The organism is Nitratireductor basaltis, from assembly GCF_000733725.1.
Lineage (GTDB): Bacteria > Pseudomonadota > Alphaproteobacteria > Rhizobiales > Rhizobiaceae > Chelativorans > Chelativorans basaltis.
The window spans coordinates 113,485-226,130 of record NZ_JMQM01000003.1 but is presented as its reverse complement, the minus strand read 5'-3'; the positions used below and the strand labels follow the sequence as shown (position 1 = coordinate 226,130).

Below are 112,646 nucleotides of genomic sequence, written 5' to 3'. Positions count from 1 at the left end.
GGTGATGCGGGAATTGCGGGGGTAGTTGTGGGGCTTGGTGCCCTTTCGCGGCCCCCTCTGTCCTGCCGGACATCTCCCCCACAAGGGGGGAGATTGGTCGTGGAGAGCTTCACGCTTTCCTTTGATAAAGAGGAGCTGCATTGAACGCAGCCAATCTCCCCCCTTGTGGGGGGTGAGTAGCGGTTTACCGGAGGTCAAGACAAAGCCAACGATTTGGCTTTGTCAGCGCTCGAACGCGCGGAGCGAAAGCGGAGCGCAGCCTGGCAAGGCAGAGGGGGTGCCCCCTGCCGCCGCCCCCCCTCACACGCATTAAACCATGGTCTTATTGCGTGAAGCCCAGAATCCGCGAACATCTCATCCCGGCAGCAATGCCATGAACCGTGCTGGCCTGATGCCAGCTGGCTCTCAATGGGAGGAGAAATATGAAATTCGACAGGATCAACCGGCGCGTCTTCCTGAGAAGCACCGGCATTATCGGTGCTGGCCTGGCCATGCCGACGATTTTCACCAGCCAGTCCAAGGCCCAGGATTTCTGTAACAATCCGACGGGATCCAGCGTGGTTCTTGGCTTCAACTGCCCGCAGACCGGTCCCTATGCAGAGGAGGGCAAGGACCAGCTCAAGGCATATCAGCTCGCGGTCAAGCACCTGAATGGCGAAGGTGACGGCGGCATGCTGAACACCTTCAAGGGCTCGGCGCTCAAGGGCAACGGCATTCTGGGCAAGAAGGTCGAATATGTGACCGGCGACACCCAGACCAAATCCGACGCCGCACGTGCATCGGCCAACCGCATGATCGAACGCGACGGCGCGATTATGATCTCCGGCGGCTCGTCCTCGGGCGTTGCCGTGGCCGTGCAGTCGCTGTGCCAGGACATGGGCGTCATCTTCATGGCAGGCCTGACCCACTCCAACGACACGACCGGCAAGGACAAGAAGAAGAACGGCTTCCGTCACTTCTTCAACGCCTATATGTCCGGTCAGGCCATCGCGCCGGTGCTGGCCGAAAACTACGGCAAGGACCGCCGCGCCTACCACCTGACAGCCGACTACAACTGGGGCTGGACGCAGGAAGAATCGATCAAGCAGGCGACCGAGGCTCTTGGCTGGGAGACCGTCGAGGCCGTTCGCACCCCGCTCGGTGCCGCCGACTTCTCGCAATATCTGACACCGGTGCTCAATTCCGGCGCGGATGTTCTCATCCTCAACCACTACGGCAATGACATGGTGAACTCGCTGCGTCAGGCCGTGCAGTTCGGTCTGCGCGAAAAGCAGGTCAACGGCAAGAATTTCGAGATCGTCGTGCCGCTCTTCTCCGAGCTCATGGCGCAGGGTGCAGGCGACGCCATCAAGGGCATTTTCGGCACGGCCAACTGGGACTGGCAGCTCGACAATGAAGGCACCAAGGCCTTTACCAAGTCGTTCGGCGAGGAATATGGCACGCCGCCCTCGCAGGCCGCCCATACCGGCTATGTGCAGGCGCTGCTTTATGCCCATGCCTGTGAGACCGCCGGCACATTCCATCCCGAAGGCGTCGTTCAGGCCCTTGAAGGGCTGGAATTCGACGGTCTTGGCAACGGTCCAACGACCTATCGCGCCGAGGACCATCAGTGCTTCAAGCCTGTGCTCGTCGTGCAGGGCAAGGAAGACCCGCGCGACAAATATGATCTGTTGCAGGTGGTCAAGCAGGTCGAGACGGATGTCGTGAGCTACGACCCGTCCATCTTCGGTGGCGAACTGGGGCCTGTCTCCTCCCAGTGCTGATCCGCCGAGAATGAAACGGGCGGTCGGGCGGAGAAGATCCGCCCGCCGCTCCCCTGCAAATGGACATGTAGAAGAAGATGGACCAGCTCGTCCTGCAATTGCTCAACGGCCTCGACAAGGGCGGTGCCTATGCGCTGATCGCGCTTGGCCTTACCCTCGTTTTCGGCACGCTTGGCGTCGTCAATTTCGCCCATGGCGCGCTGTTCATGATTGGCGCCTTCTGCGCGGTCGTGTTCAGCCGTCTCATCCAGCTCGAGACAGTTACGGTTGATCCCGACAAGCTGACCCCGTGGGGTTCTCCCATGGAGATCCGGACGCCGCTGGTCCAGGCATGGCTTGGCGACTTCGGCGCCTTTCTGGTGCAGTGGTCGGTGCCACTGTCCATCCTGATCGCCATTCCCGTGATGCTTCTGATCGGCATCGCCATGGAGCGCGGTCTCATTCGCTTTTTCTATCGCAGACCACATGCCGAGCAGATCCTCGTGACCTTCGGTCTGGCCATCGTCCTGCAGGAACTCGTCAAGGCCAATTTCGGTGCCAACCCGATCCCGATGAGTGCGCCTTCAGCCCTTGCAGGCAGTGCGGATGTGGGCGCCTGGCTTGGCTTCCCTGGCATCTATTATCCCTGGTGGCGTCTGGTCTATCTCGCCTTCGCCTTCGTGCTGGTCGGTGGTGTGATGGCCTTTCTGCGCTTCACCACCTACGGCATGGTGGTGCGCGCCGGCATGGAAGACCGCCAGACCGTCGGCTTCCTTGGCATCGACATCCAGAAGCGCTTCACGGTTGTCTTCGGCATCGCTGCGGTCGTGGCGGGTCTTGCGGGTGTCATGTACACGCCCATCGTTCCGCCGAACTACCATATCGGCATGGACTTCCTGGTGCTCTCCTTCGTCGTCGTCGTCGTCGGAGGCATGGGATCGGTGCCCGGTGCCGTCTTTGCCGGCTTCCTGCTCGGCATACTGCAGTCCTTCGCCTCCATGAACGAGGTGAAAAGCATCCTGCCCGGCATCGACCAGGTCATCATCTATCTCGTCGCCGTCGTCGTGCTGCTGGTTCTGCCGCGCGGTCTGATGGGACGCAAAGGCGTCATGGAGAACTGACATGGCCGCAATCCGCAACGACTACGTCTTCGTCGCCCTTTTCGCGCTCGTTGTTCTCACAATGCCGCTCTGGCTTGCGCCCTTTGGCGCCAGCTATCCGGACCTGATGCAGAAATTCGCGATCTACGGCATCTTCGCCATCGGCTTCAACATCCTGTTCGGCATGACCGGCTATCTGTCCTTCGGCCATGCCGCCTTTCTGGGTGTCGGCTCCTATGCCGCCGTCTGGTCCTTCAAGCTTCTGACCATGAACGCGATCCCCGCGCTTTTTCTGGCGGTGCTGGTCTCCGGCCTCTTCGCGGCGGCAATCGGCTTCATCAGCCTGCGCCGGTCGGGCATCTATTTCTCGATCCTGACACTTGCCTTCGCGCAGATGTCCTACAATCTCGCCTATTCGGTGCTCACCCCGATCACCAATGGCGAAACGGGCCTGCAGCTTGCCATCAGCGATCCGCGCGTAATCGACCGTGCACTTGCCGCACAAGGTCCGGGCATTCCCTCTCCAGGTCTCTTCGGTGACGGCTTCACCGGCATGGAAGGCTTCTATTTCTGCGCCGTCATCCTGATCGTCTGCTTCTTCATCGCGCTTCGCATCGACCGCTCGCCCTTCGGGCTGATGCTCCGCGCGATCAAGTCGAACCAGACGCGCATGATGTATACGGGCTTCAACACGCGGCCCTATGCGCTGACGGCGTTTGTCATTTCGGGCATGTATGCAGGTCTTGCGGGCGGGCTGCTTGCGGTCACAGACCCGCTTGCAGGTGCGGAACGCATGCAGTGGACGGCCTCCGGCGAAGTGGTTCTGATGACCATTCTCGGCGGGGTGGGCACGCTTGTCGGTCCCTTCATCGGTGCGGTCGTCATCAAATATTTCGAGAACATCTTCTCCGCCTTCCACGAGATGAAGCTGAACGCCATCTTCTCCTTCCTGCCCGACGGCCTAAGAGACTTCGTCGTCACCATCACCGCACCTTTTGTCGGTGAAGGATGGCATCTGACGCTTGGTCTCATCTTCATGGCGATTGTCATCTTCCTGCCCGGCGGGCTGATGGAAGGTGCACGTCGCATCAAGGCGAAATTCTCCGGGGGGCAACCGCCAAGTGCCGCGCGCTCCGAACAGCTCGCACCTGCGGAATAGGAACAGGTCCATGCCAGCAAACGCAGTGCTTCACGTTGCCGACGTGCACAAGAATTTCGGCGGCCTCCATGCCCTCTCCGATATCGATCTGCAGGTCGAGGAAGGCACCACCCACGCGATTATCGGCCCCAACGGGGCAGGAAAATCGACCCTTCTCAATGTGTGTATCGGGCGCATTGCGCCCAGTTCCGGCGCGGTCGTCTTTGACGGCGAGGTTATCACCGGCAAGAAACCGCACGAGATCAACCAGATGGGGATCGTGCGCGTTTTCCAGACGCCGGAGATCTTCCCCGATCTCACGCTTCTGCAAAACGTGATGGTTCCCGCCTTCGCCAAGCGCGATGGCTCCTTCACCGTCAACGCCTTCCAGAGCGCCAACAACCAGGCTGAAATCCGCGAGGAAGCCGAACACTGGCTGGCCGATGTGGGGCTTGATGCACAACGCGATACGATCGCGGCAAGCCTGTCGCGGGGCGACAAGCGCCGGCTTGAGCTTGCAATGGGCCTGGTCCAGCATCCGCGCCTCCTGCTTCTCGACGAGCCGACGGCAGGCATGTCACGCCACGACACCAACTCGACCGTCGATCTTCTGAAGAAGTTCAAGGAGCGCGGCATGACCAAGGTCATCATCGAACACGACATGCATGTCGTCTTTTCGCTCGCCGACCGCGTGACGGTTCTGGCCCAGGGGCGTATCATCGCCGATGGGAAACCGGAGGAGGTGCGTGGGAACCCGGTCGTGCAGGAAGCCTATCTGGGAGGAGCGCATTGATGAATGCAATGACAATGCCTGACACTGAAACGGCCACACGCACGCCCTTTTTCTCGGTGCGCGACATCCATGCCTATTACGGCGAAAGCTATATCGTCCAGGGCGTGAGCTTCGAGATCAACGAAGGCGATATCGTCGCGCTTCTCGGACGAAACGGGGCAGGCAAGACCTCGACGCTGCGCACCCTTGCGCGCGCGACCGATCCGGAACTGAAGGGCGGCGAAATCTGGCTCGGCGACACGGCGATCCACAAGCTCAAGGACTTCCAGGCTTCCAATGCCGGCATCCAGTTCGTGCAGGAAGATCGGCGCATCATCCCCGGCCTCACCGTGGAGGAAAATCTGCAGCTTGCGCAGATCGCCGAGCCGAAGGGCTGGTCGCTTGAAAAGATCTATGACCACTTCCCGCGCCTGGCCGAACGCCGCAAGCAGGAGGGCGTCACGCTTTCAGGCGGCGAACAGCAGATGCTGGCGGTTGCCCGCGCACTCGCCCGCGATATCAAGCTTCTTCTCCTAGACGAGCCCTATGAAGGGCTGGCACCTGTCATCGTACAGGAGATCGAGAAGATCGTGCGCCAGATCAAGGATCTTGGCATCACCACGATCATCGTCGAGCAGAATGCGGTTGCCGCCCTCGAACTGGCCAACCGCGCGCTGATCCTCGACATGGGCCAGATCGTCTATGACGGCACGGCCGCATCGGTTCTGGAAAACGCAGAACTGCGAAACGAGTATTTGGCGCTCTAGGCGCCAGACGCTATCGGACAAACCTGCCTCTCCCCATGGGGCGAGGCATCAGGCCTAAGCCTGCCCCGTCTGCTGCAGGAAATCGGCTGCGGGTTCGACATCCAGCCGGTTGACGGTCAGCTTGTTGCTGGAAGCGACGAGCGGGAACAACTTGCGCACGAGCGGGTCGTGGCCGGGAATGATGAGCGACGGGCCACCCGCGAGCTGCGGCAGAAGCTCGAAACCATCCAGCATGGCTTGGCTGTTTTCCACGATGGGGAAAAGCTTCTTGCGCAGGAAGTTCTCGTAGTAATGCGAGGCGTCGGACGCCAGCACGAGCCACCCTCGCGCGGTCTTCACACGCACACATTGCAGTCCGCGAGAATGGCCACCGACCGCATGAACTTCGATACCCGGCGCAACTTCGCTGTTTCCCTCATGGAAAACGACCCGGCCCGAATAGACATGGCGGACCATACCCACCACATGCTCAACGCTGAAAGGTGCCTGTAGCACGCCGTGACACATGCAGGGACCGGTGGCGAAGGCCATCTCAGCAGCCTGCAGATGGAAGCGGGCATTGGGGAAGTCGCCAAGCGATCCCGCATGGTCGTAGTGCAGATGGGTGATGATAACCGTATCGACACTTGCCGGATCAATGCCGAAATCGGCAAGGCACTTCGCCGGTGACTGCAGGATCGGCCGGCCCCTGCGCCTGGCTTCTACCTCGTCATAGCCGGTATCGACAACGATGACGCGATCGTCGTTGCGGATGACCCAGATGGAATAGTCCATGTCATGCGGGCTTGCATGGTCATCGTCGAAGAGGAAGGAGTCCGCGCGGGTGCGCGTGTTGCGCTCGGCATATTTCAGGGCAAAGACTTGATATGTGTCGTGCATCCTCATTCCCCCGGAAATGAAACCTTGCGCCCGTAAAGCGGTGCACGCGGGTCCCAATAGTTCGGCACGGGCGTGGTGCCCGGCGAACAGAGCGCGCTAAGAAAGGCCTCGTCGTCGGCATCATAGGGCGCGTTCACCGCGCCCAGATAGGCTTCAAGTTGCTCCAGCGTGCGGGGACCGATCAGCACGCTTTTGACGGCGGAATTGGCGAGCACCCATTGAAGTGCCAGATGCGCCGGGGTCCGGCCTTTGGTATCGGCATGATCTGCTGCCCTTGCGGCAAGTTCAAGCGTGGCCGGATGAAACTCGGTCTCAAGCATGCGCTTGTCGCCGCGGGCCGCGCGCGAGCCTTCGGGCGTGCCGGCACGGTATTTGCCGGTCAGCACACCACGGGCGAGCGGCGAATAGGGCACCACCCCGATGCCGAAATGCTGGCATGCGGGAAGGTAGTCGGCTTCCGCCATGCGATTGAGCATGTGGTAATAGGGCTGCGCGGCAACAGGACGGGCAATGCCGGCACGATCAGCCAGCCGCACCATCTCCACGATCTTCCATGGCCGGAAATTGGAAACACCCCAGAAGCGGATGATCCCTCGCTCCAGTAGCGCACCAATGGCACCCATTACTTCATCGAGTGGCGTAAGGTTGTCGTCGTGATGGAGATAATAGAGGTCGATCACCTCGCATTGCAGCCTTTCGCGTGAAAGTTCTGCCGCGCGGCTGATCCATTCCGGTGAGAGACCTCCACTGCCTTCCACACCGGGAAGGGGGTTGCCGCATTTCGTGGCGAGAACCACGTTCTGATCGCGACCGGCAAGCAGCCTGCCCAGAATCGACTCTGAACGCGTACCCGCATAGGAGTCAGCGGTATCAATGAAGTTGCCACCCGCCTCCAGGTAGCGATTCAGTATGGCGGCAGAGGCGGCTTCGTCTGCCTGATCGCCGAACATCATCGTGCCAAGGCACAGGCGTGACACTTCCGGGCCCTTCGGAGCCAGTTCGTTGCGCGGGAGCATCATGCCTTCGCGCTCCAGGTCAGTACCTTCTTGTCCGCAACCCAGTCCGCGACCTCCGCATCGAATGACTTGAAATGCTTGCTCGCCAGATGCGCGTCGAAGGCTGCCCGGTCGTCATAGATCTCGTAGAGGAATACCTCGTTCGGGCGCTCTGCATCCGTCCATACATCAAAGACGGAGCAGCCGGGTTCCTTCTCAAGCGAATCCCTGGCCTGCTGGACCACGCGCTTTTCGAACGCCGAAAAATTCTCTGCGTGAAGGCGGAAGGTGACGGCGACACAATACATCAGGCACTCTCATTGTTGGCAGGCAGGACTGCGGGTGCTTTCCGCCTGAAAAAACGGCTTGCCGCGCGCTTCACGGCGGGGATCTGCGACAGGATCAGAAGCAGGTTCAGGACGACCAGTATGGCCGCACCCGGACGCGTTATGAAAGTGCTCAGATCACCGTCAGAGACCAGAAGCGAGCGCCGGAAGGTCTCGTCGAAGAGCCCGCCGAGGATCACGCCGATCACAAGCGGTGCAATCGGATATTCCATGCGGATCAGCGCGAAGGAGACAAGGCCGACAACGACCATCAGGAAGAGGTCGTTGACCCCGCCGCCGACCGAAAAGGAGCCAATCGTGGTGAGCACCATGACGATAGGCAGAAAGATCGTCTGAGGCAGGCGCAGAACGGTGATGAATACCCGCGCCATGAAGAGGCCAAGCACGAACATGGTGAAGGAGGCCAGCACCAGAATGGCAACGATGCGAATGATGAGCATCGGGTCGATGGTCGGCCCCGGCGTCACATTGTTGATCATCAGCGCGCCAAGCAATGCGGCTGCCGGCGGTGAGCCGGGAATGCCGAGCACGAGAAGCGGAATAAGCGCACCACCGATACAGGCATTGTTCGCCGTCTCCGAAGAGAGCAATCCCTCAAGCGAACCCTTGCCGAACTTCTCCGGTTCCTTGGAAAAGCTTTTACCCACGCCATAGGATACCCAGCCGGAGACATCCTCACCAACGCCGGGCAGCGAGCCGATGCCAACGCCAATTGCGCCGGAACGTGTGATGGTGGGGAGGTATTTCCGGATCTTGCCGAAACTTGGCACTATGCGCCCGATCTGGATGGGGTTCGCTGCCTGTGCACCTTCACGCAGGCCGTAAAGGATCTGCGGAATGGCAAATGCGCCCATCAGGACCGGAACGACCATGAAGCCGGAGAGCAGATAGGACCAGCCGAAGGTGTAGCGCTGCTCAGACAGGATAGGGTCAAGTCCGACCATCGCCATTGCCAGTCCGATAAGCCCCGCGATCCAGCCCTTCACCACGAGATCGGAGCTCATCAGTGTGCCGGACACGAGAATGCCAAACAGGGCGAGCAGCGCCTTTTCGGGCGACGCAATCTGCTTGGATACCGCCATCAGCACCCAGACGAAGATCAGAAGGCAAAAAGTGCCGATCATGGTCCCGATGAAAGAGGCCGTGGTCGTCATGCCGAGCGCTTCGCCGCCCCTGCCCTGCCTGGCAAGCGGATGGCCATCCATCGCGGTTGCGGCAGACGCGGCGGTGCCGGGAATGTTCAACAGGATTGATGGATAGGAGCCGCCATAGATCGCACCGACATAGGCGCCAATGAGCGCGATAAGCGATTGCTCGACCGGAAACTTGTTGCCGAAAAAACCGGTCAGGATGGTGACCGCGAGCGTGGCTGTGAGGCCCGGTAGTGCGCCGAAAATGATACCAAGCGCGACCGAGCCGACGAGATAGAGATAGGTGACCGGATCAAGCGCGAGTTCGGCGAAGATCATGCCGAAGCTTGCGAACTGGGACAGGAGGAATTCGAACATGATCAGCCGCCCTTCTTCCCCGAAAGCCAGGGCCGGACATTGACGTAATACTGGTACTCGATCTGCTTGAAGAAGAGACCGGTGCGGTTCGGCACGTTCTGCCGGAAGCCGAAAGCCATGGCGACGATCAGCAAGGCTGGCACAAGAAGCGCCACGAGCGGTGCGGCTTTCAGGAAGCCATCCGGTTTCTCGCCAGCCATGCGGATGTCGATGAACATGGTGATTGTGAGGACGAAGAAGGCGGCCAGCGCCAGCCAGTCGTCATCATGCGGCGTGTTCCATTCCGATTGCGGGAAGTGGAAAAGCAGAGCGTAGATCGACGGAATGAGAACCGCGACAAGCGCGATGAAGGTCGCGCGCGGACGCTGAACATGGAAGCCATAGGTCAATGCCAGAATGACCAGCGCGCTGCCGATGATGAAGTCTACGCGCGGGACCAGGCAGAAGATGTAGCAAAGCAGGATCAGCGCCACCGCTCCCATGCGGCCAGCCGATGACGAGAACATCCAGTCGCGCACGGCCTGCACCTGAAGCGCATTGGGCGCCCCGCCCTGGCGGATTGCGGTGAGCAGAAGGCTCAGGCCCAGAAGAAGTATGGCCGCGAAGATGCCATAGGGAACAAGGGCCGCCGAATTGTACCACTGGCCCGATTCAACGCCTGCGGCATTGGCGCGGAAAAACGGGATCTCGCTCGTCTTGTAGAGAAAGAAGATGCTGATCGCGATCAGCACAAGAGCCGTCCAGAAATCCTGCTGCCGCAGCCTCGTCTTGTCTTGCATTACCAAGCGCCTCTGCTTGTCAAAAGATCACTGCACCGGGCGCTTCAAACACCCGGTGCAGACGCCCCCGCATCACATGGCGGTCAAGGCTTGGGAATACCCAGTTCGGCTGGATCGACTGCGGCAGAGTCCAGCTCCTTCAGTGTCCAGGCGAAGTTGCTTTCAAGCTTGGCGAACTGCTCGGAAGCTTCCGCACCTGCAAGGCCGGACAGGTCGTAATAGTTCGACGCGGCCCACTCCTTCACCTTTTCCGACTGCATGGCCTTGGCAAAGGCTTCCTCAAGCACCTTCTTGGCCTCATCCGGCGCATCGGCCAGAACCGCAAAGCCGATGGCCTGCTTCAGCGGAAGATACTTGGAAAGGTCCGAATAGCTGTCGAAGGCGGACGGGATCTCCGTGCCGTCAATATCACCCTTTTCAGGAACAAGCATCGCGAGCGGCTTCAGCTGGCCACCCTTGATGAGGCCCTGCTGCTCGGCAAGCGAAGTAACGATTACGTCCACTTCACCGGCAACGGCTGCTTCCTGTGCAGGACCTGAGCCACCGTAGGGCACGAATTTGAACTTGGCACCGGTGCCATTCTCCAGCGCAAGCAGGTTCAGGTGGTGGATCGAGCCGGCACCGGAAGCCGCTGCAGTAACCGAACCCGGCTCCTTCTTCGCGGCTTCGATCAGCGCTTCCAGGCTCTCATATTCGGAATCTGCCGTCACCGATATCAGATCCGGCGAGCCACCGACGATGAAGGGATGCCAGACATCGAACTTCTTGTCCCAGCCGCCCTGCACGGCAGCGGTTACGTTGGATTCGGAAATGCCTGCAAGCGTGTAGCCATCAGCAGGCTGGTTCAGCACATAGGTCATGCCGTTTGAGCCGGCGACGCCGCCGGTGGTGTTGGTGACCGTGATATTGACCGGCAGCTCCTTTTCCATCTCCGCCATGATCATGCGGTTGATGGAATCGGTACCCCCGCCTGCACCCCAGACAACGACGGTCGTGATGTCGCGATAGGGATATTCCTGCGCCTGCGCAGGTGCAGCCATGACGGCAGCCGAAAGGGCTGCAAGCGCACCCCAAGTTCCAAGTCCGAGCTTCATTTCGGTTCCTCCCGAGATTGCGTTCAACACTTGCGCGGCGTCAGCCACATCACAAGGTCATAAATTGCGTATGCATTAATTTATGCATTGTCAACGACATTGTTTGCCGATAAGTCTGCGGTGAAATCGGAGGACGACGATCGATGAGTGTTTCAAACCCACCTTCTGGCAGCACCAACGGGCGCAACGCGCCGCCGCGATTTTCAGTGGCCGTGTTCGAAGGCGATGGCATCGGGCCGGAAATCATGGCGCCGACGGTGGATCTGCTGAGCGAGGTCGCCGCAGCAAGCGGCGCTTTCGGGCTCGATTTCACATCGGTACCCGCAGGCGCGGGTCATTATCGTGACTACGGTGTATCCCTGCCTGAAGAATCGATGGAAATCGCCCGCAAATCAGATGCGATACTTCTATCGGCCATGGGCCTTCCGGAAGTGCGCTACCCCGACGGCACGGAGATTTCTCCCCAGATCGAGTTGCGCATGGAGCTTGGCCTTTTTGCGGGCGTCCGCCCGGTGCTTATCCACCCCGGCCAGGGTTCGCCGCTGAAGGTCGCTGAAAAGAAGGGCTTCGATTTCGTCATCATCCGCGAATCCACCGAAGGCCTCTTCGCCTCTCACGGCAAGGGCCGCGTGAATGGTGACCAGTCGGCGGAAGAAACGCTGGTCATCACGCGCGAGGTGTCGGAAAAGCTTTTCGAGTTCGCCTTCAATCTCGCGCGTCGCCGCAAGGAGACGGGCAAGGGCCCCGGAAAGGTGCATTGCGTGGACAAGGCCAATGTCTTCCAGGCCTTCGCCTTTTTCCGCAAGATCTTTCACGAGGTCGCCGAGCGGCATACCGACATCGAGGCGCAGACGGCCTATGTGGACGCAACGGCGCTCTGGATGGTGCAGCGGCCCGAGATGTTCGACGTGATGGTGACGGAAAACATGTTCGGCGACATCCTGTCCGACCTTGGTGCTGGCATCATGGGCAGCCTCGGCCTTGCCCCATCCGCCGATATCGGCCTCGACAGTGCGGTCTTCCAGCCCTGCCATGGCAGCGCGCCGGATATTGCCGGAAAGGGTCTTGCAAACCCGCTTGCCATGATCCTCTCTGCATCCATGATGCTGGAATGGCTTGGACATGAGCATGGGGTAGCGGAAATGCTCGATGCATCCGAACGGGTGACGGCTGCCGTCAATGACGTGATCGGCGAAGGCCGCATCATGACGCCCGATCTCGGCGGCAGCGCCAATACGGAAGCCGTTGCGGGTGCTGTTCTGGAAGCCTTCAACCGTCGACTCAAGGCCGCAGCATGACGCTTTCGGTTGCCGTCATAGGTGCAGGCTATTTTGCCGGCTTCCATGTTGAAGCCTGGCAGCGCAATCCGGACGTCGCACTCAAGGCGCTTATCGATCTTGACCGGCGCAAGGCTGAAAACCTTTTGACGGAACATGGGGCAAGGCAGGCAGTTGTGGCGGAGCGCCTGCCCGAGGAGGGCGGATTCGACATCATCGACATCGCTGCTCCGCCCGTCGCCCATGCTGAACTGGTACGTCAGGCGCTTCGCACCGACGCACGAGCGATCATCTGCCAGAAGCCCTTTTGCACCTCGCTTGAGGAAGCCGAAGCTGTTACCGACGAAGCGCGGAAGGCTGGCAAGCTGCTCGTGATCCACGAGAATTTCCGCTTCCAGCCCTGGTACCGCGTCATGCGCCGCGAGATCGAGAACGGGCGCATCGGGCAGCTCTATCAGGTGACCTTCCGTCTGCGCCCCGGCGACGGACAGGGAGCGGAAGCCTATTTGTCACGACAGCCCTATTTCCAGAAGATGGAGCGCTTCCTGGTGCACGAGACCGCGGTGCACTGGATCGACACTTTCCGATTCCTGTTGGGCGAGCCGGAGGATGTGTTCGCCGATCTGCGCAAGCTCAATTCGGTGATTGCCGGCGAAGACGCCGGCTATTTCATCTACCGTTTCGGCGACGGAAGGCGCGCGCTCTTCGATGGAAACCGCCTTGCCGATCACGCGGCCGACAATCCGCGCCTGACCATGGGCGAATGCCTCGTTGAAGGCAGCGAAGGCACGATCGCGCTCGACGGTTTCGGCAGGCTCACCTCACGCAGGCGCGGTGCGAAGGAATGGCAAGAAATCCCGCTCGAATTCGACAAAAGCCGTTTTGGCGGTGACTGCGTCTATTTCCTGCAGCAGCATGTTAGCGATCATCTGCTCAACGGCAGCGCCATCGAGAATGATGCCGCTTCCTATCTGCGCAATATCCAGATCGAAAACGCCATCTACCATTCCGCCGAGACGGGCAGCATGGTATCGCTTGGGCCGAAATAGGGTTTCAGGCTTCATGGGCGAGACGCTTTCGACCACAACACCGGAGAACAAGCCGCAATCGCAGACACAGCGTGCGGTGATGCTTCTGCGTGAGATGGTGATCTCGAACAAGCTCCTGCCCGGCTCCAACCATCTGGAGGCGGAACTGGCCGAAATGCTTGGCATGTCGCGTACGCCCGTGCGTGAAGCAGCCATCATTCTTGAAGGTCAGGGGCTTGTGGAAGTGCGCCCGCGCCGCGGCATCCGCATTCTGCCGATCTCGCCCAAGGACATGGAAGAGATCTATTCGATCCTCACCGAGCTTGAATCGCTTGCCGCGCATGACCTGGCCCTAAAGGGTCTGAGCGAAGATGAGCTCGACGAGTTGCGCAGCCATATCGATGATATGGAGAAGGCGCTTGGGCGTGATGACCGCCAGCTCTGGGCGCAGGTGGATGACCGCTTCCACCGCCGCCTGATCCAGCTTGCCGGCAACAGGCGGCTCGAAAGCATCGTTTCAACCTATTCCGACCAGGTGCATCGCGCCCGCCTGCTGACGCTCTATATCCGCCCTGCTCCGCACAAATCCAACGCCGACCACCGCGCTCTGGTGGAAGCCATTGCCGCCGGCAAGGCCGACGAGGCCCGCGAAATCCACCGCCAGCATCGGATAAAGGCCAAGGAGCTCATGATCGAGCTCATCGCCTCCCACGGCTTCAGCGCGATCTGAACCAGCCCCTACCGGTCACCGGCAGAATCTATACGTCAATCTGCGCTATCATGCGCTCCAATCGCTCCATCGCCCGGACGCCATCGCCAATGTCCGGCGCCGAACGATCTTCGCCCTTGAGAACTGCGGCAGCATCGGCAAGCAGCGCTGCATAGCCCTTGTGATCCTCATTCGCGGCTGCTGTGAAATTGGGCCGCCAGACCATCGTGTCGCAAGCCGGATCGAGCGTGGCAGCTGGATCATCTGCCTTGAATGGCGGATCCCGGTAGAGAGCGACATCGATCACATTGTCCACATGAAGGCGCGCGTGATCGCCCATGATGCGAATTTCTTCCATTGGCGTACCACGGGACTGGATCGTGCCCATCACGATATTTCCAATCGTGCCGCTATTGGCCGTGAAATTAAGATGCAGGAGCAGCTTGCCCGGCGTGGGGGAAACGGCGCGCACATTCATGTCGCCGAAGTCCTCGCCCATGAACCAGGGGATCAGGTCCATATAGTGGACGCAGTGATGCAGGAAGAACCCGGTGTAGTCCGGTTCCCCGACGAAATAGGTCGGAGCTGTCATATAGGTTGCGGTTACGCCATGGATCGCGCCGAAATTGCCACCTTCAATCACGTTGCGGGCGATCTTGTTGCCGGTCGAGTACCGTTTCATGAAACCGGTGACCACCGGCTTGCGGGCCTTGACGGCTGCGGCAGCAACCTGCCGGGCACCTTCGGCCGTCGCAGCAGGCGGCTTTTCCTGAAAGACGGGGAGACCCTTGCGAAGAGCGGCAATGGTTGCGGCTTCGTGCAACTGCGGTCCCACCGCCATGCCGATCGCGTCTAGGCCCGGCGCGTTGATGAGTTCGCGAAAGTCGCCGAAAGTGGCACTCACTCCATATTCGTGGGCAGTCCGCGTCAGTGCGGCATGGTCCTGATCGCACAAAGCCGCGATGCGAATATCGTTGCGTCCAAGTTGCGGCAGAAGCATCTGCCGTGCATGACGGCCGCAACCGATCCAGCCAATATTGATCATTGATCCACTCCTGCCAGCGATAGCGCATTGCGGATTACGCCCAACCCGGCGCGCAGCTTGGGGCCCTCATCCTCACGCGGCGCTCGCCAGTGGGCTATGGGAAGCGCGACCCGGTCGTCTGCACGACGGAACGGTTCGAGCGAGATCGGGCCCGCGTAACCGACCTGGTGGAGCGCACGCATGATTGCAGGCCAGTCGAGGTGCCCCGTCCCCGGATGGCCACGGTGATTTTCGTTGGCCTGAAAATGAACAATTCGGTCGCCCGCCAGGCGGATCGCATCGGGAATGGAGCGGTCTTCCATGTTCATGTGGAATGTGTCGAGCATCACGCCAAGGCCCTCATCATTCACCGCGTCGACGACCTCCACACATTGGCGTGTCGTGGAAACGATGTCGGTCTCGAACCTGTTCAGCGCCTCCAATGCGAAGGTCACGCCGGCAGCCCTTGCACGTGGAGCCACTTGCGACAGACCTGACACGGTACGTTCGGCACGCACCGCTATCTCATCATCGCTGCGTGGCACCGGAGGGCGCCCGGCAAACACCATCGGCTCGCCATAAAGCGGGCCGCCGACGATCCTTGCGCCCAGTTCTGCGGCCACATCGACCGTATGCTTCAGGTAGTCCAGTCCACCGGCGCGCGCTGCCTCATCGTCGGAGGCGATGGAGCGTTGCGGATTTACGCGGGCCGCCAATACGAGAAAAATCCCGGCATCTTCGGCAGCCTTTCTGGCATCCGACAAGGGCAGTTTGTCCTCGGGCTCGGGAACAAGCAGTTCCACGAAATCGAAACCAAGATCAGCCGCGCGGCTGAAATAGTGCAGGTCCGCGCCCGTGAATGGCCGCGTGAACTGCATGGAAATGATACCTATAGGGTTTTCCAAGATAATATCCTTTTCCTAGCCTTTGACTGCGCCCTGAGTCAGGCCCGAGATGAGACGTCGTTGCACCAGAAGGAAGAGCACGGTGGCAGGCATGGCACCGACAATGCCGCCCGCTGTCAGCAAGCCCCACTGCACCTCGTATTCACCGATGAGTGTCTGCACGGCCACAGTGATGGTGCGCACGTTCCGTCCGCCGAGTGTCAGTGCGTAGAGATATTCGTTCCAGGCGGTGATGAAGATGTAGATGCCCGTGGCAATGATGCCCGGCATGCAAAGCGGCAGGACCACCCGTCGCAGCGCCTGCAGACGCGTGCAGCCATCCGTCATTGCAGCCTCGTCCAATGAGCGCGGAATGCCGTTCATGTAGCTGACCATCATCCAGATGGAGAACGGTATGGCGATGGTGGAGTTGGCGATGATCAGGGCCAGATGCGTATCCAACAGCCCCAGGACGCGCATGAGGACGAAGAGCGGCAGGATGAGAAGCACGAGCGGGAACATGTTGATGAGCAGGAACTGCAGCATCAGGATGCGTTTGCCGCGAAAATTGAAACGCGAGAAGGCGTAGGCGGCTGTCACGCTGAGGGACAGTCCCACCGCTACCGTTCCCAGTGCAACAATGAAGCTGTCCAGCAGATTTGAGCCGAACCCGACAGTGCGGAACAGGCGGGAATAGTTTTCAAGCGTCGCGTTCCAGATGGAAGGGCCTTCGGTGAACAGTGTCGCTTCATCGCTGACCGAGGTGAGAAACATCCACAGATAGGGGCCGAGCGTGAATATCAGGATTGCGAGCATCGGCAGCTCGACCAGCAATATCCGTTTATGCAGGGGACGCGTGTGAAGGGCCATCAGTCCATCGCCTTTCTGGTACGCCGGAGATAGAACAGCACGACCACCATGAGCAGCATCGTGAACAGGACTGCCAGAGCTGATCCGTAGCCGAAATCGAGATTTGTGCGCGCCTTGACGAAAGCGTAGAGCGGCAGGGTATAGGTCGCGTAGCCCGGACCGCCGCCGGTCATGACAAAGATCACGTCGAAGCTGTTGGCGACCCAGATCATGCGCAACAGCACGGCGGTCATCATCACACCGGATATTCCGGGCAAGGTGATGTGCCAGAACTGCCGCCACGCCGACGCGCCATCAATGGATGCCGCCTCGTAATAGCTGCGCGGGATCGACTGCAATCCCGCAAGGATCATGACCGCGAAAAACGGGAAACCCTGCCATGTCAGCGTCAGGATGATCGCTGCAAGAGCCGTATCGGGATCGGCCAACCAGGGCACGGCACGCTGTATGAGCCCGAGACGCAGCAGGAACTCGTTGGCCACCCCGTAATTGCTGTCATAGATCCACACCCACATCAGTGCGATCACGACCGATGGCAGCGCCCAGGGGATGATGATGAGGGCACGTGCGACCGGGCGCCAGGGAAAGTCCTGATTGAGCAGAAGTGCCGTTATCAAGCCGAGCAGCAGCTGCGCTGGAATGGTCGTGGCCATCCAGATGATGGTATGCCTGAGCGAAATCCAGAAGACCTCGTCCTGAAGCGCCGCCTTGAAGTTTTCCAGCCCGACCCAAACGAAATCGTTCGGCCGGAAGAGCACATATTCGTGGAGGCTCATCCACGCCGTCTGCACCATGGGCAGGAAGACGATGGCAAGCGTCACCAGAACGGCTGGCGTGAGCATCGCATAGGGCATGATCTCGCGCGCGAGGTTCCGGCGCGGCCGCGATGGCCCCGCTAGTACGGTTAGGTCACTCATGAATTTGCCTCGGCTTTGATGGCGGAGCGCTTGGGCGCGCTCCGCCCTGAACGCTCTACTTCGCGAACAACTCGCTGATCTCGGCATTCATCTCTTCTGCCGTGATCTCACCTGTGAGCGCACGTTGCATCGAGACCGGCCATACCGTGTTCACGAAATCGGAGGTCTCCGGCACGTTCGGCAAGAGTTCCGCGAAGGGAAGGCTGTCGACAGTGGCCTTCACGAAACGCTGCGGATGCAGGCTCCAGTTCTCGCTGTCAGCCTTGACCACGGGGAGCTGACCCGTCGCTTCGTTGAAAGTGGTGTTGTTACCTTCCGAAGAAAGGAAGGAGATCCACTTCCAGGCTGCTTCCTTGTCTTCTGCACTCGAAAGAATGGCGGTGCTTTCGTCGCCAAAGCCGGTCCAGCGGCCACCACCACATTCCGGTACGGGAGCGGCACTGACCTTGTCGCCCAGTGCTTCAACCATGCCGTTGGCACTGCCGATATGGTGGATGGTCATCGCGGTCTTGCCTGCCTTGAAGGCGCCGATGATCTCCTGGAAGCCATCATTCGGTGCGGATGGAGGGAACACTTCGTCCTGACGGAACAGGTCAACGACATACTGCGTGCCAGCCACTCCCGCTTCCGAATCCAGTCCTTCTTCCAGCGTGACGCCTTCACGCGAAAGCGTAAAAGTGGCCCAATGATCGTGCCCACCCTTGCCGCCGCGCATTCCGAAACCGTAGGTATCGATCTGTCCGTCCCCGTCGGTGTCGCGCGTCAGGGCTTTCGCCGCCTCACGAAACTCGTCGCAGGTCTTTGGAACGGAAAGACCCAGTTCCTCGAACATGTCGGTCCGGTAGTAGAGATACAGGACCACATATTGCACCGGAAGATAGTAGTGCTTCCCGTCGGGGCCCTTGGTCAGTTCCAGTAGATTGTCCTGGAGGTTTGCGGTCCCGTCCCAGCTCTCGAGCATGGCATCAAGAGGTTCCAGCGCTCCCATTTCGGCCAGCCGCGGCAGAGCGAACATCTTCACCATCGCGGCATCAGGTGCATTGCCGCCGATGATCGAAGTGTAGAGCTGGTCGTAATAGCTGTTCCACGGCACGTTTTCCGCTTCCACGGTGATGCCCGGATTGGCAGCCTCAAACTTTTCGACCAACGCATCCATGGGGTTGTCTGCATTGTCGAAGTGGTACCAGAAGCGCACGGTGCTGTCGGCATGCGCCAACCCGGCACTCAGGGCCATTGCTGACGCGAGCGTCAGGACTTTAAGCATTCTCATGATATCTCCTCCCTGTTGTGCGTGCTGCGAAACTCGTGCGGCACGTCTTTGAAAAAGGCTCCCGCCTTGCGGAAGGCTTCCCTCGCCTCCGGAAGAAAAGCGCCCATTTGCATGAAGCCGTGGACCACGCCCTCCACGTGATCGAAACGGTCGGAGCGCCCAAGCGCCGCCAACCTTTCGGCCAATGCCTCGGTGTCCGAATGCAGCGGGTCGATTTCCGCCGCGTTCAGGTAAAGTGGTGGAAGCCGCGACAGCTGTGCATCGCTGGCACCAAGCGGTGCGACCTGTGGATCGCCGCGCTGTTCGTGTGAGGCATACCAGTCCCAGTAACGCATCATCTTCGCGCGGCTGAGACCCGGACCATCCGCGTATTTCCTGTAGGACGGCGTGCTGAAATCGGCTCCGTAAACCCCGTAGAACAGCAGCGCGCACTCGGGCAGGTCTTCCTGTTGCATCTGGAGCATCGCAGCAAGCGCAAGATTTGCCCCGGCGCTGTCACCCGCCAGCGTCCAGCGGCGATCACGACTGCGTGCCGACCACGCTTCAAGCACATCCTGCAGCCCTGCCGGGAACGGGTGCTCGGGAGCCAGACGGTACTCCAGGCTCAGGACGGGTGCCTCGCAGGCAAGCGCCAGCCTGCGCGCGGCACCTTCGTGGGTTGCAGCCGAACAGAACGCCCAGCCGCCTCCATGAACGTAAAGTATCACCCTGTCGCCAGACCCCTTCGGAGGCACCACCCATCGGGCGGCCATATCGGCAATGGAAACAGTTCTGGCTTCGGCCATCTCGGGGAGGTTTTCGTTCCACCGAAGATTGCTCAAGGCGGCAAGGGCGCGCCCCTGGAACGCGGGCAGCGTGGTAGGATCGGGCAGGCCTGCATCCTCTACGGAAAGCCTGTCGAGAAGCGCCTTCATACCGGGACTGGGCGCGCTCATCGGGCACTCCCCTCGCCCAGGGTCAGATCAGGCCCTAGATCCACGATCGTGGCGATGTGGTGCGACAGAACCTGATGCAGCCCGCCTTCATCGCGCTGCTCCAAGGCAGCGATGATCGGCAGATGACGCTCGGCTGTCTCGACCAGCGCCCGGTTGGGCTTCGAATTCAGGATCTTGAACCGGTGATTGTGAATGAGGCAGCGCGCCAGGATCGGCGTGACCAGAGCCAGGTCCGCTGTCTCGAACAGCGTGAGATGAAATGCCCGATCATGGACGGACAGACGGTACTCGTCATTGTCGCGCGCGGCATTGCGCATTCCGTCGAGCAGCTCCCGCAACCGTGCGAGAAGCGCGTCATCGGTGCGCTCCAGCACGCGGGAGAGATAGCCGCACTCGACTTCGCGCCGTATCTGAAGCAAGGCCCGCGCATCGTGACTTCGACAGGGAGCGACGCGGGTACCGCGATGTGGCTGCCGATTGACAAGTCCTTCCTCGCTCAGCTGCAACAATGCCTCGCGTACGGTCCCCTGACTGCAATTGAAGCGTTCTGCCAGATCAAGCTCCGTCAGCACCTGGTCGGGCTTCAGCACGCCAAGGACGATTTCTTTCTGCAGCGCGACAAACACCGCGTGGCTACGCCGATTGGACTGCCGCGGGACGAGATCAACCACCTGGGCACTGCTGAAGGTTTCGACTGCCATCGTAACGCTCCTCCCTGGAACTTGAGGATGGGGCTTGCTTCCATTATCAATATCGATAACACTCTTATTATCGATAATGCAACCGTCAACTTGATGTTGGGAGGAGCGGGCATGGCAGAGATCCGAATGAGCCGGATCGTCAAAGACTACGGGACCGTCCGGGCGATCCATGGTGTGGATCTCGATGTGGCAGATGGCGAGTTCGTCGCTTTCGTGGGTCCGTCCGGCTGCGGCAAATCCACGATGCTGCGCATGATCGCGGGCCTGGAGACGATTTCGGACGGCGTGCTGCGCATTGGCGACCGCGTGGTCAACGAGATGGAACCGCGCGACCGGGATGTGGCCATGGTCTTCCAGGACTACGCGCTCTATCCGAACATGACGGTCGCGGAAAACATCAGCTTTGGCCTGAAAATGCGAGGCTGGAGCGCTGACAAGATCCGACCGCGAGTGGAGGAAGCGGCCGAAATGCTGCAGATCGCGCCCTATCTTGATCGAAGGCCGGGACAGCTTTCAGGTGGCCAGCGGCAGAGGGTGGCCATGGGGCGCGCGATTGTTCGTGAGCCTTCCGTCTTCCTCTTCGATGAGCCCCTTTCGAACCTCGATGCGAAGCTGCGCGTCGAGATGCGCACCCAGATCAAGCGGCTGCACGCCCTGTTGCAGACCACCACCATCTATGTGACGCACGACCAGACCGAGGCGATGACATTGGCCGATCGCGTCGTGGTGCTGCGCGACGGGCATATCGTGCAGGAGGGCCCGCCAATCCAGCTTTACAACAGGCCGAATTGCCGCTTCGTGGCAGAATTCATCGGCTCTCCACAGATGAACCTGTTTTCCGGCATTGTCGACCGATCGGGTAGCCGGCCCATCTTGCGGGTGGGAGGCGCTTCACTGCCCCTGGGCGAGATCGCTGCAGCCGATGGGCAAACGCTCGATGTGGGTATCAGGCCGGAACATTTCGCTCTCGGATCGGCAACAAACAGCATCACGGCGACGCTCGAGGTGGAGGAACCGCTCGGCTCCGACACGATGGCAATCTGTGCGTTCGGCGGACAGGAACTGACTGCACGTCTCGCCCCTGACGTTCATCTCAAGCGCGGCGAGCAGATCCCGCTGAACTTCGATCCAACCCATCTGCACTACTTCGCAACGGATGATGGGCGCAGGCTGCAATAGCAGCCGCATCAATCGAACCGGCGCTTTACCTCCTTCAATACAAAAAAAGCCCCGCGGACCGGCAGGTCGGCGGGGCTTTGAGTTGGCGCTGGTTTCACCGCGGGAGAACGAACGGTCTGCGCTTCAGGGTCTTATGCGGTAGCTGCTTCGCGGGTGCCGGACATTTGCTCCCGGTCCCAGTTCTTCACCATGTTGCAGGCAATCTGGAAGGCGGCTTTCATCGCGCCGACATCGGCAACACCCTGCCCCGCGATATCGAAGGCGGTGCCGTGGGCCGGCGTGGTGACGGGCACGGGCAAACCGCCCTGGACAGTAACGCCGCGGTCGAAGCCAAGCAGTTTCAGCGCGATCTGGCCCTGGTCGTGATACATGGTCACCACCGCGTCCAGCTCGCCCCGGGTCACCTTCAGAAAGACCGTATCCGAGGGTGTCGGCCCTTCCACCGCCATCTGGCTTTCGGCCATTTCGCGCACAGCAGGCTCGATCACGTCGATCTCCTCGCGGCCGAAATTGCCATTGTCACCTGCATGAGGATTGAGTGCTGCGACCGCGATGCGCGGGCGCTCATAGCCGGCGCGGCGCAGGACATCATGGATGAGATGGGTTGCTTCCTTGATGCGCTCGCCGTCGATCACGTCGGCAACTTCACGAAGCGCGATATGGCTCGTCACGCGGCTCGTCCACATGCCGTCAAGCGTGTTGAGCTCCGAGATATAGCCGGTGGCTCCAAGCTTCTCCGCCATGTAATGAAGCTCGTCCGCATGGCCGATGCCCGCCAGATGCATGGAGGCCTTGTTGAAGGGCGCAAAGCATATGGCGTCGATCACGCCCGCCTGGACGAATTCGAGCGCCTGATCGAGAACCTTGAGCGTGGAACTGCCGGAAGCTTTTGTGTTCTTCGCGATCTCGACCTCGTCCGGTGCGATGGTCTGCATCGGGTGAAAGGCGAAACGGGGCGTTTTCGTCCAGTCTTCGCTCGCCGCATCCACCTCGACCATCAGATGGCTGAGTCCAGCCTGCTCCTGGCCGCGTTCGAAGACATGCCTGTCACCCAAAAGCAGGATGTCGGCATCTGCAGTGCAGTTTTCCGAAAGCAACCGTGCGCAGAGTTCAGGCCCGATTCCGCTCGGATCGCCAGGTATAAGGCCAATTTTCGGGCGCATGATCTATTCCTTTTCCTTTGCCGCGCGCCGTTCTTCGAGCGCTACGGAAATGTTCGTCACGGCTGATCTGAGATGTTCACGCAAGGCACCTGCGGTTGCCCTGGCATCGCGGCGCTTCAAGGCGTCGACGATGGCTGCATGTTCGGCAAGCGTCTGCTGGCGGCCGTCGCTGCGTCGCGAGGATACGAAGCGCGCCCGCCACAGACGCGCATTGAACCGTGCGTGGGTCTCGATAAGGGCGCGGTTTCCGCTTGCCTTGATGATCATCTGATGCATCGCCATGTCGGTGCGGAAGAATTCCAGGGGCTCGAGTGTATCGGCCCCAGCCGCCATCTTCTGCTGGAGGTCGACGATATTGTTCACTTCCTCGTCGCTCGCATTGGCGCAGGCAAGTTCGCCGCCAAGCGCTTCAAGCGCCCCCATGACGACGAGGTTCTCTGTCACTTCTTCCAGGGAAGGATCGGCGACATGCGGTCGGCGCGTTACCGAATATTCGACCAGCCCATCCTGCTCCAGGAGCGTCAGCGCACCGCGCAGGGGTGTGCGGCTGATGCCAAGGGCGGCAGCCACGTCACGCTCCGAGATGCTGGCCCCGGGTGGAAGCTTTTCCAGCAAGATGAATTCGCGCAACTTGTCGGCGGCGATCTCGACCAGCGTCGCGCGCGGGCGCTGCAGTTCCAGATCGCTTCCCTGAAGGTCTGACAATGCGGAATTCGTGACCACGATCATTTCCCCCAGTTCAGAACCACCGGATCCAGTGGCCGGATGAGACGCAAGAGCAGGTCCCGCGTCTGCGGATGCAGCGGCGGTATCGGATGACGGCAGAATTCCGAACGGATCACGCCGCCTTCAACCATTGCAGCCTTGGCCGAACGGAAACCGCATTGGCGGTTTTCGTGATTGATGGCAAGCGCCACACGTTCATAGGCCGCGATCATTCCGTCGCGGTCGCCGGCGGCATGACGCTCAAGTACCGGCTTGATCTGGTCCGGGATCATGGCCGATGTCATCGTGCCGGTGGCACCCGCCTCGAGGTCGGCCAGGAGCGTTATCGCCTCCTCACCGTCGAACGGACCTTCAATGGCATCACCGCCTTCGGCAATCAGCGTGCGCAGCTTTGCTGCGGCCTGCGGACACTCGATCTTGAAAAGCTTCACCATCTCGATCTCGCGCGCCATCCTCACCAGAAGCGGCACGGAGAGCTCGACGCCCGAAAGCGGCGCATCCTGCACCATGATAGGAATGCCCACTTCGCCCACGCGGGCAAACTGCTCGAAGGTCTGCTCCGGCGTACCCTTCAGCAGCGCGCCATGATAGGGCGGCATCATCATCACGATATCCGCGCCATTTGCCTTGGCGTGGGCCGCGCGATCCACCGCGATATCCGTTGCGTAATGGCTGATCGTGACGATGCAGGGAAGACGTCCCGCCAGATGCTTTAGCGAAAGCTCCGTCAGCTTGCGTCTTTCCTCGTCGGAAATCAGGAACTGCTCGGAGAAATTGGCGAGGATGCAGATGCCGTCATTGCCCTGATCGACCATGCAGTCGATCACCCGTTTCATGCCCTCGTAGTCGACGCTGCCATCCTCGTTGAAGGGTGTCGGCGCAACCGGCCAGATGCCGCTATAGGTCGTCATTCCGTGATCTCGAAATTGCTCAGATGCTTGTCGGTGATTGTGATGCCGAGCCCCGGCTTGTCATCGTCAAGCTGCAGGAAGCCGTCCACAGCCTCCGGGTCACCCTCGAAGATATAGTAGAACAGCTCGTTGCCTACTTCGACGTCGTGCACCGGGAAATACTCGGCGATCGGGCAGTTCACGTTCGACATGGTCAGGTGATAGTTGTGGGCCTGTCCGGCATGCGGGATGACGGGGATCTGGGCTGCTTCGGCAATGGCGTTGATCTTCTGCGCCGCAGTGATGCCACCCACCCGATTGGTGTCATATTGCAGGACGCTGACGGCCTTGCGCCGGATCAACTCGGCACAGCCGATGACGGAAAATTCGTGCTCGCCGCCGGAGATCGGAACACTGCCCATTGCGTTAAGCTCGGCATAGCCTTCCACGTCATCGGCAATGACCGGCTCCTCGACCCAGCGCGGCTCGTATTTCTCCAGCTTGGGCAGCATGCGCTTCGCGTAATCGAGGTTCCAGCCCATATAGCATTCAAGCATCAGGTCGTTGTCGTAACCGATGACCTCGCGCACGGCCTCGACACGCTTGAGATTCTCGCGCATGCCCGGCATGCCGTCCTTCGGGCCGAAGCCGAAGCGGGACTTGTAGCCCTTGTAGCCATTCTTCATGGCTTCCTCGGCCTCACGCTGCATGCTCTCGATCGGTCCTGCATAGAGCTTGGAATAATAGACCGGGATCTTGTCCTTTGTCCGTCCGCCCAGAAGCTTGAAGACCGGCTTTCCGACCAGCTTGCCCATCAGGTCCCAGATGGCGATGTCCACCGCCGAGATCGCGGTCATGCCGATGCCCTTGCGGCCCCAGGCATGGCTGCGCCGATACATCTTCTCCCAGATATAGGCGTAGTCGAACGGGTCTTCGCCGATAACCAGCGGTGCATACCATTCGTCGATCGCCTGCTTGACGACGGTCGGCGCCAGGGCCGCATTGCCGATACCGATCGTACCGTCCTCGGCCTCGACCTCGCAGGTCAGCCACTGGTGAAAGCGGAAGGAGGCCATCGCGTCACCCTCGATGCGCAGGGCATCCGAAGCATTTGTGCAGAAATTGCCGGTGGGCGGAACGGTCGGCCCCTTCCAGGTCCAGACACGCGTGCGAACGGATTTTATCTTGGTCATGAAATACTCCTCGTAACTGCGGTCAGGCTGCCCGGCGCTTGAAGCGCGCAAGCAGGGCCGGACCGAAAAGGGTGATTGCGGAAAGCACGATGAAAAGCAGGGCCAAAGGCTGGGTGAGGATCATCCACCACGCGCCGTCGAAGATCTTCAGCGAGTTCTGCAGATTGGTCTCGACCATGTGACCAAGGATCAGGCCGATGGCGACCGGCGCCACGTCAAAGCCGAAGCGGCGCATGAAGAAGCCGACCACGCCGAAGATCAGCACGAGCCACACATCCAGCATTGACTGGTTGAGCGCATAGGCACCGATGATCGACAGCGCGAACACGATCGGCCACAGGATCGGGATCGGGATAAGCGAGACGCGGGCAAACTGCTTGGCAAAGAAAAGGCCGATGACCAGGAACATCAGATTGGCAAGCAGCATGGCGCCGAAAATGCCGTAGACCGTGTCCACCTGCTCGGTGAAGAGATAGGGGCCGGGGCGAAGACCGTGCACCAGCAGGCCAACCAGGATGACCGCCGCCGTGCCGGAGCCTGGAATGCCCAGCACCATGGTCGGCACCATCGCGCCACCGGTTGCCGCATTGTTTGCGGCCTCCGCACCGGCAATGCCCTCGATGGAGCCCTTGCCGAACTCTTCCGGATTCTTCGACCAGCGGCGGGCTTCGGAATAGCCGATCATGGAGGCGACGGTCGCGCCTTCCGCCGGCAGGATGCCGACAAAAGTGCCGATGCCGCAGGAGCGCAGCACCGCGCGCCAGATCTTGCGATAGTCGTCCATGGAGGGAAGCTTGATCGCCTTCATCCGCACCACGGCGGCCGAATTTTTCAGCGCCCCCGCCTGAACCAGCAGTTCCGACATGGCGAACAGACCGATCATGACGGAGATGAAGTCCAAACCTTCGTAAAGTTCGTACTGGCCGAACATGAAGCGCTCGATGGAGGTAGACTTGTCTGCTCCGATCGTTGCCAGCCAAACGCCGAACATGCCGCCGATCAGGTTCTTCACCGCACCGCCGCCGGAGATGGTTGCGAGCATTGAGAGGCCGAACAGTGTCAGGGCAAAATATTCCGGCGGGCGGAATTCATAGGCGACCGATGCCATCATCGGTGCTGCAATGGCGAGCGCGATCACCGAAAAGATGCCGCCAAATGTGGAGGAAACCACCGCCACGCCGAGCGCACGCCCCGCCTCCCCGCGCTGCGCCAGCGGATAGCCGTCCAGACAGGTCACGGCGGAAGAGGATGTTCCCGGTGTGTTGATCAGGATTGCTGTAATCGACCCCGCAAAGGTCGCGGAGACATAGATCGTCGTCAGGACCGTGATCGCGTGGATCGGCTCCATGGTCAGCGTGAAAGACAGCAGCAGCGCCGCACCTGTCGTCGCACCCAGACCGGGCAACGCTCCGATAATCACGCCACCGACTGTTGTTATGGCCACGAGGAAGATCAGATAGGGATCGAGAAACACCGACCCCATGGCGGCAATCGCGTCATACATCCTGCTTCTCCTCAGCCGTAATAGATGTTGGTCAGCCAGCCGCGGGGAAAGCGGACTTCAAGCACGAGATCGAAGAACAGAAGGATCGTCAGCGGCGTCAGGATCGCCAGCGCAAGCGCCACCCAGACGCGCCTCTCGCCCCACAGAAGCGACTTGGCGAAGATCGTGATCGCCAGCGCCAGCATCATGTCCGCGAACGTGGTGACGAGCGCGAACACGCCCATCAGTGCGATGGTGATCCAGACCATGCCGTCCAGGGGCTCGCGCCTCTCCGGCGGGTTCTTGATGGTTTCTCGAATGAGGAAGAGGTTGAGAATGATCACCGCCCCCATCAGAAAAATTGGAAAGGCACGCGGCTGCATGCCGGAGCCGACAAAGGCGGCAGGCGCGCGATCGAAGGTCAGTGCCAGCGCGGTCACCACGCCGGCAAAGATGAAGATGAAGACCGGCACCAGGAGATCGGCGAGCGCCGGTTTCTCCCTCGTGCCGGTCTTGCGGTCCGGCAGGTCTGACTGCAGTTCTTCCAGATGTGACATGCCGGACCGCTCCGATTACTTCAGGCCGAGTTCTTCGAGTGCAGGCCCCATGGCTTTCACCATGTTGGACATCTGCTTGCCCCAGGCTTCCGAGCCGACAACGGATTTTCCATCAAGACCGACCGAGGTCAGGTAGCCCTGGTAGACGGAGTGATTCATCGCTTCGACCAGCTTCTCTTCCAGGATCGCGGCCTGTTCGTCGGTGATGGTGGCCGGTGCCACGAAACCGCGGATGGTCGAGAATGACACGGGGATTTCCAGCGAGTAGGACGTTACCGCATCGGGGATCACCGACATGCCTTCTTCGGCAAGGATGATCTGCGGGCAGATATCGCCTGCCTCGATCTGGGCTGCGGCTTCGGCAAGGTTGAGCACGCCGACATCGACCGAGCCCGCGACGAGCTGCGTTGCCACTTCGCCACCGCCGGAGAACGGCACGATGGTCGGTTGGGTCAGGCCTGCTTCCTTGGCGAAAACATAGGTGGAAATCTGGTCGATATCGCCGAGATTGGCGGTGCCGAACTTGATGGCATTGTCCTTCATCGCATCGACGAGCTTCTGCGGCGAGTTGTACTCGCTGTCACAGCGCGTCATGAAGATCTGCGGATCGTCGGTGCCACGCGCGATGGGGCGCATTTCGTCCATGGTCAGGCCGGTCTTGCCAGCCGCGATCTGGATTGCATGACCGCTGGTGAAGGTCATGAGCATGTGGTCGTTGTCGATATTGTCCTTGAAGTAGTTCATGGCGACAACACCGGCACCGCCGCTCTTGTTGACCACGACCATGTCCTGACCAAGCAGGCGACGTCCGCGGATCATCATCATGCGAGTGGTAACGTCGGTACCGCCACCGGCACCGGCATGGGTGATCACTTCAACCGTCTTGTTGGGGTATTCGTCCTGCGCCATGGCCGGCATGGCTGCCACGACTGCTGCGACAGCAACCGCTGCCTTGAACATCTGTTTCATCGAACCTTCTCCTCCCTCTGTTGGTGAACTTCCAAGCCCTCATTTCGAGCGGGGGCATCGCTCAACCCGAAGAAGTGCCCGTCCTGCCAGCGCCGGAGACCGAGCAGCTCGTCTTCTTCGGGAATTTCCAGATCCTGCATCGTGATATTCGCGCCCGCGCGAACGGCCTGTCTCAGCCGGCGATTGGCGGCGAGATAGAAAGGTGCCGGTGCATCTTCATCTAGCCTGCGGGCTGGCAGTATGCGCGCGGCGACATTGTCGATCGTGTGATGATGACCGCCCATGGAAAGCACGGTCCCCGCAGGCAGGTCGGCAGTGGCACAAGCCACCAGATCCACATGATGAGCCGGCTTCACGCCGCCATTGGTCTCGTTCAGAATTGCGGCATCGAGAATGGTGGTCGCGGCCTCAACGCCTAACAAATGGCGTGGCGTGGCAATCATCGCCGTCCTGCCGTCGGGCGCCAGAGTGTGGCCTTTCTCGCCCAGCATCTTCCATGTCTCGGCATCATTGCAGCGCACGGTGATGAAGACACCGCCGGCCAGGCTCAACTCGGTGGGCAGCCGCAGGCAGTGGAAGACGTCCAGCACTCCACCATTTGCAAACAGTCCACCTTCTTCCGCGGGGCGGAACAGCGACGGCACCTCCTGAATACGGGCGATCGGTGAGTGAAAATCCGCGCGGTCGGGCTGGAGGCCCGTTGCATTGGCAACGACGGACAGTTCGCACAGATCCGGCACTGCACGCTGATTGATCATGGAAGCGACTTGCGCGCGGCGGGCAACGCGGTCGAGCAGCGTCACGTCCGGACCGCTCATAAGCTCTGCCATACCGGGCAGTGAAATCACGCGGCCATTGCAGGTCAGCTCTTTTGCGTCGGGATCATAGACAAAGTCATATTCACTGGACTTGCCCGCGCCGATGATCTCAAGTCCCAGGACGCGCGCCCAGGTGATGAGGCTGATCAGCAGGCTCGGCTGGTCGCCGTCCACGGGTGTCGCGACACAGCCATTCGACTGCGCCATCGCGGAAAGACCGGGACCGATAACGCTGTCCACTTCCTTGGAGACAAGGGCCACGTGGCGGCCCGCGGAGACCGCCATATGCGCGTGACGCGCTCCCGCCTCCGGATGCCCCGTGGCTTCGACAAGCACCTGATAGGGAAGTGCGGCCACATGAGCCATGTCGTCCACAACGACCATGTTACCGCGCTCCCATGCCGCCGCGGCCTCGGCGGGCGAGGCGCAAAGTGCGATCTCGCTTTCCTCAAGCCCGACAGCCTTGAGCGTGGCGACAGCGATGGAAGCGTCACGCTCCACCACGATACGTACCGCGATCAGTGGTATGGAGCGGCTCTGCACCAGAAAGCTGCGGCCAAAGCCCCCTGCCCCTGCCAGACAAACCGAAACCGGCGCCGCACCCTTGTATCGCAATTCGTAATTCACGCTCGTCCCCCCGACTTCGAGAGGACACTAATCGGCATTTTGGAATTTTGGAATACCAAATTTGCGGCGAGATAGGTTCGACGGTGGCCGCGTCACCGAATCCAATCGGCAGCAGCCTGCAATATCAGACACTTGAGCGACAGATCATTCGGAACATTTTTCTGCGCGCGGACATGCAAAAACGACTGCGAACTGTCGCAAATGCAATTCATGCGCGATTTCCCTTGTTGCGCACCACCTCCGTAAACCCTATTTCGATATTCTTCGAACAAACAGTTGACCGTGAGGCCTTTCGCCTCTATTTCGATTATATTCGAAATAATCAGAGCACGCAGAATGTCTAACAGCCCCTCATCCCTTTCCGACCTTCCCAATCTGGAGAGCGAGCTTTTCCCGCCCGTTGACGAGGACAGGCTGTTCAACGCGCCGCGCATGCGCCATGCACCGCGCATCCTCATGCTCTATGGGTCGCTTCGCGAACGCTCCTATTCGCGCTTCGCTACGGAAGAGGCGGCGCGGATTCTTCGCCGGCTAGGTGCGGAGGTGCGCATCTTCAATCCGAGCGGACTGCCGCTTCCCGATGCCGAGACACCCGATCATCCGAAGGTGAAGGAGCTGCGCGAACTTTCCATGTGGTCGGAGGGACAGGTCTGGTGTTCGCCGGAACGCCACGGCTCCATGACCGGCATCATGAAGGCGCAGATCGACTGGCTGCCGCTGTCGCTTGGCGGAGTGCGCCCGACCCAGGGCCGCACGCTTGCTGTCATGCAGGTTTGTGGTGGTTCGCAGTCGTTCAATGCGGTGAACCAGCTTCGCATACTCGGCCGCTGGATGCGCATGTTCACCATTCCCAACCAGTCTTCCGTCGCCAAGGCCTTCAATGAATTTGACGCAAACGGCCGGATGAAGCCGTCGCCCTATTACAACCGCATCGTGGACGTGATGGAGGAGCTGATGAAGTTCACGCTTCTGCTTCGCGAGCGTTCCGACTACCTTGTCGACCGCTATTCCGAGCGCGTGGAGACGGCGGAGCAAGTTTCCCGACGCGTCAATCAGCGCTCGATCTGAGAGGACCGCCATGGAACTCGACACCGCAGTGATGCAGCTTGAGGCCCTGGGCCATCCGATCCGTCTCAAGCTTTACCGCGCCCTTGTGCGCGCCGGTGACGAGGGGCTGCCCGTCGGCACGATCCAGCAGAAGCTGGAAATCCCCGCCTCCACGCTGTCCCATCACCTAAAGCGGCTGGACGAGACCCGGCTGATCACCCGTGAACGCCGTGCGACCACGCTGATCTGCCGCGCCAACTATACGGCGATGAACGCGCTCATCGGTTATCTGGTGGATGAATGTTGCGTGGAAGGGTCTCCTCCTCGAGCAATCACCCCCGCGCTCACCGGCTGCGGCTGATCGACATCATGACCGCCGCCTCTGCCCCGCGCGGCGAACGCCGCTTCATCAACATGCTTGGTGCCGCGCAAATCTGCTCATGGGGCACGATCTGGTACGGCTTCCCGCTCATTGCAGAAGCCATGCGTGGTGATCTCGGCTGGACCAAAACCGAGATCTATGCCGCGGCCACGCTTGGCATGCTGCTCGCCAGTCTTGCCGCCTATCCGGTAGGTGCTGCCATCGACCGTGGCCATGGCCGAAAGGTCATGGCGGGTGCATCCATTGCCGCCGGCCTGCTTCTGGCGCTCTGGTCACAAGTGGACACGCTTTGGCTCTACTACCCCGTGCTTGCCTTTCTCGGCTGTACGCAGGCCGCGGTGCTATATGAGCCGGCTTTCGCAGTGGTCACCCGCAGGGTCGGCCCGACAAGGGCGCGCGGAGCGATCACCGCGCTCACGCTTTGGGGCGGCTTTGCCAGCACGGTCTTCATACCGCTCATCCAGTACCTCATCGATACCCAGGGCTGGCGCGGCGCGCTGCTCGCCATGGCCGGCGTCAATATCGTCATATGCGGCACGCTCTATGCACGGGCGATCGACCCGGACCGCGATGCTGCCCCCGTACCGCTTGCAGCCGACGAAGCCGCACCCCTTGCCGGACGCGCAGCGGTGCGCGCGGCCATGCGGCTGCCCGCCTATTGGGGTCTGATGGTCGCATGGATTTCCTATGTGGGCACCTTCTCCGCGCTGACCTATCACTTCTATCCGCTGCTTCTGGAACGGGGTCTTGATGCTGCGGCAACCGTGATGGTGCTGACCGTCATAGGCCCCGCGCAGGTCGCCGGCCGCATCGCCGTCCGTGCGCTCGCACACGATCTTTCCGTGCGCCAGCTCGGCTCGGCCATCGTTATTGTCTTTCCGCTGGTGGTGATCGGCTTTGCCTATGCGCCACCCAATCTCCTCATCATCGCCTGCCTTGCCGCCGGTTACGGTGCGGCCAATGGCATGACCACCATCATACGCGGCGCAGCCATTCCCGAAATGGTCACCCGCCACGCCTATGGTGCGGTCAACGGCTCGATTGTCGCCCCCATGACCGTGATGCAGGCATTGGCACCGCTGGGCGCTGCATTGCTGTGGCAGGCCACGGGCAGCTATGGCCCGGTTCTCGCAGCCATCTTCATCGGCTCGCTCACATTCTGCGCCGGTTTCTGGTTTGCCGCCCTGCGCAGCCGACCCCCTGTTGTAGCGAAGTGAGAGCTGCAGATTTCGCCCTTTCACAAAACGCTTATTTGCCGGACCGCCCGGTTCCTGCCACCATTGTCAGCAAATTTTCGCCCGTCCCGTCGCCAAGCTGCCGGTGCAGCCCTAGATCATCTTCCAGATAGCATTCACTGATCCCGTTTAGGAGCACTTCCATGAAACTGCGTTTCGCCCTCGCCGCCCTCGGGCTTTCGGCAGCACTGACGACAACCGCCCAGGCCGACATCGTCGTTTCCTCAAAAATCGACACGGAAGGCGGCCTGCTCGGCAACATGATCGCGCTTGCTTTGGAAGATGCCGGTCTTCCCGTCGAACGCCGCCTGCAGCTTGGCGGAACGCAGGTGGTGCGCGAGGCCATTCTGGCCGGGCAGATCGACATCTATCCGGAATATACCGGCAATGCCGCCTTCTTCTTCAACGAGGCCGACAGCGAGGTCTGGAAGGATGCCGAAGCCGCCTACAAGCGCGCCGCTGAACTCGATGCCGAGGCCAATAACGTCATCTGGCTTGAATCTGCCCCCGCCAACAACACCTGGGCCATCGCAGTTACCGGTGCGCTCGCCGAGGAACATGGGCTGAAGACCATGTCCGATTTCGGCAAATGGGTGTCGGAAGGTGGTGAGGTGAAGCTTGCCGCCTCGACCGAATTTGTCTCCTCCCCTGCCGTCCTGCCTGCCATGCAGGAGGCGTACGGTTTCGAACTCTCATCCGATCAGACTGTCGTGCTTTCGGGCGGCGACACGGCGGCGACCATCCAGGCAGCCGCGCGCGGCACATCCGGTGTCAATGCGGCCATGGCCTATGGCACGGATGGCGGCGTTGGCGCGGCAGGTCTTGTGGTGATGGAGGACGACAAGGGCGTGCAGCCTGTCTATGAGCCCGCACCTGTGGTCCGCAAGGAAGTGCTCGACGAATATCCGGCCATCGCAGCGGTGCTGAACCCCATCTTCTCCGGCCTCGACATGGCGACGCTGCAGAAGCTCAATGGCCGCATCCAGGTGGGTGGCGAGCCGGCGGAAGCCGTTGCGCGTGAATATCTCACCCAGACCGGCGTTCTGGACTGATCTTTCCACCCATGTCGCCGCGCAGCCAGCCCGCCCTCTCACCACCGGGCGTCCTGTTTGCCGTTCTGGGGCTGGCCAGTCTGCTGGCCCCTTACATGACGCTCGCGGCAAATCGCATTGTCGCGGGTGAAGGTGTGCCCGCCTGGTCTCTCGGCTCGCCCGGCACGAGCCTAGGTGGGCTTGCGGCATTGATCGGGGGGCTTGCTCTCGGGCTTCCCGCAGGGCGGCCCGCCTTGCGCCTTGGCGGTGCCTTCATCGGTTTTGCAGGGCTCGTCTGGCTGCTTGTTGCCGGCACATCCTCCCTTCTTGGCGAAGCAGGCGAATTCGCGCGCGTCTCGCCCGGGGCGGGCTTCTGGTGCCTGCTCGTCGTGCTCTCGCTCCTGCTGGCTGATGCGCTGACCAATCTTTCGCCGGGACCCCTCACCCGACTTGGCGTTCTGCTCACTGCACTCGCCGCACTTGCCGCGGTCCTGACCTCGGGCGCACTCGCCGATCTTTCCATCATGCAGGAATATGCAAGCCGGGCCGCTTCCTTCTGGGATGCGGGGGTGCGCCATCTGTGGCTCGCCTTTGGCTCACTGGGTGCGGCAGCACTGATCGGATTTCCACTCGGCATATTGAGCCATCGCAGCGACCGTCTGCAACGCTCGCTTTTGCCGGTCTTGAGCTTTCTGCAGACGATCCCGTCGCTTGCCATGTTCGGCATCATGATCCCCATTCTCGCCTGGGTCGCGGCCACCGTGCCCGGCGCGCGCGAAATGGGTGTTGCGGGCATCGGCTTCATGCCCGCCTTTCTCGCACTCGTTCTCTATTCGCTGCTGCCCGTCGTCGCCAATACGGTGGCGGGGCTTGATGCGACGCCACCAGCCGCCTTCGAGGCTGCGCGCGGCATGGGCATGACGGAATTGCAGCGCCTCCTGCGCGTGGAACTGCCGCTTGGCCTGCCTGTCATCCTCGCCGGGCTGCGCATCGTTCTGGTGCAGAATATCGGCCTTGCAGTCATTGCGGGCCTTATCGGCGGCGGCGGCTTTGGCACCTTCGTTTTCCAAGGTCTCAACCAGACCGCCACCGACCTCATCCTGCTCGGCGCATTGCCCACGGTGCTGCTGGCCCTCGTCTCGGCCATCGTGATGGACATTCTCGTCGAGCTGTCGAGCCCGCAATCCGGGAGCCAAAGATGATCGAGATCGACAAGATCACCAAGCTTTATGACGAACGGGCTGCCGTGGATGCCGTCTCGATGACGGTCGAGACCGGCACCATTACGGCCATTGTCGGCACTTCCGGTTCGGGCAAGAGCACTCTGTTGCGCATGATCAACCGGCTGGTGGAGCCGAGTTCCGGCAGCGTGCGTATCAATGGCGAGCCGACAACAGACCTTGCCAAGCACATTCTGCGCCGACGCATCGGTTATGCGATCCAGGGACATGGGCTTTTTCCCCACCACACGGTCGCGCGCAATATCGGCGCGGTGCCGCGCCTTCTCGGCTGGTCGAAGGAAAAGATACGCAATCGCGTGGACGAACTGCTTAACCTCTTCTCCATGCCGCCGGAGGAATTCCGCAACCGCTTTCCCGCAGAACTTTCAGGCGGTCAACAACAGCGTGTGGGCGTGGCGCGCGCGCTTGCCTCACGTCCCGACCTGCTTCTGATGGACGAGCCGTTCGGCGCGCTTGATCCCATCATTCGCACCCGTGCACAGGCGGACCTGAAGCGCATCCAGCGCACCCTGGGCTCCACGATCCTGCTCGTCACCCACGACATGGAAGAGGCCATTCATCTCGGCGACCGCGTGGCAGTGATGGATGCGGGGCGACTTGTGCAATATGCGACGCCAGCCGAGATCATCGCCCGCCCGGCGACGGACTTTGTTGCCGAAATGGTTGGCGGCGTCGACCGTCCCTTGCGCCTTCTGTCGCTCTTTCCCCTTTCGGAGCTTGTTGAGGAAGGCCCCGCATCAGGAGAGGCGCTGCCGGAAAGGACCAGCCTGCGCGACGCGCTTTCGGCCTGTCTGTGGTCGGGGCGCGCGGCCGTGCCTGTCAGTCGTGACGGTCAGGTAATCGGCCGGGTGACGCTTGATGCCATCCGGGCGCGTGCGGAAAGCCTTCAATGAGGTCTGCAGCACTTCTTCGCCTGGTCCTGATTGCCCTGCTCCTGGCTCTTGTCTTGCAACCGGAGTGGTTCACGCCGCTCTTTGCGCCCTTCGCGCCGGAGAACGGTCCGGTGATCTATGACCGCGCCTCCTTCCTCTATCTCTCGCTCAGCCATCTGGGGCTGGTCGCGCTTGCCTCAGGTGCTGCAACGCTCGTGGCCGTCACGCTTGCAATTCTGGTCACGCGGCCTGCGGGTGCCGCCTTTCTCCCGCTTTCGCGCACGCTTGCCAATCTCGGCCAGACCTTTCCGCCGGTCGCCGTTCTGGCGCTTGCAGTGCCCATGCTCGGCTTTGGTGCCGGGCCGACGCTCATCGCGCTCTTTCTCTACGGCATGCTGCCCATCTTCGAAAACGCGGTGACCGGTCTTGCAACCCTTCCCCCCGCCACGATGGAGGCCGCGCGCGGCATAGGCCTCAACCGCCGCCAGCGCCTCATCCAGGTGGAACTGCCGCTGGCACTCCCCGTCATCCTCACGGGCGTCCGCCTGTCGGTCGTGATCGCCCTTGGCACCGCCACGATAGGCTCTACGGTTGCCGCGCGCACGCTTGGCGAAGTCATCATCGCAGGCCTGCTCACCAACAACACCGCCTATGTCTTGCAAGGCGGCCTGATCGTCGGCCTCTTCGCCGTCCTCATCTATGACGCGCTGGTGCAACTTGAAGCGCGACTGGCGCGGCGCATGGGCAGCAAGACGGCAGCGGCCGCGCGAGCCTGAGACGGGGGCATCACTCGCTGTCCTGAAGAGCCTCGCTTCTCACAAGCTTGCAAAGAAGGCCGGCCAATTGTCTTTGCTCCGTCTCGTTAAGACCGGAAAGCAGCCGTCTCTCGTTCTCCACGTGATCCACGATTGCCTTGTCGATGAGTTCGAAGCCTTTCTGCGTGAGCTCGACCACCACCCCCCGCCTGTCCCGGGGATTGGCCTTGCGCGCGACGAGCCCCGCCTGTTCCAACCGGTCGATGCGATTGGTCATCGCCCCCGACGTGACCATCGTCGCCTCGTAAAGCTCCGTGGGCGTCAAGGCGTGGGGTTTGCCCGCCCGGCGCAATGTCGCCAGCACGTCAAATTCGCCCGGCTGCAGGCAACAGCGCTTGAAAAAGGGAGCAAGGCCGTTCCGCGTCACCATTGATGATGCTTCCGAAAGAAGCCCGATCACCTCCATCGGCAGAAGATCGAGATCAGGCTTTTCCTTCCTCCATTGCTCGACCGCAAATAGTGCGCGACCCATATTTCTCCCCCTAAAGTATCTTGACGTTAAGATTCTTATCACTATTTTACCCGCGAACCCACCTCCTTGAAAGATGGGTAATCACATTGAAGGAAATAGAGATGAGCAAGATCGCCGTCATCATTGGCAGCATCCGTGAAGGTTCCTACAGCCGCAAGATCGCCGAGGCTTTGCCGGAGCTGGTCCCCCAGCACCAGTTCGAGATTGTCCCGATCGACGAACTGTCCTTCTTCTCCGAAGATCTGGAAGCATCGCCGCCGGAGAGCTGGACGGCATTTCGCAGTCGCATCACTGCGAGCGAGGCCGTTCTGTTCATCACCCCGGAATATGTGCGTTCCGTACCCGGCGTCCTGAAGAACGCAATCGACATCGGCTCGCGCCCTTATGGAAAAGGTGCGCTGACCGGCAAGCCTGCCGCCATCATTTCCACCTCACTTGGTGCCATTGGCGGCTTTGGTGCAAACCATCACCTGCGCCAGTCATTGGCCTCCCTCGACATGCCGACACTCGGTCAGCCTGAAGCCTATATCGGAAATTCCGCCACTCTCTTCGATGAGGGTGGACGTCTTTCCAACGAGAACACGGCTGAGTTCCTGAAATCCTTCATTCACCGCTTCAGCCAGTTCATCGGAGAGAAGGCACGGGCCATGGCTGCCTGAAATCCTGCGTCGTCACGCACCACTACGGGATGACGCCAGCCTGCAATTTTCGGAGACCGAAGGTGAGAACGCTCTGGAATTCCGCACTCGCGCTGCTTGTAGCCAATGGGGCCCTTCTGGGCCTCACCCCTCCGCTTGGGAAGCTGGCGACTGCGGCAGGCGTGCCGCCCATGATATGGGCCTTTGTCATATCGGCTGGGGCGGGGCTGGTCCTGATCGCTGTTGTGCTCGCACGCGGCGCGCGGATCAGGCTCGACCGCGCTACGCTCATCTATCTGTCGGTCACGGCCGCGATCTCCTACGCGATCCCGAATATCCTGATCTTCTCGGTCGTGCCGCATCTGGGTGCGGGATATACGGGCATCATGTTCACCCTGTCGCCGGTGTTCACCCTCGCGCTGTCCACCATGCTTGGTGTCAGGCGGCCAAGCGCCCTTGGCCTGGCAGGCATTCTGGTCGGCTTCGTAGGCGCTGTGACCGTTGCCCTGACGCGGGGCGAGACCGGAGCACCGGCCGAGATGATCTGGGTCTTGCTCGGACTTGCCATTCCCGTATCGCTGGCGGCTGGAAACATCTATCGTACCGCCCGCTGGCCGAGCGATTCCGGGCCGTTTGAACTTGCCGCGGGCAGTCACCTTGCCGCAGCCATCCAGCTTTTGATCGGCATTGTCATTGCGGGGCAGATGTCAGCTTTCACCCTGCTCCCCTCGATCCCCATGATCGTGTTCCTGCAGATTGCAGCAGCGTCGGCCATGTTCGCACTTTTCTTCCGATTGCAATCCGTTGGCGGACCGGTCTATCTCAGCCAGATCGGATATGTCGGCTCTGCTGTCGGCCTTGTTATCGGCATCCTGTGGCTCGGGGAAAATTACGCGCTGCTCACCTGGACCGGCGCTGCGATCCTGGGCGTCGGCGTGGCGGTGACAACGCTTGCACAGATGCGAGCGAACCGTGCCAATGTTACAGCACACCCCAGGCCCTGAAACGACCGCGGCCCGTAACTTCGCGCAGCTCCAGTTCGCCCACGAGATTGAGGGCCGCGCGCTGGGTAATCTTCAACTCGCCCGCGATCAAGGCCGCCGATACGACCGGGCGCGCCATCACCAGATCCACGAGTGCGGGCAGGCTGGAGCTTGTCCTGCGCCCTTCGAGCTTGCGCATGATGCGGGCATGCGCAAGGGTCAGGCGCTGCAACTCCTTCATGCCGCGCTCGGCGTAAAGCTCCACCCCCTCGATGAGGGCTGAAAGCCGCACGTCCCGGTCACTTGAGCGCCGGCGTTCGCGGGATATCGTTTTCAGCCCCAGTGCAAGGGCGGGCAGATGGGCGCGCGCCTTGTTCGCGCGGCGCAGATAGGAAGCAGCAAGCTGTAGCCCGAGCCAATGCTGGTTCTGCAACGGCGTCTCAACCTCCCATATGTCCCAAACCAAGGCCGCCGCCAATACCAGAGCACCGGCTTCGTGTGCTGCCTGCTCCACCACCTCCAGCCATCGCGCGATGCGTTCCCCCTCCCCCCATTGCGGATCATGCAATGCCGGGTCCGGCGAGGATTTGCGAAGCCTCCCACCTGGAGGCACTTCGCCCTGCAGAACCTGCTCGGTTCGCTCCAGAAGCGCGTCCATGTCTGCCAATTCGCGCGCAAGCGCATCCTGTCCGGATATAGCGGTTGCCGCTTCCATCGTCACGCCGCTCGCTTCCTCGCGCCTGGCCAGATGGTTCACGCCTTCGCGGCTTGCGGCCCAACCCGCCGGAGCGCTCGCAATGCGCCTGCGCGTGCGCAGCACCTCATGGGCGCGCGTCAGCTCGTGGCTTGGCGGGCGGATATCCATGCGCGCATCGTGCAGCACGAGTTCTTCCTCATGCACCAGCTCGCCTTCCAGCCACAGGCTGGCTGCCGCCTCATGAAAATGCTGTCGCGCGCGGAACCCGTCAGCAAAGGGACAGGCGGCGATCCGCTCGTCCAAACGCGCAAGCGCATCCTCCGCGCGCATGATCCGCGCCAGCATGTCGTGGTCGATGCCGCCCAATCGTCCCTCGTCCTCCATTCCAGCGAACTATAGGCGAAGGCCTTTGCAGAAGCGAACAGGCTTTTTCGTTCCGTAAGGCCAAGCGCTTGACGCATGGGCAAACAAGCGCCTAACTCGACAGTGCGTTTTCCTTCAGGAACAGTGGATGCAGCCGCGCCTTACCTTTTTCCTCCACATGCTCTTCATCCTGCCGATCATGGCCCTGCTTGGCGCGCAGACAGCCGATGCGGCAAAGGCGCATATCGCGGTGGCGGCGAATTTCATCGAGCCTGCGCGCAGGCTGGTCGAGCGGCTGGAAGCCAAAAGCGAGCACCGCTACACACTCAGCTTTGCCTCGACGGGCCAGCTCACCGCCCAGATCATCCAGGGCGCGCCCTATGACGTGCTTCTTGCCGCCGATGAGGACCATGCGGGAAAGCTGATCGCGGAAGGACTGGCGCTGAAGACCTCACGCTTCACCTATGCGCTTGGGCGGCTGGCGTTGTGGGCTGGTGGAGAGGCCATCTCGCCGGAGACCGTTCGCAAGGACCCGCCACAGCGATTCGCCATCGCCAATCCCGAAACCGCCCCCTATGGCCGCGCTGCAGTGCAAAGCCTGGAGAAGCTGGAGCTCGCCGAGCTGATGAGCCCGAGGCTCGTAAAGGGCAATTCCGTGGCGCAGACCTTCCAGTTCGTCGCGAGCGGCAATGCAGGTGCGGGAATGGTGGCGCTCTCGCAATTGCATGACCAGCCTATCGCTACCTATTGGCCCGTACCCTCGAACCTGCATGATCCCATCATCCAGGACGCGGTGCTGCTTACGCCTGCGGCCGACAATGCAGCCGCGTTGGCCTTCCTCACCTTTCTCAAATCCGCCGAAGCCCGCGCCATCATCACCGACTTTGGCTACGAGACCGGAGGCGGGGCCTGATGGGCGGGCTTGGTCCGGATATCTGGATTGCCGTCCGGCTCACCCTAGCGCTTGCCCTTATCACCACGCTCATTCTGCTGGTGGTGGCAACACCGCTGGCCTGGTGGCTTGCCCGCTCCCAACGATGGTGGAAAGAGGCCGTGGCTGCACTTATCGCTCTGCCGCTGGTGCTACCCCCGACGGTACTCGGCTTCTACCTTCTCATCGCGCTCGGCCCGCAGGGGCCGGGAGGAGCACTGGCTAATTTTTGGGACGCGCGCACCCTTGCCTTCTCCTTCGAAGGGCTGGTGATCGGCTCGGTCATCTATTCCCTGCCCTTTGTCGTGCAGCCGATCCGCAATGCGTTTCAGGCCATGGGTGATCGCCCGATGGAGGTGGCCGCAACCTTGCGCGCGTCGCCCGCTGCCGCCTTCTGGCGCGTAGCGGTTCCTCTCGCGCGGCCCGGCTTTCTCGCCGGCGCCGTGCTCGGCTTTGCCCATACGATCGGCGAGTTTGGCGTGGTCCTGATGATCGGCGGCAATATCCCGGGCGAAACCCGCGTGCTTTCCGTTGCAATTTTCGATCTCGTCGAGACCATGCGCTGGCGCGAGGCGAACCTGTTGAGTGCTGCGCTCGTCGTCTTCTCCTTCCTCGTGATCCTGGCCATGATCCTTGCCGAAAAGCGCATGCGGCGGATGCGCGGATGATGACTCCACCTGACCGGATCAGCATCGCACTCGGCGGAAAGGTTGGCACGCTCCCGCTCGGTTTCATCTTCGAGGCGCCCGCCCATGGCGTGACCGCCCTTTACGGTCCATCGGGCAGCGGCAAGACGACATTGCTGCGCGCCATCGCCGGTTTGGACAGGCTTGACGGCCATTGCCATGTCGGCGGTGAAAGCTGGCAGGAGACGGGGCATTTCCTCCCGCCTCACCGGCGCGCCATCGGCTATGTGTTCCAGGAGCCAAGCCTGTTCCCCCATCTCGATGTCGAGGCCAATTTGCGCTTTTCGCTGAAGCGTGGACAGCGGCCGGAAAACGAGGACGAGATTCTGCGCCTGCTTGGCCTGATGCCGCTTCTGGCACGCGATCCGGCGACATTGTCGGGCGGGGAACGTCAGCGCGTTGCCATTGGCCGCGCGCTCTTTTCGCAGCCGCGTCTTCTCCTGATGGACGAGCCCTTGTCGGCGCTTGATCCGGCAGCGCGTGACGAGATCCTGCCCTTTCTCGAACGCCTGCATGGCGAACTCGCCCTGCCGATCCTCTATGTCAGCCACGACATGCGGGAGGTCGAGCGCCTCGCCGATCATCTCGTACTGGTGGATCGAGGCCGCGTGATCGCGTCCGGTCCGCTGCAAGCCCTGCAGGCGGACCCGCAATTCCCGCTTGCCGGCGCACGCGAGGCTGCCGTTACACTTGATGCGAAGCCCGCCGGTTTCGACCACACCGGCAATCTGCTCGCCTATGCGGTTTCAGGCGGCGTGTTTCACCTGCCGGCAGAAAGCGAACCGCCCGCAAGCCAGGTGCGGCTGAGAATTGCCGCAGGTGATGTCTCCATCGCACTGCACAGCGCGGCGGACACCACCATCCTCAACATTTTGCCGGCTTATATCGAAAGCCTGCGCGCGGTTTCATCTTCGGAAGAGCTTGTGGTCCTCAGCCTCGCCGGCGAGGCGGGAACCGCGGATGTCCCGCCTGCCAGACTGCTCGCCCGTGTCTCCCGCCATTCCTGCGAGCGGTTGCGGCTGAAACCGGGCATGCATGTCTATGCGCAGGTAAAAGGCGTTGCACTCGTGCAGGCCAGCTAGGTCAGCGCGTCAGCTTCCCTCAGAACCACTCGCGGCACGATACCAGCGCACAAGCGTCTGCCGGTCCTCATCGCTCATGCCCGTCCGGTTGGCAGGTGGCATGGCGTGGGTGATGCCCGACTGGAGATAGATCGCGCGGGCATGGCGGGCGATATCCGCTTCGCTTTCCAAGACCACACCTTTCGGCGCCCAGTTGATGCCAGGCCAGACCGGTTCTGCCGCATGGCACATGGAGCAGCGCGCGGAGACGATGTCGCGCGCTTCCTCAAAACCCTCTGCCTTCATGAAGCGTTGCTCATAGGCTGTTGCCGGACGCGTCCCCTCCCCTTCTGCAGCCTGCCACATGGGCGCGGTGGAAAGCCACGCGATAGCGAGGAAGATGAGGGCGGTTGCGAGCCAGGTCCATGTCGGGCTGCCCGCACGCGCATGGCGGGTGTTGAACCAGTGGCGAATGGTGACGCCCATCAGGAAGACGAGGCTTGCGATCAGCCAGCTATGTTCCGTGGCGAAAGCCAGCGGATAATGGTTCGACAGCATCAGGAAGACGACGGGCAGCGTCAGATAGTTGTTATGGGTCGAGCGCAGCTTGGCGATCTTGCCATATTTCGGGTCCGGCTTGCGCCCGGCCTTGAGGTCCGCGACCACGATGCGCTGATTGGGAATGATGATGAAGAACACATTGGCCGTCATCACCGTCGCGGTGAAGGCACCCAGATGTAAAAGTGCCGCGCGGCCGGTGAATATCTGGTTGTAACCCCAGGACATGGCGACGAGCAGCGCGAAGAGCAGGACCATCAGAAGCGTGGGCTTCTCGCCCAGGCCCGACCTGCACAACAGGTCATAGATGATCCAGCCAATGCTGAGCGAAGCGGCGGAGATCAGGATTGCCTGCCAGACGGAAAGATCGGCCTTGGCGGGATCGATCAGGTAAAGCTCCGCCCCGACCCAATAGACGATCATCAGGAGAGCCGCGCCGGAAAGCCAGGTCGAATAGCTTTCCCATTTGAACCATGTCAGATGCTCGGGCATCTGCTCGGGCGCGACCAGATATTTGCGGATATGGTAGAACCCGCCGCCGTGAACCTGCCACTCCTCGCCATGTGCCCCGGCGGGCAGGTCGGGCGCCTTGCGCAGGCCCAGGTCAAGCGCCACGAAATAGAAGCTGGAACCGATCCAGGCGATGGCAGTTACGACATGCAGCCATCGCACCGCAAAGCCCATCCAGTCCCAAAGCACAGCCCAATCATACATGTTGTCTCTCCTGATGCTTTTGCGACCTTACAGTCAGAGCCGGGTCAGCGATATTTGATGCAAGCCCCAAGCTGTATCAAAAAATCAGGAACAGACATTTTTCCACGGGCAGGCTTTTGACAGCTGTCAACGATCTTGGGTGCAGTGCCTACTCCGCGGCTTCGGTCCGGGGCGCCCGGGTGATCTCCTTCATGCCCGCATCACCGATGGCGCGGGCTGCGGCTGGATGTACGCGAATATCACCTGGCGGCATCATGTCCCGGACCACCAGGGCGACCTGCTTGGCCGAAGCGGTGTCGGGCGCGATGATGTCGAGGATCCAGTTGATCGAACCGCTGTCCCAGTCGGCCGGCTTGAGGTGGACGGGAAAGACATTGGCGTTGATCTGCTCGCAGATGGCGGCATCGACCTTTTCGGAAACATGCGCCCAGAGCGCCATCCCCGTCAGCCGGGTCGGCTGGCCCTCCCCTCCTCCATGAGCGACTATGGCGATGCGGTTCTTGATGAGCGGGTTGATAGCCACACGCTCCAACTCCCCCAATCCCAGCCATCGATAACGCTGTTGGCCAAGCATCAACAAGACCGCCTTGCCCAGCGCGTCGTGCATGCGCACGATCTCTGCTGCGGGGTCGTCTCCCGGGGAGTGACCGTCACGCGCCGAAGTTTCGAGCTTTGCTGCGGTGTTGGGGTGTGGGCTCATGCGCGACCTCCTGCTTTTCGAGCGTGTTGCCTCGCCTAGCCGGGTTAGCCGGTTCTGGGGAAATCAGGCGGCAGCTATGGGTGATGGCGGAATGATCGTTGGAGGCCTGTTCCCGGGCCCATCAATGCAAATTTCGGCCGAGCTGACCTTTCGCCTAACGGAAGTTATTTAGCTTTTTGTTTCCGTCAGTCGGGATTTAGATTTTGTTCACTATAAAGCGCCGGAAGCATCAATTTCGTGAATCGATCTGGCGCGACGGATTCAAGAAATGCGTTGGACGCGACTTGAGCCGGGATTCATCTTGCTGCGCATGAAGAAACCACCGCTTTCCCAGTTCCTCCGCCGCATTGATCGCAGCCGCAACATGGCGCGTTTTTACGCGCTTTCCGTGGAGCCTGATCTCTTCGGCGGTGCGGCACTTGTCCGCCAATGGGGCCGCATCGGGAAAGTCGGCCGCGTGCGCATCGACCTCTACAGTTCCACCGAACAGGCGATGGAAGCTCAGGCCCGCCTTGGCCGGTCGAAGCTTGCTCGTGGTTACCGGGCTGAGTAGCAGCCGGTCCTCATGCATGCCCTACCCCCAGCGTCACTGCTCCTGCCTGATTGCGCAATTCCTGATCGACCAGCACTCGCAGATCCAGCGCCCCGCGTTGGGCCTTGGCAGTAAGCGAGCGCAGATAGCCACCCGGTGAGGCAATCCGTTCTGCCCGCTGCAGGATGACCGCCATGGCAATGGCAGCGCCCACCTGTCCCAAGGCAGCACAGGCCGCGAACCAGCCGTGATCGCTCACCCCCAGCATTCGGCGCACCACATCACCGGCCTTGAACAGGTCCTGCCAGGATTGAATGCCCGCAGTAGCGTAATCGGCAATTGACGGGCAGGATTTCAGGAGGCTGGGAAGCGTGACGTTTCGTGCTGATGAAGCTGCGTCCCCTTCCCCGCGTTGACAGCTGTCAACCTTGGGCGGTCTCGGCTGATGGCGCGCATCTCTCACACCCAAATCTTTCTGTCTTTCTTCAAGAAGGGATTCTGACTCGGGCTTCTTTATGTGGCGCTCATTTTGGCGGACATTGGCGCTCACTTTTCGTGAATTGAGGGCCTCAGCGGTTTGCGCTTCGACCTTCTCCTGAACCTGTTTCTCCTGGTCATCATCTCCGGTTTCGCTATCTGTTTGGGGCGTGACCGATAGGGTATCCATATCCGCCTCAGCATCCTCACCTGCGTCTTGATGCCCAAGGCCAAGACAGGCTTCGAGCCGCAGCCGCAGCGCGACGAGCCTTGCAAGGCGGGCCTCCAGTTCCTCGCGCGAGGTACGACGGCCAAGACGGCCACTGACCGCCTCAAAGGCATCTTCCAGTTCCGCCAGACCTTCATGCCCCTCTTCGCCAAGAGCGTTCAGCATGGTGCGCATGTCGCGCATATGGATCGTGACTTCCGAGCGCAGAGCTTTCATTTCCGAAGCGGTGCGGCGCACGCGGATGGCCTCGGCGAAGATTTCGTCGGACCGCAGGACAAGCTGTGAAATATCGAAGCCGAAAGCCTGCTCCACCTCGCCGTCTTCGTTGCGGCGCGCATAGCGTTTGCCATTGGCACTGTCGCGGCGCATGACGAGCCCGGCACTCACCAGCGACGCCAGGTGGCGACGCAGTGTTGCCGGTGCCATGCCGCGGGCACGCACGGACAGCTCTGCATTGGACGGAAAGACAATCAAACGCGTGGAAGCCTTCAGCTCACGCTCTGGCAGAAAACTCAACAGCGCTTCGAGAACGCAGATGGTGCGATCGGACAGACCAAGATGCTGCTTGGCTTCCGTGACCGCGCGGATGAGTTTCCACTTGTCGACAGCTTTTTTATCCCCGCTTTCGCCACGCGGTTTCGCGCCTGAAGCGGCTCTTGCAATGGCCCTTTGAGCAGAAATCTGCGCATGGGCCATCCCCCGCCCGCCAAACGGCGAGACGGCAAATGTCTCCGTCATCCTCTCACCCTTCTTCAGGCAAGAAAAATACGGCCACCGGATCGCACCGATGCTTGACTTTAGCGGTCGGAAGTGATTCTTTCAGATTGCTACATCGAAAAGGGGCTTCCGGAATGGCGACGTTCTGGGGGCCTTTTTTCTTGTCCGATTTTCCTCGTTGTCAGTTCATTTGCTACGCGTGGGTTACACTCTACCGCGGGGATGAAGGGCGGGGATAAATCCGCCTCACCTTCCCCGAAAACTCATCTGCGTTCCCGCTTTGCCTGCTGCGCTTGGGCGATCAGCCCGGGCATGCGCTTCAGCAGAAATTCCGCAAAGCCGGGTTCGGCTTCTTCATTGATCTCAAGCCGCGGTTTGGGGCCGGGAATGTAGCGGGCAATCACTTTGCCCTTCCCGTCTGTAACGTCGCGCGGCCGTCCATGACGCGGCTGCGGCGGTTTCTTGGACAGTTGTGCGAAGAGCAGCTTGAAACGCTCGTCCGAGCCTGCCGCCTGAAAGGCTTCGCTCGTAATGATCCGTTCTGCCGCTTCAAGTGCAGCTTCGCTTTTCAGCTTCTCTGCAAGGCTTAACCAGCGTGGACGACCCGCTTTCGGCGCTGGCCCGATGGCGCGGGCTATATCCGCGGGAACAGCACCGGCCACGGCCAGAAGGCGCGTCATCTCAGCCTTGTGAAGCGACAACGCATTCTGGACGATGCCGCGGTCGAAACCATGCGCAATCAGCCCATGAGCAAAAAACGCCTTCTCGATGAAGGAGAGATTGCGTCGCTCGGTATTCTCCTTGCCCTGCGCCAAGACGAGTTCGTCGTCGGAAAGCTCGCGGACAATGGCCCGCACGGGCCGCTCCAGCCGCATGCAGGCGCGTACGCGGCGATGGCCGTAAGCCACCTGGTAACGGCCTTGCGCGGTCGGGTGAGGGCGCAGGAGAACCGGCACCTGTTGCCCGCTCTCGCGCATACTCTCGACCAAGGCATTGAAAGCCTCGTCGCCCTGATCCTCATGGGAGAGGCGGTCGCGGACCAGTGAAGGATCGATCCTAGCCGGATCAATCTCCACCACCTGCTCACCGCGCGCCAGGCTTTCCTTCAAGGCGCGGGCTTCCTGCAGTTCCTGATTGACCGAGTTGAGCGACAGGCCCATGGCCTTGATGGCACCCGATGAGGTGCGGCCGGGTGCGGGAGCAGAAGGTGCCGCCGATTTTGCAGCCGGCGCATGATCCGCCTTGTCCTGCGGCATCGACTTGGTTTCGGGCGCACGGGCAGGCGAGGGGGCTTCACCGGGAAGCGGGCCGCTGCCGAACAAGGCTTTCAGATGGTCCTTGCGCTTGCTCATGGCCTATTCCCCCCGTCCCCAGGCTTCGCGGACAAGCTGCTCGATCTCCTGGTTGACAGCTGTCAACGCTTCCATCGCGCGGTCATAGGTCGAGCGGGTGAAATTGTCCCGGCCCACCTCGTAGAGCGTCTGCTTGGTCAAACCCGCGTCTGATATGGCGGTCGACTTAACCATTGGCGCGGTCAGAACCCGCTCGCCGAACTGGGAGCGCAGGAAGCCGACGATCTGCGTTTGCGGCCCGTCATTCGGCTCGTAGCGCGTGATGAGATAGCGCAGGAAATCGAAATTGAGCGTGCCGCCTGCTGAGCGCACCACGGACAGAAGGTCGGCGGTCATATAGAGAAACTGGCTCATCGATGCGACATCGAGCATCTGCGGATGAACGGTCACGATGACCGAGGTCGCCGCGCAAAGGGCCGAGAGCGTCAGAAAGCCGAGCTGCGGCGGACAGTCGATGACGACAATGTCGTAATCATCGGCCACCGACTGGAGTGCGGTCTGGATACGGGCGAAGAAGAAGCCTTCCGTGTCATCCTGCCGGGTCGCCAGCATGCGCGGCGTCGTGTGCTCAAATTCGTGAAGCTCCAGATTGCCCGGCACGAAGTCCAGCCCGTCGAAATAGGTCTTGCGGATGATCTCGGAGAGCGGGCGGCGCTCCTCGTCATAGCGGATCGCGCCATAAAGCGTGTCATTGCCGGTCAGATCCACTTCCGGCTGGTAGCCGAGCAGGGCCGACATGGAGGCCTGCGGATCGAGATCGACCGCCAGAACCCGGTAACCCTCAAGCGCCAGATGCTGGGCGAGGTGGGTGCTGGTTGTTGTCTTGCCGGAGCCACCCTTGAAATTGGTGACGGCAATGACCTGCAGATGCTCATGCTCCGGGTCGCGCCATTTCACATAGGAGCGGGCCTTGGCAATATTGCCCTTGGCCAGCGCCTGATTGGCAAGGTGCTGGCGCAGCGCATTGATGTCCTGAAGGGAATAGTAGCGCCGGCCTCCTGCGCCCGTTTCGGGCTGCGGACCTTCGCCGGCGATTGAAAGCTGGCGCAGATAACCATCGGAAACACCGATAAGCTTGGCGGCCTCGCCGGAGGAGAAGGTGCGCAGGACCTTGCTTTCTGCGGGCGCAAAGAGCCGCTCGCGCAGCACGCGCAGCTGGTCGGAAAGAAGGGCGGCATCGGCAGCAATGCGCTCGTCTGCTGCACTGGCTTCTGCCGTCTGGGTTGCGCTGTCCAACATGTTCTCCTCTGATGAGCCCCCGCTCGATTACCGATCCGCACATGCGCATGACGGGCCGTTGACAACCGCCAACAGCTACTCTGGCCATCAAGCCAGCTTCTTCTTCCCAGCCGCCAGCCTAAGCCGATTCGCTGTTTGAACGCCATGCACCTACGCCGGCAGCTCCACATGCGCAGGGGAAACGCCCTGCGTGAAACCGCATACAAAGACAGGTTCCCGGCGCTGTTCCGGTCAAATCGCACTGTTACGCCGAAAGCGGAAATAACGCCTGAAATCCGTATTCATCTCAGACAGGGAGAAGCTGAGTCGTCAAGAAGTTTTTGGTTAACAGAAGGTTAACGGCGCTTCCTGCCTTGCCCCATCAAGGTGCAAGAAGGCAGTCCACCATAACGCTGTCGCACACTGCCAATCCATCCACCACATCGAAATGATGCCGGTCCGGCTCCTCGACAATCGCCGTGCGCGTTCCCAGACCGGTCCAGATATTGGCGAGCAGCGCATTCTGCCGGACAAATTCCTCGCGCTCTGCGGCACCAACCCAGCAGGTGAGTTTCTGCCGAGGGAGGGGCGCAAGCAATGCCGGGGAATGCGCGGCGGCTTCCTGCGCATCGATGCGCAATTCGCCATTCAGCTCAAGCGACATGAGCGGCCTGAGGTCGTGAACGCCCGAGATGGAAAGCACATGCGCAATCCGCATCCGGACATTTTCCGGCAGCGGGGACGGCGAGGCGATCAGTCGGGTTGCCAGGTGTCCGCCGGCTGAATGTCCGGCAAGATGGATGGGACCTTCCACCAACTCGCTCAGATGCGCCAGGGCGCGGGCCATCTCGTCGACAATGCCGCCGATGCGGATTTGCGGACACAGCGTATAGGAGGGGATGGCAACCGCGTAACCGCGTTCATTTGCGCCCCTGGCCAGATGCGACCAGTAGCTCTTGTCGAAGCGGCGCCAATAGCCGCCATGGATGAAGACAACCAGTCCGCGGGGCCGGGTCTTGGGCGAGAAGAGATCGAAGCGATTGCGCTCTGCCGGACCATAGACCTGATCAAGCTGGACGCGCCCCTCGTCGAGCATCTCCTGCCGATAGGCTTCCGCCGCCTCCAGCCATTCCCCCGGCCACCTCTCGGAACGGGGAATGTTGGGCGGATTGGCATAGGCGTCATCCCAATCGGTAATCTCGCGGTAGAACATGGCTCCTCCTTGTCAGGTGCTTCTTCTATAGCGCTTTTTCACCAGGCAGGAATGGCCCTGCCGGCACGCGCATACTGCCACTGGCCAGATTGCTATTTGCACTGATCCTTGGATATGAAAGACTTCGCGCGGAATCGAGCGCGTTTTGCGCGGTCAAGAAGAACAGGAACCTCGGGGGAATTTCGATGAAGAAGGCACTCGCAGCCAGCCTGCTGGCACTGACATTTGCAATGGGCGGCGTGGCGCAGGCCGAGCCGGTGAAGATCGGCATGATCACGACCCTGTCGGGCGGCGGAGCGAGCCTTGGCGTCGATGCGCGCGACGGCTTCATGCTGGCAATCGAAAAGGCCGGCAATGACGAGATCGAGGTGGTCATCGAGGATGACGGCCAGAAGCCCGAGCTTGCCGTGCAGATCGCCGACAAGATGGTTCAGAGCGACAAGGTCGATCTGATGACCGGCATCATCTGGTCGAACCTCGCAATGGCCGTCGTGCCGTCAGTCACCGCGCAGGACGTGATCTACATTTCCCCCAATGCAGGGCCTTCGGCCCTTGCCGGTGCGAACTGCCACCCGAACTATTTCAACGTCGCCTATCAGAACGACAATTTCCACGAGGCGATGGGTGAGGCGGCAAACAAGGACTTCAAGAAGACCTTCATCATGGCGCCCAACTATCCGGCGGGCAAGGATTCGCTCACCGGTTTCAAGCGCTACTACAAGGGTGAGCTCGCAGGCGAGATCTACACCAAGCTCGGTCAGACGGATTATGCAGCCGAGATTGCGCAGATCCGTGCATCAGGCGCGGATTCGGTCTTCATCTTCCTGCCCGGCGGCATGGGCGTGGCCTTCACCAAGCAGTTCGCGCAGTCGGGTGTGGACCTTCCGCTCATGGGCCCTGCATTCTCGTTCAGCCAGGACATTCTTCCTGCAATCGGTGAAGCTGCGCTTGGGGTGAAGAACTCCGCCTCCTGGGCGCCGGATCTCGACAATGAAGCCAACAAGGCCTTCGTGGAAGCATTCCGCGCGAAATATGATCGCCTTCCTTCCGTCTATGCGGCTCAAGGCTATGACGCCGCAAATCTGATCCTGTCGGCCGCGGAAAAGGCGGATGTCGCGGATCGCGAAGCCTTCCGCGCGGCACTTAAGGAAGCGGACTTCCAGTCGGTGCGCGGCAAGTTCAAATTCAACACCAACAATCACCCGATCCAGGATTTCTATGTGCGCGAGGTCGTGGAAAAGGATGGTGAGCTGACCAACACCATCGTCTCCACCGCCTTCACCGATCATGGCGATGCCTACGCTGCCGAGTGCAAGATGTAAGCATTATCTCGTCATCCCGGCCGACTAAGAGGCGAGCCGGGGCCCATTGAAAGGCGCGGCCAACCCGCAGGTGTGCGCGTGCTTTCTCAAGGGGATCGGAGAGGGGCCTTGCTCCACGATGTTCTTCCAATGGGTCCCCGGACGAGCCTTTCGGCCTTGCGGGAGGACGCAAGTGGGCGTCTGGTGCGCCATCCCCTGAAACCCGGTTTCCTGAAATAGCTTTCCCGTGTCCCTGACCCTTCTCATAGAGCAGATACTGAACGGGCTTCAGTTCGGCGTTATGCTGTTCCTGATGGCCGCCGGGCTGACACTGATTTTCGGGGTCATGGGGCTCATCAATCTGGCCCATGGGTCGCTGTTCATGGTGGGGGCTTTTGCCTGTGCTTCCGTGGCGGCGTGGACCGGTTCCTTCTGGATCGGGCTTGCGGCAAGCCTTGCGGCTGCAGCGGCTGCAGGTGCTGTGATCGAGCTTCTGGTCATCCGCCGGCTCTATGACCGCGACCATCTCGACCAGGTGCTTGCGACCTTTGCACTGATCCTCATCTTCTCCGAAGGCACGCGCTGGCTGTTCGGCTCATTCCCGCTCTATCTCGACATACCGCCGCTTCTGTCGGGTGCGGTGAGCCTGCCTGGCGGCTCGTCCTATCCGATCTATCGTCTGGCCGTGATCGGGGTAGGGATTGCCGTCGCTGTCGGCCTGTCACTGCTGATATCCCGCACGCGCCTTGGCATGCGCATTCGCGCCGGCGAATCCGACCGGGAGATGATTGCCGCACTCGGCGTCGACATCACCACGCTCTACACGCTTGTCTTCGCGCTCGGGGCGGCATTGGCAGGTCTTGCCGGTGCCATGGTGGGGGCGCTGCAATCGGTGCAGGTGGGTATGGGCGAGCCGGTCCTTATCCTGGCCTTCGTCGTGATCGTCATCGGCGGTATCGGCTCCATCCGCGGCGCGCTTTTCGGTTCCATTCTCGTCGGGCTGACGGAGACGCTTGGCAGGGTCTTGCTGCCGCACGGACTGGGCCTCTTCATGGAGCCATCCGCTGCCGCATCCATCGGTGCAGCTATCGCTTCCATGCTGATCTATATCCTCATGGCACTGATTCTTGCCTTCAGGCCGCAGGGCCTTTTCGCGGCAAATGGGTGAAGCGATGGCGCGAAACCTCATCACCCGCGAAAACCTGATAACGGTCCTTCTGCTGGGCGCACTTCTTGCCGGTCCGTTGGTGGCGGTCGCGCTCGATGAAACCTTCTATGTGACGCTTGCAACGCGGATCGCCATTCTTGCGCTCGCCGCTACGGGGCTCAATCTGGCGCTCGGCCTTGGAGGACTGGTCTCCTTCGGACATGCCGCATTCCTTGGCATTGGCGGTTATGCGGCGGGCATTCTTGCCACACACGCTTTCAATGGCGAGCCACTCATTCTCGGGCTTTCGGGCACGAAAAACATGCTGATCATCTGGCTGGTCGGGGCCGTCTCGGCGGGAATAGTCGCAGCCGCAACAGGCCTGATCGCGCTGCGCACATCGGGCGTCTATTTCATCATGATCACGCTCGCTTTTGCGCAGATGATCTACTATTTCGCCATCTCCTGGCCTGCCTATGGCGGCGAGGATGGTCTGTCGATCTTCGTGCGCAACGGCTTTCCCGGCGTGAACACGCTGCAGCCGCTGAGCTTCTTTCTACTTTGTTTCGCCGTGCTCGTGATTGGCCTTATCTTCTTCGCGGTTCTGAAGAATTCGCGTTTCGGTGCTGCGTTGCAGGCGGGACGGCAGAACGAGACGCGGCTTGCAGCGGTCGGCATCGCGCCCTTCCGCATCCGGCTTGCGGCATTCATTATCTCGGCCATGATGACGGCGGTCGCCGGAGCGCTGTTTGCCGATCTCAATCGCTTCGTGAGCCCGTCCATGCTGTCCTGGCACATGTCGGGCGAACTGATCGTGCTTGTCATTCTGGGTGGCACGGGAAGGCTCGCCGGGCCGCTTGCGGGCGCCTGCGTCTATGTGATGTTCGAGTTCCTGCTTGGGGGCATGACCGAACATTGGCAACTCTTCCTGGGCCTTGTCCTGCTCGCTGTTGTGCTGTTCGCGCGGGGGGGCGTGATCGGCCTTCTGGCGGGGAGGGCGCGTCATGGCTGAGCCGATCCTCAAGCTTGAAAAGCTCAACAAGAGCTTTGGCGCGCTCAAGGCCAGCGATGATGTGAGCCTTGACCTGCGTGAAGGCGAGATCCACGCGCTGATCGGGCCCAATGGCGCAGGCAAGTCCACGCTCATCAATCAGATCACCGGGGCAATGTCGCCCGACAGCGGGCGCATTCACTTTGCCGGCGAAGATGTGAGCGATCTGGGCATGGCCGCCCGTGCGCGGCTTGGCATGGGGCGCACATTCCAGGTCTCGTCACTTGCGGGTGAGTTCTCCGCCTTGCGCAATGTGATGCTCGCCGTGCAGTCGCGGCAGGGATCGAGCTTCCGCTTCTTCAAGCCCGTCATGTCCGACCGCAGCCTTGTCGATCCGGCAATGGATGCGCTTGCACGCGTGGGGCTTGAAGATCGTGTAGATGTGCCGGCCGCCGAACTGTCCCACGGCGAACGGCGCCAGCTTGAGATCGCCATCGCTCTTGCACTTGGTGCGAGGGCCTTTCTGCTGGACGAGCCCATGGCAGGCATGGGGCCCGAGGGCAGCAAGGCGCTGACGCGCTTTCTCGACGGATTGAGGCAGGAAGCGCCGATTCTGCTTGTCGAGCATGACATGGATGCCGTCTTCGCTCTTGCCGACCGCGTATCGGTGCTGGTCTATGGCCGCATCATCGCGAGCGGGACCGTCGAGGATATCCGCCGCAATGCCGCCGTGCGTGAAGCCTATCTGGGGGAGGGCACATGACGCTTCTCTCGGTGCGCAACATAGCCAGCTTCTATGGCGCCTCGCAGGCGCTTTTCGATGTCAGTCTCGAGGCGCGCGAAGGTGAGGTCGTGGCGCTGATGGGGCGCAACGGAATGGGCAAGACCACCACCATCCGCGCCATCTGCCGGCTGACACCGCCACAGGCGGGCGAGATTCATTTTGCCGGCAGGAAAACGGATCGAATGCGCCCTCACCAGATTGCGCGGCTCGGCGTCGGTCTGGTGCCCGAAGGACGTCGCTGCTTTCCCAATCTCACCGTGGAAGAAAACATCAAGGCCGCTGCACGATCCGGCCGCTGGACATTGCAGGCGGTCAACACGCTCTTCCCCCGCCTTGCCGACCGCCGCAACCAGTTGGCTGCCACCCTGTCGGGCGGCGAGCAGCAGATGCTGGCCATCGCGCGCGCTCTTGCGACCAATCCCAAGCTCATCATCCTCGACGAAGCGACAGAGGGCCTCGCCCCCGTGATCCGGCAGGATATCTGGGCGGCCGTGAAAACGCTGAAGGGTGAGGGGCAATCGATCCTGATCGTCGACAAGACACTCAGCGAGCTTCTGCCGGTCGCGGACCACTGCGTGGTTCTGGAAAAGGGGCGCAGCGTCTGGACGGGCAGCCCGGATGCGCTCGATGCGGATGTGCAGGAGCGCTATCTGGGGGTCTGACCCTCAGTCATCGGTGCTGTCCCCGCCGTCAAACATGCGGTTGCGCGCACCGGTGAGGTGCTTGCGCATGGCTTCACGCGCGGCATCCGCATCCTGTGCGATGATGGCATCCAGAAGCGCCCTGTGTTCCGATTGGACCAGCTCGTTTCGCGCCGGTGCCGCCTGCAAGGTCAGGCTGCGCGACAGCCGCATGGCAAACTGGATCTGCGAGGACAACGATTCGAGCACCGAAATATAGAACGCGTTCTTGGTGGCGCGGGCGATGTTGCGGTGGAATTCATGATCGATATCGACACCGAGCGCCTTGGCCGCATAGGCTTCCGCCATACGCTTGTGGCCTTCTTCAAGCCGGTCGATGTCCGACTGGTCGCGCCTTTGGGCAGCCCATGCAGCCGCTGCACTTTCAATATCGATGCGGAATTCATAGCAGCGCTGGATGTCGGTGATCGAGGCAAGCGGAATGAAGTCGACCACCGAGCGGTCCGGGCGGCGGATCACATAGTGACCGGACCCTCGCCGCGAGCCCACAAGCCCGTCATCATTCAAGCGGCTGAGGGCAGCGCGAAGGATGGGGCGCGACACTCCGAAGGACTGGGACAGAACGCTCTCGGAGGGCAGGCGCGAATTGACCGGATGCACGCCATCCAGGATTTCCCGCACGAGCCGGTCATAGACCTGATCGGCCAGGGATGGTTCTCGTCTGTCTTCATCCGCGCTCAATTCTCGCTCTCCCCTCAGATATCCACCCCGGCGGCACGATAGATATCTTCCATCAAGCGCAAAGTCTTCAGATTGTCCATTCGGTCGGTCGGAAAGGTCTTTCCGCTTCGCAGTCCTTCAACGAAAGCCGAGACGGCCCCGGTGAAACAGGCCTGATAATTGGCTTTCAGGTCGTGAACCGTCACGGGTTCTTCCCGCGACATGAGGAAAAGCTTCTCTCGGTCGAGCACGAGCGTATCCGCGTCGCCCATGATTTCCAGCCGGTCGGTGGGGAGAGGCGGGTAGCCGAGTGCGGAGACATTCGCATCGATCAGAACAAGCGCGCCATCGATCGTGCGCAAGGTTACAAGCGCCATGTCCTCGCCGCTCAGCGCCTTGTTGACCTGTCCGAGATGGGCTGAAACCACTTCCAGCTCACCCAGTATGGAGCGCAGCGCATCCAGGTGATGAATGAGAATCTCGAAAACCAGAAGCCGCTTGAAATTGGCCAGATAGGGCTGGCGGCCAAGCAGGAAGGGCGTCTTGCCGGGATAATCGTTGAGCGAGGAAGAGCGGACCGTCAGTCGAGCGGCCATCACCTTGCCCACCTCGTTGTTGCTCACCCGTTGCGCGACTTCCGCGTAGTGCGGCCGGAAACGGTAGTTTTCATGCACCATGAAGCGCACCTTGTCGCCCACCGCACCGATCAGTTCTTCGGCTTCGGCAACGGTCGGCGTCATCGGCTTCTGGCACTTCACATGGATCGAGCGATCCGCAGCCATCCTGACAAGCGTGGCATGGGTGCCCACCGGCGTGATGATGTCGACTGCGTCGGGCTTGACCTCATCCAGCATCTTCTCCGTGTCGTCGAAGACCTGCGGTATGGAAAACTCTGCCGCACGGGCGCGCGCGCGGTCCAGATCCGGGTCGGATATGGCAACCAGCTCGACATCGTCCTGTGCCTGCCAACCCTTGAGATGGAACTCGCTGATCGCTCCAGCGCCGGATACTGCTACGCGGATCGTGTTTGGCAATGCTCTCTCCAGATCGTGACGGGATAGGAAAACAATCGGTAACTCAAAATATCTGAAATTACAAATCTTGACTGCTTTGTCATTTTTGGTTCATGTAAGAAAAATCTGTAAAACAGGGAATTGAAAACGGCATGCTGACAAGCGTCACCACAGACCATCTCTCTTCCGCGGTCATGGCCGTCCCGCCACTGGCGCGCGACGCTGAAGGGAATTTCAGCGATGCCGACAACGCTGCCGTCATCCGTCATCTTGAGCAGGGTGGGGTCAGCACCATCCTCTATGGCGGCAATGCACTGGCGCATCATTGGCCGATGTCACGTTATGCGGACTGGCTGGACCGGCTTGTCGCAATTGCTGCCATGGATACCTGGCTTCTCCCCTCGGTCGGTTCCGACGGTGGCAAGCTGATTGACCAGGCCGAGATCCTGAAGGAGCGAGAATTTCCTGCCGCGCTCCTTTTGCCGCTCATAGCGCCCCGGACCCGCGAAGGCACGCTGACGGCGCTGCGCCGTTTTCACGCAACCTGTGGCGTCAAGCTCATCATCTATATCAAGACCGACGGCTACATGCCCGCGGAAGACATCGCTCTCCTGCATCGCGAAGGCGTCGTGCTGGGTGTCAAATACGCGGTGCCACGCGAAGTCGGTGAGAACGACCCCTATCTGCAGGCCATCATTGAGGCCATCGGCGCGAAGGCGATCATTTCCGGTTTCGGTGAGCCTCCGGCAATTCCGCATATGCTCGAATATGGTCTGGCCGGGTTCACCGCAGGCTGCGTGTGCATCGCGCCCGCCATGTCCACGGCGATTCTCGAAGCTCTCAAATCCGGGCAACGTGCCCGCGCCGAAGAACTGCTTGAACCGATGCTGCCGCTTGAAAAACTGCGCGGCGAGATCAATGAAATCCGCGTTCTGCATGAGGCCATCACGCTTTCGGGCTTGGCCAATTGCGGGCCTGTTCTGCCAACGTCATCATCCGTTCCCGACGAGGCAAGAGCAGCCATCCGCGCCGCGGCGCTTCAGCTTCTCAAAGCCGAAGAGGCGTTCCGCCTTTCGCGTGCCGCTTGAGGAAATCGGCCGCATCCGGTCGAGAATTGATGATCCAAGGGAGGAATACATGACTGACTTCAACAATCCGACACGCCGTGGCGTTCTCAAAGGTGCAGCCGCCTTGGGTGCACTCGGCCTCATGCCGATGGCCGGCGCATTTGCCGCTGACTATCCCACGCGCCCGGTGACCATGGTGGTGCCCTGGGGTGCAGGCGGCGGCACCGACGCAACCGGTCGCATGATCGCGTCGCTGCTTGAAAAGCGCCTCGGCGAAACCTTCAACGTCGTCAACCGCACAGGCGGTTCGGGCGTCGTTGGCCATTCGGCGATCGCCAACAGCAAGCCTGACGGTTACACGATCGGCCTCGTTACGGTCGAGATCGCCATGATGCACCATGTTGGCCTTACCGATCTGACTGCCGAAAACTACACGCCGCTTGGCCTCATGAATGCCGACAGTCCGGGCGTGACCGTCAATGCAAACTCCGAATACAAGACGATCCAGGAACTGGCCGATGCGATCAAGGCCTCCGAGCCTGGCACGTTCAAGGCATCGGGCACCGGCCAGGGCGGCATCTGGCACCTTGCACTTATCGGCTGGCTGCTCTCGATGGACCTTGCCCCCGACCATGTGACCTGGGTGCCCTCGGAAGGTTCTGCTCCCGCCATGCAGGATCTGATCGCCGGCGGCATCGATCTGGTCACCGTATCGCTCGCGGAAACCAAGGCCATGGTGGATGCAGGCCGTGCCATCAATCTCGGCGTTATGGCCGATGAGCGCGCCGCATCCCATCCGGACGTGCCGACGCTGAAGGAAGCCGGTGGTACCTTCGCGCTGTCGACATGGCGTGGCGTCTGTGGTCCGAAGGACATGGATGCCGACGCGGCCAAGGCCATCTCCGATGCGCTTGCCGAGATTTCCAAGGATCCGGAATTCGTCGAGTTCATGAACAATCGTGGCTTTGGCATTCGCTACATGCCGCCGGAAGAACATGCCGCATTCATGGCCGAAACCGATACGCTCATGAAAGAGGCACTTGAAGCTGCCGGCCTGGCCAAAAGCTGATAGTCGACAATGATGGAGCGCGCCTGCCGCGCTCCATCGCCATCTGGGAGGACATGATGAAGCTGACCGACGCCCTGACGGGTGCGCTGATCGCGTGCCTGGGGATATTCATGGTGCATGTTGCATCGGGCTTTCCATCTTTTCCCGGTCAACCCTATGGCGCTTCCCTGTTGCCCACCCTGCTTGGCGTCGGCTTCATAGCAACCGGTCTGCTTTTGCTTCTGCGCGACATGCGCCAACGTTTCATGAGCGGCGTGAGAAAGGGAGCCTCCGTGGTTTCCCTGGACGAGGGATTGCAAACCCGTGACGGTGCCATCTCGGCCATACTGATCATCGCGACTGTGGTCCTGCAGATCCTTCTGGCACCGCATATCGGCTTCATTCCGGTGTCGCTGGCCACTTTGTTCTGCCTCTTCGTGTGGTTTCGCGTGCCGTGGCTGGCCGCCATAGCTGTTTCCATATTCGGCACGGCGCTTTGCTGGTGGCTGTTTGCCATAATTCTCAAAGTGCCTCTGGCCCGCGGCTTCCTTGAAGGGATCATCTAACCATGTCCTTCCTCGATATCCTGTTCCAGGCCGCGGCTCTGGTGTTCACCCTTGAAGTCATGCTGGTGGTGATTCTGGCCGGCGCGTTCGGCATGTTTGTTGGTGCGATGCCGGGGCTGACGGCAACCATGGCGACAGCGCTTCTGGTGCCGGTTACATTCTTCATGGATCCGATCCCCGCTCTAGCTGCCATTGTGACCGCAAGCGGCATGGCGATCTTTGCCGGTGACATTCCCGGCGCGCTTCTGCGCATGCCCGGCACGCCGGCCTCGGCTGCCTATGTCGAAGACGCGCACAAGCTCGCATTGTCGGGTAAACTCAATCACAGCCTTGGCACGGCATTGCTTGCCTCGGCGGTGGGCGGATTGTTTGGTGTGGCGGTCCTCATTCTCTGCGCCCCGCTTCTGGCCGAATTCGCGCTGAAATTCACATCCTTCGAATATTTCTGGCTGGCTACACTTGGCCTGTCCTGCGCGGTCTTCATCGCTTCGTCGGACCCGCTCAAGGCAGCGGTTTCGCTCTTTCTGGGTATCGCACTTGCGACAGTCGGCCTTGATCCTGCATCCGGCACGCCGCGTTTTACCTTCGGCAATACCGATCTTCTGGCAGGCATAGAATTCGTGCCGACCATGATCGGCCTGTTTGCGATGGGCGAAATCCTGCGCGGGGCGATCAGGCTGAAATCGGCCGCGCCCATCCCGCAGGTTCCGCCAACGCGCGGGCCCTTGTTCAAGGGGGTGGGCTCGATCCTGCTGCGCTATCCGAAAAACATCATGCGTTCCATGACGCTCGGAACATTTGTTGGCGCGCTGCCGGGGGCGGGCGCGGATATCGCGGCCTGGATGGCCTATGCGATTTCCAAGCGTTTCTCCCGCGAGCCGGAGAAGTTCGGGACCGGTCATGTTGAAGGACTGGTGGACGGTTCGTCAGCAAACAATGCGGCTGTCGGCGGCTCCTGGATACCCGCGCTGGTCTTCGGCATTCCCGGCGACAGTGTCACGGCCATCGTGATCGGCGTTCTCTACATGAAGGGCATCAATCCGGGGCCGAGCGTGTTCCTGCAGACGCCGGAGCTGATCTACGCCGTCTTCATGATCTTCATCCTGACGATCATCGCCATGGTGCCGCTTGGCTGGCTTGCGGTGAAGGGCTCGTGGTTCGTTTTGAGCGTGCCGCGCCGCATTCTGCTGCCACTGATCCTGAGCCTGTGCGTGGTTGGTTCCTTTGCGCTGACCAATTCGGGCTATGGCATCGTGCTGATGCTGGTGATGGGGCTCATTGGCTGGATCCTTGAGGAGAACGGCTTTCCCGTTGCGCCGATCATTCTCGGCCTCGTGCTCGGTGGCATGTTCGAGCGCACCTTCATCACCTCGATGATCAAGTCGGGCGGCGACCTGACGGCCTTCTTCGACAGACCGATTGCCGCCGCACTGGGCGTTCTCGTCTTCGTCGTCTGGGGGAGCGCCCTGATCGGTGCGATCAGGCGCCATATCCAGAACCGCAGGGCACCGCGTGACGAGCTTGGGCTTTCGCCGGAACAGCAGTAAAAAACGTGCAGCGCGAGGTAGGGGGGTCGCCTACCTCAGCACTGCATCGCGCGGCATTTCGGAGAGGATTTCCGCCCCGTCGGCGCGCATGATGACGATTTCCTCCAGCCGCAGGCCGAATCTGCCGGGCAGGTAGATGCCCGGTTCGATGGAAAAGACCATGCCCTCGTCCAGGACTGCATCGGAAGTGGCTGTGATATACGGAGGCTCGTGGATGTCGACGCCGAGGCCATGGCCCGTGCGGTGGAGGAAGCGTTCTCCGTAGCCTGCGTCCTCGATGACAGAGCGGGCGGCGCGGTCGATGTCGCGTGCGACAACGCCGGGGCGGGCGGCGGCGAGGGCTGCCTCCACGGCGCGGTTGACGATGGCGTGGATCTTGCGGAACTCCTCGTCCGGCTCGCCGAAATAGCCCACCCGCGTCATGTCGGAGGGATAACCTTCAAGCCGGCCACCGGTGTCGATGAGGACGGCGTCGCCTGTTTTCAACTGCGTCGCGCCAGTGTGGTGATGCGGAAAGGCGCCGTTGCCGGCGAAGCAGACGCTGGTGAATTCGGGCGCAGCACCTTCGGCCTTGTAGACGTCGCGAATAACGGTCGCGATCTCGCGTTCGGTAATGCCCTCGCGCAACGCGTCGAAACCCGCCTGCATGGCGCGGTCGTTCAGAAGCGCGCTCGCTTTCAGGAGCTTGTATTCCGCAGCGTCTTTGCGCGCGCGCAAATGGCCCAGCGTATCAAGCGTGAAGGCGCGGTTTTTCACATTCAGACGGTCGAGCAGCATGAGCGCGAAATCAGCGCGCATCGTCTCGTCGATGGCGATCGAAACGCCGTCTGCGGGCAGTTTCAGCGTCTCGAGAAGTTCACCCAGTGCTACATCAGGTCCATGGTCGTCGGCCCAGGGGTGGAAGGGCAGGTCGGTTTTCTGACGTGCGCTGTCGGCATTGAGCGCAGGCATCAGGAAGCCCGCATAGTGGGCGCTGACCAAAAGCATGACCGGACGCTCGTCGCCATGCGGGTCAAGGCCAGCAAGCCACATCATGTGGCTGGAGGGACCGATAGCAACGAGGTCGGTTCCGGTCTCACCCATGCGGGCGCGTAGGGCTTCAAGGCGGGTGTCGGAATTCTGCGACATCAAGGACTCCAGAAGAGATGGTCTGATTGTGGCCGCTGGCTTAGCAGCGCGGTTCAGACAAGACCACCGGATTCCCGGACGCAGATTGCTCCAGAGACTTCATCGATACTGGACAGCGTCTAGCGCTGGCTGAAGGCCTCCGTGCCGCGCAGGACGGGTTTGAGCAGCGAGGTGATGACCCGGCGGTTGCCGGTCTGGATATTAACCTCCGCAATCATGCCGGGGATGATCGGCAGGGGCTCTCCGTTTGCGTCTTCCAAGCCCTTGCCGTCGGTGCGGATGCGCACTGCATAGAATGGTTGTGCGTCCGGGCGCGTCTGGTCGAGGATCGTGTCCGGGCTGATATGGACAAGCTCCCCTTCGAGCATCCCGTAGATCGTGTAGTCATAAGCGGTCAGCTTGACGCTTGCGGGCTGGCCGGTGGAAAGAAAGGCGACATCCTTCGGGTCGATTTCGGCCTCAATGATCTGGCGGTCGCCAATTGGCACGATCTCCATGATCTTTTCGCCGGGCGCCAATACTCCGCCGCGCGTGTTGATGTAGCGCTTGTTGACGATGCCATCGACGGGAGAGCGAAGCACGGTGCGCTCCAGCACATCCTTCTTTTGAGAAAGCTGCTGGCGCACGCTGAGAAGCTCGGCCTCGTTCTCGGCAAGTTCGGTGGCCAGTTCCTGATAGTAGGTATTGAGGTTTTCGGCCACGTCCTGCTGCATGTCGGCAAGCGAACGCTGCAACTGGATGATGCTTGCCTTGCTGGCCGCACCGGAGCGCCCCAGCCCCTCAATGATGGACAATTCGCTGCGGGTCAGGCGTTCGCGCTCGGCCTGAGTTTCCTTCAACTCCCGGATTCTGCGGCGACGTGCATCGAACAGGGTACGCTCTGTGCGCAGGATGTTCGGGTAGTTCGACAGGTCGTCCGCAAAAACAATCTCGTCTTCCTCGGCAAGCTCGGCGCGAATGCGCGCCAGCTTAGCGCGCAGAAAGGCGGACCGGCCCAGAAGGTCATCATATTCGGATTGGACCCCCGTGCTGTCGAGCACGGCAACCTTCTGGCCCTGGGTGACACGGTCGCCCTCGCTGACCTCGAGATCCTGAAGGATGCCGCCTTCCAGACTCTGGATCACCTGGGCACCGCTCAAGGGCACCACCTTGCCCTGGCCTCGTGTGTATTCATCCACGCGGGCGATTGATGCCCAGGTGACGAAGGAAACCATGAGCGCCGCTATGACGTAAAGCAGCGTGCGGTCCTTGCGGGTGCTGTCAATCATGGTCCTACTCCGTCGTACCAACAGGGGTGGCAAGCTGCGGTGTCGCATCGCCGCGCGGCGCGGTGCGGGTGCGCTTGTTGCCCGTATGCTTGTTCAGGATTTCATCGCGCGGGCCAAAGGCCGTTACCTTGCCGCCGCGCATGACGAGCGCCTTGTTGACAAGACGCAGGATTGGCTGGCGATGGGTTGCGACGATCAGTGTCCGCCCGGCGAGCCAGTTCTCCATATTGTTGATGACCCTGGTCTCGGTCGCCTGATCCATGGCCGCTGTGGGTTCGTCCATCAAAACGATGCGCGGATCGCGCAGCCAAAGACGCGCCAGACCGACCGACTGGCGCTGCCCGCCTGACAGGCCCTTGCCGCCTTCCCCTATGGGGCGGTCGAGCCCCTTGGCGTGGCGGCGCACGAGATTTTCCGCACCGGCAAATTCCAGCGCGGCAAGCATCTCCTCGTCACTGACATGCCCAAGCCCGAAGGAGAGGTTGGAGCGCAGCGTGCCAAAGAAGAGCGAGATTTCCTGCGGGAAATAGCCGATCTGACGGCGGATATCCGAGGGGTCGATCTGGCGGATATCGGTGCCGTCGAGATTGAGATTGCCCGAGGATGGGAAATAAAGGCCCGACATGAGCTTCAGGATTGTCGATTTTCCTGCACCGTTGTTGCCGAGCAGTGCGACGGCATCTCCACCCTCGATCTCAAGCTTCGGAATGTCGAGAACAGTCGCCTCGTCCTTGCCATAGGTGAATTTCGTCTCGACGAATTCGTAAGAGCCTTCAAGGGCAGGTCGGGAGACGAATTGACGACCGCGTGGGCGGTCGACGGGAAGCTGCATGACCTTGTTGAGGCCAGTCAGCGAGGTCTTCATTTGCTGCCAGCGGGCAAAGATCGCGGATAGCTGGCCCAGGGGTGCGATGGTGCGCGATGAGAGGATGGAGGCGGCAATGAGTGCGCCCACGGAGATCGAACCCGCCTGCACCAGATAGACACCGGCGACGATGACGAAGACATAGGAAAGCTGCTGCACGGAAGTCGCCAGATAGGTGAGGCTGGAGCCCAGCGAGCGCTGCTTGATGGAGTTCTTCACCAGAAGCTGGTTGTATTCCTCCCAAAGCCGCTGGAAACCGGCTTCGCCCTGATAGGCCTTCACCGTTTCGGGATTGGAGACAGCCTCGATGAGGATGCCATTGCGGATGGAGGCTTCCTTGTGATGGTTCTTGGACAGTTTCGCGAGCGGCACCTGCGCCAGGAAACCGGCGCCGATGATGACGGGAATGGCGATCATGAGAACGAGCGCCAGCGGCCCGCCGATGGTCCACATCACGAAAAGAAAGAGAAGCACGAATGGCAGATCGCTGATCGCACCGATGGTGGTGGAGGTGAAGAATTCGCGCACCGCCTCCACCTCGCGCACCTGGTTGATGAAGGCACCGTTGGAACGCGGGCGGGCGGCGCATTGCACGTTCATCACATGCTCGAAAAGCTCGGCGGAAATGCGCATGTCGATGGAGCGGCCAATCTTGTCCATGAGATGCGAGCGCACCGTGCGCAGCATGGCTTCGAAGACGATGGCCACACAGACGCCGATGGCCAGAACCCAAAGTGTGGAGAAGGCGAAATTTGGGATCACCCGGTCATAGACCTGCATGGCAAAAAGCGCTGAGACCACCGCCAGAAGATTGGCAAGTGCCGCGGCAAGGCCGACCTCGGTGAAACCGGTTGAATTCGCCCGCACATTGCGCCACAGCCAGTGGCCTTGATCGGGTACGGTGATGTCATCCGCGCGGCCGTCAATGACATCGCGCGCACCGGCATAGATGACCGTGCCTCCGAAAAGAGCGGCGAGCTCGTCATGCGAATAGGTCACCGTGTGCTCGTCCAGCTCGGGACGGATGATGCGGAAATCATCCTCCATGCGGTCGGTGACGGCACATGTGCTGCCGTCTTCAAGCAGGATGAGAACCGGCAGCAGATCCTTGTGGATTTCACCAAGCGTTGCCGTGGTGACGTGACCCTGCAACCCCGCGCGGCGCATGGCGCGGGGAACCAGCTCCAGTGTCAGCTTTCCATCAACCAGCGGCAGGCCCGTCTTCAGCGCCTCCTCCGAGAGGTCACGATTGTTCAGCCGGCAAAGCAACGCGACGCCGTTGAGTATGTGATCCGCCGACGCAAACATTCTGCGCGCTACGACCGGGTCTTCGGCAATACCGGCGCCCATCTCCTCTGAACCTGTCATTTCCGCACTCCCGACACGGTGTTGATACGCGTTTTGCTGTTGCTGCTACTGTTCGACATGAAGGCCGACCGCGGCACGCAGCAGCCCCAGATCGCTCAATGTCTGGTACTGGTAGAGGAGCCGCTCGCGCAGCATGTCTTCCTTCTGACCCTGCAGTTCATGCACCTTGCTTTGAGCCGTCAGGATGTCCGCGACGGCGCGGTCGGCAGCGACAAATTGCTGTTCATAGGTGTCACGAACCGCTTCCGCGCGGGCGATCTGGTCGTCGAGGATCGTGATCTGGTTGGAGATGTAGGGAAGGCGCTGGGACTGCTCGCGCACGCGGCGCACCAGTTCCTCACGCTGCGCTTCCGCCTCGAAACGGCTGGCGGCTGCCGACTGGCGACGTGCCTCCACCCTTCGGAAGGTGCCAAGGCCGACCGAGGTCGGACCACGCATCTCGAACAAGAGCCTCGTATCGATATCGGAGAGATCGTCATTGGCATTCAGCACGCCGCGTGCGTTCAGCCGCGGCAGAAGCTCAAGTTCTGCCTCGCGCGCAGACAGATCGAGCGCGGCGGCTTCGCGCGAGCGGGCACGTACGCTCGGGGCGTTGGAGGCGAGAAGATCGACATTCGATGTGGCAAAGACGGCGGGGTCGTAGCGCAGGGCCGTCGTGTTCTGCACGTCCCGCCCGACCCGCAGGCGGAAGGTGGTGCGGGCACGGTTGAGCTGCGAGCGCTGGTCCTCAAGCTCCGAACGCGCCTGATCAAGCGTCAGGCCGACCAGGTCGCGCTCGCTGGTGTCGCTGGCACCGGCTTCAAGGCGGCGTTCGGCAAGGTTGAAGATGCGCTGAAGCGCGGTGATGTTTTCCTCGGCAACCTTGATCCGCCTTTCGGCATGATGAACGTCGATATAGGCCTGCACGGCCTGCAGCGCGGCTTCTTCCTTGCGCTGGACGAGTGTGAAGCGTGCCGAATTGGCTTCTTCCTGCGAGCGAAGCACCTGGGTCTTCACCGCACCCCAGTCGAAGATCGGCTGATTGGCGCTGATTTCTCCTTCTGCCTCCCGGTCACCGTCGCGAGAATCCGCTACTGCATATTGAATCTGTGAGGAGAAAGTCGGGAAATAACCGGCGCGCGCAGCCGAGACTTCCGCCTCGCGGCTCTGCAATGCGAGTTCCGCGGATCGCGATTCCGAAGATCGCTCAAGCGCTGCCTGCACATAGGGCCGCAGTATCTCGCTGCCGGGGAGCGGGAAATTGGCCTGAATTCCGTCGACACGTCGAACACGCCGCAACTGCGGTTCGCCGTTTTGCGTGGTGCTGGCGACCTGCTGTTGCTCCTGCCTGACCGGGCGTGGGGCAGGCCTTGCGGTCTGACCTGGAGCAGACGGCGCGGGCAGCGGGCTTGCTGCTGCAAGTCGCTGCGGGGCGTTTGAGGTTTCCGCCGCGTATCGCGTGCTGTTGAAGGAGCAACCGGTGATGAAAAGGAGCGCGAGCGAATAGGTGAAATGAATTTTCCTGGGCAACATGGTGATCCATCTCGAAGGCGTGGATGAAGCAATGGCCTTCCACACCGTTTGCGCCGACTGATCGCAAACAGACTGAGCCTTCAGACGAGAAACATGCGGAACAGGCGCTACGCCGGCACGTGATGCAATGAACTCGGGCGATAAAATTACATACAAGCAACAAGCGGTCTTGCTGCGGGAAAAACCCGCAGTGGCAAAATCATGCCGAGGCAAGGATGCCCGCATATTCGCTTCTCCACCAATAAGGAGGGAATGTTGCTCAGGGCGGAAAAGGGGCGATGCATTCGCACCGCCCCTGATCGCGATTTCCACTGGCCGGCGCCTCAGGCACCGAGATTGTGGTTCTGGCTGTCCATGAACGGATCGGAATGCGGGAAGGTCACTTCGACGGTGACGACATTGTCATCGTCATTGTCCTCGACCTCGGCAGTTTCTTCCGCTTCGGCTTCGACCGGAGTTTCCGCAGCCTCATCGGCAGCAGTCTGTTCGTCGTCGACGTCTTCTTCCGATGCGGCGACCTGTTCTTCACCGGCCACGGGCTCTTCACCCTCGCCGGATGCTGCCTCGCCGTTTTCCGCGGCTACCAGTTCTGCATCCTCTTCGACGGTGTTCTCAACCTGCTCATCGGCAATCTCGAGCTCTTCATCCTGCTGATCGTCGAGGAGAAGCTCCTCATCATCAGCCGAAGTGTTGCCAAGATCAGTCGGAGCTTCTTCGAGCAGGCTTTCGGTCTCCGTGCCGAGTGCCGCCATGATGTCCAACTCGTCCGAGCTGGCCACAGCCGGCGGGAATGGCGGGTTGATCGGGTTACCGTTATCATCCAGCAGAACCGCTTCCTGGTTCTCGCCTTCATAAGGCTCGGGGCGGTGCTCCGCCGGCGGACGGGGCAGGGCGACCTTCTCTCGCTTTGTGATGGCAGCCTTGCGCCAGCCAAGCCAGCTCTTCGCGCCATAAACCAGATCCGTTAGCCAGTTGGCCGGACCTGTGTGTGCGACAAGCCTGTTGCCCCACCACTTTTCCCAGCGATACTGGCCGGTGCGTACGGTGCGCCACTCATATTCCTGCGGCGGGCGATAGTTGAGCGGGGGCTCTTCGGCGACGAAATTCTGCTCGGCGAAATTACCGGCTTCATCGCGCGTGACTACCTGGAACCTCGTGCCAACCTCGACCGGGTTCTTCGACAGATCGAAGCGGAAAAGGCCGTCATCGCCCACCTTGCCGATGGCCAGAACCTGACCATTCGCATCACGCAGCTCGATGTCGGAACCCGGCTCGGATTCGAAGGTGAGCTCATAGGTGAGTGAGGTCAGAACCTCGATATCCGGCGGTGTCGCATCGATGGTCACACGCGGAATGAAATGGTTCGGGTTGTCGGGGTTGGGCAGGTTGCCCGCAGCATCCTGTCCCACGACATCGAACTGGCGATCTTCCGGAAGACCATTCGGGTAGCCACGGAACTCGGTGATCGACCAATGGAAATCCGAACCGACGACCGCCGAACCGATGGCCAGGGAAGGATCGAAATTGTTGAAGTCGTAATCGCCGATCTCGAAGAGATAGATGATGCCGGCTTCACCCACTTCGCCGCTGACTTCGCGTGCGTTGTAGGTTTCCACGAACTCGCGAGGCTCCGGGATCTGGAAGTCGTCGCCCAGTTCGAATACTGCGGAGTCTTCGTTTGAAGCGTCACGGTTTGAAGACGCATCGCCAGCTTTGGCCGCATCCTCGGATGCGACGGGATCGGCGACCTGCTCGGCGGCTGCATCGCGAGCGGCATCTGCAGGGGCATCCGGACGCTGCTGCTCGGAAGCAGCCTGTTCGTCGCGCATGTCCTTCTGCGGCAGCTCTGCGGAAGCGTCCTTGTCGGCCTTTTCCGGTGCAGGCCTTGCCTCAGCCTTCACGTCGTCGTCCTTCGGGGCGTCCTTGGAGACAGGCTTTCCATCCTCGACAGGTGCGGTTTCGGCCAGGTCCTCGCGGACCGGGAAGGTTACCGCAACCGTGGCAACATTGCTGGTGTTGCGGCCGTCATCACGGTTGGATGCGCTTTCATCGCGCAGAATGTCATTGCTGAAATCAGTCATTCAAATACCCTCAAAAATAGAGCTTCAATCAAATACCCTCCGGCGGGCAGGCCCGCCGGAAGGGTTGGGGGCAGTCAATGACTGCCGCCCCCCGGCAGGGATCAGGAGAGATCGTTCTTCTGGGTCTCGATCCACTGCATCGAGTCCGAAGCGCTGCCGCTGGTCTCGATCTCGAGATCATCGATCTCGACTTCCGCCGAATCCGGCTCGGCGGCATTCTCAGGCGTTTCCTCGGATGCATCAGCATCGGAAGCGCCTTCAGCTTCAACCACCTCGCCATCAACCTCGTCGATGATCTCGAGCTGGTCATCCTCAGCCGCATCCAGCTCGAGAGCTTCCGCCTCAGCCTCTGCCGCTTCCACAAGGCTTTCGGTTTCCGAAGCGATATCCGCTTCGATCACCTGCTCGATCTCGTTGTCGAACGAAGCCAGATCAAACGCATCGGGTGCGATTGCCGGGCTGTCGATCGGCGGGTTGATCGGGCTGCCATTGTCATCCAGCGCAACCACGGATTCGGCTTCACCTTCATACGGCACCGGCTCATGCGTGTGCTTGGCCGGTTCCTTGACATAGGTCTCGGTGACATTCGCGTAGTGGTGGTGATCACCAAGAAGCAGGAACGAGTTCTTGCCGTGACTGTGCCAGGTGCCCTTCTTGAAGGTCTCCACGATCTTGCGCACGGTACGTGTGCCCATGACCGGCGGGACGTAATGATTGAGCGGCGCGTCGATGATGCTCACATCCGTCTCGCTGAAGTTGCCCGCCTTGTCACGAGCAACAAGCGTGAACTCTTTGCCGGCTTCCACCTCGTTGGGGAATTCGAAGCGGTAGAGGCCGTCAGAACCCACGGTTGCCGTACCCAGGAGCTGGCCAGTTTCGTCACGCAGCTCGACATCACTACCGGGCTCGCTCTCGAAAGTGAGCTCGTAGGGATAGTTGGTCAGAACCTCGAATTCAGGCGCGGCATCATCAACAATGAAGCCGAACTTGGTCTCGTTTCCGGCCTTGTCCACCGCGTTCCCGAAGAGGGTCTTGCCGTGAGGCAGGCGATCCGCTCCCTCGAAGATCATCTCGTAGAAGCCGTTCTCATCGGTGGTCGCGGAAGCGATGGCCTCGGACGGATCGAGATTGTCGGCATCGAAACCAGGCATATCCGGATCATAGATATAGATCGTGGCATCCGCCTCGGGTCGGTCGGGATCATTGCCTTCCAGCGCGTGGCCGCTGATGCGACCGCTATTATAGGTTTCCAGAAGGGAAAGAGGCTCCGGGATCTGGAAATCATCGCGCTGTATGTCGTTGGACAAGGTGGCAAAGCCGTCATTGTCTTCAGTGTTCTCGGTGAGAGCAGCACGCGACATCATTTCAGTTTCGGACGTGGCTTCCTCGGCAAGTTCCTCTGCGGCGAATGCAGAAGCTACAGCGGTCGGCGGGCCGATCGGAATGTCGTCGATGATGACCTCAAGATCTTCACTGGAATTACCGGCAGCATCGGTTACCCGCAGATAGACCTTCTGGTTGTCCTGGAAGTTTCCGGTGAAGCTGAATTCCGTCTGATCCGGGCCAAGCTGTGCCGTACCGACTAGATTGCCGTTCTCATCAAACATCTCGACAGTTGCACCGGCTTCTACCGTACCGGAAACCTCGTTGCCATTGTAGGCAGTCAGATCCGGCTGATCGGGTGCGATGGCATCGATGACGACTTCCTTCGGCACGGAAACGTTGCCGGCCGCATCTTCGAGTGTCAGGTCGATGGTTTCGCCATCGGCAAGCGGACGCGTCGGCGTGATGGAGTAGGTGCCGTCCGGATTGACCGTGGCGGAGCCCACAACAGTGCCCATGCTGTCGGTTGCCGTGATGATGGTGCCGGCTTCCGCGCCGTCACCGGCGATCTCCGACGCATTATAGGCGGTGACATTCGGCTGCTCCGGAGCAACGGCATCGATCACGCCATTGGTGGGATCGGACTCGTTGCCGTTCGTATCCGTTGCGGTCACCTCGATGCGGGTGCCGTTAGCGGCAGGCGGGGAGAGTTCGACTGCATATTCGCCCGTGGACGGATCGGCGATTGCCGTACCCAGCACATTGCCATTGCCGTCGCGCACGGTCACCGTCGAGCCGGGCTCGGCCGTGCCGGTCACTTCATTGGCGTTGTGCTTTTCCACGACAGGGTTATCCGGCGCCATCGCATCGATCACGCCATTTGCCGGGTCGGACACATTGCCATTGCTATCTTCAGCGACAACCGAGATCGGTGTGCCATGGGCAGGCTTTGGCGACAATTCGACAACGAAGTTGCCGTTTTCGTCGGCGACTGCCGAACCCAGGACATTCCCGTTCTGATCACGTACGGTGACGGTTGCGCCGGCTTCGGCTTCACCAGTCACCTGGGAACCGTTCTGCTGTTCGAGGATCGGTGCATCGGGCGCCATGGCATCAATCGTGCCATTTGCCGGGTCCGAAACATTGCCGGCGTCATCTTCCGCGACAACGCTGATCGGAGTGCCATGCGGGGGCTGAGGCGACAGGGGAACGGTGAAGTTGCCGTTTTCGTCGGCAACCGCGGAGCCCAGAACATTGCCGTTCTGATCGCGCACAGTAACCGTGGAACCCGGCTCGGCTTCACCGGCAACTTCCGTGCCGCTCTGCTTTGTCAGGACCGGTGTATCCGGCGCAATGCCGTCGATCACCAGCTCGTCCGCAGGCGAACGGTTGCCGGCATTGTCGATGACTTCAACGTCTACGACATCACCATCGTTGAGCGGCGGGTTGGGCTCGTATTCGAACTTTCCATCTTCCACCGGCACAGTGACCTTGGTGCCATCGGGAAGCGTGATCTCGACTTCCTTGGCATCATCGTCACCGATCTCACCGGAGATCAGGTCCGGGTTGTAGGAAATGTAGTCCGGCGCACCCGGAGGGTTGGCGTCAATGATGACGGGGGTTGGATCGGACTCGTTGCCGTTCGTATCCGTCGCGGTCACCTCGACTTCGGTGCCGTCGCGCAGCGGCGGGTCGAAATCGATGACATAGTTGCCGTCTTCATCGGCAATGGCCGAACCAACCGGGGTGCCGTTGCTGTCGCGTGCGATGACGGTCGCGCCAGGCTCGGTCGTACCGGTCACGCGGTCACCATTGTGCTCATCGACTTCCGGTGCATCGGGTGGCGTGCCGTCAGCAGGCACCGTGATCGGATCGGACGTTTCGCCCGTTGGGCCTTCGACAATGATCGTTACGTTTTCATCAGGCGGCAGCGGCGGGTCGAAGGGGATGACCCAGTTGCCGTCATCATCGGCGATCGCCGTGCCGAGCTCTTCGCCATCGTCATTCTCGGCGATGACCTTGTAGCCGGGCTGCGCAGTACCGGTAAATTCGGTAATACCTTTCTTGATCAGCTCGGGCTGCTCCGGCTTGCCGCCGCCGCCATTATCACCGTCGCCATTGTCACCATCGCCGGGACCGCCATTGCCGTCACCATCCGAGCCGGAAGCTGCAGCGGCAATGCCTGCGGCTGCAAGTCCGCCCAGAAGTGCGATCGGAAGAAAGCCAAGGCCACCGGCAGCAGCGCCTGCGCCATAGGAAGCAACAAGCGTGCCGTCAGCAGCTTCACTGAAGGTCACTTCCACATAGACGAGTTCGCCATTTGCATTGGTATCAGCAAGAAAGAGCTCAGGGATGCCATTGGCATCGTCCAGGAAATAATCCTGGAGAATGACCTGGCGTCCATCGACAAGAGTGATGACCAGGTCGTTGCCGTCGCGAAGATATTGCGCGACACTGTCGATCTGAACGCCGAGCGCAATGCGATCGGCAGTGGCCACTTTCAGCGCCGAACGCGCGGAAGTGAGTTCGCGAACCGTATTGCCGGCCGCGCTTTGAATCTCAACTCGTATCATTTTACAAACAGTTCCTCGAACCAATTACTTTTCAAAAATGATCCCTTCAGGGGCCCCGCCTCCCGCTGCGAGCTTCAAAATCGGCGCTCTGGCTAGAAGTCGGACGACTGGTCTTTCAGCAAACAGTGCTTTGCCAGTCATAATGCACCAAGCAAATATACATCTTTCACGCGAGTGCAATCTGCAGGACTGTCGCAGGGGGATGTCGCAGGCTGTTCGCACCTGCTTATCGACGGGATGATGGCAAGGGGCATATGAGGCGCAGTTGTGCGATGGAACAGGGCGTTGGGGTGGTACAGAACGGAAAAATATCCGCGAAATCATGCCGTTGCGGAACTGCACGTAAAAATTGAAATTCTTGTGTCCGGGGAAGGTGTGTTGCGGCGACAGCCGGACGTATATGGAATGTATAAACGTGGATGTACGCAATGTCGCAGGGCCTGGAAAAGCGGGTGACCCAAAAAGAAGGGCGGCGCAGGTCTGCCGCGCCGCCCGGATTTTTTCCGCCTATCGACCGGTGATGCCGGGGAAGGCGATGAGAATTGCCACTGCCAGTATCTGCAATGCGATGAATGGCATCAGTGATTTGAAGATGTCGCCAAGCGAGATTTCCGGCGGGGCCACGCTTTTCAGATAAAAGGCGGCCGGACCGAAGGGCGGCGACAGGAACGAGACCTGCATGTTCATGCAGAACAGCACGCCGAACCATACCGGATCATAGCCAAGCTCGACGATGATCGGCACGAAGATCGGCATGGTCAGGAGCGCAATGCCCACCCAGTCCAGGAACATGCCGAGCACGAACAGGATCAGCATCATGAACAGCAGGACGATGGTCGGATTGTCGGAAATGCCGGTGATCAGCGCGGAGACGAAATTGATGCCGCCCATCAGGTTGAAGACGCCGACGAGGGCACTTGCGCCGATGCCGATCCAGACGATCATGCCGCAGGTGGACAGCGTCTGCAGGACCGCGCCCTTGATGAGTTCGAGGTTGAGCTCGCCGCGAATGGCGGTCGACAGGATCACGCCGGCAACACCGACGGCCGACGCCTCGGTGACCGATGCGATGCCGCCATAGATGGAGCCGAGCACGAAGATCACCACCATCACCGGCAGGACCAGGCCCTTGAGCAGCTTCAACCGCTCGCGATAGCTTCCCTCATCCTCTTCGGGGATGGGAGCCATGGAGGGGTTCAGATAGGAGCGGATCAGCACATAGGCCACATAGAAACCGGCCAACATCAGGCCCGGCAGGAAGGCCGAGGTGAAGAGTTCGCCGATGGAGACATTGGCGGTCAGGCCGTAGATGATCAGAACAATGGATGGCGGCACCATGGTGCCCAGCGCACCGCCCGCGCACACAACGCCGATCGCAAGATTGCGGTCGTAGCCAAGGCGCAGCATCTGCGGCAACGCGATGAGCCCCAGAAGAACGATCTCGCCGCCAATGATGCCGCTCATGGCAGCCAGAATCACAGCAACGAAGATTGTCTGCACGGCCACGCCGCCGCGCAACCGACCGCCGATGAGACGCATCGCATCAAACAGGTCACGCGCAATTCCCGACCGGTCGAGGATCGCCGCCATCAGCACGAACATGGGCACCGAGACGAAGACGAAGGAGGAGACGAAGGAATAGACGCGGCTGGTGATCAGCGGCACGGCCATGGGGCCGAACCAGCCAAGCGCGAAAAACAGCGCGACGAAGAGCGTGACGAATGCAAGCGGCATGCCGGTGAGCAGCATGCCCAGCAGCATGGCGAACATGACAAGCGTGCCATATTCGATGCCGAGAGCGGAAAGTTCCAACATAAAGCTCTAGCCCCCTCAGCGCTGCGGCTTGCGCGCGTAGTTATAGGCAAGGATGATGAACTGCACTGCCAAGACGAGGAGCATGGCCAGCATGAAGAGCTTCAGGAGTGCAGGATAGGGCGGGTTCCAGGCGCTGCCCGTGCGTTCCAGCCGGATGGCACCATCGGGTGACCAGACCGACCGCGCAACCATGAGCCAGGAGGCATAGGCGAAGAACGCGGCGGAGAAGAAGCAGACCAGAGAGATGACGACATCGAGCATGCGGCGCATTTTCGGGCCGACCATGTCGTAGATCAGGACCACGCGGATATGGCGGTCATGTGCCGCGCAGTAGACACCGCCATAGATGAAGGCGATGGCGCAGAGGAAAATGGTCGTCTCATGCGCCCAAAGCGTTGGCGAATTGAGCACATAGCGCATGAAGATCTCGAGAATGAGAATGCTCATCGAGACAATGAAGCAAAGCGCGAAGACCAGCCCCACGCGATCAATGATGTTGCCAAGAATGCCGGCTTCGGCAATGGCCTTGCGTTTCTCGCCTGTCACCGCTTCCACGGCCAGGACTTCGTCCTTGTTTTCCACGCCCGATCTCCTCGCGTCCATCGCGCAGCATCAATAAGACACCGCCGGCCATTGCTGACCGGCGGTGATGCCCTGAGCCTTACTCGACCAGGCCCTTTTCCTTGAGGTAACCGGTGAGGGTGTCATACACCTTCTGCGCATTGGCAGAGCGGCCGGCAACCTTTTCCCACTCGCCCGTGGCGATGGAGCGGAACTTGGCGCGCTCTTCATCAGACCAGTTGTGGACGGTGATCTCGCCACCTTCCTTGGCTTGCGCAACAGCCTTTTCGTCAGCTTCGGAAAGCGTCTTGACCTGGTGCTGGGCGAAGTCGCGGACGGTCTGTTCCAGAGTTGCCTGCAGGTCTTCCGGCAGCGCATCCCATTTCTGCTTGTTCATCGAGACTTCGACGAGCGGCATGGAGTGGAAGCCCGGATAGACCGGATGCGGGGCGACGTCATGCAGGCCCTGCGCCTGGTTGGTCGAGAAGACCGAGTAGTCGGCAGCTTCGATCACGCCCTTGTCGAGCGAGGTGAAGACTTCCGAGCCCGGCAGGTTGACCGGTGCTGCACCTGCTGCGGCAAACACCTGCTGCACGAGGCCTTCCGGCGCACGCATTTTCACGCCCTTGAGATCGTCAACGCCATCAAGCGGCACGGCCGACACGAATGCTTCAAGACCCGGCGTGGTCGCGCCAATGAACTGCAGACCATAGGGGTTGAGAAGCTCGTTCATCAGCTCCTTGCCGCCGCCCTCGTTCATGAAGTCGAACATCTGCTGCGGTGAGGACCAGGCACCGACCGGGTTGGCGATGAGGCCGAAGGCAGCATCCTTGCCGGCGAAATAGGATGTGTCGGTGATGTGGCCGTCGAGAATGCCGGCGGCAATCGCATCCTGCGTTTCCTGATGCTCGACGATGGAGCCGACCGGCAGAAGCTCGATCTTGACCTTGCCGTCAGTCGCTTCCGCAACATTCTCGGCCCAGCCCTTCTGCAGTTCGAAATTCGGGTTGCCAGCCGGATCGGACGACTGGAACTTGAAGGTATGTTCCTGAGCGAAAGCCGCCCCGGAAATGATGGCTGCGATACCTGTTGCGGCACACAGCTTGGCGAATGTCTTCAGCATGATTTCCTCCGTTTCAAGAATCTTCGGTCTGAACCGCGCTGCCAGACGCGGCTTTTTCTGCCTGACGGCAGAGGACAAGGGCGCGCTCGACCACGCGTGCCCGGTTTTCCGAGACATCAAGGCGATGGCAGCCGGCCTCGCCTGTTGGTGCCTCAAGATCTGCGAGCTGGCTGTCCAGGAGCGCCGGTGGCATGAAGTGGCCGGGTCTGCTGGTGAGCCGCTCGAAAATGACGTCTCTGTCGGCGTCGAGATGGATGAAGAGCGTTTCTCCACCCAGTTTCTCGCGCATGAAGTCGCGGTAGCGCCGCTTCAGTGCCGAGCAGGCAATCGTGACCGCCATGCCCGTCTTTGCCTGCTCCTCGACTGCAGCCTGGCACAGAATGGAAAGCCAGGGCCAGCGTTGCTCGTCATTCAAGGGACGGCCAGCCGCCATGGATTCCACATTTTCCCTGGGATGAAAGCCGTCAGCTTCCAGAAAGCGTGCGGGAAGCGCATCGGCCACGGCCTTGGCGACGGTGCTTTTGCCGACACCGCATACACCCATGAAAATGATGTAGCGCGGGCCGTTGAGCGCCGGGTTTTCAAGCCGATCGGTCATGGATGTCTGTTCTGGCACTGGGACTTTCTCCTCCGGCGGGTGATACATCATGTTAGCGCTAACATTGTCAATCACTATTTCGCCAACTATGACAGGCGCGGGCGAGGAGAAGAGATGCGCAAGGCCAGAAGATCAGGGCGTGTGACGCTTGCGGAAGTGGCACGTGAGGCCGATGTCAGCGCTATCACGGTATCACGCGCGCTGCGCGATCCGGAGCAGGTGTCGAAGGCAACGATGGAGCGCATCGATGCCGCCGTGCGCAAGCTTGGCTATGCACCCGACATGGCCGCCCGAGCACTTGCCTCGCGCCACACCAATGTCATCGGCGTGCTGATCCCCTCTGTCACCAACAATGTGTTCTCGGACGTGTTGCGCGGGATCTATGACGCGCTTGATGGCACGCGCTATCACCTTCAGCTGGGCAATACGCGCTATTCGGTTCTGGAAGAAGAAAACCTTCTACGCATCTTTCTCAGCCAGCGACCGGCGGGGCTCATCGTCTCTGGCATCGACCAGTCGCCGGCCACGCGCGCAATTCTGGAAAACGCCAATTGCCCCGTCGTGCAGATCATGGAGACTGGACCCGACCCCGTGGACATGATGGTGGGATTTTCTCATCGCGAAGGAGCGAAGGCAGCGGTCGCGCATCTGGCCGAAGCCGGTTATCGGCGGATCGCCTTTCTGGGCGCGCGGATGGACCCGCGCACACAGCGCCGCCTGCAGGGATATCAGGACGCGCTGAAACAATACGGGCTGGGCGAAGACGCCGACCTGATCGTCACCACGCCGCGTTCATCTTCGGTGACCCTCGGCGGCTGGTTGTTCGGCGAACTCGTTTCCCGCAGGCCTGACGTGGATGCTGTCTTCTGCAACAATGACGATATCGCGCTCGGCGTTCTGTTCGAAGCGCAAAGGCGCAATATCGCAGTGCCGCACGCGCTTGGCGTCTGCGGGTTCAATGATCTCGAGATGATGGCGTCCGCCTGTCCCTCCCTGACCAGCCTGCGCACGCATCGCGAAAGGATGGGGCGCGAGGGCATCGACATGCTGATCCGCGCAATCGAGGACGACCGCCCCGAAGAGCGCGTCGTCGATCTCGGTTTCGAAGTGATGCGCCGCGAAAGCAGCACGGGCCCGGCACGCTGAAGAAGTTGGCGGCCCGTCTGTCGCTCAGGTCCGCAGAATCATCCGTCGGCGACGCGATAGGCCTCGACGGAAGCCTGCTTCATCTGGATCGAGAAACCAGGCATTTCTGGTGGCATGTAGCTTGCATTCCGGATCACGCACGGGTCGAGGAAATGCTCGTGCAGGTGATCGACATATTCGATGACGCGACCCTCTCTCGTTCCCGAGACCGCGATGAAGTCGATCATGGAGAGATGCTGCACATATTCGCAAAGACCCACGCCGCCCGCATGCGGCCAGATCGGAAGGTCGTATTTCGCCGCCATCAGCAAGACCGCCAGAACCTCGTTGAGCCCGCCCATCCGGCAGGAATCGATCTGCACCACATCGATCGCGCCTCCGGTGATGAACTGCTTGAACATGATGCGGTTCTGGCACATCTCGCCGGTTGCGACCTTCATCGGGGCAACGGCTTCCCGGATCCTGCGGTGTCCGGCTATGTCGTCGGGGCTGGTTGGCTCCTCGATGAAGTAGGGCTTGGCGAATGAAAGCTCCTTCAGCCAGTCGATCGCCTGTCCGACCTCCCAGACCTGATTGGCATCGATCATGAGGTAGCGGTCAGGCCCGAGCACCTCGCGCGCAATGGCCAGACGCCGTTTGTCATCTTCAAGATCGCGTCCGACTTTCAGTTTCACATGATCGAAGCCGGCATCAACGGCTTCCTGGCAGAGCCGGCGAAGTTTCTCGTCCGGATAACCGAGCCAGCCCGCAGAGGTGGTGTAGCAAGGATAGCCCTCCGCCTCGAGCTGGGCGATGCGCTCGGCCTTCCCGGCCTCGGCCCTTTTCAGGATACCCAGCGCTTCCTCGCGGGTGATGGCATCCGTCAGATAGCGGAAATCGACAATGTCGACGATCTCTTCAGGCGACATGTCGCCCACCAGACGCCATACAGGCTTGCCCTCGGCCTTGGCCCATAGGTCCCAGACGGCATTGACCACCGCACCCGTTGCCAGATGCATCGCGCCCTTGTCCGGGCCGATCCAGCGCAGCTGGCTGTCGCCGGTGACATGGCGCCAGAAACGGCCGGGATCCTGCCTGATCCAGTCGAGTTCCAGTCCAACGACCAGATGGTGCATGGCCTCGATGGCCGCGCAGCAAATCTCGTTGCCGCGGCCGATCGTGAAGGTCAGCCCGTGACCCTCAAGCCCCGGCTCGTCCGTCTCCAGCACCACATAGGCGGCGGAATAGTCGGGATCCGGATTCATCGCATCGGAGCCGTCAAGCGACTGCGACGTCGGGAAACGCAGATCGAAGGTCTTGAGATTGGTAATGCGAGTCACAGGCTGCCTCTTGTCTCAGGCGTCGTTGACGCAGGTCTGTTTCTGGCTGCCAAGGCCCTCGATGCCCAACTCGACCACATCGCCTGCCTTCAGATAGCGCGGGGGCTTCATGCCCATGCCGACGCCAGGCGGTGTGCCGGTGGAAATGATGTCGCCGGGACGCAGCGACATGAAGCGCGACAGATAGGAGACGAGATGGGCGACACCGTAGACCATGGTCCTGGTTGAACCGTCCTGCATGGTTTCGCCATTGACCTTCAGCCACATGTCGAGATTCTGCGGATCGGCGACTTCATCCTTGGTTACGAGCCATGGGCCGGTGGGGCCGAAAGTGTCAGCCGATTTGCCTTTCGTCCACTGGCCCTGATGCTCGATCTGGAAAGCGCGTTCGGAAACGTCGTGGCAGACGCAATATCCCGCGACATAATCGAGCGCTTCTTCCTCGCTCACATATTTCGCGGTCTTGCCGATCACCACGCCAAGCTCGACTTCCCAGTCGGTCTTCTTGGAATCGCGCGGAATGATGACATCGTCATTAGGGCCGCAAATGGCCGAGGTGGCTTTCATGAAGATGACCGGTTCGGAAGGAACGGCCATGCCGGATTCCTCGGCGTGATCGGCATAGTTGAGACCGATGCAGATGAATTTGCCGGTGCCGGAGACGCAGGCGCCATATCGCGGATTGCCTTCGACCGCGGGAAGGGTGCCTGCATCGAGTTTCGCCAGTTCGGCGAGCCGTTCAGGGGCAAGTGCCTCACCAGCCACATCGCCGATATGCGCGGAGAGATCGCGAAGCGTTCCCCCGGCATCGATCAGGCCGGGCTTTTCGGCGCCCGGTGCGCCATAGCGTACCAGTTTCATGTCATTCTCTCTTGTGTGGGATCAGATCGTCCAGCCGCCGTCGATGGCGTAGGCCTGGCCGGTGGTGTAGGTGGCTGTCGCCAGATAGACGGCGAGATCCGCGATTTCCTCGGCGGTACCGATGCGACCGATGGGCTGGCGCGCGATGAAGGCCTTGCGTGCGGTTTCATAGTCGCCGGTTTCGCGCAGGCGTTCCTGCAGGGAGGGGCTGTCCACGGTGCCGGGGCAGATCGCGTTGCAGCGGATGCCCTGGCCCACATAATCGGCTGCGACGGCCTTTGTCAGACCGATAACGGCAGCCTTGGTCGTGCCATAGGCAAAACGGTTGGGTACACCCTTCATGCTGGATGCGACCGATGACATGTTGATGATGGCGCCGTCTTCACGCTCCAGCATGCCCGGCAGCACCGCGCGGATGGTGCGGATCATGGCTTTGACATTGAGGTCGAAGGCGAATTCCAGATCACTGTCCTTCATCTCGAGGATGGAGCCGCCATGGACCACGCCGGCGCAGTTGAACAGCACATCCACCTGACCGATTTCGTCCACAAGCGCCTTCACTGCCGCATCTTCGAGCACGTCGAGCCGGCGCGTTTCGACATTCTGCGTGCCATCCAGACCCTTCAGCGCAGCTTCGTTGACGTCGGTTGCGATGACGCGAGCGCCAGCGTTCGCGAAGGCCAAGGCGCTTGCCTTTCCGATGCCCTGCGCCGCAGCCGTGATCAGGACGGTCTTGTTGTTCAATGTCATTATTCAACTCCCTCAGGCAGCCGCTTCGCGGCGCTCCACCACGTAGATATGATCGCAGACGAGCACGACCTCGTCCTTCTGGTTTAGCACTTCGACACGCTCCACCACGCGGCCCATCTGCGGGCGCCTGGGATCGTCCAGCTTTTCCGAAATGGTGGTCCGGGTGCGGATCGTGTCGCCGATGAATACGGGTTTTACGAAGCGCAGGCGGTCATAGCCATAGGAGAAGGCCACTGGATTGATAACATTGGCGGTCAGGCCTATCCCGATGGCGAAGATCATCGTGCCATGGGCGATGCGTCCGCCAAATTCGGATTTCTTCATGAACTCCGCATCCATGTGATGGGGGAAAAAGTCGCCCGTATGCCCGGCATGAACAACAAAGTCGGTTTCGGTGATCGTGCGACCGAAGCTCATGCGCTTGGAGCCGATCTCGTATTCCTCGAAATAGGTGGTGACTTCCATCAGGGTATCTCCGGGATCGATGTGGCAGGCTGGGCGCTGGAGCGGTAGGCGGCCTCGACGAGCGCCATTGTCTTCCAGGCGTCCTCGACGGAACTGACAAGTTCGCCATCCTCGCCGCTGGCAAAGCGCTGCAGATTGGCCATGCGTCCGACAAAGGCATCGGGGAACCAGGTGCCCTCGAGAGGGACGTCGATCCAGTTGTCAGCCCCGCGCGGGCGGATTTGCAGTACATCCGGCTCGCCATGCGGATAATCGAGATTGACGCCAAGCTGCACATAGGCCGCGCCCTGGGTGCCGCAGATGCGGAATTCGCAGGCCTGGTGCCTGCGACCGAAATCGTGATCATGGTTGATCGAGAGCGCACAGCGGACGGTGTCGCCATAGTCGAGAATGGCACTGGTACGGGTCTGCGCCACATCGTGGTTGGGATGTCCGATACTCTTTGCGTGGATGCCCCGAGGATCGCCGAGAAGCTGGCGAACCAGATCCAGATAATGGATGGAGTGCATGGCGATTTCGATGCGCGGCAAGCCTTTCAGGAACGGCCAGAGCTGCCAAGGTGTTGCAAGCGCAAGCCAGGCATCGAAATCGACCACTTCGCCCAGCCAACCCTTTGCGACCGCATCTTTCAGCGCCAGCATCATGGGTGCGAAGCGAAGCTGGAAATTGACGGCGGCCTTCAGTTTCCTGTCTCGACAGATTTCGAGGATGCGGGTTGCTTCCTGCAGATCGCTGCCCATGGGCTTCTGGATCAGCACTGCCGCTCCCTCCGGCAGGACTTTCAGAACATCACTATGACGGGAAGGCGGCGTGGCGAGATCAAAGACCGCGCCTTCGACCGAGGCCGCTTCCTCGGCACTGGCAAAGGCTTGCACATTCCAGCGCTCGCCCAGCTTCCCTGCCTTTTCCCGATCCGGATCATAGAGGCCGGCAATCGGGAAGCCGCCCTTGCGATAGGCAGGATAATGCGCGTCTCCGACAATGGACCCCGCACCGAAGGTGACGATCGGACGCGGGCTTTTCGGCAGCGGCCAGGACTGGGCGAGAGCGCCTGGGTCGAACTCAGTCATGATGGAACACTTCATCCATCATGGCCCACCATTCCCCCTCCTTGCGCGTATCGAGAGGCTTCTGGCAGGGCATGCATACGTCCCACCACTTCTGCGTGGTGGGGTCGGCGGCCATCTTAGCGGCGTCGGCGGCGAAGTCGGTGCCGTGATACTCCCAATAGCCGAAGAGCAGGTTCTCCGGCTCCTTCAGGAAGATCGAATAGTTCCTGATGTTGCATTCGGAAATCATCGCCAGAACATCCGGCCAAACTTCCGCGTGAAGCTTCTTGTATTCGGCGACCTTCCCGGCGTTGAGCCCGATCACCATTCCCATGCGTTCCATCTCAGCCTCCAGCTTGCGTGACCGTGGTGGTGAATTCGCCGATCGCACGATCCTTCAGCACGTCCTCGTCCCAGTCGATACCGATGCCGGGCTCCATGGGTGCGACGGCGAAACCGTTCTCCACCTTCATGCCGGTGGAGGTGATCTCGTCGAGCTGCGGGATATACTCGACATAGCGTCCATTGGGCACGGCACAGACAAGGCTGACATGCAACTCCATCAGGAAATGCGGGCAGATGGGAATGTCGAATGCTTCCGCCGCATGCGCGACCTTGAGCCAGGGCGTGATGCCACCGATGCGCCCCACATCAACCTGCACGATGGAACAGGCACCCTTGGCCATATATTCGCGGAAATGGCGGATCGAGTAGAGCGATTCCCCAACGGCAATCGGCGTGGAGGTCGAACGGCTGAGGCGAATATGGCCGTCGATGTCATCGGCTGGCAGAGGCTCTTCGAGCCATGCCAGATCGAGCGGGCGCAGCCGTTCGGCGCGGCGGATCGCTTCATCGACGCTCAGACCCTGATTGCAGTCGGTCATGATCTCGTAGTCGTCACCGACGGCCTCACGAACGGCTTCCAGGCGGCGGAAGTCTTCCGAGCCGGTCGGCTTGCCGATCTTGACTTTGGAGCCGGTAAAGCCCTGTGCCTTTGCCTGCAGCGCATCCTCCACGAGCGCTTCGGTCTCGATATGCAGCCATCCTCCTTCGGTCGTGTAAAGCGGTGCGCGGTCACGTGCGCCACCGGCCAGTTTCCACAGCGGCAGCTTCTGCTTCTTCGCCCGCAGATCCCACAAGGCGGTGTCGATTGCAGCCAGTGCAATGGCGGTAATCGCACCGATTGTCGTTGCGTGAGTGGCGAATTCCAGCTCGTGCCAGATAGCCTCGATGCAGTCGGCATCGCGCCCGATCAGGCGTGGGGCCAGATGATCAGCCAGAAGGCGCATGACGGAAGAGCCGCCTGTGCCGATCGTGTAGGAATAGCCCGTGCCCACCGCGCCATCGGAATCGGTAATGGTGACGATGGGCGTTTCCTGGCTGACAAAGCTCTGGATGGCATCGGTGCGCTGAACCTTGGGGACAAGGTCCACCATGCGCAGTTCGACTTTCTCGATCCTTGCCATGTTCAGGTTCTCACGCTTCTGCCGGTCGCGGCGTCGAAGAGATGGGCCTGTGAAAGGTCAAAGGAGAATTCGGCCTCTTCACCGCGCTTCAGGGGGCGGGGATTGAGCATGCGCGACACCAGCTCCACGCCATCAAAGCCGGCGAAGACCAGGGTTTCATTGCCAAGCGGCTCGGTAATGGAGACGGTGCACCTCATCTGGTGAACCTCATGGGCCTCACCGGAATGAATACCGTGGCCGGTCGGGTAGATATCGTCCGGCCGCAGACCGAAAACCACTTCCTGCCCGGCCCTTACATTGGCTTTGAGATGAGCGGGGATCGGCAATGTTTCGCCAGAGGCAAAGACCAGCTTCCCGTCCTGTACGGACGCAGGACGCAGATTCATGGGCGGGGAGCCGATGAAGCCTGCCACAAATTGCGAAGCGGGACGGTGGAACACTTCTTCGGGCGTGCCCACCTGCTCGATATTGCCGCCGCGCATGATGACGATGCGGTCGGCCAGGGTCATGGCTTCCACCTGATCATGGGTCACATAGATCACGGTGGACTGCAGCTTGGCATGAAGCTTCTTGATCTCGGTGCGCATCTGTGTGCGCAGCTTTGCGTCCAGATTGGACAGCGGCTCGTCGAAAAGAAAGACTTCCGGACTGCGCACGATGGCACGTCCCATGGCAACCCGCTGGCGCTGACCGCCGGAAAGCTGCGATGGACGTCGTTCAAGCAGTTCCTCCAGATCAAGCGTTTTGGCGGCCTCCGCCACACGCGCCTTGATTTCGTTCTGGTCTTTGCCGGCGATCTTGAGCGAGAAGCCCATATTTTCCGCCACCGTCATATGCGGGTAGAGCGCGTAGGACTGGAACACCATCGAGATGTTGCGATCGCGCGGTGGCAGGTCGTTGACCACATCGCCGCCGATGCGGATCTCGCCGTCGGAGATGTCCTCCAGCCCCGCAATCATGCGCAGCGTCGTGGATTTTCCGCATCCGGAGGGGCCGACAAGGGCCACGAACTCGCCGTCGCTGACATCGAGTTCGATGCCATGCACGACCTGGGTTGCGCCGTAGCGCTTGACGAGCTTGTTGAGTGTAACGGGAGCCATTGTCTTATCCTTTCACCGCGCCGGAGGTGAGGCCGGAAACGAGGTGTTTCTGGACGATAAAGGTGAGTGTGAGGGCCGGAATGATCATGACGACCGCAAGCGCGCACATGCCGCGCCAGTCAATCGTGAACTCCGCCGTGTAGTCGAGAAGACCCACCGGCAAGGTCTTTGAGTCGGTCGAGCGGGTAAGCTGTGAGGCGAGCGCGAATTCATTCCAGGAAATGAGGAAGGCGAAAATGCCTGCCGATGCGATTCCCGGTCTGGCGAGCGGGAACTCCACCTGCCAGAAAGCCTGCCAGCGCGTGCATCCGTCGATCTGGGCAGCCTCCGCCAGATCCTTCGGTACCTGCCTGAAGAAGCCATCGATCAGCCAAACGGTGAAGGGCACATTTAGGGCCACATAGGCCATGATCAGGCCGAAATGCGTGTCGATGATGCCAAGCTTGGCATAGACGTAGAACAACGGCAGCGAGAGCGCGATGCCCGGCACCGTGCGCGTGAGCATGAAGCCCAGAAAGATCGACGACTTGAAGCGGAAGCGATAGCGCGCGAAGGCGTAACCGCCCGCCATGCCGACGGCGAGTGCGATCACCGTGGAAGTCACCGAGATCACCAGCGAGTTGCGGAAATACTCGATGACGGGAATGCCGCCCTGACCGACGCCGGAGAACATGGCGACATAGGCGTCGAAGGAGAGTTCGCGCGGAATCCAGACCGGCGGTTTTGCCATGATCTCGACCGTGGGGCGCAGGGACGACAGAACGATCCAGAAGCCGGGCAGGCAGATTATGGCCATGGCCAGGAAAAGGCCGATGAGATGTCCCGCCTTCAGGAAGGAGCGCTTGAGGCGGTGTGAAGCATTTCTATCCATGATTACCACTCCGCTCCGATCTGGTTGCGGGCCTGTGCCAGCTTGCGGAAGAAGATCACCGTGAACAGGATGGACAGGAAGATCGCGAAATAGGCCATCGCATTGGCAAGACCCATTCGAGCATCCGAATAGCCGGTGCGTGCGATCAGCGTCCAAAGTATCTCGGTCCGCTTGGCCGGTCCGCCATCGGTCATGATCTTCACGATGTCATAGGCGCGCGCGATATCCAGCGAACGGATTGTCATGGCGATGAAGGCGAAGGGCATGATGAAGGGCCAGGTGACATAGCGGAATGTCTGCCATGGCGTGCAGCCATCCACGCGGGCTGCTTCCACCGGCTCCCGCGGCATGGCCATCAGACCCGAGAGGATGAAGATCGCAAAAACCGCAGTGGACGACCAGACTTCAGCGACGAGGATCGAGAAGAAGGCGAGTTGTCCGTCGATGAGCCAGGGTATGGCGCGATCGGTCAGTCCAAGCGACTGCAGCGCGTTGTTCACGAGCCCGACATTGTCGTTGAACATGAATTTGAACTGAAAGCCCACCAGGATCGGCGAGAACATCATGGGGAACATCATGATCGTGCGCAGGATACGCTGTCCCCGCGTCGCCTTCTCAACCAGCATGGCAAGGCCAAGACCGAGCACCATCTCAAGATTGAGCGCAATCGTCAGCAGAAGTACGGTGCGCCCGAAGGCCACCCAGAACTCCCAATCCGTGATGAGCCGCTCATAGTTGCGAAGCCCGATGAAATTCCAGATGGAATCCGGTCGCGTAAGCCGGAAGGGCGTGAAGCTCGAATAGAGCGACAGCAAGAGCGGGATCACCACCACCGCCGCCAGCACGATGAATGTCGGGAGAAGGAGCAGGAAAGGGGCCGGAAGCCGCCAGCTTTTCATGTCGCGTCCTTGCATGCGTCGGAAAAGGACGGCGCGTCTTCGCCACGCGCCGTTGAGGTGGGGAGGCCATGAGGCCTCCCGTTCCTGGAAGAGTTTTCTAAAGCTCGCCGGCGTCTTCAAGGATCTCGGTTGCCTTTTCGGCAGCCGAATCCAGTGCTTCCTTGGACGACTTGTCGCCGAGAATGGCGGCCTGAAGCTCAGGATAGACAGCGTTGGAGATCTCGATCCAGGACGGTGTCTGCGGGACCGGGAAAGCGTGCTCCGCAGCTTCCTGGAAGGCCTTCAGGACTTCCTGTCGGTAGGCGTCGCCTTCGGCTTCCTGCACAACAAAATCCCACACGGCGGTGCGCGTTGGCAGTGGGCCTGCAGCGGCCTCAAGCTTCTGGCTGTCCTCGTTGGTCAGGAACCAAACAAGCGAAGCAGCCGCTTCCTTGCTGTCGCAGTTTTCGGTGACGGAGAAACCGTGATGGCCGGACCAGCCGGTGCGCGTGCCGGATGAACCCTTCGGCTGAACCTTCACGCCGACATTGCCGGCAACCTTGGAGGATTGCGGATCATTGAAGAATGCCGCCCAGCCCGGCCAGTCCAGATTGAGGGCAACCGTACCGGAAGCGAAACCCTGACCCAGATCATCCCACAGATAGTTCGTGGTGCCTGCAGGCACGGCCTTCGCCTTGTAGAGATTGACGAACCAGTCAAGTGCGCGCACGCCTGCTTCCGAATTGAAAGCGGGTTCGCCGTCGGCGTTCAGATACTCGCCGCCTTCAGCAACCAGCAACTCGTAGAAGCGGCCATTGATCGCTTCTTCCTTGCCGGCATATTGGGTGCCGTAGAAATCCGGCGGATTGGCGAAGAACTCGGCCTGGTCGGCGACTTCTTCCCAGGTGTCGGGCGGCGTCAGGTCGTAGCCGTATTTCTCCTTGAATTCGGCTGCCTTGGCTTCGTCCTCGTAAAGGCTCTTCTGGTAGTAGAGCGCGGAAACGTCGAACTGCGCGCGCGGCAGCATGACCAGCTTTCCGTCAAGCGTAGAGGCGCTGATATTGGCCGGCACGAAAGCCGCGATCTCGTCTTCGGGAAGCAGGGCGTTCAGATCCGCATAGATGCCTGGATACTGAGGCGCGAAAGAGGAGTGGTTGGAACCCACGCACCAGCTCAAGGTGCCGGTTGCGATATCCGACTTGATTTCCTTGTCGAGCTCGAAGTGGTTCTTCTTCGAGACCACATTGACCTTTGCGCCGGTGGCTTCCTCCCACTCTGCAATGCGGGCGTAGAGAGCTTCATACTGTTGGCCGCCGATCAGCTTGGCATCAATGGTGACGCCGTCGAACTTGCCCGGCAGTTCCTGTGCGATGCTGGCGCTTGCGACAAGCGCAAGCACGCCGGCTGAGACGCCGGTGAGTAGATGTTTCATGGTCTTCCTCCCAATTGGTGACGCCTGCACGTGGCAATGCGTCTCGGCCCGCAATTCACCAACGAGCACAATTCATATACAAACATTCTATTCATGTAGGGTCAAGCCACCTCTATTGCCGATGGGAGAGATTTGCGTATATGAAGAGATAAATTTACTGGAGGGAGCAGTGACGGCAGAAGAAAGCGAGCGCTATCGCGCTCCCGCCCTGGACAAGGGTCTGGATATCCTGGAATTGCTGGCGGGCGTGGATGGAGGTCTCACGCAGGCGGAGATTTCAAAACAGCTTGGCCGCAGTCCGAATGAATTCTACCGGATGCTCGATCGGCTGGTGCGGCGCGGCTATGTCACGCGCATCGAAGGCGACCGCTATTCGCTGACCTTGAAGCTGTTCGGTCTCGCCCAGCTTCATGCGCCGGTAAGACGGCTGATCTCCTATGCAACGCCCTTGATGCGCGACCTGGCGGAGAACAGCAAACAGGCCAATCAGCTTGTGGTGTTCGACCGAGGTTTCGCCGTGGTCGTGGCCCAGCAGGAGGCGCCGGGCTATTGGGGCATCTCGATTCGCGTCGGTTCGCATATCGGTCTTTTCGATACCGGTTCGGGCCATGTCCTGCTTGCATTCCGCTCGCCCGAAGAGCGCGAGATGATGATGGCGGAAAATGCACGTCTCAACGAGAAGCCAGAGATCTCACCGGAGCTGTTCGAGCGTCTCGACCAGATCCGTGATCGCGGCTACGAGCTGATGCCGAGTGCGCAGACGCAAGGCGTGTTCAATCTGTCCGCGCCGGTGCTGGGGCCGGACAAGCGCTGCATCGCCGCCCTGACGGTGCCCTATATCGCACTCGTCAATCCCAATGGCGGCCCGGACATTTCCGGCACGATGCAGATGTTGCTCAAGACGGCCCAGGAGCTTTCCGAACTGGCGGGTGCTCACATGCAACTCGAGCGCCCGTGAGGAGTTTCGCCCTGCGTCCAGCGGCGCTTGAGGGCATTTGGAGGAGGTAATTGATGCTGATCGACACGCATCTGCATGTCATCGACAAATCCGTTCTGAACTATCCCTGGCTTGCAGATGTCGAAGCCCTCGACAGGGATTTCAGCTATGAAAGCTATGAGCGCGAAGCGCGCCAGGGAGGCATCGAGGCGACACTCCATATGGAGGTGGATGTCGAGCCGTCCCAGATCGAGCGGGAGACCGAGAATGTCGCGCGGCTTGCGGCCCGGGACAACAGCCTGATCGTCGGCGCAATCTCCTCTGCGCGCCCCGAAGAGGATGGCTTTGCAGCCTTCCTTGAACGGCAGATCGACAATCCGCTGGTAAAGGGCTTCCGCCGCGTCTTGCATGTGGTACCCGATGAGGTGTCGCAAAAGCCGCTGTTCCGCGAGAATCTGAAGCGCCTGTCCGACACGCGTTTCACATTCGATCTGTGCGTCCTGCCGCATCAGATACCGCTTGCCATCGAACTTGTGGACCTCGCACCCGATGTCCGCTTCGTTCTCGATCATTGCGGTGTGCCCGACATCAGGAATGATGCCTTCACCCCCTGGAAGGATCATGTCGACGAATTGGCCAGGCGCGACAATGTCACCGCAAAGATTTCCGGTGTGGTCGCCTATGCCGAGCCGGGCAGCTGGACGGTCGATACGCTGCGGCCCTACGTCGATCATACGGTCGAGAAGTTTGGCTTCGACCGCCTGGTCTGGGGAAGCGACTGGCCCGTATGCACCCTTGGCGGCGGTCTGCACGCATGGCTGGCCGCGACGCAGGCGCTGTTCAGCGGCTGCACCGCGCAGGAACGCGCCAAGCTATTCCGCGAGAACGCCAAGCGTCTGTGGAAGCTGCGCAGCGCCAGCGACGCAGCCTGATCCTTGGCGTGAAGTGGCGGGTGTTCGTGCCCGCCGCTATCTGTGCTGCTCGAACATCCGGTTGAGGTCGGCCACAAAGCGTGCGGCCGGCTCCCGGTTTGAAAGGGCCTTGGTCAGCCTTGCAGCGCCTTCCTGCTGGAAAGTCATGTAGCCATTGTGGCGAGGCCGCAACCATCCGCCCTCCAGTGTGGCCCGCGTATCCCTGTAGAAGTCTTGGGTCTGCCGGTTTACTTCTCCGTCTTCCCAACCGGCTGCATGGCCGGGCTGGCCGCCAGCTTGCGCGAAGGGACCTCGCTGAATGTCTGCGCTTGAGATCCAATAGGCAAAATCGATGGCGACTTCCCGTGCGCTCGAGAAGGCGGAAACGGCGATACCGGTGCCGCCAATTGCAGAGCCAACCGGGCCAGCACTGCCCGCGACCGGAATATCGGCAAAGCGCAGGAGGCGTGGGCGGAAGCCGTCGATGGCGTAATTCACATAGCCATAGATCAAGGGTGAGCAGATGATGCGGCTGTCCTCGCGCGCCATCTCTTCTAAGATTGCGATGGGATCTGCTTGCGCGCAGTGATTGGGCACGAGGGCGGCAAGCTCCAGCACCTTTTCATAAACCTGTTCGCCGATCTGCTGATCGATGAGCGGGCCGTCACCCTCGTTGCGGCAGGGGTGCCCCATATTGGCTGCCAGCGTGTAGAAGCACATGAGCGAATGCGGCGGACGCAGTGGCACCGCCATCCGACCCTCGCGCGCCAGCGCGATGACCTCTTCCCATTCCTGCGGCGCCTGTGCGAGCGCATCGGGACGATAGGCCTGCACCTGTGCCGCCGCATCGATGGGGAAAGCCCATTGGCGACCGGACCAATTGTAGCTCGGGTAGGAAAGTCCGACGCTGGCATCGGCGAGCGCCCTGCGTTCATCCTCACGCCCGGCGACATCCAGCGGTGCAAGGCAGCCTTCCTCCGTGATCTGGCCGACATGGGGATGATCGATCACGATGAGATCATATTGCCGCGCCAATTCCTCGACTGGAAAGGATTCGAAGTCTTGGAGCGAGCGCTTGTCCCACGCGATTTCCACTCCCGTCTTCTCCTTCCAGATCGAAGAGCAGGCAATCATCGGGTCATAGCCACGCGGATGGCTCCAGGTCATGCCTTTCAACTTGGTCACAATCCGAACTCCTTGCGAATCTGGTTGGAATGCTCACCGATACGCGGTGCCGCGCGGGCAGCCTTCGGTCGAGCGCCATTGATGCGAATGGGTGAGGCGGTGGTCTCGATGGAGACATCGTCTTCGCGCGTGACGGTCTGCAGCATGTCGAGCATCCGGAACCCCTCATGGCCAAGGAGTTCGTTCCAGTCGAACACGCGTGAGCACCAGATATCTGCAGGCTCCAGAACGGCCAGCCATTCATCCGTCGTGCGCGTGATGGCCGCTTCGGAAATGATGTTCTTGATCACGTCACGTGCACTGAACCAACTCTTGGGATCGTCGCAATAGGCACGCAGGCCCTCGATCTGCATGAGGTCGGCAAGCTTGGGCAGGGGCGTCATCGCAATGGCAAGGAAACCGTCCTTTGTCTCATAGACGCCGTAGGGTGCGGAGAGATAGGCATGTGCACTGCGCGTCTGGGCGCGTTTCGGAAGGCGCTTGCCGTCATTGAGGAAGGTCGTGAGCACCTCGAACTGAAGATCGGTAAGCGCTTCAAGAAGGCTTGTCTGCACATGCGCGCCATGACCCTTGATGCCGCGCTGCACGAGCGCTGCGAGTATGCCCTGACAGGCGGCCGCGCCAGCCAGCATATCGGCGACAGCAAGTCCGAAGGGCACCGGCCCCTGGCCATCATCGCCATTGAGCCACATGAGACCGGAGCGCGCCTGGGCAAGCAGATCCTGTCCGGGACGCATCACCCATGGGCCGTCTTCGCCATATCCGCTGATGGAGGCGTAGACGATCTTCGGATTGATCTCGCGCACGGCTTCATAGCTCAGGCCCAGCCGCTCGATGACACCGGGGCGGAAATTCTGCACCAATACATCCGCCTTCGCGATGAGACCGCGCAGCGCCGTCAGGTCGGCATCGTTCTTCAGATCGATGGCGAGGCTTTCCTTGCCGCGATTGATGGCATGAAAGATCGTGGAATCGCCGCCGATCTCGGTGTCGCTCAAATAGAGCTGGCGGGAGAGGTCACCCTGTCCTGGCCGTTCGATCTTTATGACCCGCGCACCCAAATCCATGAGCCGCAAGGTACAATAGGGCCCCGACAGAAATTGGCTCATATCAATGACGACGAGCCCGTCCAGGGGCATGGAATTCGTTTCAGACATGGTTCCTAGTTCTCGACGGCTGCTTTGAAATCTTGGGGGTTGCGGTACTTCACGGTCTGCAGATGTTCGCAGTAGAGCACGAGTTCGCCCTCGCCCTTGAACACCTCGTAACTGGCTCGGATAAGACCCATCTCCTCGTATTTCGGGCGCTTGTCGAGATGAGTGCGAACCGTATAGATCGTGTCGCCGATGAAGACCGGCTTGATGAAGCGCAGCTTGTCGTAGCCGTAGGAAAATGCGTTCACGCAATTGGTCGCCACGAGGCCGAGCCCCGCGGAGAAGACAAATGCGCCCGCAACCAGTCGGCGGCCAAACAGGCCCTCCTTTTCGGCAAAATGCTGGTCTTGCACATAAGGGTGGATGTCGGTGACGAGCAGGTTGAACTGATGGCTCTCACCCTCCGAGATGGTACGGCGCAGCGAGCGGATCTTGTGTCCTGGCTCCCAGTCTTCGTAGTACCAGTTTTCGGAGTTCCAAACGGGTATATCAGCATGCTCCTGCGGCATGTCCTGCGCATGCGTGCTTGCGATCCCGATCGTGGATTTGTAACTCATTTTCTCCTCCGGATTCTCATTCCTGGCCAAGCGTCGGCAGCCACAGCGAAATCTGCGGCACGTAGGTAACAAGGAGCAGGGCAAGGATCAGCACGGCCAGGAACGGCAGTGCTTCTCGTACGAATTTTGCGATAGAAACGCCTGTCACGGAGCAGGCGACAAACATCAGGGTGCCAAGCGGCGGCGTCATGCCGCCGAGCGTGAGATTGAGTACCATCACGATGCCAAAATGCACGGGATCGATCCCCATCTCGACGGCGACCGGCACGAGGATCGGCGTGAGCAGGATCAGGAGAGCGGTTCCCTCGATCAGCATGCCCACGACGAGCAGCAGAATATTGATCAGCAGCAGAAGGATGATCGGATTGTCCGTCAGCGCAACCATGAAAGCCGCCGCTTGCTTGGGAATGCCCACCCACGACATGTAGAAGCCGAATGCATTGGCAGCGCAGATGATCAACATGATCGCTGCCGTTGCCAGCACCGTCTCGACGATCACCTTCGGGATCGATGACCAGCGCAATCCGCGATACATCAAGCCGATAACGGTCGCATAGATCACTGCTATCGCACCTGCCTCGGTGGCGGTGAAGAGACCGAAGCGAATGCCTCCCACCACGCCGACCGGTATCAGCAAGGCGAGCGCGGCGCCGCGCAATGCGGTTAGACGTTCCGCCCAGCTTGCCGGCTTTTCGCGGGAAGGCTTGTAGCCTCTGCGCCGCGCGATGATCCAGGCCGTGATCATCAGCAACACGGCCAGCATCAGGCCGGGTATGACACCGGCCAGGAACAGCGAGCCGATGGATACATTGCCAAGGAAGCCATAGAGGATCAGCCCTATGCCCGGAGGTATGGTCGCAGCGATGACAGAGGATGAGGCTGTGACAGCCGCGGAATAGCCCACATCGTAGCCGCGGCGCTCCATTTCTGGAACGAGCAGCTTTGACTGGACGGCCGTATCGGCATTGGCCGAGCCGGACATGCCGCTCAACAGCGTGCTGAGCAGGACATTCACCTGTGCAAGTCCGCCCGTCATGTGGCCAGTCAGCGATTCGGCGAGATTGAGCATCCGCCGCGTGATGCCAGCTTCGTTCATGATCGCGCCGGTGAGGATGAAGAACGGAACCGCGAGAAGCGGGAAGGACTGCGTGGACGCGATCAGGCGCTGGATGAAGACCTGCACGGGCATTGCACCGGAAAGCAGAAAGAATGACAGGGCTGCTATACCGATCGCAAAGGCAACCTGAATGTTGAACGCCAACAGGACAAGAAGGATGACGACGGGCAGGTAATCCATCTCACTCGCCCTCTCTCGCTTCTTCAGGGAAATAACAAATCGTGCCGTCGCGGCTCTTGAAGACGCGCAGGAACTGAAGGGCTGCGTGAGCGGTCGTAAGCAGAAGTGCCAGCGCCACGCCGCCATAGACATATGCAAAGGATATGCGCAGGACCGGCGAAGGCCGATTGAATGACTGGAGCGCCAGCAACCCTGCCAGATAGGTCGCATAGGCAAGGAAGCCGGCGACCAGCATGATCGCAAGTGCTGTTGCCGCCTTGCGGACCGGAGCGGGTAGCGTGTCGACAAGAATGGGGATGCCGATATGCAAGCCGCGCCGCATCGCAGCAGAGGCGCCGAAGAACACGACCCATGCAAAGGCAACCGAGGACAGCTCGGTCGTCCAGGTAGCCGGCTGGCTGAAGATATAGCGTGTCGCCACGCCCCAACTGACGCTGGCAACGACCACAGCCAAGGCAATTCCCGCCACGCCGAGGTCAAGATTGAAGGCAATCCGCCTGAACATTGTGTTGGTCCATATGGAGCAAGGGCTGGGGAAAGCCGGCATGAACCGGCTTCCATTAGGTAGGGATCACTCGCCCAGAAGCGCGTTGATCTCGTCGTGAAGCCCCGGCGTCCAAGCGGGGAATGCGTCGTAGACGGAGGCGGTGGCTTCGCGGAATGCGACTTCATCCACATCGCGCACCACGGTCACGCCCTCGGCCTCGAGCTTCCTGATGAAGTCTTCCTCGGACTTCAACACGAGATCGGTCATGAATTCACCCGCTTCCTCGGCGGAGCTCGTCAGCGCGTCCTGCACATCCTGCGGATAGGAGGCGTACAGATCGGAGTTCATGACGAGGCCGACAAAAGCCTTGAAGTGACCGGTCATGGACACCGTTTTCGCATTCTCATGAAGCTTTGAGGCATAGAGGGCCGCAAGCGGAGCTTCGGCCGCCTTGACCACACCGGTCGACAGGCCCGTATAAACTTCCGACCACGCAAGCTGCACCCCGCGACCGCCCATTGCGTCCATCGTCTCGATCCACATCACATTCGGCGGGACCCGGATTGTGAGGCCTTCCATGTCGGCGGGGCTGCGCACTTCACGGTCGGCAATGATGTGGCGCGCGCCGAACAACCAGTTGGTCGCAAGCAACTCGAAATTGCCAGACTGGCGCAGGTCGTCCTTCATCCGCGCGAAAAGATCGGACTCCAGGATCTTGTTGAAGTTCTTCGGATCAGACAACAGGTAGGGGCCGTTGAGGATGCCGAAATCCGGCGTGTAGTCGGACAGATAGCCGGGATCGGAGTTCTGGATGACCGGCGCGCCGATCTTCACCTGTTCGTAGACTTCCTGATTGCTGCCCAGCTCTCCATTGGGGTGGATGGTGATTTTTACCTGTTCGCCGACCTTCTGTTCCACCAGATCCACGAAATGCTCCATGGCCTCGTAAATTGGCTCTGACGTCGAAGAGACGGTTGCCAGGCGCAGCTGGATTTCCGCAGCCGCCGGGCTGAGGCTGGCGAATGTTGCGACAGCGCCCGATACGGCAAGTATGAGCAGATTATTCATTGGGGCTCCTCCGATAAAACGCGTTGCAGGCGCCTTCCATGCTGCACGATGCAGCTGGTGCGCATGCGACCCTCCCTGGTTCGAAATGCAGCATGCATAATTTATCTGTAAGGTGCAAGTTCATATATGAAATACTCAAGAAGAGCGCAGTTCGGCCGTATGCCGGCGGTCACAAAACGTGCAGCGGGATTAAAGACGTGCAGAAGCCGGGCCTCTTCCTGTTTCAAATGAAGAGGCCGGCGAGGTTCAATCCGCTGATGTTCCTGAGGATCAGGAGAGGCAGCTTCAGCCGTAAAGCAGGCGGTCCTGCTCGGCGCGTAGCGCTGCGATCTTGGAACCTTCCGGCGGGGCGGCATTCTCCCGGGTCAGGAGCGTGCCCTTCTTGATGGGAGCGGTGACCCTGCCGCCCTGCAGCAGGCCGATGGGCATGGCATTTGCTGCCCGCGCATCCTCCACCGTCATTGTCCAGGCGCGGTAGCAATACTGGCCAATCGCGTCGAGGGTGTCGCCGGGCTGAAGATCCTTCTTCGCCATGGCGCATACCTCCGCAACCGGGCGGGGCAGGGGCACCATGTCCGCCTTGCCATAAAGCCCCACGCGGGCGCAGGTCAGCGGCACTTCAAGCGAAGTGAGGTGGTAGGGTCGGTGGAAGGTGTAGTAGCGCCCGGATCCCACCTTGAGGTCCGTCATGCGCTCGCGGATGCGCGGATGATCGGCTTCCACCACCACAAAGACGCCTGGCGAAACTCCCTTGCCGATGGAGTAGTCGACAACGCCCTTGCGCGACAGCACTCCGCCGTCCTCCCTGGGCACAAGGGTGCTTGCCAGATCGCCTATACCGGCGGAAGGGCCGTGCATACCGGGGCAATCGGGGACCAGGCCCGTCGCATTGGCAATGGCTGCCATCTCTACCATGGTCTTGGAGCCGTCGACGAATTCGACGAGCATGCGCACATTCATGTTCCGCCGCTCGGCCTCTTCGGCGTAATCGTCGGGAATGGCGTCGAAATTGAGCGGGTTGTTCTTGCCCTTGCCTGCGGAAACGACGGGATAGCCAAGGGCGGAGACGAACTCGATCAGCTCCATGCAGGAGGAGGGCTCGTCGCCTGCACCCAGCGAATAGACCACGCCGTTGCGGTCCGCCTCGCGCTTGAGCAGCGGACCCACCGTGACATCGGCCTCCACATTCATCATCACCAGATGCTTTCCATGGCGGATGGCATCGATGGAGATATCGGCGGCAACGGCAGGGATGCCGGTCGCGTCGATGACGATGTCCACGAGATCGTTGGAGATGACGAGATCGGCGTCGGCCGAAACCGCAATCCTTCCCATTTCTATTGCTTCGAGCATTGCGGATCGCGTGTTCACGCGTGCAATTCTGTCGTCACGGCCATAGGCAATTTCTGCGGCACGGCTTGCAGCGGGCGGCGTGCGTTCACAGATCGCGGCGACTTCCAGACCGGGCATCATCGCAATCTGGGTGAGAAGGTCGGTGCCCATCTGGCCGCAGCCGACGATGCCGATGCGAATGGGCTTGCCACTCCTGCCGCGCTCTTCCAGATCACGGGCCAGACCCGTAAGCGCGACATTGGGCCCCATGGCCACCTCCCGAACAGTGATAATCCTCAAGCGCTGGAGCGATAGTGGGGGCTGGAACGGGTGTCAATGTCAACGCCGGAATGCCTCGAACCGGAGAATGAGCGAATGCGCCTTGTTTAAGCCGCAGTTGCACCCTATGTTCTGCCTATCGATCTTGCTTGTTGAACTTTCTCTGCGCCCTGGCGCCAGACGATCTTCCCTTCAAAGTCGAGCTAACCCGCGCCCAACTCATGAGGCGGGCGCATTCCGTGACCCTTTGAAAGGATATTGTCATGACCACAGGTACCGTAAAGTTCTTCAACACCACCAAAGGCTTTGGTTTCATTCAGCCGGAAGATGGTGCGCAGGACGTTTTTGTTCACGTCTCCGCTGTTGAGCGCTCCGGCATGCGCACGCTCGTCGAAGGCCAGAAGGTCAATTTCGACATCGTGCAGGACAAGCGCTCCGGCAAGAATGCTGCTGAGAACCTCAGCGACGCATAAAGTTCATCCTCACGCCATGACCACGGATGTACTGGCATGGCATGACGGATCGAGAGGAAAGGTCGGGACCTCCCGGCCTTTTCGTTTTTCTGGCACCAGAAACGGGAGGCGCGCATGAGCGAGATCGCCACTAAGGAAACGGTCTTCAGGCAGCCAATGTCGAAGGCTGAAACGAAAAGCGAGATCACCGACCGCACCGCACGCGCGATCATGGATGCCGAAGTCAATGCGCGTGACGCCAAGACCGAACGGCTGAAGGCCCAACGCCTCGCCATGGAAGCCAAACGTGCCGCCGAAGAAGCCGCTAATCCGGCCCCGGTGAAGAAGAAGCGGGTGACGAAGTCACGCGTAAAATCGGCCTGACCCTCAGGCTGAAGGCAGGGCCGCCAGAATTGCGCGGCTGAGACCCAGAATACGCGCATCGGCCCCTGCAGGCCCGGCAACCATCAGGCTTCCCGGCATGGTTCCGTCACCTTTGACCGGCATGGCCATGGCACAGCCGTCTGCCAGATTGATGTAGGAGCAGTTGCGCAACATCATCATGTTCACGCGGTCGAAATCTTCTTCCGCTTCCGCAATCGTGGGCGGCTGGATGGCGAGCGTCGGCGCCACGAGAGCGTCGAAACCGGACATGATTTCCGCAAACCTCTCCACGGCTTCAGCGCGTTCCGCCTTGGCTGCATCGACTTGCCCCGCACTCAGCGTTTCTGCAAAGCGGATGCGCTTGAGCACGCGTGGATCTCCCACTTCCTCAAGCTCGTTCAGACGCTCGCCGTAAAGGGTGAGGGCCTCCCACGCGATCACGATGCGGCTTATGCCGGAGGATGCGGGGAGGAACGCGAAATCCTGCTCGACCAGCTCGTGACCTGCCGCGCGCATTGCGTCGCAACTGCGCGCGAAATGTATTTGCGTGAAGCCGTCGATACCATCGGTGAAAGCGCCCGTCGGCAAGGCCAGCCGCAGCGGCCTTTCGGGAGCATCTTCTGCCTGAAGTCCGCCAGCCAAGACATCGGTGAAGGTGAGCGCATCATCAAGCGTCGCACAGAGCGGGCCGACGCTGTCGAACAGATCAGAGAGGGGATGGATGCCCTCGCGCGGGATGACCGACTGGCTCGGCTTGAAGCCGTACAGGCCGTTCACGGCTGAGGGAATCCGTACCGAACCGCCGGTATCGGTGCCAAGGCCCATGTCGCAGATGCCGTGGGCCACGGTCAATGCGGCACCCGATGAGGAGCCCCCTGGGATGCGCGTCTTGTCGAAGATGCAGCCCGGCGTGCCGTAATGCGGATTGAGCCCCACGCCGGAATAGGCGAATTCGCTCATCGATGTGCGGCCAACCAGAAGCGCGCCCGCCTCCTTCAACCGGCGGATGACCGGTGCATCGGCAGTCGCCGGTGCAGCAGTCTTCAACAGGCGTGAGCCTGCGCTCGTCACCTTGCCCTTCTCGTCGAACAGATCCTTGATCGAAACCAGCTTGCCGTAAAGCGGCAGGTCCTCGCCCGCCGCCTTGCGCTCATCAAGTGCCTTGGCATCGGCGCGGATGCGTACTGCGTCGAAATCGGTGAAGATGCGCCCGGCCTCGGGTCCAAGCGCTTCGACCTTCGCAATCGCTTCTTCCGCTTTTGATACCATGTCCATCCGGTCCGGTTCCTTGTGCTGGGGCCAACTGATCGTCAGGCGACGATCGGCAGCGTCTCGATCTCGTATTCATGGGTGATGACGTTTCCCGTCTCGGGGTCACGCATCTCCATCCTGAAGGCGGCAGCAGGGCGCACGCCGCCGGACTTCACGCCGAGCGTGCCGCCCAGCATGGCAGCCGCACCGTCCTGCGCGAGTTTCTCAAGCGCGCAGCCCTCCATCAGATCGGCCATCGGGCGCATCGCGGCAAGTGTGCCTTCCTGATAAAGCGTCCAGTCGCCATTTTCCCTGATCCAGGAACGCAGTTCGATTGAATCCAGACGGTCGAGAAGCGGATCAAGCTCCCAAAGCTCGCTTGCGCAGGGCTTCGCACAGGCCTGTTTGGAGAGTGCAACCGAATGGGCTTCGAGTTCGCGGTCGGTGTGATCGGAGCCAAGACCCAGATAGCGCTTGCCGTCGGCAATCACGATCATGGGCTCTACCTCACCCGAAGTGCCTTCGCCCACAAACTGCAGCTTGTCATCCTGCGTCAGCAGATTGGCAGAGACGCGGTAGTAAAGCGGAACGGTGGAAGGCGGCGCGACACCGAGCTCCGCAAGCTCGTCGATGTGATGCTGGATCGCATCCGGGTTTCGTCCGGTCCAGCCTGCCACGACGCAGTTGGTGAAGGAGAGGTCGAGCGTGTTTCCGGCGCAGGTAAAGCGCATGGGGTTACTCCTGAAAATGAGAAACTAGAGGGCAGCCGGCAGGAAGAGAGCCAGGCCGGGGAAGAGAATGAGGAAGCCGACCATGGCGAGCATCACCAGCACATATGGCATGGCCCCGACCATGACCTCGCCAAGCGTGCCGCTCTTGCGCGAGCCCTGCACGACATAGAGATTGAGCCCGACAGGCGGCGTGATGAGCGCCATTTCGACAAGCACGATCATCAAGACGCCGAACCACACCTTGTCATAGCCAAGTCCGGCCATGATCGGCACGACGATGGGAATGGTCGCCACCATCAGGGACAGGGTCTCGATGAAGAAGCCGAGAATGATGTAGAGCAGGATGACCAGGAACAGTGTGCCGAGCGGCGACAGGCCGGAATTTTCCAGAAGCGATGTCAGCTCGCGGCCAAGACCCGCGGATGCCATGGTGAAGTTCAGGAAATAGGCGCCGATGATGACGAGCATGATCATGGCGGTGATGCGCACGGTGCCAAGGGCGGAATGGCGCAGCATCTCCATGTTCACGCCCCCATTGGCTAAGGCAATGAGAAGCGCCATGAACACGCCCACGGCAGCAGACTCGGTGGGTGTGGCCCAGCCAGCATAGATCGAGCCGATCACCACCACGAAGAGCAGGATGATGGGTACAAGCTGGCGCAGGCTAGAGACGCGCTCGCCCCAGGTAAAGCTGCGGCTGGAGCCGCCAAGCGAGGGCTTGAACCAGCAGATCAGCGCGGTGATGGCCATGAAGGCAACTGCCATAAGAAGACCGGGAATGAGCCCGGCAAGGAAGAGCTGCGGGATCGAGGTCTCGGTCAGGAAGCCGTAGACGATCAGATTGATCGAAGGCGGAATGAGAATGCCAAGCGTGCCGCCCGCTGCAATGGCGCCGGAGAAGAGGCGCGGATCATAACCAAGCTTTTCGGCCTGCGGCATGGCGACGGTTGCCACCGTTGCAGCCGTTGCGACGGAGGAGCCGGAGGTGGCGGAGAACATGGTGGCGGTGCCGATATTGGCATGCACCAGCCCGCCCGGCAGCCAGGAGAACCATTTGTCGAGCGAGGCATAGGTGCGCTCCGCCACGCCGCCGCGCACAAGGATTTCGCCAAGCAGCACGAAGAAGGGGATGGCGATCAGCGTCGAGCTGTTGGAGGAGGACCAGACGACCTGGCCCAAACCGCGAATGAGCGGAAAGGGCGAGAAGAACTGGTCGATGCCGAAGCCCAGAATGAAAAGGACGATGCCGACGGGAATGGAGAGTGTCAGAAGGCCCAGAAGGCTGATGGATACGGACCAGATCATGGGTTCAAATCTCCGTCTCGGTGGCCGTACCGACGGCGTTTTCAAACTGGCTTTGCTGGCGTTGGGCGAGCATGCCGAAGGCGCAGATAAGCAGCAGCACGGAAGCGGTCGCAAACCAGACCCAGCCGCTGAACCATATGCTTTGTGGTATCCACAATGGGGTTTCCAGCGGCGTGTTGGCGCGAGAACCTCGTTCGAGGCTCTTGGCCAGCACCGGCCAGCATTGCCACGCCACCACGGTTGTTACCGCGGCCGTGGCCGAGATGGCGATAAGATCAAGTATGCTGCGGCCGGTCTGCGCGAGCTTCAACCGCAGGAGGTCGATGCGCACATGGGCCAGTTCCAGAAGCGCGAATGAGAGGCCCCAGCTCGCCACGAAAGCCATGACATAGCCGGAGACTTCATCCGAGCCACCAAAGGAATGGCCGAACTGGCGAAGCGTGATGTCGGCGAGAATGAAAAGCACCGTGAGTGCAAGAACTGCACCCACGATGAGAGCGATCAGGCGGTTGATGCGCCGGAGAACGTCCACGATTGTTTCAAACATTTTTATCGGCCTCCGGCGCCCACCTCATCAGATCAGAGCGGAACCTGAACGCCGACGGTCTTGCCGACGCTCTCGTTCCAACGCTTGGCCCAATCGGAACCCGCGCGCTCTGCCCACTCCGGCAGAACCGTCTCTTCAAGGATCTTGCGCGCCTGCTGGGTGTCGGCTTCGGTCGGCTCGACAAGTGTCATGCTGGCCGCTTCACCGGCGGCACATTCGCCATTGCCGGTTAGGCAGGCAATATCGGACTCAAGCGCACCAGCTGCCGCATCCCATGCAGGAGCTTCGAACTTCTCCGTAAGCTGGGTCTGAAGCATCTCCTTCTGCTCGTCGGAAAGCGACTCCCACTTGTCCATGTTCATGGCGGTCACAACCGGGTCCCAGCCGCCGAGCGGCAGGGTCATGAGGTGCGAGGAGACTTCCCACCAACCCGCACTATAGCCCGAACCTGCACCGGTGACGGCGCAGTCGACCCCACCGCGCTCAAGCGCGCCCGGGACTTCCGAAAATGCCACATTGATGCCCTCGGCGCCGAGTGCTTCCAGAAGCTTGGTGGTCATGCGGCCCGAACCACGGATCTTCTTGCCCTTCAGATCATCAAGCGAGGAGACCTCGTCCTTGCAGAAGACGACCTGCGGCGGGTAGGGCGCGATTGCCAGAAGCTTGGCGTTGAAGCGCTCCTTCATGATGTCCTCCACCATGGGGCGCGCAGCATCCACCATCTTGCGGGCATCATCTGCCGTGGTGGCAACCAGCGGCACGTCGAGACCTTCAAGCTCCGGCGCGTCGCCGACCGTGTAGTCTGCGACCGTCATGCCGACATCGAACACGCCGTCGCCCAGCATGCGGTAGACATCGCCGCCTGCAATGCCCATCTGGTCGAAGGTCGTCATCGACACTTCAAAATCGCTGCCTTCAGCGCCCGGCAGGGTTTCGGTCCAGAAGGGCGCTTCATACTGCTTGTAGAGCGGCAGGCTGCTCCAGCTGCCAACCACGGAAAGTTCTTCGGCCTGGGCCATGGCGGCGCCCGCGATAAGGGCCGTTCCGGCCAGCAATGCGTTGCGAATGATCTTCATCTTCGTTTCCTCTGTGGTTTGCTTCAGTTGTTGTTGTTTTGGGCAATGCCCCAGAGGCGGCTTTCTGCCGTCTCTGCGGGTATGTCGGTCACCAGCATGTGACCGGGATCATGGGTAATGGCGAGATCGGCATCGCAATTGCGGATTGCCATTTGCGGTGTCACGCCACAGGCCCAGAATACGGGAATGTCGCGATCGTTCATAATGGGTTGATCACCGAAGTCAGGCGACATGATATCGCGAATGCCGATCTGCGCGGGGTCGCCGATATGCACCGGTGCACCATGGGCGAGCGGCTGGCGCGACGAAAGCAAGATGGCCTGGATGGCATCGGCCGGACTGAAAGAGCGCATGGAGACGACGAGCGGGCCGGAAAATGCGCCGGCGGGCCGCGTCTCGATCGAGGTCACATACATCGGCACATTGCGCCCGGCATCGATATGGCGCACGGGAATTTCGGCAGCGACCAGCGCCTCCTCGAAGGAGAAGGAGCAGCCGAGAACGAAGGTGACGAGGTCATCCCGCCACACGGAGTTGAGATCATCAACGCGTTCGGGCGCCTGTCCTGGACGAAAGATGCGATAGGCGGGCACATCGGTGCGGATGTCGATATCCTGCCCCAGATCGGGCAGCGAAACCTCACCCGCTTCGCCGATGCCGATGATGGGACAGGGCTTTGGATTGCGTTGGCAGAAAAGCAGGAAGTCATGTGCAAGGGCTTTCGGCAGGATCGCCAGATTGCCCTGTAAAAGGCCCGGCGCCTTGCCCGCAGTGTCGCCGCTGAAACGGCCTTCGCGAACAGCCTGACGCAATGCAAGACCGGTATCGAACACCTTTTCCTGCCCTGACTGGCTATGGATATCCTGCGCCAACACGATGACCTGCTGCCTCCTCCGATGGACGGCAGAAGGATTCCAAACTCACACGATCATGTCAATCGATCATTTGATGTAATAATTGATCTCTATGGGCGATCATTTTGATCAGCCTGTGTCGCGGCTTCAGTGATGATCGTTCCGGCTTCGCGATTGCGCTCCGGGAAGTAGATGACAATGAAGTTGAGCTCCTGCGGCTCTGCTTCCGGCTCCACGTCAATCCGGCGGATATGTTCTGCAGCACCTAGGGAATGGGATGTGGCGATCCGCCTCGGAAGGACACCAATGCCGAACTGGTCGGCGACCAGATGCAAAACGGTCGAGAGTGAAGCGGAGCCGTGCAGGACCGGCGGCTCCGATATTGCGCCGGCGAACAGGCGCTCCACCTGCTTGTAGGGCAGGGTGCCCTTCGGAAATGTCACGATGGGATGCTCGGCCAGCTCCTGCAATGTCCAAGCGCGGTTGCGCTCCGGCATGGCCGTGGAGGCGTACCAGCCGAGCTCGACGGGCCGCAAAGCCGTGCCAACAACACCACGCGGCTGCAACTCGCGGAGCAGGATGGCGACATCGAGCTCGTCATCGCTCAGCTTGCGCGCGAGCTGTTCGGATGTGTCCACGGAGAGTTCGAAACGCACATGCGGATGGTCCTGCCGCAACTGCTTGAGCATCTGCGTCAGGATCGTGTGCACGATAGTCTCGGCGACACCGATGCGCACCGTGCCGTTCAGACCGCTTGTCTGGGTCAGCTCCTGCACGATGCGGTCGCGGCTTTGCACCAGCCGATCGGCTTCTTCAAGAAAGCGTCGACCCGCCGAAGAAAGGCGCACCTGCCGCCCGACGCGGTCAAAGAGCGTGAGACCCAGCCGCTTTTCAAGGGCGGCAATACGCGTGGAGATCGCTGATTGGGCAAGGTTGAGACGCTGCGCTGCCGCACGAAAGCCACCGGCGCGCACCACCGCCTTCACGATCTCCACATCCCTGAAACCAAACATCGCGCGCAAATCTCCTCAAGCCTCCAAACTTGTGAACGCATTCGGGCATGAAGTTCAAGCTGGTGGTGGTGAATTAAAAAAGGCGGCACCCTCGGGCGCCGCCTTTCCGCAGTCTCGTACTATCCGCGGGGATCAGAATTTCAACGCACGGTCCTCTTCGTCTTCGCGCAGGCGGGTTGGCAGGCCCATTTCGTTAAGGAGACCGAGGAAGGGCTGGGGTGGGAGCTGTTCCACATTGACCATCTTCTTCACGTCCCAGTCGCCCTTGGCGATGAGTAGTGCGGCTGCGACCGGTGGCACGCCGGCGGTGTAGGAGATGCCCTGGCTGCCGACTTCGGCATAGGCTTCCTCGTGGTCAGCCACATTGTAGATGAAGACCTCGCGGTCCTTGCCATCCTTCTTGCCCTTCACCAGGTCGCCGATGCAGGTCTTGCCGGTATAATCGGGGGCAAGCGATGATGGATCGGGCAGAACGGCCTTCACCACCTTCAGAGGCACGACTTCCAGACCCTCGGCGGTAGTGACAGGCTGCTCGGACAGAAGGCCCAGATTCTTCAGCACCGTGAAGACCTGGACGTAACGGTCGCCAAAGCCCATCCAGAAGCGGACGTTGGGAATGCCCATATTCTGCGAGATGGAATGCACCTCGTCATGGCCAGTCATATATGTGGTCTGGGTGCCGACGGTGGGCAGATCCCATTCCTTGCGGATCTCGAACATCTGGTTCGATTTCCACTCATTGTCCTGCCAGGAATAGACTTGGCCCGTGAATTCGCGGAAATTGATTTCCGGATCGAAATTCGTGGAGAACCAGCGCCCGTGGCTGCCGGCATTGACGTCGATGATGTCGATATCGGTGATTTCGTCGAAATATTCATCCGCTGCAAGCGCGGCATAGGCGTTCACCACGCCGGGGTCAAAGCCCGCACCGAGCACGGCGGTAACCCCTGCCTTCTCGCATTCCTCGCGGCGCTTCCATTCGTAATTGGCGTACCATGGCGGCGTCTCGCAGATCTTGAGCGGGTCTTCGTGGATGGCAGTGTCGATATAGGCCGCACCCGTTTCGATACAGGCTGAGAGCACGCTCATATTCACGAAAGCGGAGCCGACATTGATGACAATCTGGCTGCCGGTCTTCTCGATCAGCGCCCTGGTGGCGGCAACATCCATGGCGTCGAGCGCGTGGGCCTTGAGCTTGCCTTCCACCTTCATCGCCTTCTTCTCGTGGACCGAGGCGATGATCTTCTCGCATTTGGAGACGGTGCGCGAAGCGATATGAATATCGCAAAGCACGTCATTATGCTGCGCGCATTTATGCGCCACGACCTGCGCCACACCACCGGCGCCGACAATCAACACGTTCTTTTTCATCTTCGCGGTCGTCTCCTTGTTACCCTGTCACTTCGCCCCAGCCTGTCACGAGAGGCTGGCCCTGTAATCCTCGTAGCCAAATTCGCGCACCGTGCGCACTTTGCCATCCGGTTCGCGGATGGCGATTGCGGGCATGCGTACGCCGTTAAACCAGTTCTTCTTGACCATGGTATAACCGGCTGCATCCTGAATGGAGATGCGGTCGCCCACCTTCACCGGTTCGGGGAAGCGGAACTCGCCAAAAATATCGCCCGCCAGGCAGGACTTGCCGCAGATGGTGACGAGATGCTCGCCCTCATCGGGCGCGATCTTGGCCTTCTCCCGATAGATCAGGAGGTCCAGCATATGGGCCTCGATCGAGGAGTCGACGATGGCAAGATCCTTGCCATTGTTGAGGGTGTCCAGAACAGTCACCTCCAGCGTGGTGGAATTGGTGATCGCGGCTTCGCCCGGCTCCAGATAGACCTGCACGCCAAACTTTTCCGAAAATGCCTTCAGCCGGGCGCAGAAGCGGTCGACCGGATAGTTCTCGCCCGTGAAATGGATGCCGCCGCCAAGGCTGACCCATTCGACGCGCTCCAGAAGCGTGCCGAAACGCTCCTCGATCTGAGAGAGCATGTTGTCGAAGAGGTCGAAATCCGCGTTCTCGCAGTTGTTGTGGATCATGAAGCCGGAAATGCGGTCCATGACCTTTTCGATCCTGGCGACATCCCATTCGCCCAGCCGCGAGAAGGGACGGGCGGGGTCTGCCAGATCGAAGCTTGAGGAGGAGATCTGCGGGTTGAGCCGCAGGCCGCGAACAATATCCTTCGCCGCATCTGAGTAACGCTCAAGCTGGCTGATGGAATTGAAGATGATCTTGTCGGCATAGGAGACGACCTCGTCGATCTCGTCGTCGCCATAGGCAACCGAATAGGCGTGCGTCTCGCCGCCGAATTTCTCATGCCCCAGATGCACCTCGTAGAGCGAGGAGGAAGTCGTGCCGTCCATATGCTCGCGCATCTGGTCGAAGACGCTCCAGGTCGCGAAGCATTTCAGCGCCAGAAGCGCCTTGGCGCCGGATTCCTTGCGCACGCGGTCGATGATCTCGAGATTGCGGGCAAGTTTGGCACGGTCGATCAGGTAATAGGGCGTGCGCAGCATCGGGTTTCTCCACAAGGTGCGGTCGCGTTGCGGCGGGTCATAGGCATATGGGGCTGAAAGAACAATAGGCGAGGGGTGTTTTGTTCGGGTGGAAGTCTCGTCGCGAAGCTGGATCGCAACAAAAAAGGGGGCGCCTTGCGGGCACCCCCTCTCTTCACGCCCGCTGATCGCAGGATCAGAACGGCGAATCCGGGAAGTAAAATTCTTCGGCGTTCTCGGGCGTGATCAGCGGGGCGCCGAGAATGTAGCGCCCGCGAACCGGTGCATTCGAGGTGTAGTTTGCGACGGTCACATCCATCGCGGTGGCGATCTGTGCCGGCGGATAGAGCACGTCGACGGGGACGAGCTCGTCGCCTTCCATCACGCCCTTGATGATCTCCTTCATGCCTGCACCACCAACCACGAACATCTCCTTCTCGCGGCCAGCCTGCTTGATGGCTTCGACCACACCGAGCGTGATGTCGTCGTCCTGCGCCCACACGCCGTCGATGTCGGGGAAGCGGGAGAGGAAGTCCTGCATGACCTCGAAGCCGTCATCGCGGTTCCAGTTTGCGAACTTGTTGTCCAGAACATTGATGCCCGAACCTTCGATCTCTGCCATGAAGGCGTCGAAGCGCTCGGTGTCCAGCACAGTCGGAATGCCGCGCAGGATGACGATATTGTCGCCTTCCTTCAGCCGCGACTTCATGTATTCGGCAGAGACTCGGCCCATCTCGGTATTATTGCCGGCGACATAGATGTCCTCGATGCCGGGCTCGGAAAGGCCGCGGTCGACAACGGTGATGAATGCGCCGGTCTGCTTCACCTGCTTGACGGGGTCGGTTAGCGGCTCGGATTCGAAAGGCAGCACGACAAGCGCGTCGATCTGGTGGACGGAAACAAGATCTTCCAGGTCGCTTGCCTGATCGCTTGGACCATTGGCGGTCACGATAATGATGTCGATATTCTCGTGCTGCGCCTCAAGGCGCTTTTCGGCTTCCTGTGCATGCCAGTTCAACCCGCCCATGAAGCCGTGGGTGGCGGCGGGAATGGATACGCCGATCTTGATCTTGTCCTGGGCAGCTGCCGCCCCGATCATGGCGGTCGAAACCACCAAGCCCGCCAGAAGTGTCTTCAATTTCATTGCAGGTACTCCTCCCTGAGATGATTGGTGCCTCCTCCGGCACCGTTTCTCCGCTTTCGCGGCTACTCCTGCGCCTTGCGCTTCGGCGCGCGCAGATTCCCCCGTTGCAGATAGACTGCAACCACGATGATGACGCCCTGGACCGCGCCGTTCAGATAATTCGAGATGATGTCGGTGAGGTTCAGGATATTGCCGATGGCCGTCAGGATCAGCGCGCCGATCACCGTGCCGCCGACGCGGCCGAAACCGCCTTTCAGCATCGTGCCGCCGATGATGACGGCAGCAATTGCTTCGAGCTCCCACAACACGCCGGTGGCGGATGATGCCGAGCCCAGACGCGGCACATAGATGATGGTGGCAAGCGAGACGCAAAGCCCCTGCAGCACATAGGTCCAGGTCTTCACGCGGTCGACCTTGATGGCCGAATAGCGCGCCACATGCTCGTTGGAGCCGATCGCCATGCAATAGCGGCCAAAGGCGGTGCGGTTCATCAGGATCCAGCCAATGATGGCGACACCGATGAACACCCAGACCGGGATGGGAATGCGCAGGAACGAGTCGTAATAGACCGGGCGGTAGATGTCGCGCGCGGCAGAGGCCAGGGACAGCGTGCCGCCATCGGCAAAATAGGTCACCAGCGAGCGGTAGATACCCATGGTACCAAGCGTGACGATGAAGGCTTCGATCTTGCCCTTGGTGGTCAGAAAGCCGTTGATGAAGCCGGCACCGATGCCGAGGATCAGCGAGCAGCCACAGCCGAGGATGACAGTCCACACGCTGACGCCCATCACGTCTATCGCGCCGTTCATGATGATGATCATCATGCCTGCCACGAAGGCCGCCATGGAGCCGACGGAAAGGTCGATGCCGCCTGCGGTGATGACGAATGTGGCGCCCACGGCAATGATGCCGATAAAGGCGGAGCGGGTCAGAAGGTTCGCCAGATTGCCTTCGCTCAGAAATGCCGGGTTCAGCGAATAGCCGAGCACGCACAGCACGATCAGCGCGACAAGCGGGCCTGCCGTCTTCAGGTCTATGCCGAAATTCCTCACCGGTTTCGCCGTTTCTTCACGCGCTGATACGCTCATGATCCCCATCCTGCTTGAGGCCTGCGGCGTAGCGCATGATTTCGGCCTCGGTTATTTCCTGCCCCTCGATCACACCCGCCACGCGCCCCTCGCGCATGACGACGACGCGGTGCGACAGCCCGATGATCTCGGGCATCTCCGACGAGATGACGATGATCGATTTTCCTTCAGCGGCCAGTGCCGCGATGATGTGATAGATCTGCTGCTTGGTGCCGACATCGATGCCGCGCGTCGGCTCGTCGATGATGATGATGTCAGGCTCGGTCTCCATCATCTTGCCCAGCATCAGCTTCTGCTGGTTGCCACCTGACAACTGCCCGACCTTGACCGAGGCGTCGCGCGCGCGGATGTCGAAACGGCGCACGGCCCGCGCCAGCGCCTCGTCCTCACTCGCTTCATTGATGAAAAGCCCGCGGGAGTGCTTCTTCAGCGTCAGAAGCGTCAGGTTGGGGCGAAGTCCCGTATTGAGCAAAAGCCCGCGGCCCTTGCGGTCCTTGGTCATATAGGCAAGCCCGCGGGCAATGCTCTGCGAGACTTCCGTGAAATGGACCGGCTCACCGTTGAGCTCGACCTTGCCGCTGTCCCTGTGCTGCAGGCCGACAATCGTCTCGGCAACTGCCGTGCGACCGGAGCCGATAAGACCGGCAAAGCCAACAATTTCCCCGCGTTTCAGCGTGAAGGACACATTTTCGATGCTCTCGCCGGAAAGGTTCTCGACCTTTAACACGACGGGGGCATCGACATCGGGTTCATGCTTGGGAGGATAAAGGTTTGAAAGCTCGCGTCCGACCATCATCTGCGCGATGGAATCGGGCGTCAGCGCCTCGGTGCCGACGGTGGCAATGTGCTGGCCGTCGCGCAGCACCGTCACGCGGTCGGCAAGGCGCATGACCTCGTCGAGCTTGTGCGAGATGAAGATGATGGAAACGCCCTTGGCCTTCAGCCGGTCCACCTGCTCGAAGAAGTTCTCGGTCTCGGCCTGGGAAAGAACGGCGGTCGGCTCGTCCATGATGAGCACGCGAGCATCGCGGCTGATCGCCTTGGCGACCTCCACCATCTGCTTGTCGGCGACGGAAAGGGAGTGGATGCGCGCATCGGGGTCGATGTCCACATGAAGCGTGTCAAGGATATGTCGCGCGGCTTCGCGCATCTCCTTCAGCTTCAGGAAGCCATGCGACTTCAGCTCACGGCCCAGGAAGATGGAATCGGCCACCGTCAGATGCTCGGCGAGATTTAGCTCCTGGTGAATGACCACGATGCCCAGCTTTTCGGCCTCGCCGTGCGGCGGCAGTTCGACCCGCTGACCATCGAGGCAGACATGGCCCGAGGTGGGCTGTTCCAGCCCGGACAGGATCTTGATGAGTGTGGATTTGCCCGCACCGTTTTCGCCGATAATGGCATGGCACTCGCCCTGGCGAATGTCGAAATCGATGCTGAAAAGCACCGGCACCTCGCCGAACGACTTGCTGATGCGTTCAGCAGACAGGATCACCGGGCCGCCGATTGTGTCGGCTGGCTGCATGACTGTCTCTCCTCCCAAGGGCAGTTTCCCGCCCGCTCCTGAACAATGATGTAAAGGTTTTCATTCCCGCTGTAAAGGTTTACATTGTGCGTTATCGGCAGGTAGAAACGATTTCGCTTTACCTGGCTGAAAGAAGCGCTGCATCTGCTTGGCGCTTCCCGTCGGTAGCGGGGAGGGGTGGAGGACGAGATCGGTTGAAGCACAAGAAGCTGGCCACCATTGAAGATGTTGCAGCCATGGCCGGCGTTTCCATCGCAACGGTGAGCCGGGCAATCAACGAGCCGACCAAGGTGGCCGATTCCACGCGTCGGCGCGTGGCTGATGCGGTTGCCCGCACGGGCTATACGACCAATGCCATGGCGCGCAGCTTGCGCATGCGCCGCTCCAACATGATCCTGATCCTTGCGCCCGATGTGGGTGATCCGAACTTCTCCAACATTCTCGTAGGACTGGAGACGGAAGCCAGCAAACGCGGCTATGGCATTCTCATCGGGAATACGCAGAACGATGCTGAGCGCGAAAGCGACTATCTGCGCTTCATCGCATCCAACCAGGCAGACGGGCTCATTCTCTTCACCGGGCACTTGCCCTATGGCATCGCGGGTAGGGATGTGGCCACACCGCTGCCGCCCATGGTGGCGGTATCCGAGCCCGTGCCGGACAGCGACATTCCCTTCATTGGCGTTGACAATGTGGA

General features: G+C 60.7%; 109 protein-coding genes (2 of these 109 only partly in view). 38 read left to right on the top strand and 71 right to left on the bottom strand.

Features of this window, described 5'->3' with window-relative positions:
• The 6 genes from EL18_RS16955 to EL18_RS16930 form a co-directional block, all read left to right on the top strand.
• A protein-coding gene (locus EL18_RS16955; protein WP_036486985.1) for an LLM class flavin-dependent oxidoreductase crosses the window boundary here: on the top strand, positions 1-25 show its 3' portion. The gene continues 968 nt to the left of window position 1, outside the view; the window shows 25 of its 993 coding nt (coding positions 969-993); its start codon lies off the left edge, out of view; its stop codon occupies positions 23-25.
• A gap of 397 nt (positions 26-422) precedes the next feature.
• Positions 423-1,763, top strand: coding sequence for a substrate-binding protein (locus EL18_RS16950; protein WP_036486983.1), 1,341 nt, complete (start codon positions 423-425; stop codon positions 1,761-1,763).
• A 77-nt stretch (positions 1,764-1,840) separates the two neighbouring features.
• Positions 1,841-2,863: a branched-chain amino acid ABC transporter permease gene (locus EL18_RS16945; protein WP_036486981.1), complete on the top strand. Its 1,023-nt coding sequence runs from the start codon at positions 1,841-1,843 to the stop codon at positions 2,861-2,863.
• Between the two features lies 1 nt (position 2,864).
• Entirely contained in the window at positions 2,865-4,001 is a 1,137-nt protein-coding gene (locus tag EL18_RS16940) for a branched-chain amino acid ABC transporter permease (RefSeq protein ID WP_036486980.1), read from the top strand.
• 10 nt (positions 4,002-4,011) lie between these two features.
• A complete protein-coding gene (locus EL18_RS16935) occupies positions 4,012-4,773 on the top strand; it encodes an ABC transporter ATP-binding protein (protein ID WP_036486979.1) in 762 nt (253 codons plus the stop codon).
• Positions 4,773-5,519: an ABC transporter ATP-binding protein gene (locus EL18_RS16930; protein ID WP_036486978.1), complete on the top strand. Its 747-nt coding sequence runs from the start codon at positions 4,773-4,775 to the stop codon at positions 5,517-5,519. The genes EL18_RS16935 and EL18_RS16930 overlap by 1 nt, the downstream gene beginning before the upstream one ends.
• 54 nt (positions 5,520-5,573) lie before the next feature.
• On the opposite strand, the gene EL18_RS16925 is transcribed toward EL18_RS16930, so the two are convergent.
• The 6 genes from EL18_RS16925 to EL18_RS16900 all read right to left on the bottom strand — a co-directional run bounded on the left by EL18_RS16925 (position 5,574) and on the right by EL18_RS16900 (position 11,121).
• On the bottom strand, positions 5,574-6,398 hold the full coding sequence (locus EL18_RS16925) for an N-acyl homoserine lactonase family protein (RefSeq protein ID WP_036486977.1): 825 nt from the start codon (positions 6,396-6,398) through the stop codon (positions 5,574-5,576).
• A 2-nt stretch (positions 6,399-6,400) separates the two neighbouring features.
• Positions 6,401-7,417, bottom strand: a complete 1,017-nt coding sequence (locus EL18_RS16920; protein ID WP_051914457.1) for an aldo/keto reductase — start codon at positions 7,415-7,417, stop codon at positions 6,401-6,403.
• The gene (locus EL18_RS16915) at positions 7,414-7,701 is read right to left on the bottom strand and encodes a putative quinol monooxygenase (protein WP_036486976.1); all 288 of its coding nucleotides are present in this window, start codon (positions 7,699-7,701) and stop codon (positions 7,414-7,416) included. The genes EL18_RS16920 and EL18_RS16915 overlap by 4 nt, the downstream gene beginning before the upstream one ends.
• A complete protein-coding gene (locus EL18_RS16910) occupies positions 7,701-9,248 on the bottom strand; it encodes a tripartite tricarboxylate transporter permease (protein WP_051914455.1) in 1,548 nt (515 codons plus the stop codon). Before EL18_RS16910 ends, EL18_RS16915 begins: the two co-directional genes overlap by 1 nt.
• A 2-nt stretch (positions 9,249-9,250) precedes the next feature.
• Entirely contained in the window at positions 9,251-10,027 is a 777-nt protein-coding gene (locus tag EL18_RS16905; protein ID WP_036486974.1) for a hypothetical protein, read from the bottom strand.
• 83 nt (positions 10,028-10,110) lie between these two features.
• Positions 10,111-11,121 (bottom strand): tripartite tricarboxylate transporter substrate binding protein, encoded by a 1,011-nt coding sequence (locus tag EL18_RS16900; protein WP_036486972.1) that lies wholly within the window; start codon positions 11,119-11,121, stop codon positions 10,111-10,113.
• A 143-nt stretch (positions 11,122-11,264) separates the two neighbouring features.
• Here EL18_RS16900 and EL18_RS16895 point away from each other — a divergent pair, with 143 nt between their 5' ends.
• The 3 genes from EL18_RS16895 to EL18_RS16885 are packed head-to-tail and all read left to right on the top strand — an operon-like array spanning position 11,265 to position 14,156.
• Positions 11,265-12,419, top strand: coding sequence for an isocitrate/isopropylmalate dehydrogenase family protein (locus EL18_RS16895; RefSeq protein WP_051914452.1), 1,155 nt, complete (start codon positions 11,265-11,267; stop codon positions 12,417-12,419).
• On the top strand, positions 12,416-13,447 hold the full coding sequence (locus EL18_RS16890) for a Gfo/Idh/MocA family protein (protein ID WP_036486970.1): 1,032 nt from the start codon (positions 12,416-12,418) through the stop codon (positions 13,445-13,447). Before EL18_RS16895 ends, EL18_RS16890 begins: the two co-directional genes overlap by 4 nt.
• A 13-nt stretch (positions 13,448-13,460) precedes the next feature.
• Positions 13,461-14,156 carry a GntR family transcriptional regulator gene (locus tag EL18_RS16885; RefSeq protein WP_036486968.1) on the top strand — a complete coding sequence of 232 codons (696 nt, stop codon included), beginning with the start codon at positions 13,461-13,463 and terminating at the stop codon, positions 14,154-14,156.
• A 28-nt stretch (positions 14,157-14,184) separates the two neighbouring features.
• Here the strand turns inward: EL18_RS16885 and EL18_RS16880 are convergent, their stop codons facing one another.
• The 7 genes from EL18_RS16880 to EL18_RS16850 are packed head-to-tail and all read right to left on the bottom strand — an operon-like array spanning position 14,185 to position 20,736.
• Positions 14,185-15,180, bottom strand: a complete 996-nt coding sequence (locus EL18_RS16880; protein ID WP_036486967.1) for a Gfo/Idh/MocA family protein — start codon at positions 15,178-15,180, stop codon at positions 14,185-14,187.
• Positions 15,177-16,064 carry a sugar phosphate isomerase/epimerase family protein gene (locus EL18_RS16875; RefSeq protein WP_036486964.1) on the bottom strand — a complete coding sequence of 296 codons (888 nt, stop codon included), beginning with the start codon at positions 16,062-16,064 and terminating at the stop codon, positions 15,177-15,179. The genes EL18_RS16880 and EL18_RS16875 overlap by 4 nt, the downstream gene beginning before the upstream one ends.
• 15 nt (positions 16,065-16,079) lie before the next feature.
• The gene (locus EL18_RS16870; protein ID WP_036486962.1) at positions 16,080-16,913 is read right to left on the bottom strand and encodes a carbohydrate ABC transporter permease; all 834 of its coding nucleotides are present in this window, start codon (positions 16,911-16,913) and stop codon (positions 16,080-16,082) included.
• Positions 16,913-17,830 carry a carbohydrate ABC transporter permease gene (locus tag EL18_RS16865; protein WP_051914451.1) on the bottom strand — a complete coding sequence of 306 codons (918 nt, stop codon included), beginning with the start codon at positions 17,828-17,830 and terminating at the stop codon, positions 16,913-16,915. Before EL18_RS16865 ends, EL18_RS16870 begins: the two co-directional genes overlap by 1 nt.
• Before the next feature lie 55 nt (positions 17,831-17,885).
• Positions 17,886-19,100 carry an ABC transporter substrate-binding protein gene (locus tag EL18_RS16860; RefSeq protein ID WP_036486958.1) on the bottom strand — a complete coding sequence of 405 codons (1,215 nt, stop codon included), beginning with the start codon at positions 19,098-19,100 and terminating at the stop codon, positions 17,886-17,888.
• Entirely contained in the window at positions 19,097-20,035 is a 939-nt protein-coding gene (locus tag EL18_RS16855) for an alpha/beta hydrolase (RefSeq protein WP_051914448.1), read from the bottom strand. Before EL18_RS16855 ends, EL18_RS16860 begins: the two co-directional genes overlap by 4 nt.
• The gene (locus EL18_RS16850) at positions 20,032-20,736 is read right to left on the bottom strand and encodes a GntR family transcriptional regulator (protein WP_051914447.1); all 705 of its coding nucleotides are present in this window, start codon (positions 20,734-20,736) and stop codon (positions 20,032-20,034) included. Before EL18_RS16850 ends, EL18_RS16855 begins: the two co-directional genes overlap by 4 nt.
• Positions 20,737-20,847: 111 nt before the next feature.
• Here EL18_RS16850 and EL18_RS16845 point away from each other — a divergent pair, with 111 nt between their 5' ends.
• Complete coding sequence (locus EL18_RS16845) at positions 20,848-21,915, top strand: ABC transporter ATP-binding protein (protein WP_036486955.1); 1,068 nt, start codon at positions 20,848-20,850, stop codon at positions 21,913-21,915.
• A 131-nt stretch (positions 21,916-22,046) separates the two neighbouring features.
• Here the strand turns inward: EL18_RS16845 and EL18_RS16840 are convergent, their stop codons facing one another.
• Genes EL18_RS16840 through EL18_RS16805 form a run of 8 tightly spaced genes read right to left on the bottom strand, consistent with a single transcriptional unit; the run spans position 22,047 to position 30,341 of the window.
• Positions 22,047-23,078, bottom strand: coding sequence for a 4-hydroxythreonine-4-phosphate dehydrogenase PdxA (locus EL18_RS16840; RefSeq protein WP_036486953.1), 1,032 nt, complete (start codon positions 23,076-23,078; stop codon positions 22,047-22,049).
• A gap of 3 nt (positions 23,079-23,081) precedes the next feature.
• A complete protein-coding gene (locus EL18_RS16835; protein WP_152553081.1) occupies positions 23,082-23,801 on the bottom strand; it encodes a GntR family transcriptional regulator in 720 nt (239 codons plus the stop codon).
• Positions 23,802-23,803: 2 nt separating this feature from the next.
• Positions 23,804-24,715: a dihydrodipicolinate synthase family protein gene (locus tag EL18_RS16830; RefSeq protein ID WP_036486949.1), complete on the bottom strand. Its 912-nt coding sequence runs from the start codon at positions 24,713-24,715 to the stop codon at positions 23,804-23,806.
• Positions 24,712-25,887 (bottom strand): L-rhamnonate dehydratase, encoded by a 1,176-nt coding sequence (locus EL18_RS16825; RefSeq protein WP_036486946.1) that lies wholly within the window; start codon positions 25,885-25,887, stop codon positions 24,712-24,714. The genes EL18_RS16830 and EL18_RS16825 overlap by 4 nt, the downstream gene beginning before the upstream one ends.
• A 22-nt stretch (positions 25,888-25,909) precedes the next feature.
• Complete coding sequence (locus tag EL18_RS16820; protein ID WP_036486943.1) at positions 25,910-27,391, bottom strand: tripartite tricarboxylate transporter permease; 1,482 nt, start codon at positions 27,389-27,391, stop codon at positions 25,910-25,912.
• An 11-nt stretch (positions 27,392-27,402) separates the two neighbouring features.
• A complete protein-coding gene (locus tag EL18_RS16815) occupies positions 27,403-27,927 on the bottom strand; it encodes a tripartite tricarboxylate transporter TctB family protein (RefSeq protein WP_051914444.1) in 525 nt (174 codons plus the stop codon).
• A 15-nt stretch (positions 27,928-27,942) separates the two neighbouring features.
• On the bottom strand, positions 27,943-28,896 hold the full coding sequence (locus EL18_RS16810; RefSeq protein ID WP_036486940.1) for a Bug family tripartite tricarboxylate transporter substrate binding protein: 954 nt from the start codon (positions 28,894-28,896) through the stop codon (positions 27,943-27,945).
• Positions 28,893-30,341, bottom strand: coding sequence for an NAD(P)H-dependent oxidoreductase (locus EL18_RS16805; RefSeq protein WP_036486937.1), 1,449 nt, complete (start codon positions 30,339-30,341; stop codon positions 28,893-28,895). Before EL18_RS16805 ends, EL18_RS16810 begins: the two co-directional genes overlap by 4 nt.
• A 336-nt stretch (positions 30,342-30,677) precedes the next feature.
• Here EL18_RS16805 and arsH point away from each other — a divergent pair, with 336 nt between their 5' ends.
• From arsH to EL18_RS16770, 7 genes are all read left to right on the top strand, one after another.
• Entirely contained in the window at positions 30,678-31,409 is a 732-nt protein-coding gene (arsH, locus tag EL18_RS16800) for an arsenical resistance protein ArsH (RefSeq protein WP_036486935.1), read from the top strand.
• A gap of 10 nt (positions 31,410-31,419) precedes the next feature.
• Positions 31,420-31,749, top strand: coding sequence for an ArsR/SmtB family transcription factor (locus EL18_RS16795; RefSeq protein WP_036486933.1), 330 nt, complete (start codon positions 31,420-31,422; stop codon positions 31,747-31,749).
• Positions 31,689-32,987, top strand: a complete 1,299-nt coding sequence (locus EL18_RS16790; RefSeq protein WP_244444636.1) for an MFS transporter — start codon at positions 31,689-31,691, stop codon at positions 32,985-32,987. The genes EL18_RS16795 and EL18_RS16790 overlap by 61 nt, the downstream gene beginning before the upstream one ends.
• Positions 32,988-33,148: 161 nt before the next feature.
• Entirely contained in the window at positions 33,149-34,057 is a 909-nt protein-coding gene (osmF, locus tag EL18_RS16785) for a glycine betaine ABC transporter substrate-binding protein OsmF (protein ID WP_036486928.1), read from the top strand.
• Between the two features lie 11 nt (positions 34,058-34,068).
• Positions 34,069-35,238 (top strand): ABC transporter permease, encoded by a 1,170-nt coding sequence (locus tag EL18_RS16780; RefSeq protein ID WP_036486919.1) that lies wholly within the window; start codon positions 34,069-34,071, stop codon positions 35,236-35,238.
• The gene (locus tag EL18_RS16775) at positions 35,235-36,170 is read left to right on the top strand and encodes an ABC transporter ATP-binding protein (protein WP_036486917.1); all 936 of its coding nucleotides are present in this window, start codon (positions 35,235-35,237) and stop codon (positions 36,168-36,170) included. The genes EL18_RS16780 and EL18_RS16775 overlap by 4 nt, the downstream gene beginning before the upstream one ends.
• Entirely contained in the window at positions 36,167-36,925 is a 759-nt protein-coding gene (locus EL18_RS16770; RefSeq protein ID WP_036486915.1) for an ABC transporter permease, read from the top strand. The genes EL18_RS16775 and EL18_RS16770 overlap by 4 nt, the downstream gene beginning before the upstream one ends.
• Before the next feature lie 10 nt (positions 36,926-36,935).
• Here EL18_RS16770 and EL18_RS16765 read toward each other — a convergent pair whose 3' ends face one another.
• Positions 36,936-37,436 carry a MarR family winged helix-turn-helix transcriptional regulator gene (locus EL18_RS16765; protein ID WP_036486913.1) on the bottom strand — a complete coding sequence of 167 codons (501 nt, stop codon included), beginning with the start codon at positions 37,434-37,436 and terminating at the stop codon, positions 36,936-36,938.
• A gap of 101 nt (positions 37,437-37,537) precedes the next feature.
• Here EL18_RS16765 and EL18_RS16760 point away from each other — a divergent pair, with 101 nt between their 5' ends.
• On the top strand, positions 37,538-38,095 hold the full coding sequence (locus tag EL18_RS16760) for an NADPH-dependent FMN reductase (RefSeq protein WP_036486911.1): 558 nt from the start codon (positions 37,538-37,540) through the stop codon (positions 38,093-38,095).
• Between the two features lie 62 nt (positions 38,096-38,157).
• Complete coding sequence (locus EL18_RS16755; RefSeq protein ID WP_036486909.1) at positions 38,158-39,078, top strand: DMT family transporter; 921 nt, start codon at positions 38,158-38,160, stop codon at positions 39,076-39,078.
• Here EL18_RS16755 and EL18_RS16750 read toward each other — a convergent pair.
• Positions 39,056-40,120, bottom strand: coding sequence for an RHE_PE00001 family protein (locus tag EL18_RS16750; protein ID WP_051914442.1), 1,065 nt, complete (start codon positions 40,118-40,120; stop codon positions 39,056-39,058). The genes EL18_RS16755 and EL18_RS16750 overlap by 23 nt on opposite strands.
• Before the next feature lie 145 nt (positions 40,121-40,265).
• On the opposite strand from EL18_RS16750, the gene modA reads away from it, so the two are divergent.
• Genes modA through modC form a run of 3 tightly spaced genes read left to right on the top strand, consistent with a single transcriptional unit; the run spans position 40,266 to position 42,816 of the window.
• Entirely contained in the window at positions 40,266-41,030 is a 765-nt protein-coding gene (gene modA / locus EL18_RS16745) for a molybdate ABC transporter substrate-binding protein (RefSeq protein ID WP_200875551.1), read from the top strand.
• Entirely contained in the window at positions 41,030-41,716 is a 687-nt protein-coding gene (modB, locus tag EL18_RS16740) for a molybdate ABC transporter permease subunit (protein ID WP_036486905.1), read from the top strand. The genes modA and modB overlap by 1 nt, the downstream gene beginning before the upstream one ends.
• The gene (gene modC / locus EL18_RS16735) at positions 41,713-42,816 is read left to right on the top strand and encodes a molybdenum ABC transporter ATP-binding protein (protein WP_341872070.1); all 1,104 of its coding nucleotides are present in this window, start codon (positions 41,713-41,715) and stop codon (positions 42,814-42,816) included. The genes modB and modC overlap by 4 nt, the downstream gene beginning before the upstream one ends.
• Before the next feature lie 9 nt (positions 42,817-42,825).
• Here the strand turns inward: modC and EL18_RS16730 are convergent, their stop codons facing one another.
• On the bottom strand, positions 42,826-44,067 hold the full coding sequence (locus EL18_RS16730; RefSeq protein ID WP_036486903.1) for a urate hydroxylase PuuD: 1,242 nt from the start codon (positions 44,065-44,067) through the stop codon (positions 42,826-42,828).
• Positions 44,068-44,215: 148 nt separating this feature from the next.
• Positions 44,216-44,767 (bottom strand): toxin-activating lysine-acyltransferase, encoded by a 552-nt coding sequence (locus tag EL18_RS16725; RefSeq protein WP_051914440.1) that lies wholly within the window; start codon positions 44,765-44,767, stop codon positions 44,216-44,218.
• Positions 44,768-45,077: 310 nt separating this feature from the next.
• On the opposite strand from EL18_RS16725, the gene EL18_RS16720 reads away from it, so the two are divergent.
• Positions 45,078-45,320 carry a WGR domain-containing protein gene (locus tag EL18_RS16720; RefSeq protein WP_036487121.1) on the top strand — a complete coding sequence of 81 codons (243 nt, stop codon included), beginning with the start codon at positions 45,078-45,080 and terminating at the stop codon, positions 45,318-45,320.
• A gap of 10 nt (positions 45,321-45,330) precedes the next feature.
• On the opposite strand, the gene repC is transcribed toward EL18_RS16720, so the two are convergent.
• The 4 genes from repC to EL18_RS16700 all read right to left on the bottom strand — a co-directional run bounded on the left by repC (position 45,331) and on the right by EL18_RS16700 (position 50,505).
• Positions 45,331-46,743 carry a plasmid replication protein RepC gene (gene repC, locus EL18_RS16715; RefSeq protein WP_036486900.1) on the bottom strand — a complete coding sequence of 471 codons (1,413 nt, stop codon included), beginning with the start codon at positions 46,741-46,743 and terminating at the stop codon, positions 45,331-45,333.
• A gap of 242 nt (positions 46,744-46,985) precedes the next feature.
• Positions 46,986-48,074: a plasmid partitioning protein RepB gene (gene repB, locus EL18_RS16710; protein ID WP_036486892.1), complete on the bottom strand. Its 1,089-nt coding sequence runs from the start codon at positions 48,072-48,074 to the stop codon at positions 46,986-46,988.
• A gap of 3 nt (positions 48,075-48,077) precedes the next feature.
• Positions 48,078-49,313 (bottom strand): plasmid partitioning protein RepA, encoded by a 1,236-nt coding sequence (repA, locus tag EL18_RS16705; RefSeq protein WP_036486890.1) that lies wholly within the window; start codon positions 49,311-49,313, stop codon positions 48,078-48,080.
• A gap of 361 nt (positions 49,314-49,674) precedes the next feature.
• Positions 49,675-50,505: an alpha/beta hydrolase gene (locus EL18_RS16700; protein ID WP_036486888.1), complete on the bottom strand. Its 831-nt coding sequence runs from the start codon at positions 50,503-50,505 to the stop codon at positions 49,675-49,677.
• A 185-nt stretch (positions 50,506-50,690) separates the two neighbouring features.
• Here EL18_RS16700 and EL18_RS16695 point away from each other — a divergent pair, with 185 nt between their 5' ends.
• The 5 genes from EL18_RS16695 (at position 50,691) to EL18_RS16675 (ending at position 55,390) form a co-directional block, all read left to right on the top strand.
• Positions 50,691-51,827 (top strand): ABC transporter substrate-binding protein, encoded by a 1,137-nt coding sequence (locus EL18_RS16695; protein ID WP_036486886.1) that lies wholly within the window; start codon positions 50,691-50,693, stop codon positions 51,825-51,827.
• A 226-nt stretch (positions 51,828-52,053) separates the two neighbouring features.
• Complete coding sequence (locus tag EL18_RS16690) at positions 52,054-52,974, top strand: branched-chain amino acid ABC transporter permease (RefSeq protein ID WP_036486884.1); 921 nt, start codon at positions 52,054-52,056, stop codon at positions 52,972-52,974.
• A 4-nt stretch (positions 52,975-52,978) separates the two neighbouring features.
• Positions 52,979-53,965, top strand: coding sequence for a branched-chain amino acid ABC transporter permease (locus EL18_RS16685; RefSeq protein ID WP_244444635.1), 987 nt, complete (start codon positions 52,979-52,981; stop codon positions 53,963-53,965).
• Positions 53,958-54,707 carry an ABC transporter ATP-binding protein gene (locus EL18_RS16680; RefSeq protein WP_036486882.1) on the top strand — a complete coding sequence of 250 codons (750 nt, stop codon included), beginning with the start codon at positions 53,958-53,960 and terminating at the stop codon, positions 54,705-54,707. The genes EL18_RS16685 and EL18_RS16680 overlap by 8 nt, the downstream gene beginning before the upstream one ends.
• The gene (locus tag EL18_RS16675) at positions 54,704-55,390 is read left to right on the top strand and encodes an ABC transporter ATP-binding protein (protein WP_036486880.1); all 687 of its coding nucleotides are present in this window, start codon (positions 54,704-54,706) and stop codon (positions 55,388-55,390) included. The genes EL18_RS16680 and EL18_RS16675 overlap by 4 nt, the downstream gene beginning before the upstream one ends.
• A 3-nt stretch (positions 55,391-55,393) precedes the next feature.
• On the opposite strand, the gene EL18_RS16670 is transcribed toward EL18_RS16675, so the two are convergent.
• Both EL18_RS16670 and EL18_RS16665 read right to left on the bottom strand, forming a co-directional pair.
• Positions 55,394-56,110 carry a FadR/GntR family transcriptional regulator gene (locus EL18_RS16670; RefSeq protein ID WP_036486878.1) on the bottom strand — a complete coding sequence of 239 codons (717 nt, stop codon included), beginning with the start codon at positions 56,108-56,110 and terminating at the stop codon, positions 55,394-55,396.
• Between the two features lie 14 nt (positions 56,111-56,124).
• Positions 56,125-57,123, bottom strand: a complete 999-nt coding sequence (locus tag EL18_RS16665; RefSeq protein WP_036486870.1) for a Gfo/Idh/MocA family protein — start codon at positions 57,121-57,123, stop codon at positions 56,125-56,127.
• A gap of 131 nt (positions 57,124-57,254) precedes the next feature.
• Between EL18_RS16665 and EL18_RS16660 the strand changes: the two genes are divergently transcribed.
• Genes EL18_RS16660 through EL18_RS16645 form a run of 4 tightly spaced genes read left to right on the top strand, consistent with a single transcriptional unit; the run spans position 57,255 to position 61,330 of the window.
• Positions 57,255-58,190 carry a dihydrodipicolinate synthase family protein gene (locus EL18_RS16660; protein ID WP_036486868.1) on the top strand — a complete coding sequence of 312 codons (936 nt, stop codon included), beginning with the start codon at positions 57,255-57,257 and terminating at the stop codon, positions 58,188-58,190.
• Positions 58,191-58,239: 49 nt separating this feature from the next.
• Positions 58,240-59,238: a tripartite tricarboxylate transporter substrate binding protein gene (locus tag EL18_RS16655; protein ID WP_036486865.1), complete on the top strand. Its 999-nt coding sequence runs from the start codon at positions 58,240-58,242 to the stop codon at positions 59,236-59,238.
• Between the two features lie 53 nt (positions 59,239-59,291).
• Entirely contained in the window at positions 59,292-59,783 is a 492-nt protein-coding gene (locus tag EL18_RS16650) for a tripartite tricarboxylate transporter TctB family protein (protein ID WP_036486863.1), read from the top strand.
• 2 nt (positions 59,784-59,785) lie between these two features.
• Positions 59,786-61,330, top strand: a complete 1,545-nt coding sequence (locus EL18_RS16645; RefSeq protein WP_051914435.1) for a tripartite tricarboxylate transporter permease — start codon at positions 59,786-59,788, stop codon at positions 61,328-61,330.
• A 30-nt stretch (positions 61,331-61,360) separates the two neighbouring features.
• Here the strand turns inward: EL18_RS16645 and EL18_RS16640 are convergent, their stop codons facing one another.
• From EL18_RS16640 to EL18_RS16595, 10 genes are all read right to left on the bottom strand, one after another.
• Entirely contained in the window at positions 61,361-62,458 is a 1,098-nt protein-coding gene (locus EL18_RS16640) for a M24 family metallopeptidase (protein WP_036486861.1), read from the bottom strand.
• A 119-nt stretch (positions 62,459-62,577) separates the two neighbouring features.
• On the bottom strand, positions 62,578-63,726 hold the full coding sequence (locus EL18_RS16635) for an HlyD family type I secretion periplasmic adaptor subunit (protein ID WP_036486860.1): 1,149 nt from the start codon (positions 63,724-63,726) through the stop codon (positions 62,578-62,580).
• A gap of 4 nt (positions 63,727-63,730) precedes the next feature.
• Positions 63,731-65,959: a type I secretion system permease/ATPase gene (locus tag EL18_RS16630; protein ID WP_051914434.1), complete on the bottom strand. Its 2,229-nt coding sequence runs from the start codon at positions 65,957-65,959 to the stop codon at positions 63,731-63,733.
• 45 nt (positions 65,960-66,004) lie between these two features.
• Complete coding sequence (locus EL18_RS16625) at positions 66,005-67,471, bottom strand: TolC family protein (protein ID WP_036486859.1); 1,467 nt, start codon at positions 67,469-67,471, stop codon at positions 66,005-66,007.
• A 323-nt stretch (positions 67,472-67,794) separates the two neighbouring features.
• The gene (locus tag EL18_RS16620) at positions 67,795-69,552 is read right to left on the bottom strand and encodes an Ig-like domain-containing protein (protein ID WP_036486858.1); all 1,758 of its coding nucleotides are present in this window, start codon (positions 69,550-69,552) and stop codon (positions 67,795-67,797) included.
• Positions 69,553-69,653: 101 nt separating this feature from the next.
• The gene (locus EL18_RS17420; protein ID WP_051914433.1) at positions 69,654-73,448 is read right to left on the bottom strand and encodes an Ig-like domain-containing protein; all 3,795 of its coding nucleotides are present in this window, start codon (positions 73,446-73,448) and stop codon (positions 69,654-69,656) included.
• Between the two features lie 507 nt (positions 73,449-73,955).
• Positions 73,956-75,263, bottom strand: coding sequence for a TRAP transporter large permease (locus EL18_RS16610; protein WP_036486857.1), 1,308 nt, complete (start codon positions 75,261-75,263; stop codon positions 73,956-73,958).
• Between the two features lie 15 nt (positions 75,264-75,278).
• Positions 75,279-75,845 (bottom strand): TRAP transporter small permease subunit, encoded by a 567-nt coding sequence (locus EL18_RS16605; protein ID WP_244444634.1) that lies wholly within the window; start codon positions 75,843-75,845, stop codon positions 75,279-75,281.
• A gap of 79 nt (positions 75,846-75,924) precedes the next feature.
• On the bottom strand, positions 75,925-76,947 hold the full coding sequence (locus EL18_RS16600) for a TRAP transporter substrate-binding protein (RefSeq protein ID WP_200875550.1): 1,023 nt from the start codon (positions 76,945-76,947) through the stop codon (positions 75,925-75,927).
• Positions 76,948-76,960: 13 nt separating this feature from the next.
• Positions 76,961-77,563: a gluconokinase gene (locus EL18_RS16595; RefSeq protein WP_200875549.1), complete on the bottom strand. Its 603-nt coding sequence runs from the start codon at positions 77,561-77,563 to the stop codon at positions 76,961-76,963.
• 96 nt (positions 77,564-77,659) lie between these two features.
• Here EL18_RS16595 and gntR point away from each other — a divergent pair, with 96 nt between their 5' ends.
• The gene (gene gntR, locus EL18_RS16590; RefSeq protein ID WP_036486848.1) at positions 77,660-78,691 is read left to right on the top strand and encodes an HTH-type transcriptional regulator GntR; all 1,032 of its coding nucleotides are present in this window, start codon (positions 77,660-77,662) and stop codon (positions 78,689-78,691) included.
• A 38-nt stretch (positions 78,692-78,729) separates the two neighbouring features.
• Here gntR and EL18_RS16585 read toward each other — a convergent pair whose 3' ends face one another.
• The 11 genes from EL18_RS16585 to EL18_RS16535 all read right to left on the bottom strand — a co-directional run bounded on the left by EL18_RS16585 (position 78,730) and on the right by EL18_RS16535 (position 88,882).
• Positions 78,730-80,010, bottom strand: coding sequence for an L-fuconate dehydratase (locus EL18_RS16585; protein WP_036486847.1), 1,281 nt, complete (start codon positions 80,008-80,010; stop codon positions 78,730-78,732).
• A gap of 15 nt (positions 80,011-80,025) precedes the next feature.
• Positions 80,026-80,871: a fumarylacetoacetate hydrolase family protein gene (locus tag EL18_RS16580; protein ID WP_036486842.1), complete on the bottom strand. Its 846-nt coding sequence runs from the start codon at positions 80,869-80,871 to the stop codon at positions 80,026-80,028.
• A gap of 21 nt (positions 80,872-80,892) precedes the next feature.
• A complete protein-coding gene (locus tag EL18_RS16575) occupies positions 80,893-81,621 on the bottom strand; it encodes an SDR family oxidoreductase (RefSeq protein WP_036486840.1) in 729 nt (242 codons plus the stop codon).
• Positions 81,622-81,633: 12 nt separating this feature from the next.
• Positions 81,634-82,086: a MaoC family dehydratase gene (locus EL18_RS16570; RefSeq protein ID WP_036486838.1), complete on the bottom strand. Its 453-nt coding sequence runs from the start codon at positions 82,084-82,086 to the stop codon at positions 81,634-81,636.
• The gene (locus tag EL18_RS16565) at positions 82,086-83,156 is read right to left on the bottom strand and encodes a Gfo/Idh/MocA family protein (protein ID WP_036486836.1); all 1,071 of its coding nucleotides are present in this window, start codon (positions 83,154-83,156) and stop codon (positions 82,086-82,088) included. The genes EL18_RS16570 and EL18_RS16565 overlap by 1 nt, the downstream gene beginning before the upstream one ends.
• The gene (locus EL18_RS16560) at positions 83,149-83,478 is read right to left on the bottom strand and encodes an L-rhamnose mutarotase (protein ID WP_036486835.1); all 330 of its coding nucleotides are present in this window, start codon (positions 83,476-83,478) and stop codon (positions 83,149-83,151) included. The genes EL18_RS16565 and EL18_RS16560 overlap by 8 nt, the downstream gene beginning before the upstream one ends.
• A 1-nt stretch (position 83,479) precedes the next feature.
• Positions 83,480-84,601, bottom strand: coding sequence for a mandelate racemase/muconate lactonizing enzyme family protein (locus EL18_RS16555; RefSeq protein ID WP_036486833.1), 1,122 nt, complete (start codon positions 84,599-84,601; stop codon positions 83,480-83,482).
• Between the two features lie 2 nt (positions 84,602-84,603).
• Positions 84,604-85,701 carry an ABC transporter ATP-binding protein gene (locus EL18_RS16550; RefSeq protein WP_036486829.1) on the bottom strand — a complete coding sequence of 366 codons (1,098 nt, stop codon included), beginning with the start codon at positions 85,699-85,701 and terminating at the stop codon, positions 84,604-84,606.
• 4 nt (positions 85,702-85,705) lie between these two features.
• Positions 85,706-86,572 (bottom strand): carbohydrate ABC transporter permease, encoded by an 867-nt coding sequence (locus EL18_RS16545; RefSeq protein ID WP_036486828.1) that lies wholly within the window; start codon positions 86,570-86,572, stop codon positions 85,706-85,708.
• Between the two features lie 2 nt (positions 86,573-86,574).
• Entirely contained in the window at positions 86,575-87,471 is an 897-nt protein-coding gene (locus tag EL18_RS16540) for a carbohydrate ABC transporter permease (protein WP_036487101.1), read from the bottom strand.
• A 97-nt stretch (positions 87,472-87,568) separates the two neighbouring features.
• On the bottom strand, positions 87,569-88,882 hold the full coding sequence (locus EL18_RS16535) for an ABC transporter substrate-binding protein (RefSeq protein ID WP_036486827.1): 1,314 nt from the start codon (positions 88,880-88,882) through the stop codon (positions 87,569-87,571).
• Positions 88,883-89,051: 169 nt separating this feature from the next.
• Between EL18_RS16535 and EL18_RS16530 the strand changes: the two genes are divergently transcribed.
• Positions 89,052-89,840 (top strand): IclR family transcriptional regulator, encoded by a 789-nt coding sequence (locus EL18_RS16530; RefSeq protein ID WP_036486826.1) that lies wholly within the window; start codon positions 89,052-89,054, stop codon positions 89,838-89,840.
• Positions 89,841-89,893: 53 nt separating this feature from the next.
• Complete coding sequence (locus tag EL18_RS16525) at positions 89,894-90,751, top strand: amidohydrolase family protein (RefSeq protein ID WP_036486821.1); 858 nt, start codon at positions 89,894-89,896, stop codon at positions 90,749-90,751.
• 36 nt (positions 90,752-90,787) lie between these two features.
• Here the strand turns inward: EL18_RS16525 and EL18_RS16520 are convergent, their stop codons facing one another.
• The 7 genes from EL18_RS16520 to EL18_RS16490 all read right to left on the bottom strand — a co-directional run bounded on the left by EL18_RS16520 (position 90,788) and on the right by EL18_RS16490 (position 98,080).
• On the bottom strand, positions 90,788-91,918 hold the full coding sequence (locus EL18_RS16520) for a type 2 periplasmic-binding domain-containing protein (protein WP_200875558.1): 1,131 nt from the start codon (positions 91,916-91,918) through the stop codon (positions 90,788-90,790).
• Positions 91,912-93,072, bottom strand: a complete 1,161-nt coding sequence (locus tag EL18_RS16515) for a CaiB/BaiF CoA transferase family protein (protein WP_036486819.1) — start codon at positions 93,070-93,072, stop codon at positions 91,912-91,914. The genes EL18_RS16520 and EL18_RS16515 overlap by 7 nt, the downstream gene beginning before the upstream one ends.
• Before the next feature lie 5 nt (positions 93,073-93,077).
• Positions 93,078-93,626, bottom strand: a complete 549-nt coding sequence (locus EL18_RS16510) for a MaoC family dehydratase (protein ID WP_036486817.1) — start codon at positions 93,624-93,626, stop codon at positions 93,078-93,080.
• 16 nt (positions 93,627-93,642) lie between these two features.
• Complete coding sequence (locus tag EL18_RS16505; RefSeq protein ID WP_036486816.1) at positions 93,643-94,923, bottom strand: TRAP transporter large permease; 1,281 nt, start codon at positions 94,921-94,923, stop codon at positions 93,643-93,645.
• A 1-nt stretch (position 94,924) separates the two neighbouring features.
• Positions 94,925-95,428 carry a TRAP transporter small permease gene (locus tag EL18_RS17415; RefSeq protein ID WP_051914429.1) on the bottom strand — a complete coding sequence of 168 codons (504 nt, stop codon included), beginning with the start codon at positions 95,426-95,428 and terminating at the stop codon, positions 94,925-94,927.
• Positions 95,429-95,494: 66 nt separating this feature from the next.
• The gene (locus EL18_RS16495) at positions 95,495-96,478 is read right to left on the bottom strand and encodes a C4-dicarboxylate TRAP transporter substrate-binding protein (protein WP_051914427.1); all 984 of its coding nucleotides are present in this window, start codon (positions 96,476-96,478) and stop codon (positions 95,495-95,497) included.
• 285 nt (positions 96,479-96,763) lie between these two features.
• A complete protein-coding gene (locus EL18_RS16490) occupies positions 96,764-98,080 on the bottom strand; it encodes an NAD(P)H-dependent oxidoreductase (protein WP_036486815.1) in 1,317 nt (438 codons plus the stop codon).
• A gap of 272 nt (positions 98,081-98,352) precedes the next feature.
• Between EL18_RS16490 and EL18_RS16485 the strand changes: the two genes are divergently transcribed.
• A complete protein-coding gene (locus tag EL18_RS16485; RefSeq protein ID WP_036486813.1) occupies positions 98,353-98,562 on the top strand; it encodes a cold-shock protein in 210 nt (69 codons plus the stop codon).
• A gap of 114 nt (positions 98,563-98,676) precedes the next feature.
• A complete protein-coding gene (locus EL18_RS16480) occupies positions 98,677-98,925 on the top strand; it encodes a hypothetical protein (protein WP_244444633.1) in 249 nt (82 codons plus the stop codon).
• A 3-nt stretch (positions 98,926-98,928) separates the two neighbouring features.
• Here the strand turns inward: EL18_RS16480 and EL18_RS16475 are convergent, their stop codons facing one another.
• The 12 genes from EL18_RS16475 to EL18_RS16420 form a co-directional block, all read right to left on the bottom strand.
• Positions 98,929-100,200 carry an amidase family protein gene (locus EL18_RS16475; protein WP_036486808.1) on the bottom strand — a complete coding sequence of 424 codons (1,272 nt, stop codon included), beginning with the start codon at positions 100,198-100,200 and terminating at the stop codon, positions 98,929-98,931.
• A 35-nt stretch (positions 100,201-100,235) separates the two neighbouring features.
• A complete protein-coding gene (locus EL18_RS16470) occupies positions 100,236-100,907 on the bottom strand; it encodes a DUF2848 domain-containing protein (RefSeq protein ID WP_036486807.1) in 672 nt (223 codons plus the stop codon).
• Positions 100,908-100,931: 24 nt separating this feature from the next.
• Complete coding sequence (locus EL18_RS16465) at positions 100,932-102,212, bottom strand: TRAP transporter large permease (protein ID WP_036486805.1); 1,281 nt, start codon at positions 102,210-102,212, stop codon at positions 100,932-100,934.
• A 4-nt stretch (positions 102,213-102,216) separates the two neighbouring features.
• On the bottom strand, positions 102,217-102,759 hold the full coding sequence (locus EL18_RS16460) for a TRAP transporter small permease subunit (protein WP_036486803.1): 543 nt from the start codon (positions 102,757-102,759) through the stop codon (positions 102,217-102,219).
• 32 nt (positions 102,760-102,791) lie between these two features.
• Positions 102,792-103,835 carry a TRAP transporter substrate-binding protein gene (locus tag EL18_RS16455; protein WP_036486801.1) on the bottom strand — a complete coding sequence of 348 codons (1,044 nt, stop codon included), beginning with the start codon at positions 103,833-103,835 and terminating at the stop codon, positions 102,792-102,794.
• 23 nt (positions 103,836-103,858) lie between these two features.
• Complete coding sequence (locus EL18_RS16450; RefSeq protein WP_425277161.1) at positions 103,859-104,707, bottom strand: putative hydro-lyase; 849 nt, start codon at positions 104,705-104,707, stop codon at positions 103,859-103,861.
• 92 nt (positions 104,708-104,799) lie between these two features.
• Complete coding sequence (locus EL18_RS16445) at positions 104,800-105,702, bottom strand: LysR family transcriptional regulator (protein WP_036486799.1); 903 nt, start codon at positions 105,700-105,702, stop codon at positions 104,800-104,802.
• Positions 105,703-105,834: 132 nt separating this feature from the next.
• Positions 105,835-107,073 carry a saccharopine dehydrogenase family protein gene (locus tag EL18_RS16440; RefSeq protein WP_036486798.1) on the bottom strand — a complete coding sequence of 413 codons (1,239 nt, stop codon included), beginning with the start codon at positions 107,071-107,073 and terminating at the stop codon, positions 105,835-105,837.
• Positions 107,074-107,118: 45 nt separating this feature from the next.
• Positions 107,119-108,216, bottom strand: coding sequence for a carboxynorspermidine decarboxylase (gene nspC, locus EL18_RS16435; RefSeq protein WP_036486797.1), 1,098 nt, complete (start codon positions 108,214-108,216; stop codon positions 107,119-107,121).
• A gap of 175 nt (positions 108,217-108,391) precedes the next feature.
• The gene (locus tag EL18_RS16430) at positions 108,392-109,339 is read right to left on the bottom strand and encodes a substrate-binding domain-containing protein (RefSeq protein WP_036486796.1); all 948 of its coding nucleotides are present in this window, start codon (positions 109,337-109,339) and stop codon (positions 108,392-108,394) included.
• A 62-nt stretch (positions 109,340-109,401) separates the two neighbouring features.
• The gene (locus EL18_RS16425; RefSeq protein ID WP_036486794.1) at positions 109,402-110,427 is read right to left on the bottom strand and encodes an ABC transporter permease; all 1,026 of its coding nucleotides are present in this window, start codon (positions 110,425-110,427) and stop codon (positions 109,402-109,404) included.
• Entirely contained in the window at positions 110,408-111,949 is a 1,542-nt protein-coding gene (locus tag EL18_RS16420; protein WP_036486793.1) for a sugar ABC transporter ATP-binding protein, read from the bottom strand. Before EL18_RS16420 ends, EL18_RS16425 begins: the two co-directional genes overlap by 20 nt.
• 194 nt (positions 111,950-112,143) lie before the next feature.
• On the opposite strand from EL18_RS16420, the gene EL18_RS16415 reads away from it, so the two are divergent.
• Positions 112,144-112,646, top strand: partial view of a LacI family DNA-binding transcriptional regulator gene (locus EL18_RS16415; protein ID WP_280113670.1) — the 5' end (the start) only. 556 nt of this gene lie beyond the right edge of the window; 503 of the gene's 1,059 nt are visible here — the first part of the coding sequence; the start codon lies at positions 112,144-112,146; its stop codon lies off the right edge, out of view.

What these genes read in the sequence shown, in the direction of transcription:
- EL18_RS16950 (WP_036486983.1), top strand. Translation starts at nt 423, where the DNA reads ATGAAATTCGACAGGATCAACCGGCGCGTCTTCCTGAGAAGCACCGGC.
- EL18_RS16945 (WP_036486981.1), top strand. Translation starts at nt 1,841, where the DNA reads ATGGACCAGCTCGTCCTGCAATTGCTCAACGGCCTCGACAAGGGCGGT.
- EL18_RS16940 (WP_036486980.1), top strand. Translation starts at nt 2,865, where the DNA reads ATGGCCGCAATCCGCAACGACTACGTCTTCGTCGCCCTTTTCGCGCTC.
- EL18_RS16935 (WP_036486979.1), top strand. Translation starts at nt 4,012, where the DNA reads ATGCCAGCAAACGCAGTGCTTCACGTTGCCGACGTGCACAAGAATTTC.
- EL18_RS16930 (WP_036486978.1), top strand. Translation starts at nt 4,773, where the DNA reads ATGAATGCAATGACAATGCCTGACACTGAAACGGCCACACGCACGCCC.
- EL18_RS16925 (WP_036486977.1), bottom strand. Translation starts at nt 6,398, where the DNA reads ATGCACGACACATATCAAGTCTTTGCCCTGAAATATGCCGAGCGCAAC.
- EL18_RS16920 (WP_051914457.1), bottom strand. Translation starts at nt 7,417, where the DNA reads ATGATGCTCCCGCGCAACGAACTGGCTCCGAAGGGCCCGGAAGTGTCA.
- EL18_RS16915 (WP_036486976.1), bottom strand. Translation starts at nt 7,701, where the DNA reads ATGTATTGTGTCGCCGTCACCTTCCGCCTTCACGCAGAGAATTTTTCG.
- EL18_RS16910 (WP_051914455.1), bottom strand. Translation starts at nt 9,248, where the DNA reads ATGTTCGAATTCCTCCTGTCCCAGTTCGCAAGCTTCGGCATGATCTTC.
- EL18_RS16905 (WP_036486974.1), bottom strand. Translation starts at nt 10,027, where the DNA reads ATGCAAGACAAGACGAGGCTGCGGCAGCAGGATTTCTGGACGGCTCTT.
- EL18_RS16900 (WP_036486972.1), bottom strand. Translation starts at nt 11,121, where the DNA reads ATGAAGCTCGGACTTGGAACTTGGGGTGCGCTTGCAGCCCTTTCGGCT.
- EL18_RS16895 (WP_051914452.1), top strand. Translation starts at nt 11,265, where the DNA reads ATGAGTGTTTCAAACCCACCTTCTGGCAGCACCAACGGGCGCAACGCG.
- EL18_RS16890 (WP_036486970.1), top strand. Translation starts at nt 12,416, where the DNA reads ATGACGCTTTCGGTTGCCGTCATAGGTGCAGGCTATTTTGCCGGCTTC.
- EL18_RS16885 (WP_036486968.1), top strand. Translation starts at nt 13,461, where the DNA reads ATGGGCGAGACGCTTTCGACCACAACACCGGAGAACAAGCCGCAATCG.
- EL18_RS16880 (WP_036486967.1), bottom strand. Translation starts at nt 15,180, where the DNA reads ATGATCAATATTGGCTGGATCGGTTGCGGCCGTCATGCACGGCAGATG.
- EL18_RS16870 (WP_036486962.1), bottom strand. Translation starts at nt 16,913, where the DNA reads ATGGCCCTTCACACGCGTCCCCTGCATAAACGGATATTGCTGGTCGAG.
- EL18_RS16865 (WP_051914451.1), bottom strand. Translation starts at nt 17,830, where the DNA reads ATGAGTGACCTAACCGTACTAGCGGGGCCATCGCGGCCGCGCCGGAAC.
- EL18_RS16860 (WP_036486958.1), bottom strand. Translation starts at nt 19,100, where the DNA reads ATGAGAATGCTTAAAGTCCTGACGCTCGCGTCAGCAATGGCCCTGAGT.
- EL18_RS16855 (WP_051914448.1), bottom strand. Translation starts at nt 20,035, where the DNA reads ATGAGCGCGCCCAGTCCCGGTATGAAGGCGCTTCTCGACAGGCTTTCC.
- EL18_RS16850 (WP_051914447.1), bottom strand. Translation starts at nt 20,736, where the DNA reads ATGGCAGTCGAAACCTTCAGCAGTGCCCAGGTGGTTGATCTCGTCCCG.
- EL18_RS16845 (WP_036486955.1), top strand. Translation starts at nt 20,848, where the DNA reads ATGGCAGAGATCCGAATGAGCCGGATCGTCAAAGACTACGGGACCGTC.
- EL18_RS16840 (WP_036486953.1), bottom strand. Translation starts at nt 23,078, where the DNA reads ATGCGCCCGAAAATTGGCCTTATACCTGGCGATCCGAGCGGAATCGGG.
- EL18_RS16830 (WP_036486949.1), bottom strand. Translation starts at nt 24,715, where the DNA reads ATGACGACCTATAGCGGCATCTGGCCGGTTGCGCCGACACCCTTCAAC.
- EL18_RS16825 (WP_036486946.1), bottom strand. Translation starts at nt 25,887, where the DNA reads ATGACCAAGATAAAATCCGTTCGCACGCGTGTCTGGACCTGGAAGGGG.
- EL18_RS16820 (WP_036486943.1), bottom strand. Translation starts at nt 27,391, where the DNA reads ATGTATGACGCGATTGCCGCCATGGGGTCGGTGTTTCTCGATCCCTAT.
- EL18_RS16815 (WP_051914444.1), bottom strand. Translation starts at nt 27,927, where the DNA reads ATGTCACATCTGGAAGAACTGCAGTCAGACCTGCCGGACCGCAAGACC.
- EL18_RS16810 (WP_036486940.1), bottom strand. Translation starts at nt 28,896, where the DNA reads ATGAAACAGATGTTCAAGGCAGCGGTTGCTGTCGCAGCAGTCGTGGCA.
- arsH (WP_036486935.1), top strand. Translation starts at nt 30,678, where the DNA reads ATGTCTAACAGCCCCTCATCCCTTTCCGACCTTCCCAATCTGGAGAGC.
- EL18_RS16795 (WP_036486933.1), top strand. Translation starts at nt 31,420, where the DNA reads ATGGAACTCGACACCGCAGTGATGCAGCTTGAGGCCCTGGGCCATCCG.
- EL18_RS16790 (WP_244444636.1), top strand. Translation starts at nt 31,689, where the DNA reads ATGTTGCGTGGAAGGGTCTCCTCCTCGAGCAATCACCCCCGCGCTCAC.
- osmF (WP_036486928.1), top strand. Translation starts at nt 33,149, where the DNA reads ATGAAACTGCGTTTCGCCCTCGCCGCCCTCGGGCTTTCGGCAGCACTG.
- EL18_RS16780 (WP_036486919.1), top strand. Translation starts at nt 34,069, where the DNA reads ATGTCGCCGCGCAGCCAGCCCGCCCTCTCACCACCGGGCGTCCTGTTT.
- EL18_RS16775 (WP_036486917.1), top strand. Translation starts at nt 35,235, where the DNA reads ATGATCGAGATCGACAAGATCACCAAGCTTTATGACGAACGGGCTGCC.
- EL18_RS16770 (WP_036486915.1), top strand. Translation starts at nt 36,167, where the DNA reads ATGAGGTCTGCAGCACTTCTTCGCCTGGTCCTGATTGCCCTGCTCCTG.
- EL18_RS16765 (WP_036486913.1), bottom strand. Translation starts at nt 37,436, where the DNA reads ATGGGTCGCGCACTATTTGCGGTCGAGCAATGGAGGAAGGAAAAGCCT.
- EL18_RS16760 (WP_036486911.1), top strand. Translation starts at nt 37,538, where the DNA reads ATGAGCAAGATCGCCGTCATCATTGGCAGCATCCGTGAAGGTTCCTAC.
- modA (WP_200875551.1), top strand. Translation starts at nt 40,266, where the DNA reads ATGCAGCCGCGCCTTACCTTTTTCCTCCACATGCTCTTCATCCTGCCG.
- modB (WP_036486905.1), top strand. Translation starts at nt 41,030, where the DNA reads ATGGGCGGGCTTGGTCCGGATATCTGGATTGCCGTCCGGCTCACCCTA.
- modC (WP_341872070.1), top strand. Translation starts at nt 41,713, where the DNA reads ATGATGACTCCACCTGACCGGATCAGCATCGCACTCGGCGGAAAGGTT.
- EL18_RS16730 (WP_036486903.1), bottom strand. Translation starts at nt 44,067, where the DNA reads ATGTATGATTGGGCTGTGCTTTGGGACTGGATGGGCTTTGCGGTGCGA.
- EL18_RS16725 (WP_051914440.1), bottom strand. Translation starts at nt 44,767, where the DNA reads ATGAGCCCACACCCCAACACCGCAGCAAAGCTCGAAACTTCGGCGCGT.
- EL18_RS16720 (WP_036487121.1), top strand. Translation starts at nt 45,078, where the DNA reads ATGAAGAAACCACCGCTTTCCCAGTTCCTCCGCCGCATTGATCGCAGC.
- repC (WP_036486900.1), bottom strand. Translation starts at nt 46,743, where the DNA reads ATGACGGAGACATTTGCCGTCTCGCCGTTTGGCGGGCGGGGGATGGCC.
- repB (WP_036486892.1), bottom strand. Translation starts at nt 48,074, where the DNA reads ATGAGCAAGCGCAAGGACCATCTGAAAGCCTTGTTCGGCAGCGGCCCG.
- repA (WP_036486890.1), bottom strand. Translation starts at nt 49,313, where the DNA reads ATGTTGGACAGCGCAACCCAGACGGCAGAAGCCAGTGCAGCAGACGAG.
- EL18_RS16700 (WP_036486888.1), bottom strand. Translation starts at nt 50,505, where the DNA reads ATGTTCTACCGCGAGATTACCGATTGGGATGACGCCTATGCCAATCCG.
- EL18_RS16695 (WP_036486886.1), top strand. Translation starts at nt 50,691, where the DNA reads ATGAAGAAGGCACTCGCAGCCAGCCTGCTGGCACTGACATTTGCAATG.
- EL18_RS16685 (WP_244444635.1), top strand. Translation starts at nt 52,979, where the DNA reads ATGGCGCGAAACCTCATCACCCGCGAAAACCTGATAACGGTCCTTCTG.
- EL18_RS16680 (WP_036486882.1), top strand. Translation starts at nt 53,958, where the DNA reads ATGGCTGAGCCGATCCTCAAGCTTGAAAAGCTCAACAAGAGCTTTGGC.
- EL18_RS16675 (WP_036486880.1), top strand. Translation starts at nt 54,704, where the DNA reads ATGACGCTTCTCTCGGTGCGCAACATAGCCAGCTTCTATGGCGCCTCG.
- EL18_RS16660 (WP_036486868.1), top strand. Translation starts at nt 57,255, where the DNA reads ATGCTGACAAGCGTCACCACAGACCATCTCTCTTCCGCGGTCATGGCC.
- EL18_RS16655 (WP_036486865.1), top strand. Translation starts at nt 58,240, where the DNA reads ATGACTGACTTCAACAATCCGACACGCCGTGGCGTTCTCAAAGGTGCA.
- EL18_RS16650 (WP_036486863.1), top strand. Translation starts at nt 59,292, where the DNA reads ATGATGAAGCTGACCGACGCCCTGACGGGTGCGCTGATCGCGTGCCTG.
- EL18_RS16645 (WP_051914435.1), top strand. Translation starts at nt 59,786, where the DNA reads ATGTCCTTCCTCGATATCCTGTTCCAGGCCGCGGCTCTGGTGTTCACC.
- EL18_RS16640 (WP_036486861.1), bottom strand. Translation starts at nt 62,458, where the DNA reads ATGTCGCAGAATTCCGACACCCGCCTTGAAGCCCTACGCGCCCGCATG.
- EL18_RS16635 (WP_036486860.1), bottom strand. Translation starts at nt 63,726, where the DNA reads ATGATTGACAGCACCCGCAAGGACCGCACGCTGCTTTACGTCATAGCG.
- EL18_RS16630 (WP_051914434.1), bottom strand. Translation starts at nt 65,959, where the DNA reads ATGACAGGTTCAGAGGAGATGGGCGCCGGTATTGCCGAAGACCCGGTC.
- EL18_RS16625 (WP_036486859.1), bottom strand. Translation starts at nt 67,471, where the DNA reads ATGTTGCCCAGGAAAATTCATTTCACCTATTCGCTCGCGCTCCTTTTC.
- EL18_RS16620 (WP_036486858.1), bottom strand. Translation starts at nt 69,552, where the DNA reads ATGACTGATTTCAGCAATGACATTCTGCGCGATGAAAGCGCATCCAAC.
- EL18_RS17420 (WP_051914433.1), bottom strand. Translation starts at nt 73,448, where the DNA reads ATGATACGAGTTGAGATTCAAAGCGCGGCCGGCAATACGGTTCGCGAA.
- EL18_RS16610 (WP_036486857.1), bottom strand. Translation starts at nt 75,263, where the DNA reads ATGTTGGAACTTTCCGCTCTCGGCATCGAATATGGCACGCTTGTCATG.
- EL18_RS16600 (WP_200875550.1), bottom strand. Translation starts at nt 76,947, where the DNA reads ATGCTGAAGACATTCGCCAAGCTGTGTGCCGCAACAGGTATCGCAGCC.
- gntR (WP_036486848.1), top strand. Translation starts at nt 77,660, where the DNA reads ATGCGCAAGGCCAGAAGATCAGGGCGTGTGACGCTTGCGGAAGTGGCA.
- EL18_RS16580 (WP_036486842.1), bottom strand. Translation starts at nt 80,871, where the DNA reads ATGAAACTGGTACGCTATGGCGCACCGGGCGCCGAAAAGCCCGGCCTG.
- EL18_RS16575 (WP_036486840.1), bottom strand. Translation starts at nt 81,621, where the DNA reads ATGACATTGAACAACAAGACCGTCCTGATCACGGCTGCGGCGCAGGGC.
- EL18_RS16570 (WP_036486838.1), bottom strand. Translation starts at nt 82,086, where the DNA reads ATGGAAGTCACCACCTATTTCGAGGAATACGAGATCGGCTCCAAGCGC.
- EL18_RS16565 (WP_036486836.1), bottom strand. Translation starts at nt 83,156, where the DNA reads ATGACTGAGTTCGACCCAGGCGCTCTCGCCCAGTCCTGGCCGCTGCCG.
- EL18_RS16560 (WP_036486835.1), bottom strand. Translation starts at nt 83,478, where the DNA reads ATGGAACGCATGGGAATGGTGATCGGGCTCAACGCCGGGAAGGTCGCC.
- EL18_RS16555 (WP_036486833.1), bottom strand. Translation starts at nt 84,601, where the DNA reads ATGGCAAGGATCGAGAAAGTCGAACTGCGCATGGTGGACCTTGTCCCC.
- EL18_RS16550 (WP_036486829.1), bottom strand. Translation starts at nt 85,701, where the DNA reads ATGGCTCCCGTTACACTCAACAAGCTCGTCAAGCGCTACGGCGCAACC.
- EL18_RS16545 (WP_036486828.1), bottom strand. Translation starts at nt 86,572, where the DNA reads ATGGATAGAAATGCTTCACACCGCCTCAAGCGCTCCTTCCTGAAGGCG.
- EL18_RS16540 (WP_036487101.1), bottom strand. Translation starts at nt 87,471, where the DNA reads ATGAAAAGCTGGCGGCTTCCGGCCCCTTTCCTGCTCCTTCTCCCGACA.
- EL18_RS16535 (WP_036486827.1), bottom strand. Translation starts at nt 88,882, where the DNA reads ATGAAACATCTACTCACCGGCGTCTCAGCCGGCGTGCTTGCGCTTGTC.
- EL18_RS16525 (WP_036486821.1), top strand. Translation starts at nt 89,894, where the DNA reads ATGCTGATCGACACGCATCTGCATGTCATCGACAAATCCGTTCTGAAC.
- EL18_RS16515 (WP_036486819.1), bottom strand. Translation starts at nt 93,072, where the DNA reads ATGTCTGAAACGAATTCCATGCCCCTGGACGGGCTCGTCGTCATTGAT.
- EL18_RS16510 (WP_036486817.1), bottom strand. Translation starts at nt 93,626, where the DNA reads ATGAGTTACAAATCCACGATCGGGATCGCAAGCACGCATGCGCAGGAC.
- EL18_RS16505 (WP_036486816.1), bottom strand. Translation starts at nt 94,923, where the DNA reads ATGGATTACCTGCCCGTCGTCATCCTTCTTGTCCTGTTGGCGTTCAAC.
- EL18_RS17415 (WP_051914429.1), bottom strand. Translation starts at nt 95,428, where the DNA reads ATGTTCAGGCGGATTGCCTTCAATCTTGACCTCGGCGTGGCGGGAATT.
- EL18_RS16495 (WP_051914427.1), bottom strand. Translation starts at nt 96,478, where the DNA reads ATGAATAATCTGCTCATACTTGCCGTATCGGGCGCTGTCGCAACATTC.
- EL18_RS16490 (WP_036486815.1), bottom strand. Translation starts at nt 98,080, where the DNA reads ATGGGGCCCAATGTCGCGCTTACGGGTCTGGCCCGTGATCTGGAAGAG.
- EL18_RS16485 (WP_036486813.1), top strand. Translation starts at nt 98,353, where the DNA reads ATGACCACAGGTACCGTAAAGTTCTTCAACACCACCAAAGGCTTTGGT.
- EL18_RS16480 (WP_244444633.1), top strand. Translation starts at nt 98,677, where the DNA reads ATGAGCGAGATCGCCACTAAGGAAACGGTCTTCAGGCAGCCAATGTCG.
- EL18_RS16475 (WP_036486808.1), bottom strand. Translation starts at nt 100,200, where the DNA reads ATGGACATGGTATCAAAAGCGGAAGAAGCGATTGCGAAGGTCGAAGCG.
- EL18_RS16470 (WP_036486807.1), bottom strand. Translation starts at nt 100,907, where the DNA reads ATGCGCTTTACCTGCGCCGGAAACACGCTCGACCTCTCCTTCACCAAC.
- EL18_RS16465 (WP_036486805.1), bottom strand. Translation starts at nt 102,212, where the DNA reads ATGATCTGGTCCGTATCCATCAGCCTTCTGGGCCTTCTGACACTCTCC.
- EL18_RS16460 (WP_036486803.1), bottom strand. Translation starts at nt 102,759, where the DNA reads ATGTTTGAAACAATCGTGGACGTTCTCCGGCGCATCAACCGCCTGATC.
- EL18_RS16455 (WP_036486801.1), bottom strand. Translation starts at nt 103,835, where the DNA reads ATGAAGATCATTCGCAACGCATTGCTGGCCGGAACGGCCCTTATCGCG.
- EL18_RS16445 (WP_036486799.1), bottom strand. Translation starts at nt 105,702, where the DNA reads ATGTTTGGTTTCAGGGATGTGGAGATCGTGAAGGCGGTGGTGCGCGCC.
- EL18_RS16440 (WP_036486798.1), bottom strand. Translation starts at nt 107,073, where the DNA reads ATGAAAAAGAACGTGTTGATTGTCGGCGCCGGTGGTGTGGCGCAGGTC.
- nspC (WP_036486797.1), bottom strand. Translation starts at nt 108,216, where the DNA reads ATGCTGCGCACGCCCTATTACCTGATCGACCGTGCCAAACTTGCCCGC.
- EL18_RS16430 (WP_036486796.1), bottom strand. Translation starts at nt 109,339, where the DNA reads ATGAAATTGAAGACACTTCTGGCGGGCTTGGTGGTTTCGACCGCCATG.
- EL18_RS16425 (WP_036486794.1), bottom strand. Translation starts at nt 110,427, where the DNA reads ATGAGCGTATCAGCGCGTGAAGAAACGGCGAAACCGGTGAGGAATTTC.
- EL18_RS16420 (WP_036486793.1), bottom strand. Translation starts at nt 111,949, where the DNA reads ATGCAGCCAGCCGACACAATCGGCGGCCCGGTGATCCTGTCTGCTGAA.